The sequence below is a fragment of the Affinundibacterium nitidum genome (assembly GCF_014284155.1).
Classification (GTDB): Bacteria; Pseudomonadota; Gammaproteobacteria; order Burkholderiales; family Burkholderiaceae_D; genus Undibacterium; species Undibacterium nitidum.
Window position 1 is genome coordinate 346029 of record NZ_JACOFZ010000001.1, and the last position, 115343, is coordinate 461371.

At 46.0% G+C, this 115343-nt stretch carries 99 protein-coding genes and 1 tRNA gene (2 of these 100 cut by a window edge); 31 read left to right on the forward strand and 69 right to left on the reverse strand.

What is annotated here, in order from left to right:
- A protein-coding gene (locus H8K36_RS01465; RefSeq protein WP_186915424.1) for an alpha/beta fold hydrolase crosses the window boundary here: on the forward strand, positions 1 to 102 show its 3' end. It extends 705 nt beyond the left edge of the window; only the last 102 of its 807 coding nucleotides appear in the window; its start codon lies beyond the left edge, outside the window; the stop codon is at positions 100 to 102.
- Between the two features lie 86 nt (positions 103 to 188).
- On the opposite strand, the gene H8K36_RS01470 is transcribed toward H8K36_RS01465, so the two are convergent.
- The 3 genes from H8K36_RS01470 to H8K36_RS01480 are packed head-to-tail and all read right to left on the reverse strand — an operon-like array spanning position 189 to position 3808.
- The gene (locus H8K36_RS01470; RefSeq protein WP_186915423.1) at positions 189 to 1748 is read right to left on the reverse strand and encodes a DUF4407 domain-containing protein; all 1560 of its coding nucleotides are present in this window, start codon (positions 1746 to 1748) and stop codon (positions 189 to 191) included.
- Between the two features lie 7 nt (positions 1749 to 1755).
- Positions 1756 to 2562 (reverse strand): LytR/AlgR family response regulator transcription factor, encoded by an 807-nt coding sequence (locus H8K36_RS01475; RefSeq protein ID WP_186915422.1) that lies wholly within the window; start codon positions 2560 to 2562, stop codon positions 1756 to 1758.
- Complete coding sequence (locus H8K36_RS01480) at positions 2555 to 3808, reverse strand: sensor histidine kinase (RefSeq protein ID WP_186915421.1); 1254 nt, start codon at positions 3806 to 3808, stop codon at positions 2555 to 2557. The genes H8K36_RS01475 and H8K36_RS01480 overlap by 8 nt, the downstream gene beginning before the upstream one ends.
- A 203-nt stretch (positions 3809 to 4011) precedes the next feature.
- On the opposite strand from H8K36_RS01480, the gene H8K36_RS01485 reads away from it, so the two are divergent.
- Positions 4012 to 5010 (forward strand): MBL fold metallo-hydrolase, encoded by a 999-nt coding sequence (locus tag H8K36_RS01485; RefSeq protein ID WP_230404265.1) that lies wholly within the window; start codon positions 4012 to 4014, stop codon positions 5008 to 5010.
- 18 nt (positions 5011 to 5028) lie between these two features.
- Here the strand turns inward: H8K36_RS01485 and H8K36_RS01490 are convergent, their stop codons facing one another.
- From H8K36_RS01490 to rpsB, 17 genes are all read right to left on the reverse strand, one after another.
- A complete protein-coding gene (locus H8K36_RS01490; protein WP_230404266.1) occupies positions 5029 to 5508 on the reverse strand; it encodes an energy transducer TonB family protein in 480 nt (159 codons plus the stop codon).
- A gap of 89 nt (positions 5509 to 5597) precedes the next feature.
- Entirely contained in the window at positions 5598 to 6341 is a 744-nt protein-coding gene (locus H8K36_RS01495) for an ankyrin repeat domain-containing protein (protein WP_186915419.1), read from the reverse strand.
- A 10-nt stretch (positions 6342 to 6351) separates the two neighbouring features.
- Positions 6352 to 7140: a TatD family hydrolase gene (locus H8K36_RS01500; protein WP_186915418.1), complete on the reverse strand. Its 789-nt coding sequence runs from the start codon at positions 7138 to 7140 to the stop codon at positions 6352 to 6354.
- Positions 7141 to 7200: 60 nt separating this feature from the next.
- Positions 7201 to 8361: a lipid-A-disaccharide synthase gene (gene lpxB, locus H8K36_RS01505; protein WP_255423105.1), complete on the reverse strand. Its 1161-nt coding sequence runs from the start codon at positions 8359 to 8361 to the stop codon at positions 7201 to 7203.
- A gap of 30 nt (positions 8362 to 8391) precedes the next feature.
- On the reverse strand, positions 8392 to 9180 hold the full coding sequence (lpxA, locus tag H8K36_RS01510; RefSeq protein WP_186915417.1) for an acyl-ACP--UDP-N-acetylglucosamine O-acyltransferase: 789 nt from the start codon (positions 9178 to 9180) through the stop codon (positions 8392 to 8394).
- Position 9181: 1 nt separating this feature from the next.
- Positions 9182 to 9691: a 3-hydroxyacyl-ACP dehydratase FabZ gene (gene fabZ / locus H8K36_RS01515; RefSeq protein WP_186915416.1), complete on the reverse strand. Its 510-nt coding sequence runs from the start codon at positions 9689 to 9691 to the stop codon at positions 9182 to 9184.
- Between the two features lie 44 nt (positions 9692 to 9735).
- Positions 9736 to 10809, reverse strand: a complete 1074-nt coding sequence (gene lpxD / locus H8K36_RS01520; RefSeq protein ID WP_186915415.1) for a UDP-3-O-(3-hydroxymyristoyl)glucosamine N-acyltransferase — start codon at positions 10807 to 10809, stop codon at positions 9736 to 9738.
- A gap of 3 nt (positions 10810 to 10812) precedes the next feature.
- Entirely contained in the window at positions 10813 to 11331 is a 519-nt protein-coding gene (locus H8K36_RS01525; RefSeq protein ID WP_230404267.1) for an OmpH/Skp family outer membrane protein, read from the reverse strand.
- A gap of 73 nt (positions 11332 to 11404) precedes the next feature.
- A complete protein-coding gene (gene bamA / locus H8K36_RS01530) occupies positions 11405 to 13762 on the reverse strand; it encodes an outer membrane protein assembly factor BamA (RefSeq protein ID WP_186915414.1) in 2358 nt (785 codons plus the stop codon).
- 99 nt (positions 13763 to 13861) lie between these two features.
- The gene (gene rseP, locus H8K36_RS01535) at positions 13862 to 15244 is read right to left on the reverse strand and encodes an RIP metalloprotease RseP (RefSeq protein WP_186915413.1); all 1383 of its coding nucleotides are present in this window, start codon (positions 15242 to 15244) and stop codon (positions 13862 to 13864) included.
- Entirely contained in the window at positions 15244 to 16434 is a 1191-nt protein-coding gene (gene ispC / locus H8K36_RS01540) for a 1-deoxy-D-xylulose-5-phosphate reductoisomerase (RefSeq protein ID WP_186915412.1), read from the reverse strand. The genes rseP and ispC overlap by 1 nt, the downstream gene beginning before the upstream one ends.
- 53 nt (positions 16435 to 16487) lie before the next feature.
- Positions 16488 to 17312 carry a phosphatidate cytidylyltransferase gene (locus tag H8K36_RS01545; RefSeq protein WP_186915411.1) on the reverse strand — a complete coding sequence of 275 codons (825 nt, stop codon included), beginning with the start codon at positions 17310 to 17312 and terminating at the stop codon, positions 16488 to 16490.
- 36 nt (positions 17313 to 17348) lie between these two features.
- The gene (gene uppS / locus H8K36_RS01550) at positions 17349 to 18098 is read right to left on the reverse strand and encodes a polyprenyl diphosphate synthase (protein ID WP_186915410.1); all 750 of its coding nucleotides are present in this window, start codon (positions 18096 to 18098) and stop codon (positions 17349 to 17351) included.
- Between the two features lie 37 nt (positions 18099 to 18135).
- Positions 18136 to 18696 carry a ribosome recycling factor gene (gene frr, locus H8K36_RS01555; RefSeq protein WP_186915775.1) on the reverse strand — a complete coding sequence of 187 codons (561 nt, stop codon included), beginning with the start codon at positions 18694 to 18696 and terminating at the stop codon, positions 18136 to 18138.
- Positions 18697 to 18819: 123 nt separating this feature from the next.
- On the reverse strand, positions 18820 to 19536 hold the full coding sequence (pyrH, locus tag H8K36_RS01560; RefSeq protein WP_186915409.1) for a UMP kinase: 717 nt from the start codon (positions 19534 to 19536) through the stop codon (positions 18820 to 18822).
- Between the two features lie 255 nt (positions 19537 to 19791).
- Positions 19792 to 20673, reverse strand: a complete 882-nt coding sequence (gene tsf, locus H8K36_RS01565; RefSeq protein ID WP_186915408.1) for a translation elongation factor Ts — start codon at positions 20671 to 20673, stop codon at positions 19792 to 19794.
- 184 nt (positions 20674 to 20857) lie between these two features.
- Positions 20858 to 21601 carry a 30S ribosomal protein S2 gene (gene rpsB / locus H8K36_RS01570; RefSeq protein WP_186915407.1) on the reverse strand — a complete coding sequence of 248 codons (744 nt, stop codon included), beginning with the start codon at positions 21599 to 21601 and terminating at the stop codon, positions 20858 to 20860.
- A gap of 304 nt (positions 21602 to 21905) precedes the next feature.
- On the opposite strand from rpsB, the gene map reads away from it, so the two are divergent.
- The 3 genes from map to H8K36_RS01585 are packed head-to-tail and all read left to right on the forward strand — an operon-like array spanning position 21906 to position 26102.
- Entirely contained in the window at positions 21906 to 22712 is an 807-nt protein-coding gene (gene map, locus H8K36_RS01575) for a type I methionyl aminopeptidase (protein WP_186915406.1), read from the forward strand.
- Between the two features lie 30 nt (positions 22713 to 22742).
- Positions 22743 to 25304: a [protein-PII] uridylyltransferase gene (locus H8K36_RS01580; protein WP_186915405.1), complete on the forward strand. Its 2562-nt coding sequence runs from the start codon at positions 22743 to 22745 to the stop codon at positions 25302 to 25304.
- 51 nt (positions 25305 to 25355) lie between these two features.
- Positions 25356 to 26102: a pseudouridine synthase gene (locus H8K36_RS01585; protein ID WP_186915404.1), complete on the forward strand. Its 747-nt coding sequence runs from the start codon at positions 25356 to 25358 to the stop codon at positions 26100 to 26102.
- Between the two features lie 20 nt (positions 26103 to 26122).
- On the opposite strand, the gene def is transcribed toward H8K36_RS01585, so the two are convergent.
- The 5 genes from def to smc form a co-directional block, all read right to left on the reverse strand.
- A complete protein-coding gene (gene def, locus H8K36_RS01590; protein ID WP_186915403.1) occupies positions 26123 to 26656 on the reverse strand; it encodes a peptide deformylase in 534 nt (177 codons plus the stop codon).
- Between the two features lie 26 nt (positions 26657 to 26682).
- Entirely contained in the window at positions 26683 to 27567 is an 885-nt protein-coding gene (gene galU, locus H8K36_RS01595; protein ID WP_186915402.1) for a UTP--glucose-1-phosphate uridylyltransferase GalU, read from the reverse strand.
- A 129-nt stretch (positions 27568 to 27696) separates the two neighbouring features.
- Positions 27697 to 29775 carry an NAD-dependent DNA ligase LigA gene (gene ligA / locus H8K36_RS01600; protein ID WP_186915774.1) on the reverse strand — a complete coding sequence of 693 codons (2079 nt, stop codon included), beginning with the start codon at positions 29773 to 29775 and terminating at the stop codon, positions 27697 to 27699.
- Between the two features lie 34 nt (positions 29776 to 29809).
- Positions 29810 to 30886, reverse strand: coding sequence for a cell division protein ZipA C-terminal FtsZ-binding domain-containing protein (locus H8K36_RS01605; protein ID WP_186915401.1), 1077 nt, complete (start codon positions 30884 to 30886; stop codon positions 29810 to 29812).
- Between the two features lie 5 nt (positions 30887 to 30891).
- A complete protein-coding gene (gene smc, locus H8K36_RS01610) occupies positions 30892 to 34404 on the reverse strand; it encodes a chromosome segregation protein SMC (protein ID WP_186915400.1) in 3513 nt (1170 codons plus the stop codon).
- Between the two features lie 344 nt (positions 34405 to 34748).
- On the opposite strand from smc, the gene dapC reads away from it, so the two are divergent.
- The 8 genes from dapC (at position 34749) to H8K36_RS01650 (ending at position 43563) form a co-directional block, all read left to right on the forward strand.
- On the forward strand, positions 34749 to 35984 hold the full coding sequence (gene dapC, locus H8K36_RS01615) for a succinyldiaminopimelate transaminase (protein ID WP_186915399.1): 1236 nt from the start codon (positions 34749 to 34751) through the stop codon (positions 35982 to 35984).
- 73 nt (positions 35985 to 36057) lie between these two features.
- Complete coding sequence (gene dapD, locus H8K36_RS01620) at positions 36058 to 36885, forward strand: 2,3,4,5-tetrahydropyridine-2,6-dicarboxylate N-succinyltransferase (protein ID WP_186915398.1); 828 nt, start codon at positions 36058 to 36060, stop codon at positions 36883 to 36885.
- Between the two features lie 52 nt (positions 36886 to 36937).
- Entirely contained in the window at positions 36938 to 38089 is a 1152-nt protein-coding gene (locus H8K36_RS01625; protein WP_186915397.1) for a PilT/PilU family type 4a pilus ATPase, read from the forward strand.
- A 2-nt stretch (positions 38090 to 38091) separates the two neighbouring features.
- Positions 38092 to 38475: an ArsC family reductase gene (locus H8K36_RS01630; RefSeq protein WP_186915396.1), complete on the forward strand. Its 384-nt coding sequence runs from the start codon at positions 38092 to 38094 to the stop codon at positions 38473 to 38475.
- The gene (gene dapE / locus H8K36_RS01635; protein ID WP_186915395.1) at positions 38472 to 39611 is read left to right on the forward strand and encodes a succinyl-diaminopimelate desuccinylase; all 1140 of its coding nucleotides are present in this window, start codon (positions 38472 to 38474) and stop codon (positions 39609 to 39611) included. Before H8K36_RS01630 ends, dapE begins: the two co-directional genes overlap by 4 nt.
- 1 nt (position 39612) lies before the next feature.
- Positions 39613 to 40515 (forward strand): 50S ribosomal protein L3 N(5)-glutamine methyltransferase, encoded by a 903-nt coding sequence (prmB, locus tag H8K36_RS01640; protein ID WP_186915394.1) that lies wholly within the window; start codon positions 39613 to 39615, stop codon positions 40513 to 40515.
- A gap of 124 nt (positions 40516 to 40639) precedes the next feature.
- Positions 40640 to 42649, forward strand: a complete 2010-nt coding sequence (locus tag H8K36_RS01645; RefSeq protein WP_186915393.1) for an ATP-binding cassette domain-containing protein — start codon at positions 40640 to 40642, stop codon at positions 42647 to 42649.
- 152 nt (positions 42650 to 42801) lie between these two features.
- Positions 42802 to 43563, forward strand: coding sequence for a substrate-binding periplasmic protein (locus H8K36_RS01650; protein ID WP_186915392.1), 762 nt, complete (start codon positions 42802 to 42804; stop codon positions 43561 to 43563).
- A 9-nt stretch (positions 43564 to 43572) separates the two neighbouring features.
- On the opposite strand, the gene H8K36_RS01655 is transcribed toward H8K36_RS01650, so the two are convergent.
- From H8K36_RS01655 to ppsA, 4 genes are all read right to left on the reverse strand, one after another.
- Positions 43573 to 44508 (reverse strand): DNA ligase, encoded by a 936-nt coding sequence (locus H8K36_RS01655; protein ID WP_186915391.1) that lies wholly within the window; start codon positions 44506 to 44508, stop codon positions 43573 to 43575.
- Between the two features lie 179 nt (positions 44509 to 44687).
- Positions 44688 to 45605, reverse strand: a complete 918-nt coding sequence (locus H8K36_RS01660) for an SPFH domain-containing protein (RefSeq protein WP_222611096.1) — start codon at positions 45603 to 45605, stop codon at positions 44688 to 44690.
- Between the two features lie 48 nt (positions 45606 to 45653).
- Positions 45654 to 46091 carry an NfeD family protein gene (locus H8K36_RS01665; RefSeq protein ID WP_186915389.1) on the reverse strand — a complete coding sequence of 146 codons (438 nt, stop codon included), beginning with the start codon at positions 46089 to 46091 and terminating at the stop codon, positions 45654 to 45656.
- Between the two features lie 327 nt (positions 46092 to 46418).
- Positions 46419 to 48827, reverse strand: a complete 2409-nt coding sequence (gene ppsA, locus H8K36_RS01670) for a phosphoenolpyruvate synthase (RefSeq protein WP_186915388.1) — start codon at positions 48825 to 48827, stop codon at positions 46419 to 46421.
- 382 nt (positions 48828 to 49209) lie between these two features.
- Here ppsA and ppsR point away from each other — a divergent pair, with 382 nt between their 5' ends.
- A complete protein-coding gene (gene ppsR / locus H8K36_RS01675) occupies positions 49210 to 50055 on the forward strand; it encodes a posphoenolpyruvate synthetase regulatory kinase/phosphorylase PpsR (RefSeq protein WP_186915387.1) in 846 nt (281 codons plus the stop codon).
- 77 nt (positions 50056 to 50132) lie between these two features.
- Here ppsR and H8K36_RS01680 read toward each other — a convergent pair whose 3' ends face one another.
- The 17 genes from H8K36_RS01680 to H8K36_RS01760 all read right to left on the reverse strand — a co-directional run bounded on the left by H8K36_RS01680 (position 50133) and on the right by H8K36_RS01760 (position 65129).
- Positions 50133 to 51860, reverse strand: coding sequence for a DUF4214 domain-containing protein (locus H8K36_RS01680; protein WP_186915386.1), 1728 nt, complete (start codon positions 51858 to 51860; stop codon positions 50133 to 50135).
- 293 nt (positions 51861 to 52153) lie between these two features.
- Complete coding sequence (locus tag H8K36_RS01685; RefSeq protein ID WP_186915385.1) at positions 52154 to 52939, reverse strand: TrmH family RNA methyltransferase; 786 nt, start codon at positions 52937 to 52939, stop codon at positions 52154 to 52156.
- Positions 52936 to 53553 (reverse strand): ribonuclease HII, encoded by a 618-nt coding sequence (rnhB, locus tag H8K36_RS01690; protein ID WP_186915384.1) that lies wholly within the window; start codon positions 53551 to 53553, stop codon positions 52936 to 52938. The genes H8K36_RS01685 and rnhB overlap by 4 nt, the downstream gene beginning before the upstream one ends.
- Positions 53540 to 53827: a glutaredoxin family protein gene (locus tag H8K36_RS01695; protein ID WP_186915383.1), complete on the reverse strand. Its 288-nt coding sequence runs from the start codon at positions 53825 to 53827 to the stop codon at positions 53540 to 53542. Before H8K36_RS01695 ends, rnhB begins: the two co-directional genes overlap by 14 nt.
- A gap of 146 nt (positions 53828 to 53973) precedes the next feature.
- A complete protein-coding gene (locus tag H8K36_RS01700; protein WP_186915382.1) occupies positions 53974 to 55494 on the reverse strand; it encodes a DegQ family serine endoprotease in 1521 nt (506 codons plus the stop codon).
- 23 nt (positions 55495 to 55517) lie between these two features.
- Positions 55518 to 56522: a MucB/RseB C-terminal domain-containing protein gene (locus H8K36_RS01705; RefSeq protein ID WP_186915381.1), complete on the reverse strand. Its 1005-nt coding sequence runs from the start codon at positions 56520 to 56522 to the stop codon at positions 55518 to 55520.
- Between the two features lie 3 nt (positions 56523 to 56525).
- Complete coding sequence (locus H8K36_RS01710; protein WP_186915380.1) at positions 56526 to 57218, reverse strand: sigma-E factor negative regulatory protein; 693 nt, start codon at positions 57216 to 57218, stop codon at positions 56526 to 56528.
- Positions 57219 to 57270: 52 nt separating this feature from the next.
- Positions 57271 to 57873: an RNA polymerase sigma factor RpoE gene (gene rpoE / locus H8K36_RS01715; RefSeq protein WP_186915379.1), complete on the reverse strand. Its 603-nt coding sequence runs from the start codon at positions 57871 to 57873 to the stop codon at positions 57271 to 57273.
- Between the two features lie 93 nt (positions 57874 to 57966).
- Positions 57967 to 58446, reverse strand: coding sequence for a protein YgfX (locus tag H8K36_RS01720; protein WP_186915378.1), 480 nt, complete (start codon positions 58444 to 58446; stop codon positions 57967 to 57969).
- A gap of 82 nt (positions 58447 to 58528) precedes the next feature.
- Complete coding sequence (gene fabF, locus H8K36_RS01725; protein WP_186915377.1) at positions 58529 to 59770, reverse strand: beta-ketoacyl-ACP synthase II; 1242 nt, start codon at positions 59768 to 59770, stop codon at positions 58529 to 58531.
- Between the two features lie 37 nt (positions 59771 to 59807).
- Positions 59808 to 60047 carry an acyl carrier protein gene (acpP, locus tag H8K36_RS01730; RefSeq protein WP_186915376.1) on the reverse strand — a complete coding sequence of 80 codons (240 nt, stop codon included), beginning with the start codon at positions 60045 to 60047 and terminating at the stop codon, positions 59808 to 59810.
- 132 nt (positions 60048 to 60179) lie between these two features.
- The gene (gene fabG / locus H8K36_RS01735) at positions 60180 to 60932 is read right to left on the reverse strand and encodes a 3-oxoacyl-ACP reductase FabG (RefSeq protein WP_186915375.1); all 753 of its coding nucleotides are present in this window, start codon (positions 60930 to 60932) and stop codon (positions 60180 to 60182) included.
- A gap of 52 nt (positions 60933 to 60984) precedes the next feature.
- Positions 60985 to 61929: an ACP S-malonyltransferase gene (fabD, locus tag H8K36_RS01740; RefSeq protein WP_186915374.1), complete on the reverse strand. Its 945-nt coding sequence runs from the start codon at positions 61927 to 61929 to the stop codon at positions 60985 to 60987.
- Positions 61930 to 61990: 61 nt separating this feature from the next.
- Entirely contained in the window at positions 61991 to 62977 is a 987-nt protein-coding gene (locus H8K36_RS01745; RefSeq protein ID WP_186915373.1) for a beta-ketoacyl-ACP synthase III, read from the reverse strand.
- On the reverse strand, positions 62974 to 64053 hold the full coding sequence (gene plsX, locus H8K36_RS01750; protein WP_186915372.1) for a phosphate acyltransferase PlsX: 1080 nt from the start codon (positions 64051 to 64053) through the stop codon (positions 62974 to 62976). Before plsX ends, H8K36_RS01745 begins: the two co-directional genes overlap by 4 nt.
- A gap of 208 nt (positions 64054 to 64261) precedes the next feature.
- The gene (gene rpmF, locus H8K36_RS01755) at positions 64262 to 64444 is read right to left on the reverse strand and encodes a 50S ribosomal protein L32 (protein ID WP_162018712.1); all 183 of its coding nucleotides are present in this window, start codon (positions 64442 to 64444) and stop codon (positions 64262 to 64264) included.
- Between the two features lie 148 nt (positions 64445 to 64592).
- Positions 64593 to 65129: a YceD family protein gene (locus H8K36_RS01760; RefSeq protein WP_186915371.1), complete on the reverse strand. Its 537-nt coding sequence runs from the start codon at positions 65127 to 65129 to the stop codon at positions 64593 to 64595.
- A gap of 126 nt (positions 65130 to 65255) precedes the next feature.
- Here H8K36_RS01760 and H8K36_RS01765 point away from each other — a divergent pair, with 126 nt between their 5' ends.
- From H8K36_RS01765 to H8K36_RS01775, 3 genes are all read left to right on the forward strand, one after another.
- On the forward strand, positions 65256 to 65912 hold the full coding sequence (locus H8K36_RS01765; RefSeq protein WP_186915370.1) for a Maf family nucleotide pyrophosphatase: 657 nt from the start codon (positions 65256 to 65258) through the stop codon (positions 65910 to 65912).
- Positions 65913 to 65933: 21 nt separating this feature from the next.
- Positions 65934 to 66680 (forward strand): SAM-dependent methyltransferase, encoded by a 747-nt coding sequence (locus H8K36_RS01770; RefSeq protein ID WP_186915369.1) that lies wholly within the window; start codon positions 65934 to 65936, stop codon positions 66678 to 66680.
- A 436-nt stretch (positions 66681 to 67116) separates the two neighbouring features.
- Positions 67117 to 69258 carry a hypothetical protein gene (locus tag H8K36_RS01775; protein ID WP_186915368.1) on the forward strand — a complete coding sequence of 714 codons (2142 nt, stop codon included), beginning with the start codon at positions 67117 to 67119 and terminating at the stop codon, positions 69256 to 69258.
- A gap of 123 nt (positions 69259 to 69381) precedes the next feature.
- On the opposite strand, the gene H8K36_RS01780 is transcribed toward H8K36_RS01775, so the two are convergent.
- The 5 genes from H8K36_RS01780 to H8K36_RS01800 form a co-directional block, all read right to left on the reverse strand.
- Positions 69382 to 70650, reverse strand: coding sequence for a hypothetical protein (locus H8K36_RS01780; protein ID WP_186915367.1), 1269 nt, complete (start codon positions 70648 to 70650; stop codon positions 69382 to 69384).
- A gap of 19 nt (positions 70651 to 70669) precedes the next feature.
- Positions 70670 to 71440 (reverse strand): hypothetical protein, encoded by a 771-nt coding sequence (locus tag H8K36_RS01785; RefSeq protein WP_186915366.1) that lies wholly within the window; start codon positions 71438 to 71440, stop codon positions 70670 to 70672.
- Between the two features lie 33 nt (positions 71441 to 71473).
- On the reverse strand, positions 71474 to 72058 hold the full coding sequence (locus H8K36_RS01790; RefSeq protein ID WP_186915365.1) for a hypothetical protein: 585 nt from the start codon (positions 72056 to 72058) through the stop codon (positions 71474 to 71476).
- Positions 72055 to 72333 (reverse strand): DnaJ domain-containing protein, encoded by a 279-nt coding sequence (locus H8K36_RS01795; protein ID WP_186915364.1) that lies wholly within the window; start codon positions 72331 to 72333, stop codon positions 72055 to 72057. The genes H8K36_RS01790 and H8K36_RS01795 overlap by 4 nt, the downstream gene beginning before the upstream one ends.
- A 92-nt stretch (positions 72334 to 72425) precedes the next feature.
- Complete coding sequence (locus H8K36_RS01800) at positions 72426 to 72896, reverse strand: FKBP-type peptidyl-prolyl cis-trans isomerase (protein ID WP_329604197.1); 471 nt, start codon at positions 72894 to 72896, stop codon at positions 72426 to 72428.
- A gap of 467 nt (positions 72897 to 73363) precedes the next feature.
- On the opposite strand from H8K36_RS01800, the gene H8K36_RS01805 reads away from it, so the two are divergent.
- Positions 73364 to 74605 (forward strand): nitronate monooxygenase, encoded by a 1242-nt coding sequence (locus H8K36_RS01805; RefSeq protein WP_186915362.1) that lies wholly within the window; start codon positions 73364 to 73366, stop codon positions 74603 to 74605.
- A 132-nt stretch (positions 74606 to 74737) separates the two neighbouring features.
- Here H8K36_RS01805 and H8K36_RS01810 read toward each other — a convergent pair.
- From H8K36_RS01810 to dusA, 3 genes are all read right to left on the reverse strand, one after another.
- Positions 74738 to 74813: transfer RNA gene (locus H8K36_RS01810), tRNA-His, on the reverse strand.
- 268 nt (positions 74814 to 75081) lie between these two features.
- Positions 75082 to 75549, reverse strand: coding sequence for a copper chaperone PCu(A)C (locus tag H8K36_RS01815; protein ID WP_230404269.1), 468 nt, complete (start codon positions 75547 to 75549; stop codon positions 75082 to 75084).
- Positions 75550 to 75602: 53 nt separating this feature from the next.
- Positions 75603 to 76646, reverse strand: coding sequence for a tRNA dihydrouridine(20/20a) synthase DusA (gene dusA, locus H8K36_RS01820; RefSeq protein ID WP_186915361.1), 1044 nt, complete (start codon positions 76644 to 76646; stop codon positions 75603 to 75605).
- Between the two features lie 182 nt (positions 76647 to 76828).
- Between dusA and aptA the strand changes: the two genes are divergently transcribed.
- Positions 76829 to 78151: an omega-aminotransferase AptA gene (aptA, locus tag H8K36_RS01825; protein ID WP_186915360.1), complete on the forward strand. Its 1323-nt coding sequence runs from the start codon at positions 76829 to 76831 to the stop codon at positions 78149 to 78151.
- A gap of 3 nt (positions 78152 to 78154) precedes the next feature.
- On the forward strand, positions 78155 to 79174 hold the full coding sequence (locus tag H8K36_RS01830) for a type II secretion system F family protein (protein ID WP_186915359.1): 1020 nt from the start codon (positions 78155 to 78157) through the stop codon (positions 79172 to 79174).
- Here the strand turns inward: H8K36_RS01830 and H8K36_RS01835 are convergent.
- The 4 genes from H8K36_RS01835 to typA all read right to left on the reverse strand — a co-directional run bounded on the left by H8K36_RS01835 (position 79171) and on the right by typA (position 84506).
- On the reverse strand, positions 79171 to 80013 hold the full coding sequence (locus H8K36_RS01835; protein WP_186915358.1) for a transporter substrate-binding domain-containing protein: 843 nt from the start codon (positions 80011 to 80013) through the stop codon (positions 79171 to 79173). The genes H8K36_RS01830 and H8K36_RS01835 overlap by 4 nt on opposite strands.
- 216 nt (positions 80014 to 80229) lie before the next feature.
- The gene (gene trhP, locus H8K36_RS01840; protein WP_186915357.1) at positions 80230 to 81609 is read right to left on the reverse strand and encodes a prephenate-dependent tRNA uridine(34) hydroxylase TrhP; all 1380 of its coding nucleotides are present in this window, start codon (positions 81607 to 81609) and stop codon (positions 80230 to 80232) included.
- A 48-nt stretch (positions 81610 to 81657) separates the two neighbouring features.
- Positions 81658 to 82563, reverse strand: a complete 906-nt coding sequence (locus H8K36_RS01845) for a DMT family transporter (RefSeq protein ID WP_222611097.1) — start codon at positions 82561 to 82563, stop codon at positions 81658 to 81660.
- A 107-nt stretch (positions 82564 to 82670) separates the two neighbouring features.
- On the reverse strand, positions 82671 to 84506 hold the full coding sequence (typA, locus tag H8K36_RS01850) for a translational GTPase TypA (protein ID WP_186915356.1): 1836 nt from the start codon (positions 84504 to 84506) through the stop codon (positions 82671 to 82673).
- A gap of 318 nt (positions 84507 to 84824) precedes the next feature.
- Between typA and htpG the strand changes: the two genes are divergently transcribed.
- Positions 84825 to 86738 (forward strand): molecular chaperone HtpG, encoded by a 1914-nt coding sequence (gene htpG, locus H8K36_RS01855; protein ID WP_186915355.1) that lies wholly within the window; start codon positions 84825 to 84827, stop codon positions 86736 to 86738.
- Between the two features lie 158 nt (positions 86739 to 86896).
- On the opposite strand, the gene H8K36_RS01860 is transcribed toward htpG, so the two are convergent.
- A complete protein-coding gene (locus H8K36_RS01860) occupies positions 86897 to 87346 on the reverse strand; it encodes an outer membrane lipoprotein (RefSeq protein WP_370587135.1) in 450 nt (149 codons plus the stop codon).
- 193 nt (positions 87347 to 87539) lie between these two features.
- Here H8K36_RS01860 and H8K36_RS01865 point away from each other — a divergent pair, with 193 nt between their 5' ends.
- The 3 genes from H8K36_RS01865 (at position 87540) to H8K36_RS01875 (ending at position 93234) form a co-directional block, all read left to right on the forward strand.
- A complete protein-coding gene (locus tag H8K36_RS01865) occupies positions 87540 to 88349 on the forward strand; it encodes a spermine/spermidine synthase domain-containing protein (protein WP_186915353.1) in 810 nt (269 codons plus the stop codon).
- A 60-nt stretch (positions 88350 to 88409) separates the two neighbouring features.
- Complete coding sequence (gene tfpB / locus H8K36_RS01870) at positions 88410 to 90188, forward strand: type IV pilus assembly ATPase TfpB (RefSeq protein ID WP_186915352.1); 1779 nt, start codon at positions 88410 to 88412, stop codon at positions 90186 to 90188.
- Positions 90189 to 90462: 274 nt separating this feature from the next.
- Positions 90463 to 93234, forward strand: a complete 2772-nt coding sequence (locus H8K36_RS01875) for a diguanylate cyclase (protein ID WP_186915351.1) — start codon at positions 90463 to 90465, stop codon at positions 93232 to 93234.
- Between the two features lie 40 nt (positions 93235 to 93274).
- Here the strand turns inward: H8K36_RS01875 and H8K36_RS01880 are convergent, their stop codons facing one another.
- Positions 93275 to 94192, reverse strand: a complete 918-nt coding sequence (locus tag H8K36_RS01880) for an NAD-dependent epimerase/dehydratase family protein (RefSeq protein ID WP_186915350.1) — start codon at positions 94190 to 94192, stop codon at positions 93275 to 93277.
- A gap of 65 nt (positions 94193 to 94257) precedes the next feature.
- On the opposite strand from H8K36_RS01880, the gene H8K36_RS01885 reads away from it, so the two are divergent.
- From H8K36_RS01885 to ppnP, 5 genes are all read left to right on the forward strand, one after another.
- A complete protein-coding gene (locus tag H8K36_RS01885) occupies positions 94258 to 95286 on the forward strand; it encodes a CDP-6-deoxy-delta-3,4-glucoseen reductase (RefSeq protein ID WP_186915349.1) in 1029 nt (342 codons plus the stop codon).
- 278 nt (positions 95287 to 95564) lie between these two features.
- Positions 95565 to 96785, forward strand: coding sequence for an acetylornithine transaminase (locus tag H8K36_RS01890; RefSeq protein ID WP_186915348.1), 1221 nt, complete (start codon positions 95565 to 95567; stop codon positions 96783 to 96785).
- Positions 96786 to 96834: 49 nt separating this feature from the next.
- Complete coding sequence (gene argF / locus H8K36_RS01895) at positions 96835 to 97752, forward strand: ornithine carbamoyltransferase (RefSeq protein ID WP_186915347.1); 918 nt, start codon at positions 96835 to 96837, stop codon at positions 97750 to 97752.
- Positions 97753 to 97801: 49 nt separating this feature from the next.
- Positions 97802 to 99031, forward strand: coding sequence for an argininosuccinate synthase (locus H8K36_RS01900; RefSeq protein ID WP_186915346.1), 1230 nt, complete (start codon positions 97802 to 97804; stop codon positions 99029 to 99031).
- Between the two features lie 95 nt (positions 99032 to 99126).
- On the forward strand, positions 99127 to 99441 hold the full coding sequence (gene ppnP / locus H8K36_RS01905) for a pyrimidine/purine nucleoside phosphorylase (protein WP_186915345.1): 315 nt from the start codon (positions 99127 to 99129) through the stop codon (positions 99439 to 99441).
- Positions 99442 to 99494: 53 nt separating this feature from the next.
- Here ppnP and H8K36_RS19555 read toward each other — a convergent pair whose 3' ends face one another.
- The 4 genes from H8K36_RS19555 to murB all read right to left on the reverse strand — a co-directional run bounded on the left by H8K36_RS19555 (position 99495) and on the right by murB (position 107084).
- Positions 99495 to 101147, reverse strand: coding sequence for a methyl-accepting chemotaxis protein (locus tag H8K36_RS19555; RefSeq protein WP_304941536.1), 1653 nt, complete (start codon positions 101145 to 101147; stop codon positions 99495 to 99497).
- A gap of 157 nt (positions 101148 to 101304) precedes the next feature.
- Positions 101305 to 101718 carry a 4'-phosphopantetheinyl transferase family protein gene (locus H8K36_RS01915; protein WP_186920435.1) on the reverse strand — a complete coding sequence of 138 codons (414 nt, stop codon included), beginning with the start codon at positions 101716 to 101718 and terminating at the stop codon, positions 101305 to 101307.
- 199 nt (positions 101719 to 101917) lie between these two features.
- Positions 101918 to 105970, reverse strand: a complete 4053-nt coding sequence (locus H8K36_RS01920) for a Pls/PosA family non-ribosomal peptide synthetase (protein ID WP_186915343.1) — start codon at positions 105968 to 105970, stop codon at positions 101918 to 101920.
- Between the two features lie 79 nt (positions 105971 to 106049).
- Positions 106050 to 107084 carry a UDP-N-acetylmuramate dehydrogenase gene (murB, locus tag H8K36_RS01925; protein WP_186915342.1) on the reverse strand — a complete coding sequence of 345 codons (1035 nt, stop codon included), beginning with the start codon at positions 107082 to 107084 and terminating at the stop codon, positions 106050 to 106052.
- A 179-nt stretch (positions 107085 to 107263) separates the two neighbouring features.
- Between murB and H8K36_RS01930 the strand changes: the two genes are divergently transcribed.
- Together H8K36_RS01930 and H8K36_RS01935 are read left to right on the forward strand one after the other, a co-directional pair.
- Positions 107264 to 107755, forward strand: a complete 492-nt coding sequence (locus H8K36_RS01930) for a YajQ family cyclic di-GMP-binding protein (protein WP_186915341.1) — start codon at positions 107264 to 107266, stop codon at positions 107753 to 107755.
- A gap of 68 nt (positions 107756 to 107823) precedes the next feature.
- The gene (locus H8K36_RS01935) at positions 107824 to 108498 is read left to right on the forward strand and encodes a retropepsin-like aspartic protease family protein (RefSeq protein ID WP_186915340.1); all 675 of its coding nucleotides are present in this window, start codon (positions 107824 to 107826) and stop codon (positions 108496 to 108498) included.
- A gap of 35 nt (positions 108499 to 108533) precedes the next feature.
- On the opposite strand, the gene aroG is transcribed toward H8K36_RS01935, so the two are convergent.
- The 5 genes from aroG to H8K36_RS01960 all read right to left on the reverse strand — a co-directional run.
- A complete protein-coding gene (gene aroG / locus H8K36_RS01940) occupies positions 108534 to 109592 on the reverse strand; it encodes a 3-deoxy-7-phosphoheptulonate synthase AroG (protein ID WP_186915339.1) in 1059 nt (352 codons plus the stop codon).
- A gap of 322 nt (positions 109593 to 109914) precedes the next feature.
- A complete protein-coding gene (locus H8K36_RS01945; protein ID WP_186915338.1) occupies positions 109915 to 110604 on the reverse strand; it encodes a nitroreductase family protein in 690 nt (229 codons plus the stop codon).
- A 183-nt stretch (positions 110605 to 110787) separates the two neighbouring features.
- Positions 110788 to 112248, reverse strand: coding sequence for a metalloprotease TldD (gene tldD, locus H8K36_RS01950; RefSeq protein WP_186915337.1), 1461 nt, complete (start codon positions 112246 to 112248; stop codon positions 110788 to 110790).
- A 27-nt stretch (positions 112249 to 112275) separates the two neighbouring features.
- Positions 112276 to 113097: a carbon-nitrogen hydrolase family protein gene (locus tag H8K36_RS01955; RefSeq protein WP_186915770.1), complete on the reverse strand. Its 822-nt coding sequence runs from the start codon at positions 113095 to 113097 to the stop codon at positions 112276 to 112278.
- 11 nt (positions 113098 to 113108) lie between these two features.
- On the reverse strand, positions 113109 to 115343 hold the 3' portion of the coding sequence (locus tag H8K36_RS01960) for a YhdP family protein (protein WP_186915336.1). 1935 nt of this gene lie beyond the right edge of the window; only the last 2235 of its 4170 coding nucleotides appear in the window; its start codon lies off the right edge, out of view; the stop codon is at positions 113109 to 113111.

Here is a 115343-nt window from a genome sequence, read left to right on the forward strand (position 1 = left end):
GTGAATAAACAGATTAAAATCATTGATCAATGTGGGCACTCCATGATGAGTGAACAAGCAGATGCTGTACTAAATGCCTTGAATAGTTTCTTCAAGGCGTAACCGACTTTCTACGATGGGGGACAAAATGTAGCCCATCGTAGAATACAAATAACCGCTCACCGAATGACACCCCTGGCAAACGGTATTCAATAGCCGAAAGCTTTCATATAACGGGCATGTAGTTCTTGTTGTGCCCGTTCGCACATTTGATCAATTAAAGTCCCACTTGACTGCATTTTAACGTCGTGTCCAGCCCGTGATTTTAACTCGCTAATCAGTTTAAGTTCATCAATTCCGGCCTCAAGCAAGCTCCTTGCCATCGCAAGATCAGCCTTACTTTTCAAAATATGTTTTGTATTTTCTCTTGCCAGCGAGACTTCCAAAGCGATAAGTTCCGATGCAGAGTCTGGAGTTTGATTTCTCCAAGCCGCCTGTTCCGCCTGCTGTTGCGAAAAGTCGCGCAGATAGCTTGTATTTTGTTGCTCTTGCCACAGACGATATTCCTGCTCGGCGTCGAGCACAAACTTTTTCTCACTCAATAACAGATAAGTATCGAGTTCCGTTTTTGTACCAAATTTGATTAGTATTGCCACCAACTCGATCGCAACAAACCATGTTAGCCACCAAATCAATTGCAAGCGTCTATATTTATCCTTAGTGACCAAGCTAGCCACTGCCAAAAAATCCGCTGCAAAACCGGAACGTGAAGCTAGATCAATCTTGCTATCCAGGTTTGTGACCAAGGCTTGCTGTCGATCACTGGCGATTTGAAGTTGTTGGCGCAATTGTTTTTGCTCGAGCGTAATAGTCAGGTGTTCCTGTTGCTTCAACTTTCGCCACTCGGAAATGTGACGATTTACCGCAACATCCGACGCGCTACATATCGATTTAGCCGCTTCACGTTTTTGTTCTAGCCCTGAAATTCGCGCATCCAACGTGAGATCGACACCTTTTCCTTCTCGCTGTAAACGGAGCGGTCTTAATTGACGCGATAGCTTCTCATCTTCAACCTTAAACCTGCTCCAACACTGCCGTGCTATTTGTCTATAACTCAAAATATCGGGCGGTTCTTGAGCCATCGCGATCTCCAGTCGTTGCAAGCTCTGCTGCTGTTGGTCTTGCTCTTGTCTCAAACGCGGGAGGTTCACGATTCGTTCTGTATTTTCCTTTGCATTGAGCATGCGTTGCTGACTAATCTCACCCACTTTCACATCGATCTCGGCCCGATTACTTTCTACGAAAAATGGATACACCATCACGCTAGCCGACATAAAAGCTAAACCCGCGCGCCAACTCAAACCAAAGACTTTTCTCCAGACCGCATCATCACTCCGAATACTGATTAAAATTTGACGCTCTAAGCTCCATTGAAAAAGGCCCCAGATCAATCCAGCGATAACTGCACCAGCAGTCGAAATTTGACTCATACTTGCCAGCATGTGCCCCATACCGTAGGCCGAAAACACAGCGAAGAAGACTACCAAACTACCAAGTCCGTAGTACTTTTGACGCCCGCGCGGAAACTGGAATAAACCTTGTTCATCACGCGCCTCTAACAACTCATAGTCGACTGCCGCAGAAAGCGCAAAGAGTCTCGCAAGTGTGTTTTTCAAAGCGCTAGATAGACGCTGCCACCAATTGATTGGCGTAGACTGAGACTCAGCCGTCAGTTTAGATCTGCTGTTACCACCAAAGAGGTTCATCATCGAGAACTCACATATTGCGGAACAAAACCATGAAGGGCTGACTAACACTGAGGGTCTCAGCGCGATTTTTCAGTTTAACGATGCCCTTCCCTCCGTCATCACGCGCTACCGAAGCAATCGCTTTAAAGTTCACGATAGTGGAACGGTGTATTTGTTTAAATATACTCGGGTCGAGCAAATCCAGTAATTCACGAATAGGTTTGCGCAGTAAAGACTCTCCCTCCGCTGTCATGACAACTGTATATTTATTATCGGCCTTAAAGTAAGCAACATCATCGACCATAATTAACTTGGTTTCTGTACCTGAACTCGCAGTAAGCCAGACAAGATTTTCGCGACGTTGATTAGAGCCAAGAATTCCTTCGGCCGCTGTACCGCCTAGCTTAATCAGAAGATCTGCGACTGCCGCTATCGTTTGCTGTCCATTTCCGACCTGCATATTGGTCTGAGACTGGCGTTCTTGCAAACGTAATACGGTAGCGGATAAGCGATCATAGGATACCGGCTTTAGAAGGTAATCAATAGCACCTTTCTCAAAAGCGTCAATCGCATATTGATCGTAGGCAGTGACAAAGACGATTTGCGTGTGGGGACTCGCTTGCCGCATCGCGGTAGCGATCTCGATCCCACTCATTCCCGGCATACGAATGTCGAGAAATACGACGTCTGGCTGGTGCTCGATAATTTCTTCCAAAGCACTGGCACCGTCGTCACATGCAGCAACGATCTCTAGGCTAGGCCAGGCACTTTGTAGCTGCTCGAGCAAGGCCTCACGCAACAAACTTTCATCTTCAGCGACGACGCATTTAGTCATAATGCTCTCCTCGCAAAAAACTGGTTGGCAAGCTGATCGTCGCTGCCACGCCCGAAGGGAAATTCGCGACAATACTGAAATGCGCAGAACTACCATACGCTAAGGATAAACGCTCACGTATATTACGCAGACCTATACCAGTTCCTGCGCTCTCCGCATTAAATCCACGACCATCATCAGCGACTGTTATTGCAACCATATTCTCGTGCGCCCTCGCAATCACCCAGATCGTGCCCCCACCCGATTTCGGTTCGATTCCATGCTTGATAGCATTCTCAACTAATGTTTGCAGCATCATATTTGGGACTAGGACTGTCTTGAGATAATCCGGCACTTCAAATTGCACATTCAAACGTGAGCCCATACGAATTTTCATAATATCGAGATAAGCTTTGGTGCGTTCCAATTCTTCACCCAAACTTGAGACCGCATCCTCGGTACGAGGAAGCGAATGTCGAAGATAGGTGATCAAGTTACCCAACATCTCATCAGCTTTAGCGGGATCGGATCGAGTTAACAATTGCGCGCTTGCCAAACTGTTGTACAGGAAATGTGGTTCTACTTGCGCGTGCAGCAGGTTAAGCTTGGCGACCGAAAGTTCTTTTTCGGTTAGAGATTGTTTAACTGTTTCTCGCTCAATATTGCGCAAGTCTCCAAGCCGCCGATTGAGTGCACGCGTGAGCGCGAGGACATTGTCAAGATTGCTCGCATGATCGAGAATAAACATATCGGTCCATGCAGGCCTCTTCGGTTCGCAGATGAGACTAATGGCACTCGTTTCTCCGTTTGGCGTAACTGTCGCATAAATTTGATTGTCGCCACTCGACAGCCAACGCAAAGCGGGGTGCAGTGTTTGTACGTCTGGATAAAACATTTCGCTACGTTTGACTCGCACTCTCACTTGCAAACTGTCTGCAGCACTCTCAAGCAGACTGACGCCTGGAAAGTCGCGAATCGACGCCTCCAAAAGCTCAAACGCTTCGTTGGCATTGAGTGGCATTTCAATGACTCTTCGATGGCGATTCGACAGCGTCTCCAAACTTGGCTTTTGATCTAACAATCGCACACGGCGGATTTGTGACAATGCCACTATCATGGCAATGCCGACCAAGATAAAGGTCAGAATTTGAAAAACCTCGGGGGGATCGCGTTTGACAATGCCGACAAATAAAAACAACATCACTAAGAGACAGACTGCTCCCCAGGCAGCTGCGGTACGCACCAAGAAAAAGAAACTAGCAAACATAAGTTCTCCAAATAAATTTGATGCGTTCAGGATACGATCAGTCAAACTATTTTGCTCTCAGTATCCGACGAAACCCAAAAAAGAGAGACGAAATCGAGTTTCTGGAGGGGATCTCCCGAATTGAAGATTCCAATTGTCGGGTAGCATTATCTACTTTAGAATACTTTTTTACCAATGCTCGGGTTAACTATCCTGTGTCTTCAATGATTAGCAAACTCAATCGACGCCAATTTATCGGTCACAGTATGTTCGCGCTCAGTGCGGCGGCAGGCATCCAGACTTCGTTTACTCCATTGATCGCGCACGCTGCACAAGCAAACTCTACGCGGCTGTCCAACAATAGCAATACCAATGGCATGCACCTGATTCTACTAGGTACAGCTGGAGGCCCAACACCAAAGAAGAATCGTGCGGCGCCCTCACAGGTGATTATGATCGATGGCGAAGCTTTTGTGATCGATTGTGGCAATGGCGTCGCCCAACAATTTGTCAAAGCCGGTTTAAAACTTTCATCCCTACGCCATATTTTTATTACCCATCATCACTCTGATCACAATGCCGATTACGGCAACTTGATATTGCTAGCTTGGGCGGCCGATTTAAACCATCGTGTAGATACTTATGGGCCAAAACCTTTAGTTCGCATGACCAAGCTTTTCCTGCAAATGAATGCCTACGATATTCATACGAGGATACAAGATGAAGGTCGTGCCAGCTTGGCAAATATGATCTACCCTCACCAAATCGACACTGATGGAGTGGTGTATAACAATGGGCGTACCAAGGTAAGTTGCGCGCGTGTAGTACATCCACCGGTCAATCCCTCGTTCGCCTACCGTTTCGACCACCAAGGCAAGTCAATTGTCATTTCTGGCGACACGACATATTCAAAAAATTTGGTCAAACTTGCACAAGAAGCTGACATCTTGGTACATGAGGTGATGCACGTCCAAGCTTTAGACAAACTTCTTGCGAGCGAAGTGCAAGCCACTCGATTGAAGGATCACCTATTCGCGAGCCACAGTAATTTTGAACAGGTTGGACGCGTTGCCACAGAAGCGAAAGTGAAGAAACTTGTGCTCTCCCATTTTGTACCAGGCGGCGACACTAGCATTAGTGATCAAGATTGGATTGAGGGCGTACGCCCGTATTTTGCGGGTGAAATTATCATTGCTCGAGACTTAATGGACCTTCAACCTTGAGTAGGTAGGTAAAAGCAATTACTCGCCGCGTTGAGGCAAGGCGATCGTGCGCAACTGAAATCGACCATCAGTATTGAACAGCCAAGTTTCCAACATCTCCAGTTTTCCTTGTTTAAGAAAACTTGTTGGAGGAATTGGGAAAGGCTGAGCACGGACTAGACTTTGCATTGCAGTCGCTTCCGTTTCTTTATCTTTGTTGCTTCGAATTAGCTCTCGTGACACCAGCTTTCCATTGGCGTCGATACTGAATTTAAGAACTACAACTGATCTTAGCAAGGCCTGCGGATTCGATACATATATTTTGTCAGGATTCTTTTGAGAAATGTGCACCGCTATTTCGCGCTCGTAAGCACTGATATTTTTCGCGCGCGATGTCGTTTGCTGGGAAGTCGAATTATCAGGAATCTTCTGCACTTTTTTGAGATTCGAGTCTTCGCTTGATGGCTTTGCCTTAGGAGTAGGCTCTGGCGTGCCGCAAGCAGCAATAATTAAAATCAAGAACGAACATATAAGATGACGAAAAAATCGTAGACTTTTCATTTTCTCTTCGTCTCCATTTTTCTCTCCATTCGATGGGATGAAACAACTTATTGACGCCGCATTTGCTGACGCAGGTACTCAGCTACCACACGCATTTCCGCATCTTGTGCAAACTCAAGAGCCGTTAGGCCCAACGCATTCTGGAGATGGATATCCGCGCCCTCCTGCACAAGCAATTTCACTGGTGGCAAATCGCCCTTACGAGCTGCCATCATCAGTGGTGTTGTCTTATTAGGTGATTCTGCATCGATGTAGGCGGAGTGTTCAAGTAGGACTGCAATAATCTGTTCATCGCCGATAGCAGCTGCATAATGTAAAGCGGTCCAACCTGGTTGATTAATTTGTGCTCCAGCAAAAATCAATTCACTAAGCCAGTCCACTTTACCTAAGTAGGCCGCAAGCATAATTGCCGTATCACCATTATTCGCCCTTGCATCAAGATTGATGTCAGGATGAGAAATCAAGTACTGAAAAACTTGATAAGAATCTTCACGCACAGCCAGCATTAATGCGGTTTCACCACGATCGCCCTCAGTTACATTCGGGTTTAAACCTTGTTCAGTCAGTAGCTTGACCAACTTCACATTATCAAAACGAGCGGCCTGCAGAAATTGTTCTGTTTTTTTCTGTTCTGGACTGATCGTTTGCAATATTTGTGAAAAAGCATCGCCCACCACCAGCATACTTATGAGTATCAGCAAAGCTGACTTCATCTTGCGCAAGGCTTGAAACGCCGTTCGATTGAAGTGACTCATTTGTTCAGAGGAGTTTTTAGAACGTGAGCGATCCATTTCAGCGCTCTTATCCCTTAGGATTACTGAGGCGGAACAAGTCAAAGAAATTTTGAGAGGTAACGTCTTGCACTTGTTTAAGTGGTAGTTCTTTCAGGTCCGCAAGGAACTCACCAACATGGCGCACAAAAGCTGGCTCATTCATTTTCCCGCGATGCGGTGCAGGCGCCAAATAAGGAGAGTCTGTCTCAATTAAAATACGATCAAGTGGCAATGCTTTAGCAACTGCTTGCAAGTCTTTCGCGCTCTTAAATGTCAAAATACCAGAAAAAGAAATATAAAATCCCATATCTACTGCAGCCAAAGCAACTTCTAAGGATTCAGTAAAACAATGCATCACACCCGCAACACCACCTTGATCAATACCAGCTCCTTCTTCGCGCATGATACGAATCGTATCCTCAGCGGCGGCACGGGTATGAATAATTAATGGTTTTTGAGAGATTCGGGAAGCTCGAATATGCTGACGAAACCGCTCACGCTGCCATTCGAGGTCGCCTTTGAGTCGAAAATAGTCGAGTCCTGTTTCGCCTATGGCAATGATTTTTGGATGTTGAGAGAGTTCAACAAGACGCTCTGCGCTTGGGTCTTCGGTGTTTTCATAATCAGGATGAACACCAACAGATGCGTAAATATGTGGATACTGTTCTGCCAATGCCAATACCTGAGGAAAATCAGGTAAATCTACTGAAACACACAAGGCATGCGTAACGCCATTTTCTTGCATACGCTGCAAAAGCGCTGGCATTTGCTGAGCAAGTTCAGGAAAATTAATATGACAATGTGAATCAATATACATAGATAAAATAAAAAATGTGCGTGTAACAAGCGCGTCTATATCGCCGTATTCAATTAGAGCTTAAGCAATACGTTTATGCTGCGAAATCACATCTAGTACAGCTTGCGAGGAAAGACTAGCCGTATCACGCAGTAAACTATGGTGCATGTCGATAAAACGTTGTTGTAGACTTTGACGTAAAGTGTCGTCACTCAACTGCTTCCAGAGCGCATCAGCCATCGCCTGTGGCGTTGCGGCCGATTGCAAGAACTCAGGGACGACAAACTCTTCCGCCAAGATATTCGGCAAGCCAATCCATGGTTGATAGCCCATGTGCTTTAACACATGCCAAGATGCTGCCATCATCTTATAGGCAATCACCATGGGTTTCTTGAATAGAGCAACTTCGAGTGATGCAGTACCCGAGGCAACGAGCACTGCATCCGCAGCTGCAATGGCGGTGTGAGATTTACCGTCCATCAATAGAACAGGCACATCTTCCAGTTTTGCTTCAAGGACAAGGTCAATGTAGTACGCTCGCTGTTTTTGCCCTGCCATTGGGACTAAGATCTGAAGATGAGGATCTCGCTCCAAAAGCAACTTTGCAGTTTGAATAAAGGTTTCTGTGTTGTACTTCAACTCAGACATTCGGCTACCTGGCATCACAGTCACCACTCGCGCATCGGGCTCTAAGCCCAATTCTTCTCGCGCTGCGGCAACATCAGGATTCATCGGAATAACCTGCGCCAATGGGTGCCCAACGTAAGTTGCTGGGATGCCTGCTTTGCGATAGATCTCTTCTTCAAACGGAAAGATCAACAACATATGAGAAACTGCTTGCGCGATCTTATTGATGCGACCGCCGCGCCAAGCCCAAATTGATGGGCTAATATAGTGCATCGTCGGGATTCCAGCCTGCTTCAACTGAATTTCCAAATCTAAGTTGAAATCTGGAGCGTCAACACCGATAAATACGTCGGGCTTCTCATCCAAAAGTTGCTGCATCAAACGCTTGCGAATACCGGAAATTTCACGGTAATGCATCAACACTTCAAACAAGCCACGGACCGATAACTTCTCCATCGGAAAATCACTGATAAAACCCGATTCCGCCATCCTTGGACCACCTATGCCGTGCATGAGCGAATCCGTCAAGCGAGGACGCAAACCAGTCAGCAAACGAGCCGCCAACATATCACCGGAAGTTTCCCCGGCGACCATGGAAATAATCGGACGTGTCAATGTCAACTCTTCAGGAAATGATGTTGCGCATCAGCGCACGATGCCACGGGTTGAAGTATCGAGGAAACTACGCATCAGTTGAAGATGCTGCGCAACGTCTGCAGATACCTGTGCAATTTCTTGGTCCAACGCTGCTTTTGCTTCATCGAGGGTTAAGCCTGATTTATACAAAGTCTTATAGGCCTGACGAATTGCGGAAATTTGCTCACGACTAAAACCACGGCGCTTCAGTCCTTCGATATTGATGCCATGGGCCGCAGCAGGGTTACCATTCAAAATCACGAAAGGCGGCACGTCCTGCGTCAAGCTAGTTGACATGCCAACCATGGCATGAGCACCAATTTTGCAGAATTGATGAACGTTCGAGAAGCCACCGAGGATAACCCAATCGCCAATATGTACATGCCCTGCTAATGCCGCATTATTGGCAAAAATAGTACGATTACCGACATGACAATCGTGTGCGATATGTACATACGCCATAATCCAGTTATCGCTACCCACTCTCGTAACACCACCATCTTGAACGGTGCCTAAGTTAAAAGTACAGAACTCACGAACGACATTGCGATCGCCAATTTCTAGCAAAGTAGGTTCGCCCGCATATTTCTTATCTTGCGGTGCGGCGCCAATCGACGAAAATTGAAAAAATTGGTTATCTTTGCCGATCGTCGTATGTCCTTCGACCACCACATGAGGGCCGATTTTTGTGCCAGCATCGATTCGAACATTCGGCCCAATAATTGAATATGCCCCCACCTCTACCGAAGAGTCGAGTTGCGCTTTAGGATCAACAATTGCGGTGGAATGAATAGCCATATTATTCTCCAACTGGAGTTTCAGGACTTGCTGTTGGTGCTGCTTTTGCTTCGTCGTTCGCGGTACGTAATGTGCACATCAGCTCTGCCTCGACAGCAAGTTGACCATCAACTGTTGCAACTGCTTTATATTTCCAGATACCACGAGCAACTCGCAAAATTTCAACATCCATTTTAAGCTGATCGCCGGGACCTACTGGGCGTTTGAAACGGACGTTATCAATACCAACAAAATACACAATGGTGTTCTCATCAGGCTTTTGCCCCATCGTCAAAAACGACAAAATCGCCGCCGTCTGCGCCATGGCTTCTACCATTAATACACCTGGCATCACAGGTTTGTTTGGAAAATGTCCATTAAAGAACTCTTCATTGGCAGTAACATTCTTAATTGCCGTAATGGTTTTGCCGCTTTCCCATGTCAATACACGATCAACCAACAGCATCGGATAACGATGTGGCAGATATTGTTTGATTTGATTGATATCCAAAGTTTTGCTGATGTTTTCCATACGCTTCTTTACTTATTTAAATAATCAAAATTGTTCGGTCTTGCTTAGCCTTGTATATCTTTGCTGTTAGCTTCATTCTGCTTGATAGCCTTTTCGACTGCTTTCAGCTTGTCCCGCATTGAACCTAAATTACGCACAATCGCGGCTGTCTTTTCCCAGTCTGCATTTTTTGCCAGTGGGTAAAAACCAGTATATTGGCCTGGCTCAAGAATGGAGCGTGACACCATACTACCCGAGGAGATGTGGACATTATCAGCGATCGTCAGATGACCTAGCACCATTGCCGCGCCGCCAAAAGTGCAGTTCTTGCCAATTTTGGCACTACCTGCGACCCCTACACATCCTGCCATTGCAGTGTTTTCACCGATGTGACAGTTGTGTCCAATCTGAATTTGATTATCGAGAATCACGCCATTCTCAATGATGGTGTCCGCTAAGGCACCACGATCAATACTAGTATTGGCACCGATTTCTACATCATTGCCAATCAGCACCCGGCCAGTTTGTGGAATCTTGACCCATTTACCTTTTTCATTTGCAAAACCGAAGCCATCCGCGCCGATTACTGCACCTGAATGAACCACGCAGCGTTCACCGATCACACAATCGTGATAGATACTTACATTCGCATTGATTCTAGTTTGTGCGCCGATGGCCACGCGCTTGGCTATTGCGACCCCTGCACCTATCCAAGCCCCGTCCCCAATTATCGCACCGGCCTCAATCGAGGCATGAGGTCCAATGTAAGCGGATGCCGCAACAGTAGCTTGAGGACTCACCCAAGCAGAAGGATGTATGCCTGATTCAACTGGTTCGGAATTGAGTGCAAAAAAATACTGCGCCAATTTGGCAAAATAAACGTAAGGGTTTGCAGTAATAATTCTCGTACCAATGTAGGCGTCACCAATGGCGTTATGATCTGCCTCAGATAAAATCAAAGCGACTGCTTTGCTGGCAGTCGCTTGAGTTCGAAATTTGGGATTGGAAAGAAAGGTGATCTGTTCTTCAGTGGCATCACTTAATGGTGCGATTCCAACCACGCCTTGCTCTGGGTTTCCAAATAACTGTCCCCCAAAGCGATCGACCACGTCACCTAGTCGAATGCTTTTTTTTGTCATGTTCTATTTGGCCAATGCTCGCAATACTTTGTCCGTGATATCGATTCTCGGATTAAAAAAAACAGCGTCCTGAACAACTAAATCAATTTTTTCAGCTTCAGCAATTTGCCGGACAACTTTCTGCGCACGCTCAGCCAAAATATTTAATTCTTCCTGTTTTCGTTGTCCCAGATCTTCGCTAAAGATTCTTTGCTTACGATTGAAATCTTGATCGAGATCTGTCAATTCGCGTTGACGACGCGTTCGCTCCAGCTCATTGAGACCGGAAGCTTCCTTTTCGAACTTACGTACAGAAGCCCGCAGGTGCTCATTCAAGTCATCCAACTCTTTCTCGCGCCGAGAAAACTCCTGTTTGATCTTTGCAGTGGCGAGTTTTGCAGGCATAGACTCATTCAAAACTCGTTGCCCATCGAAAAAAGCAACTCGTATATCCTGAGCATAGACATGTGCGCCAGCAAACATCAAAACGAATGCTGTGATGGCTTTACGCATCCAATTGGAGGAATAAGAAAAACGATTCAAAATAATCTCCACGTTACAATTATGAAAGTCTCAGGCAAAAATCAAACCGACATTACAAGTTGTATTCAAAATATTAGAAACCAGTTCCCATCGTAAATTGGAATCCCTGACGACGATCTTCCGGCTTCGCATTTAATGGCTTACCAAAACTCAATTTTAGTGGCCCCATAGGAGAGATCCAACTAATACCCATACCAACTGATGTCCTCAAATCTTGTGCTCGGATTTTTTGTCCTTCATCAAATACATTACCAATATCGAAGAAGGTAAACCAGCGCAAAGATTTGTCCGCACCTGGGAATGGAACTTGCAATTCAAGATTACCAATCAAGCGTTTCGCACCACCGAGGGTATCACCAATAGGATCTTTCGTTCCAAGTGATGAAGGTTCAAAGCCACGAACGGAGCCAATACCACCTGCGTAAAAGTTCTTAAACAAAGGATAGGCTTTGCCTCCAAGACCATGCCCGTAGTCAAACTCACCGTTCGCAGCAAAAATGACTGAACGATAGACTGGCTTGTAATACTCATGTTTGTAAATAGCACGGTAGTACTTGAAGTTACCAAAAGCTGAAACTTCAACGTTAATGCGTTGGTAACGACCGATTGAAGGCGTCAAGATATTGTCTCGACTATCACGTTGCCAAGCAGCAGAAAGCGGATAAGAATTATTAGTTGCAGAACCAACGCCCCACAATGGGTCCGAAGTGTCTTTAACGATATCCTTTCCACCAAAGTCTGCCACATACTTCAAATAGCGATATGGACTCTGACCGAGGTAAGTATCAATCTTAGAACGTTCAAGACCAACACCGAAAAATACGGTATCCAATTCAGAGAAAGGCACACCATACCGCAAGTTACCGCCGGATGATTGAATTCGGTAGTAACCATACGCGCCAATTGGTGGCAATGATGTTCTTACGTACAAATCGATACTACGACTAATGCCATCGTCAGTCGCATATGGATCGGTATGCGACAAAGCGATGGTGCGGTTGTAATGGCTTGTATTGATATCGATACCAACTGTATCACCACTACCGAACGCATTTGTCTGCTGAATCGAACCGGTCAGGGTGACGCGCTCAGCACTTGAGTAGCCGGCACCAAGCATGATGTTGCCTGTGGGACGCTCAGTTACGGTCAAATTAACATCAACCTGATCCGTGCTTGTAGGGACTTCAGGTGTATCGATGGTGACTTCTTTAAAGAAGCCTAAGAACTCGACACGATCTCTCGAAAGTTTAATCTTTTGGCCGTCGTACCATGAGCTTTCGAACTGACGGAATTCGCGACGAATTACTTCATCACGAGTCCGCGTATTGCCGGCTAAATTAATACGGCGAACATACACGCGTTTTCCTGGGTCTACAAAAACTGTAAACGCGACTTCTTTTTTCTCTTTATCTAACATCGGGTTGGCATTGACGTTCGCAAATGCGTACCCAAAGTTACCCATGCGATCGGAAATGCGTTTAGTACTATCAGTCAAACGCGCTTGATTGAACAAGTCGCCCTTCTTTAGTAGCAGAAGAGATGCTAACTCTTCTTCTCGACCAAATGTATCGCCCTCGATCTTGATATCGGATACGGTGTATTTATCACCTTCATCGATATTGATCGTAATGTAAATTTGTTTCTTGTCTGGCGTAATGGAAATTTGCGTCGAAGCAATTTGCATTTCCAAATAGCCGCGATTTTGATAGAAGGAACGCAAAGACTCTAAGTCGCCAGACAACTTCTGTTTGGAGTATTGATCTGCCTTCGTATACCAACTAAACCATGTCGGTGTACTCAACGCCAAGATCTCTTTTAGCTCTCCGTCAGAGAAAGCTTTGTTGCCAATGATATTGATCGAGCCGATTCGAGCAATATCACCTTCCTCGACATTAAATGTAACGTTCACACGATTACGTTCGATTGGAGTAATCGTAGTTGTAATGGACATCCCATACAAACCGCGAGAAAGATACTGCTTTTTCAATTCCTGTTCAGCACGATCCACAGTCGCTTTATCAAAGATACGGGTTTCACCAACACCGATATCTTTCAGGGCTTTAAGAAGCGCATCTTTTTCGAACTCTTTGGTCCCAACAAAATCAACAGTCGAAATGGTTGGTCGCTCATCAAGTAAGACAATCAGGACCCCATCTTCAACTTCAACTTGCACGTCCTTAAAGAAACCAGTCGCGAACAATGCTTTAATTGTTGCTGTACTTTTAGCGTCGTTAAAAGTCTCACCTACTCGAACTGGCAAATAGCTAAACACGGTACCTGCCTCAGTACGCTGCAAGCCTTCAACGCGGATATCTTTAATTACAAACGGTTCAATCGCAGCTGCTTGCCCTGAACACATGGCTAATGCAGCAAGTGCGAGGAGGTGGCGGGGATAAGCTGGCAACGTCAAATTCTCAAATTTTAATTTCATTGGGGTTTATTCAATCTCAATATTTCAACGCGATTGCTACTTACGCAACTTTGCTAGTAAAAACCAAGTTCAATTCGTTTTTAGCAAATAAGCTGAGTATTATGACATTTTTCGGACGATATCATTAAACAAAGCGACAATCATTAAACACATCAGCACAACCAGCCCTCCTCGCTGCGCCATTTCTAGGTATTTCACAGGAATTGCCTTACCAGACAAAACTTCCAGCGAATAATACAACAAATGCCCCCCATCTAACACAGGAATGGGGAGCAAATTCATTACTCCAAGGCTGATACTAATCGTAGCTAGGAAGGCGAGGAATACTTCCAAGCCTAAACGAGCCGCCTGATCAGCGTAATCAGCAATAGTGATAGGACCAGTAATATTCTTGAGTGAAGCTTGGCCTGTCACGATTTTGCCTAACATCTTCAGTGTTAAAGCACTATATTCCCATGTTCTTTGATTACCCAACTGCAAGGCCTCAAAAAAACCGCGGTGCACTGTGACGGTCTCTATGGTACCGTCAGGCTGCACTTGAATACGTCCAACTTTTTTCCCACTCACTTCTTCAGCGATGGTTCGAATTTCACCTGTTGCGACGCGACCTTGTCGTTTATATTCAATCAATAGAGATTGATCTGGCGCAGCTGTCACTAACTCGACCAGATCTTGACCATCACGCACTAAGGTTCCATTAATAGAAAGAATAACATCACCTTCATGCATTCCAGCACTTGCCGCTGGACCACCGGCAAGCACCTTTACCAATTTTGCTTCTGGCCTAAAAACACTTAATCCCAGCTTTCCAAGAAAATCAGCTTCGAAATCTTCTTTCTTGAGCTTATCCATTGGCAAAACAAGCTCGTGCTTGGTCGTATCGCGCACGCCGAATCCTGGCACTAGCGGAGCAGTGCGCACCACGCTCAAACGCAGCTCCTTGGAATCAAGCCCTGACTGTAACGCATGCCAACGGAACTCAGAATATGCTTTGATTGGCTCCCCATTGACCGCGGTTATCACATCACCTTGGCGCAATCCCGCAATGTAAGCGCTCGACTCCGTATTGGCAACGCGCAGCTTAGCCACTGGTTCGGCAACTCCATTCATCAACAAAAACGTGAACAAAGCGATAGCTAAGAGAAAGTTGGCTATTGGACCTGCTGCAACGATGGCGATACGCTTCCAGACGTTTTGACGTGTGAACTCTGCCTTTAAATCGACTTCTGACACTTCAGTCAAATCGGCGTCGCGAGCATCCAGCATTTTGACGTAGCCGCCTAAGGGCAAAATACCAATACTCCACTCAGTATCACTATTAGCGAATTTTTTGGTCCAAATCGGTCTTCCAAGTCCAATTGAAAATCGCAACACCTTTACGCCACAAAGACGAGCCACCCAATAGTGACCTAATTCGTGAAACACGACGAGCGGCCCTAGGGCCAACAAGAAAAATAAAACCATGCGCGGGAAATCTTGCATTAATGCACTCCAACTCGTGAGACAAAACCTGTGGCATGACGACGCGCTTGCCCATCGACTTCTAAAATTGCGGCTAAATCATCTAACGAGACAGATGAAATATGATTCAAACATTCTTCAATTACGCTTTCAATTTGACGGAATCCTAAACGTCCCGCTAAGAATGCCTCTACGGCGATTTCATTGGCCGCATTCAAAATAGTTGCAGCAGAACCACCAACACGTAAGGCCTGATATGCAAGTCCTAAACACGGAAAGCGCTGAAAATCTGGCAGCTGAAAATGCAATTGAGAAAACGTAGTGAGATCTAGAGGGGCAACACCGGAATCAATACGCTCTGGGAAAGCCAAACCAAAGGTGATCGGCGTACGCATATCAGGATTACCCATTTGCGCCAATACTGATCCATCGACATAGGAAACCATAGAATGAACCACGCTCTGCGGGTGAATCAAAACATCAATTTGATCAGCTGGAGCGCCAAACAACCAGTGAGCCTCAATTACCTCCAAACCCTTATTCATCATCGTTGCAGAGTCAACCGAAATCTTACGACCCATGACCCAGTTCGGGTGTGCGACAGCTTGATCTGGCGTCACATCGGTCAGTGTTTCGACTGCGCGATTGAGAAATGGCCCACCAGAAGCTGTTAGGATGATTTTTGAAATCCCGCTATGTTCTATCTTACGCCCATAGCTTCCTGGAAGGCATTGAAAGATCGCATTATGCTCGCTATCAATAGGTAAAAGCGTAGCGCCACTTTTTGCAATCGCATCCATGAAAATATGGCCCGACATTACCAAAGATTCTTTGTTCGCCAGTAAAATGCGCTTACCGGCCTGAGCAGCTGCTAATGATGAAGGCAGTCCAGCCGCTCCAACAATTGCCGCCATCACCGCATCGCATTCACCAGCGGTCGCCACATCACAGAGCGCTTGTGCACCATACAAGACAACAGTAGGAATGCCTTGCAACTTTAACTTTTCTTGGAGCTCCGAAGCCAATTCAGGTGTCGAGACAACCGCATATTGTGGCCAAAATTTCAGGCACTGCTCAAACAGCTTATCAATCTGCGTATGGGCTGTCAGCGCAAAAGTCTCATAACGATCAGAATGCCGGCCAATCACATCCAGAGTCGACACACCGATCGAACCTGTTGAACCCAAAATCGTTATTCTTTGTTTTGCCATATTGATGAATCAATAAACTATCTGTAAATCTCGCGGTTAATGAGAAGGCACACTTATAGTGCCCAAATACCAACCACCAAGGCAGCAAAGGGCATTACCGGAATCAAAGCATCAATACGATCGAGCACACCGCCGTGTCCGGGCAACAAGTTGCTACTATCTTTGAACCCAATTCGACGCTTAAGCATGGACTCAAATAAGTCTCCAACCACACTTGCGATTGATACTGTAATCAATACTGTGATCAAGGCACCGATACCACGATGACTATAAATTTTCGCTGGAAAAGTCTCGGCTAAAGCGGGAACAAAGGCACACGTTAAACCAAACGCAACAACAAGAATACAGCCTCCAACTGCGCCTTCCCACGATTTACCTGGTGAAATGCTTGGTGCCAATTTGCGTTTGCCAAAAGCTTTGCCGCAGAAATAGGCACCTACATCTGCCGTCCAGACCAATGCCATCGTCGACAACAAGAGCACGGTAGATTTTGCAAATAAAAAATTCATTGCGATAAAACAGCCAAAAATCGCAACGGCATAAACACCACTGATTAGACTACTTCCAAAACCACCAACTGGCGGCAATCCGAAACGCAAAGCAGGAGCCAAACCAAATACCCAAAATATGGTGCAAAGGGTGAATAAGGTGGGCAAGGAAAAAGGTGTATTCTGCAATGACATGTAAATAAAAATAAGAGCCCATCCCAAGGCCAATACGATCGCACCAGGCTTATTAAAGAGACGCTGGTTCTCCCACATCGCCGCCCCTAAGAATAGACCTGCGGCGAAGGTAAAAGCGATCGCACTACCAGAAAACAAAATTGGCAATAAAACAGCCAAGAGGACGAGAGCAGTGATAACGCGGGTCTTAAGCATAAGTTTCTCTGTAGCGTTGCACTCTAAAAGAGCACGTTAGGATTGAGTAGTGAGTTGCTCGCTGGTCCGACCGAATCGTCGTTCGCGAGCCTGATAGGATTGAATCGCTAGATCAAGTGCCTTAGCATCAAAATCTGGCCAGTATGTATCTGTAAAATAGAACTCTGTATATGCCAACTGCCACAGCAAGAAATTGGAGATACGAGTTTCCCCACCAGTGCGAATAAATAAATCGGGTTCAGGCGCGTATGCCATTGATAACTTGCCTGCCAAATCGTCTTCGGTAATTTCGCGCTCAGAATTGCCTTCGGCGATCAAACGATTAGCTGCCTGTACGATGTCCCAACGCCCGCCGTAATTGGCACACACCGTCACTGTTAGACCGGTATTTGTTGATGTCTTTGATTCCGCTTCCCGAATAGCGTCTTGCAAGGACAAATCAAATCGCGTTAGATCACCGACGATCTTCAAACGAATATTATTATCATGCATTTTACGCACTTCTTTCTCGAGTGCAGTCACGAACAGACGCATCAACAAAGAAACTTCTTCAGCAGGACGGCGCCAATTCTCAGAACTAAACGCAAATAAAGTTAAATACTGAATACCGCGTTTAATGCAGGCCTCGACAATACCACGCACTGCATCGACACCCTTTACATGCCCTGCCACACGCGGCAAAAATCGTTTAGTTGCCCAACGACCGTTACCATCCATAATGATAGCAACGTGATTCGGCACAAGTCCCGTTGCAGGGACTTCTTTCGTTGAGCTGGAATACTTCATGAAACTCCGGTATATGAAATCGATAAGTTGAAGCTGCTTAAACTGTGAGCACTTCTTTTTCTTTTTCACCCAAAAGCTTATCCACTTCCGCGACAAATTTATCAGTCAATTTTTGAATATCATCTTGAGCTCGACGTTCGTCGTCTTCAGAAATATCCTTGTCTTTCAACAATTTTTTCAAGGCTTCATTTGCATCACGACGAATGTTGCGCACCGCGATTTTGGCATCTTCACCCTCTGTCTTAACGAGCTTAACCATTTCTTTGCGGCGCTCTTCAGTCAACGGTGGAGTTGGAACACGAATCAAGTCACCTTGTGATGCAGGATTCAAACCTAAATCGGATTCACGAATCGCTTTTTCGATTACGTTTAACATTTTCTTTTCCCATGGCTGCACACCAATCGTACGCGCATCAATCAGCGTTACGTTGGCAACCTGAGAAAGTTGAGTTGGAGAACCATAGTAGTCCACCATGACGTGGTCCAAAATACCTGTATGAGCACGGCCGGTACGTACCTTCGCCAAGTCGCCCTTTAAGGTTTCAATCGATTTTTGCATGCGCTGATCGGCACTGCTTTTAATACTTGCAACTGTCATCATAGACTCCTGAACTAAGTGAAAAAGGAGGCCTTGCGCCCTCCTTCTTCCAAACCAAATGAATGATTACTACGCAATCAATGGAAGTAATATTACTTGCAAATGCGCTTTCGAAAGCGCGCATTATACGTGGACTAAGGTACCTTCGTCTCCACCCATAATCAGATTTTTGAGTGCGCCAGGTTTAACAATAGAAAATACCTTAATTGGCAACTTCTGGTCGCGACACAAAGCAAAGGCAGTCGCATCCATCACCTGCAAATGACGGGCGATCGCCTCATCGAAAGAAATTGTTGCATAGCGGGTCGCCGTTGGATCTTTTTTCGGATCAGCGGTGTACACACCATCCACTTTAGTCGCCTTTAGAACAAGCTCAGCTCCTATTTCGGAACCGCGCAAAGCAGCTGCCGTATCTGTTGTAAAGAATGGATTACCAGTACCTGCAGCAAAAATTACCACCTTCCCCTCTTCGAGATACTGCAAGGCTTTTGGACGAACGTAAGGCTCAACAACTTGCTCGATACCAATCGCAGACATCACACGCGCAGTGATACCAACTTGGCGCATCGCATCACCTAGTGCTAATGAATTCATCACGGTGGCCAGCATACCCATGTAGTCAGCGGTAGCACGATCCATGCCCTGAGCACCTGGAGCTACGCCACGGAAGATATTGCCACCACCGATGACGATCGCCAATTCAACACCCATACGGGACACTTCAGCGACATCTGCCACCATGCGTTCAATCGTGGCGCGGTTGATGCCGTAGGCATCATCCCCCATTAAAGCCTCACCAGAGAGTTTTAAAAGCACGCGCTTATAGGCTGGTTTAGTCACGATCTGGGCTCCTTAGAAGTTGGAAAGACATTATTGCAAAAATTCTTGCTAAGACTTTGTGTTCACCACGCAGGCTCAACATTCAAAACGTTTGCGATAATCGCTTACCGAATTTACCTTCACAAGCACCTGAAACCAACATACACCACTTCAGCACACTTGCAAAATGCTTTTATCTTTATTTACAACCACGCGCATTGCAATTCACGCCGCGCTTAAAAAAACGGGCCTTTCGGCCCGTTTTTTCTTATTTGCTTAAGCTTGTTTCGCAGCAGCAACTTGCGCCGCCACTTCTGCAGCGAAATCGTCTTGCTTCTTCTCAATGCCTTCACCAACGATAAACATGGTAAATGCTTTGACAGACGCGCCAACAGATTGCAACATTTGTTCAACTGTTTGCTTGTCGTTTTTCACGAAAGGTTGATTCAACAAAGAAACTTCTTTCAAGAACTTCTGAACGGAACCTTCAACCATCTTTGTTACGATGTCTGCTGGTTTACCAGATTCAGCTGCTTTTTGAGAAGCAACAGAACGTTCTTTCTCGATCAAATCAGCTGGAACTTGGTCAACAGACAAAGAAACTGGTTTCATCGCAGCGATGTGCATCGCAACGTCTTTACCAACTTGGTGATCAGCTGCATCGAATTCAACCACAACACCAATACGAGTGCCGTGCAAGTAGGAAGTTACTTTTGCAGATGTTTCGAAACGTTGGAAACGACGGATAGACATGTTTTCACCGATCTTACCGATCAAACCAGCACGAACTGTTTCAACAGTACCATCATCCAATGGCAATGCAGACAAAGCAGCTACGTCAGCTGGATTCGCTTCTGCTACCAATTTTGCCAATTTATTTGCGAAAGCGATGAAGTCATCATTCTTAGTCACGAAGTCTGTTTCACAGTTAACTTCAACCAAAGAACCAACACCACCGTCGATATAGGAAGCAACAACACCTTCCGCCGTTACGCGGGAAGCTGCTTTAGAAGCTTTGCTGCCCAATTTCACGCGCAAAATTTCTTCCGCACGCTCCATGTTACCTTCAGCTTCAGTCAATGCTTTTTTGCACTCCATCATTGGAGCATCTGTCTTAGCACGTAATTCGCCTACCATCGCTGCTGTAATTGCCGCCATGTTTTTCTCCTAATTCACTGCATCGATATGATGCACAATTCATTCAAATATCATGTATATGAAGCGGGCTTCAACAACAGCACAATCGCTTACATATTTCGTTTTACTTAAAAAAAGGGGCTAACGACTGTTTGCCCCTTTTATTTTCTAACGTCAGGCTTGATTACCAAGCCTCGTTTAGAAATTAAGCCTGTTCTACTTCAACAAACTCATCGCTTGGCTTAACAGCTTCAAGCACTTCATTTACTGCATTTGCACGACCATCCAAGATCGCATCAGCAACACCGCGAGCATACAAAGCAATCGCTTTAGAAGAGTCATCATTACCTGGAATGATGTAAGTAACGCCTTCTGGAGAGTGGTTTGTATCAACCACGCCGATTACCGGAATACCCAATTTAGCCGCTTCAGTGATCGCGCCTTTGTGGTAACCAACGTCAACCACGAAAATCGCATCAGGAACACCTGGCATATCTTTAATACCACCGATGGATTTTTGCAACTTAATCATCTCACGTTGAAACATCAACGCTTCTTTTTTGGACAATTTTTCTACAGAACCGTCTTCGATTGACGCTTCCATATCTTTCAGACGCTTGATTGATGTTTTGACTGTTTTGAAGTTAGTCAACATACCACCCAACCAACGCTGATCAACGAAAGGCATACCAGCACGATTCGCCTCAGCAGCGATCAAATCACGTGCTTGACGTTTTGTACCTACCATCAAAATGGTGCCACGATTAGCGGACAATTGGCGAATGAATTTCATCGCTTCTTGATACATCGCCAATGTTTTTTCCAAGTTCATGATATGAATCTTGTTGCGATGACCGAAGATGTACGGTGCCATTTTTGGATTCCAAAAACGGGTTTGGTGACCAAAATGAACACCAGCTTCAAGCATTTCACGCATTGTTACAGACATAATAACTCCAGGGTTAGGTCTTGAATCTTGTCAGTGATCCATCATTCAATGATGAACACCCTTTTCGACCAGATTCGTTTTTAAAAACTACTCGATTGATTTAGCAGGAAATTTTTATTCAAGCTAACCATCGATTCTACTACAGATGCCATCGTTAGAGCAAGTCTTATCAAGCAGCCATCTTGGAGATGCAATTCTAACCTTACGAGCTCCCGATTTCGTCGATCAAAACAAGCTCCTTTCCACCGAGAAAGCGATCACTCGTCTATAATAAGCAGCTAATCCTTTTTACTCGTTAGATAGCATGGCAAATATTTCAATTAAATCCGCTGCCGACATCGAAGGCATGCGCGTTGCGGGGCGACTGGGCTCCGAAGTCCTTGATTACATCACCCCATTTGTGAAGGCAGGCGTCACCACGGGCGAGCTCGACCGTTTATGTCACGAATACATGGTGAATGTGCAAGGCTCTATTCCTGCCCCCTTGAATTACTGCCCACCCGGCTACACTCCATACCCAAAAGCAATTTGCACTTCGGTCAATGACGTAATCTGCCATGGCATTCCCGGTGATAAAGTTCTCAAAGATGGCGATGTCGTCAACCTCGACATCACGGTGATCAAAGATGGATATCATGGTGACAATAGTCGTATGTTTTTAATTGGCGACGTCAAACCTTTCGTCAAACGCCTGAGCGATATTACTTACGAATGCATGTGGCTCGGCATCGCGCAAGTTAAACCAGGCAACCGACTTGGCGACATTGGTCACGCCATTCAACAACATGCAGAAAAAGCGGGCTACAGCGTCGTACGAGAATTCTGCGGGCACGGTATTGGCAAAGTATTTCATGAAGAGCCACAAATTTTGCACTATGGTCGCCCTGGGACTTTAGACGAATTAAAGCCTGGCATGATCTTCACTATCGAGCCAATGATTAATGCCGGACGTCGGGAAATCAAAGAAATGCCAGATGGCTGGACCATCAAAACCAAAGACCGCAGCCTCTCTGCTCAGTGGGAACATACGGTGCTCGTAACAGAATCTGGCTATGAAGTGCTGACGCTATCCGCTGGCTCGCCGCCACCACCCGCTTTTATTCAAAATTGAATCAAACCTGATTTAAATCACTAAAGACTGATGAACACAGCCATCGCCAATGCCTTGGCTTTCAAAGCAAAACTGAAAGCTGAGCAACAAGTTATTATTGAAGCATTCAAAGAGAAACCGCGAGCAGAAGTTTTGCTCAAAGATCTTTGTCGCTGTGTTGATCAGAACTTGAGTGAGATTTGGAAAAGTTTTAAGTTCCCTAAAGAGGTCTCGCTAGTTGCGGTTGGCGGTTATGGTCGCGGCGAGCTATTCCCCTACTCTGATGTCGACGTCCTCATTTTATTAGCGACAGCACCAGATAAAGAGCTCAAAGAAAAACTCGAAAGTTTAGTTCAAGTTCTGTGGGATATTGGTCTCGACATTGGACATAGCATACGCACAGTTGACGAATGCATGATAGAGGCAGCCGCCGACATCACCGTCAAAACAGCCTTACTCGAAGCGAGACTAATCGCGGGTAGCCGCAATAACTTTCGCGATCTCAAAGCACGTTACGACGAAGCGATGCATCCGCAGCAGTTTTTCCAAGCCAAACTATTGGAACTACATCAACGCCATGTCAAATACGAAGACACGCCTTACAGTTTGGAACCGAACTGCAAAGAAAGCCCAGGCGGACTACGTGATTTACAGGTGATTTTATGGGTAGCCAAAGCGGCAAAACTTGGGGACTCTTGGGCCGAACTTGCTGCACGCGGCTTGATCACTGCGACCGAGGCTCATCAACTCAAACGCAATGAACGCGCTTTCAAAGACATTCGAATCCGCTTACATATTCAAGCGAAACGCAGAGAGGACCGTTTAGTCTTTGATCTGCAAAATGCGATTGCAGCAACCTTTGGCTTTGAAACAACTGAATCTCGCCGCGCCAGTGAATATTTGATGCAGCGCTACTACTGGGCGGCCAAAGCCGTCACGCAACTCAACACCATTCTTTTGCAAAATATCGAAGCTGTTCTGTTCCCGCTACCGCATCAAGCGCAGGCGATTAACGAACGCTTCAATGAAGTCAATGGTTTAATCGATATCGCCGATGAAGAAGTATTTGAGAAGAAGCCTTCGGCCATGCTCGAAATATTCTTGCTGCTATCCCAACATGCCAATTTAAAAGGCATGACAGCAAAGACTCTGCGCGCCCTATGGCACGCTCGCAATCTGATTGACGCGGAATTCCGTCACGACATTTTCAATCGCGCGGCCTTTTTGCAAATCTTGCAGTCACCACGTGGCATTACGCACGTGCTGCGCAGCATGAATCAAACTAGTATTCTAGGTCGATATTTGCCGAATTTCCGTCGTATCGTCGGACAAATGCAGCACGATTTGTTTCATGCTTACACTGTCGATCAACACATCTTGATGGTCGTTAGAAATTTGCGTCGTTTTACGATGACTGAGCATGCGCATGAATATCCATTCTGTAGTCAGTTGATGGCCAACTTCAATCAACCATGGGTACTCTATATTGCAGCGCTATTCCATGATATTGCGAAAGGTCGCAACGGTGATCACTCAACACTGGGCATGGCAGATGCACGCAAATTTTGCTATGACCATGGCATTTCGCGCGACAACACTGAACTCGTTATCTTTTTAGTGCAGCAGCATCTTACGATGTCACAAGTCGCGCAGAAACAAGATTTGTCAGATCCAGACGTCATTCAGAATTTTGCCAAGATCGTTAAAGACGAACGCCATCTCACCGCTCTCTATTTATTGACGGTTTGCGATATTCGCGGCACTAGTCCTAAAGTTTGGAATGCGTGGAAAGGCAAACTGCTTGAAGATCTCTATAAGATGACTTTGCGCGTTCTCGGTGGTGAAGCGCCATCAACCGATCGTGAGCTGAAAAATCGCCAAGAGGAAGCATTAAAGGCCCTGCGCTTAGTCGGCATAGAAAACGATGCTCACATCAAGTTATGGGAGCAACTCGACATCGTATACTTCCTGCGCCATGACGCTTCTGACATCGCTTGGCAAACACGTGTCTTGCACGACAAAATTAATAGCCCAACACCTGTCGTAAAATGCCGGCTAGCACCAATCGGTGAAGGTCTCCAAGTAACAGTCTATTTGCGCGACCAAGCCGATCTGTTCGCTCGCATCTGCAATTATTTCGACGGCAAAAATTTCGGCATTCTCGATGCCAAGATTCACACAACAAAAGACGGCTATGCGCTCGACACCTTCCTTGTAACCGAACCGGCTTTCGCGAGCAATTATCGCGACATCATTACCTTAATTGAGCATGAGCTTGCCGAAGTGTTAGCAAAACAATCTCCACTCACAACTCCTAATCAAGGTCGTTTATCACGCCTCTCGCGCAACTTCCCATTAGTGCCAACTGTGGAATTACGGCCGGACGACAAAGGACAATATTTCCTTTTATCGATTTCTGCCAACGACAAGAATGGTTTGCTGTACTCGGTAGCAAGTGTTTTGGCGAAATACAAAATCAATTTGCATACGGCAAAAATTATGACCTTGGGTGAGCGCGTAGAAGACGTTTTCTTGGTCGACGGTGCAGCCTTACATAACCCGAAAAATCAGATTCAATTCGAGTCTGAATTACTCGACGCGCTCCGCATTTAACTCAGAAAGAATGTTGTCAGCACATCTGACAGCAACAAGAATATATAAGCTATGACAGAACAATTAAGACTCTCCAAACGCATGTCCGAACTCGGATTGTGTTCGCGCCGCGAAGCAGATGAATGGATCGCTAAAGGCTGGGTGCGTGTCGACGGCAAAGTTGTTTCCGAACTCGGCACCAAAATCTTCCCCGATCAAAAAGTAACGGTGGAAAGACAGGCGGCGGCGGAACAATCAAAGCGCGTCACCATTCTGATTAACAAGCCTGTGGGTTATGTGAGCGGACAAGCCGAGGATGGCTATTTACCCGCAGTGGCTTTAATCAAAGCTGAAAATCGTTGGAGCGAATGCAAGGTCGACAACCAATTCCATCCAACGCAGTTGCGTAGCTTAGTACCCGCGGGACGTTTGGATATCGACTCTGTAGGCTTACTCGTATTAACACAAGATGGGCGTGTCGCTAAAAAGCTGATTGGCGAAAACACAGACGTCGAAAAAGAATACCTAGTGCGTGTGGAGTACACCAAATCTGGCAAATTACCCGAAGGTGACCTTCGCTTGCTTAATCATGGATTAAGCCTCGATGGTAAGAAACTGATTCCTGCCAAGGTACGTTGGATGAATGAGGACCAATTACAGTTTATCCTCAAGGAAGGTAAGAAACGCCAAATCCGCCGCATGTGCGAAATGGTTGGATTGAAAGTGATTGGACTAAAGCGCGTACGAATTGGCAAAGTGCGTCTTGGAAATTTACCCGAGGGGCAATGGCGTTATTTGAGAGACGATGAGCCGTTCTGATTTAGGTGGGCTCTCTGAAATTAATCATCTTCGTTCGGATCGAGCTCTGGGAATAAAACCTCAGTAAATCCAAACTTACTGAGGTCACGAATGCGCATCGGATAAAGCACACCGTTTAAGTGATCAGTTTCATGCTGCACAACCCGCGCATGAAAGCCATCGACATCACGGCTAATTCGATTCCCGAATTGGTCAAAACCTTCATAGCGCAATTTGCTCCAACGCGGTACGAGTCCGCGCATACCAGGAACTGAAAGGCATCCCTCCCACGCTTCATCCGTCTCTTCAGATAAAGGTGTGAGCATCGGATTGATTAACACTGTCTCAGGAACGTTCGGCGCATCTGGATAACGTGGATTTTGTTTAAATCCAAAAATCACCAATTGCAAATTAACACCAATCTGTGGCGCGGCGAGTCCCGCACCATTCGCGTCTTGCATGGTCTCAAACATATCAGCAATCAATTGGTGCAATGCCGGCGTATCGAAATCCTTAATTGCTTCCGACACTCTCAACAATCTGGGATCGCCCATTTTAAGAATTGGATAAATCATCGCAACGCCCTATTCTTGGATTCGCTTTATTGTTTATTCATCAGCTCATGCAAATACTTTGCGAACTCATCACCAACATCAGGGTGCTTTAAGCCGAGAGCAACGCTTGCCTTAAGGTAGCCTAATTTGGAACCGCAATCATAACGGAATGCATCACAGCGATAAGCAAAAACAGGATCATCTTTGAGCATCGCAGCGATACCATCGGTCAACTGAATCTCACCACCAGAGCCTTTACCCAGTTTTTCGAGGTAATTAAAGATCTTGCCGGACAATACATAACGGCCAGCAACCGCTAATGTGGATGGAGCATCCTCGGGCTTTGGTTTCTCAACGATACCGTGCATGCGCTCAAGATTTTCTTTGTAAGCGGTGCCGCTCACGATACCGTATTGATTCGTGAACTGACGCTGCACTTCTTGCACTGCCACGATACTACCGCCTTCTTGTTCATATAGCGCCGCCATTTGGGCGGTGACGCCCTTTTGCCCTGGGCGAACATCCATCAAATCATCAGCCAGCAAGACCGCAAAAGGCTCATCCCCAACCACAGGACGCGCACACAAGACCGCATGCCCTAAGCCTAAAGCTGCGGGTTGGCGGATATAAATACAATTGATATTACTTGGAATGACATTGCGAACGATTTCGAGAAGTGCGTGCTTTCCCGCTACCTCAAGTTCGTTTTCGAGTTCATACGCGGTGTCGAAATGATCCTCAATCGCGCGCTTATTTCGCCCAGTAATAAACACCATCTCAGTAATTCCGGCCTCCACAGCCTCTTCCACGGCATATTGAATGAGTGGTTTGTCGACTACCGACAGCATCTCTTTTGGCTGCGCTTTGGTCGCTGGCAAAAAGCGACTACCGAAGCCAGCGACAGGAAATACCGCTTTCTTAATTTTCTTCATTCCCAACCCCTCGTATGTAATTTTTCTTATTTCTGTACTCTTCTTGACCGAACTCTACACTAAGCCTTAAGAGCTTTCTAAAAACTCTTTATCGGTCGAATTTCAGTGACAACACCATGCTTATCGAACTTAGCTAGAACACATAGCAACTAATTCTTCTTCAGATAGCACTGTGACACCAAGTTCGCGCGCCTTCAATAACTTACTGCCAGCATCTTCACCAGCGACTACAAAATGGGTTTTCTTCGATACTGACCCAGACACTTTACCGCCATGTTTTTCAATCAATGCGCTCGCCTGCTCTCGACTCAAACTTGGAAGCGTGCCTGTCAACACCAAGGTCTTGCCGGCGAAAATTGCCGTACTCAGATCCAGCTTTTCAATCACCGGCCAATGTACGCCTGAAGCAAGCAATTGACGAACAAGTTCAACATTTAAATTATCTGCAAAAAAAGTCACGATTGACTTGGCAACGACAGGCCCTACATCATTCACTTGCAACAACTGATCCTCTGTTGCCGCCATCAAATTTTCCATGTCGGCAAAATACATCGCTAAATCTTTTGCAGTCGATTCACCCACATGGCGAATGCCTAATGCATAAATGAATCTTGGCAGAGTTGTTGTCTTCGAAGTATTCAAAGCATCGAGTATATTCTGCGCGGATTTTTCAGCCATGCGATCTAGTTCAGCCAACGCCATCAAACCCAGTTTGTAAAAGTCTGCGGCTGTTACTACGACATTTTTATCGACCAATTGCTCAATTAACTGCTCACCCAAACCCTCGATATTGAGGGCCTTACGCGATGCAAAATGAAATAGTGCACCTTTGCGTTGAGCAGGACACTTAATAGCGCCGCCTGAGCATCGAGCGATCGCCTCATCTTCAAGTTTCACAATTTCAGAGTTACAAATTGGGCAGTTTTTTGGCAAACGAAAAATCTCTGTTTGTACTGGCCGTTTCTCAACGACACTCGCTACCACCTCGGGAATGACATCACCGGCTCGCCGAACAATGACGGTATCGCCCACTCGCACATCTTTACGCTGTACTTCTTCTTCATTGTGCAAGGTAGCATTGGTGACAGTAACACCACCGACGAATACAGGCGATAATCGCGCTACCGGTGTAATTGCACCAGTACGCCCCACTTGGACTTCGATATCCAAGACTGTCGTCAATGCCTCTTCGGCAGGAAACTTATGAGCGATGGCAAAGCGTGGGGCGCGAGATACAAACCCCAAAGTCTCTTGCAAGTCGAAACGATTCACCTTGTACACCACACCATCAATTTCATACGCCAGCTGCGGCCGCTTAGTCTCAACCTCACGATAAAAATCAAGTAATTCATGTGGCCCGCACACGACCGCTTTTTCTTCACATACCGGCACACCCATTTCACGGTACCAATTAAGTAACTCGCGATGTGACGCTGGCAATTCCGCACCTTCTAAGACTCCAATTCCATACGCGAAGAAACGCAGACTGCGCTGAGCGGTAATTCTAGAATCCAGTTGACGCAAGCTACCCGCTGCAGCATTGCGCGGATTTGCAAATTCTTTTGCACCTGCGTCGCGCTGGCGTTGATTAAGTCTTTCAAAATCTGACTTGAACATCAGCACTTCACCACGAATATCCAAGATTGCTGGTGGATTGTTGGACTGCAACCTCAAAGGAATGCTGCGTATCGTGCGAATATTTTCGGTAACGTCTTCACCTGTGTAGCCATCGCCACGTGTAGCTGCTTGAGTGAATACACCATTTACATAGCGCAAATTGATCGCTAGGCCATCAAATTTGAGGTCAATCGCATATTCAATCTCTGTCTTTGTATCAGCGATCGTCAGTCCTAGCCCATCGCGCACGCGGCGATCAAAGGCTATGACATCATCATCTTCAAATCCATTATTAAGTGACAGCATAGCGACGCCATGCTGGACCTGAGAAAATTCAGGCAGAGGAGCGCCACCCACTCGTAGCGTCGGACTATCATTAGTCTTTAATTCAGGATGCAGCTCTTCCAAGGCTTGCAACTGTTTAAACAGCTTATCGTATTCCGCATCGGGAATGGTCGGAGCATCTAGCGTGTAATAGTTATACGCATGTTGATTCAGCTCCGTTCGCAATCGTTGTGCCAAGGATTCTGGTGTTTCGACTTCTGCCGCCGTTGGTGGTTGAACTGGCTCGCCAAATAGATCATTCTGCATCATCAAACTTCACGAAAAAGGGCTGACTTAGCGATCAGCTAAATAAACGTTTTGCGCGACGTGAACCAGCCGGAATCTCGGCGACCGCCATGGCATTACAGAATTCTCGAACCTGGTCAGCGATTTCGGCCAATGCCTGCTCGGAAATCGGATTATTACCATCGTCGACCACCGTCCCACCCAAACGAGAAGCAAGTGAACGAGCACATTTTGCCATCACACCAAAACCTTCAAGGTCTGGCGAAACACAAGGAACATCAAGTAACAGAGTTAATTTAGAAGTAACAGTTTCGCTAGCACTGACATTGGTTGAAAGTGTAAACAAATTGCCGACATCGCCATCTGGCATCACCAAGCGACCATCAGCACGAACATCGAAACCTTGCTTTTCCAATGCACCTAGCAAAGTCGTGATATCCCAAGGAGCGCCGTTCGACAACACATTCACACTTAACTGTGCATCATGCTCCGCTACGAACTGATGCAATTCACGTGCGTTCGACATCACACGATTCATGTCTGGCACATCAGAATGGGCATTCAAACGATCTGCAATCTCACGTAACTTACTGACAAATTCGGAATATTCCAATTCATTTAATGGCCCACTTCGGCTGACCATCTGAACACCTGCGAACATACTGGTATAGACACCGCCATGGGCAATCTCGTCACGTTTGCCCTCATGGGTTAAACCAATGAAATGCACTGGTTTTTTGCCCACATATTTAAGCTCTGCAACTTCTTGCAGTAGTTTTTCGCCACGCACCGGGCTTTCAAACTCAAGTGGAATCACGCAGTCAATCAAGTCGTCTACCGACAACTCCGGCTCGTCCTCAATACCAACTTCTGCCGCGGAAATAGCAGGCGTGACGGTATCGGCATCTGAAAAATCAGATGCATCAATATCTCCATCACCAAACTGAGGCTCTTGCCGTGTGGCGGAGAAGTCTCCACGTTCCGCGGGATTCATCAGCACATCATCATGACCACCCGAAAAAGCTTGATCGACACTTTTGCGTGCACGATACTCCTGCCACTTGTTATAGATCACCAAAACAACAATAAAAGCGACACCCGCTGCTACCAAACTCAATTGTAAATCCGTCATACTGCTTAACCCTCACCAACTAGGCTTGCGGCAGATTCCATATCCACCGCAACGATTCGAGAAACCCCCTGCTCTTGCATGGTGACACCAATCAATTGTTGTGCCATTTCCATCGCAATTTTGTTATGGGAGATAAATAAGAATTGTGTATTGCTCGACATTCGCTTCACCATATTACAGAAACGTTCAGTATTCGAGTCATCCAAAGGCGCATCAACCTCATCAAGCAAACAGAAAGGTGCTGGATTCAGTTGGAACATAGAGAAAACCAGAGCAGTCGCAGTCAAAGCCTTTTCACCACCCGACAACAAATGAATCGTGGCATTCTTTTTACCTGGCGGCTGCGCCATAACCTGTACACCCGAATCCAAAATTTCGTCACCGGTCATAATCAATTTTGCTTGACCGCCACCGAACAAGATCGGGAACAATTCTGCAAAATGATGATTGACTCGATTAAAGGTGTCTTGCAGGAGATCGCGCGTTTCAATATCGATTTTATGAATCGCATCTTGCAAAGTGGTAATTGCTTCAGTCAGATCCGCGAATTGTGAATCCAAGAAGGTTTTACGTTCTTGCGCTTGAGCTAATTCATCTAGAGCCGCCAAATTGACCGCCCCCAAAGCTGCGATAGCGTTTGTCAAACGCGTGACCTCACCTTGCAGATATGATGGTTTCAAATCATCGTGTAACTTCGGTTCTAAAGCAGCTTCATCCACTTCAAAATTGCGCAACTGTTCTTCGTATTGCTCTTGATTCAGACGAGCGGCTTGCTCCTTTAATTGCAACTCAACAATGCGATCTCGCTGCGGCTGCAAACTTCTTTCGACTTGCATTTTGGATTCTTCAGCATGACGCAATTTCTGCGTCAACTGATCCAACTCGTGACGTGCATCCGCTAATACCCGCTCTTGATCACTACGTTTTTCCAACAAGGTCTGCAAACCAGCCTGTGCAGTTTGCTCATCCATATTTTCAAGTTCAAGCTGCCCCTGTTGCATATTTGCGAACAACTGAGAAGCCTGCTCCACAGCAGTCGCAATACTGCGTTTCAGCTCGTCAATTTTGACCCGATGCGTCTTCTCCGCGAAGCTAGCTTCTTGAGCAGCCAATTCGAGATCTCGCAAACGTGATCTTGCATCATTGAGTTGCTGCTCTTTTTCAAGAAACTCGGTTTGACCTTCTTCGTGCGTCTCCTGCATTTCGGCCAGTGCTACATCGAGTTCTTCAAACTTTGCTTCAGACTCAGCGCGAGCGGTTTGCTGCTCTTGCTCTTGTTCGGAGATTTCAGCTAAATCAGATTGAATTTGCGTACTGCGTTGGTTGAAACGCTCCTGCACTTCTGCCAACTTCATGTACTCGATCTGTAAGCTATGCACGGTCTGCGTCAACGTGGAAACGCGTCCGCGTAATTCCTGTAAAGTTTGGCTCGCTTGGCTGAACACCGCTTCAGCACGCACCGCACGTGTTTTACCTTCATCTGCCAGCAGATGCTGAGCACGGGCTTGCTTGCCGATATTTTCAATTTCTTGCTGACGAGCCAAAACGCCATCTTGCTCTGAATCGGCTGCATAAAAGCGAACACTGGAAGCACTTACCATGTGTCCCTGCTTCGTAATGAAACTTGCGCCGGCAGGAAGTTTGTTGCGCTCAATGAAAGCGGTTGCCACATCAGTCGCGACATAGATGTTGTGCAACCAGTCTTGCATCACTCCGCGCACACCGGCGTCATTTAACTGCAGCAAATCGAACATCGACTGCATACCAGCAGCCACCGTCATCGGTGCGCTAACTTGAGGCGCATACAATGCTAATTTAGCAGGCGGTGCGTCACTAAAAAACGCTTTAGCCCATTCGAGATTTGACATTTCGAGCGCAGATGTTCGCTCACGTAAAACCGACTCCAGTGCCGTTTCCCAGCCCGCTTCTATCTGTACTTTTTGCCACAGCTTTGGAAGCTTTTCGAGCTCGTGCTTCGCCAGCCAGGGTTGCACTTTTCCTTGGCTCTCTACACTCTCCTGCAGAGACTTCAGAGCCGCCAAACGCGCATCGAGTTGTGCAGATTGTGCGGCGTCTTTATTGACTTGCTCCTGCGCAGTACGTCGTTCCTCTTCCAACTGAGGCAGTTGTTCTTGCGCCTCTTCAAGCTGCATCGTCGTTTCTTCGAGAATTTGTTTTTTCTCTTCGAGTTGCATTGCTAAATTTTGTAGATGTGAGGTATCCGGAACAACTAAACCTTGCTTTTCCTGATTGAGGCGCTCGCGCCGCGCCGCCAAAGTATTCAAGATATTCGAAGCATTGCGTTGATGCGCAGACTCTAGCTCAATCTGCTGCTGCATTTGCATGATTTTCGCGCGTGACTCTGTCGTCTTCAACTGCGCTTCACGCCACACTTGTTCTAGAGCAGGAATTTTTTCATTCTGCTGCGCGACTGTTTCTTGCGCTTGCTCACTGCGCATGGCTAGCTCGTCGACATGCATTTCCGCATCAGACAAGTCATCTTGAAATTGTTGACCTTGCCGTTGCCACTGGTCACGTTGAGCCGCCAGTGAATTCAGTTGGGATTGCAAGCGAGCGCGCGATTCGATGACAAACTTAATCTGCGCCTCGAGACTACCGATCTCTGCATTGGTTTGATACAAATTACCTTGGGCCTGATGCATCTTATCGCCAACAGCATAGTGCGCTTGGCGCATCTGCTCTAGTTCGAGTTCTACATGACGCAGTTTTGCAGTTTGCTCTTCGAGATCAATCTGACATTTCTCGATTTCTGCGAAATATTTTTTTTGCTCCACTGCTGCTTCACGTTTGCGCAACATCCACAAGAGTTTTTGTTTTTCTTCTTGATCGGCTTGCAAGGAGTGATATTTGTTTGCAACGACAGCTTGAGCTTCTAACTTTTCTAAATTGGCGTTCAGTTCGCGCAAAATATCTTCAACACGCACCAAATTCTCGTGCGTATCATGAATACGATTTTCGGTTTCACGACGCCGCTCTTTATAGCGCGACACGCCAGCTGCCTCTTCCAAAAACACACGAAGCTCTTCTGGTCGGGATTCGATAATGCGAGAAATCATGCCTTGACCAATAATTGCATAGGCACGTGGACCTAGACCGGTACCAAGGAAAATATCTTGAATATCCCGCCGACGAACGGGCTGGCCATTGATGTAATAAGTGGAGGTGCCGTCACGTGTCAGTGTTCGCTTAACCGCAATCTCAGCATATTGACTCCACTGCCCAGCCGCTTTACCCAGACTATTGTCAAACACAAGCTCAACAGACGAGCGCCCCGCTGGTTTTCGGTGGGTAGAACCGTTGAAAATGACGTCCTGCATCGATTCGCCGCGAAGTTCCGATGCTTTTGACTCACCCAAAACCCAACGGACAGCGTCGATGATATTAGATTTACCACATCCATTGGGACCAACAACGCCAACAAGTTGACCTGGAACCTGAAAATGCGTGGGATCAACAAAGGATTTAAATCCAGATAATTTAATTGAAGTTAAGCGCACGTTATTCTTATTTATCGATTTTTATTGAATTTTACGAACAAATCAAATCTCTGCAAAAAAGCCAAACACCAGCAAAATCCACCTAAAGATAGCTTCTGGCGTGCAAAAAACCTTACTTTTAAACCAAGTAAGACCGCACATCATAACATTGCCGAGCCGCCAAATTGGAGTTTTTGGCGTTTTTGATCAACTCAACCAACAATACAAACATATGCTTATAGCAAATGAAACTTCAAAGCCGCAAGCACAACGATATAATAGGAGCGCACAAAGGCGCTTCGCTCGAGTTGCAGCATTTTTGAAAATTGATTTCTTACCCAAAACCGCATAACTGGCTCAACACCGTGAATCCCAATTTAGACTTACTTCAAGCCTATCCTTTCGAAAAACTCAAGAAACTGTTTGCAGGAACTACGCCAAACCCAGCGTATACGCCCATTAGTCTTGGGCTAGGCGAACCCAAACATGCGACACCACAACTAATTAAAGATGCACTCATTAACAACCTGGATGGGCTCGCAAATTATCCATCAACGATTGGCAATGAGTCATTAAGAAGATCGATCAGCGATTGGCTTGGACGCCGCTACCAAGTACCCGCGCTCGATATCAATACACAAATTCTTCCAGTAAATGGATCGCGCGAAGCATTATTCTCGTTAGCGCAGGCAGTAATTAATCCAACCCCACACCATCACGAAAAACCAATCGTGATGTGTCCCAACCCGTTTTACCAAATTTATGAAGGTGCAGCGTACCTTGCGGGCGCGGAGCCGTATTTTGTCAATGCAGATCCAAACCGCAACTTTGCACCTGACTATAGTAAAGTGCCTGACGAAATCTGGCGACGAACACAACTTCTCTTTGTTTGCTCCCCTGGTAACCCTACAGGTGCAGTGTTAACACAAACAGACTGGGAAGAACTATTTCACCTTTCTGATAAATATGGTTTCATCATTGCTGCCGATGAATGCTATTCAGAGATCTACTTTGAGCAAGAGCCTCCGCTTGGCAGCTTGAGTGCAGCCTTCAAGGCTGGCAGAACAAATTTCGCTCGTCTAATAACACTCTCAAGTTTATCAAAACGGTCGAATGTACCTGGTATGCGCTCAGGCTTCGTCGCTGGCGATGCGTCAATCATCAAACAATTCTTGTTGTATCGCACCTATCATGGAGGAGCGATGTCACCGAGCGTACAGGCCGCATCTGTCGCGGCATGGAACGACGAGGAGCATGTTATTCACAATCGTGAACTGTATCGCAAAAAATTTACCCAAGTAACACCAGTACTGGCGTCGGTACTTGACGTAAAGTTACCTGATGCTGCTTTTTATCTCTGGGCTGGTGTAGATAAGTACGTGAAAATCTCCGATACAGAGTTCGCACTGGGGCTCTACCGCGACTATAATGTCACTGTTTTACCTGGAAGCTTTTTGGCGCGCGAGGCGCACGGAAAGAATCCTGGTAAAAACAGGATCCGCATGGCTCTGGTTGCCGAGGTCGAAGAATGTATGGAAGCCGCACAACGGATCGCCGCCTACACTCAAGCACTGATGCGTACATCAACGCAAGAAACTTAGCCGCAACCCACATTGTATTTAGCCATTTAATTTAGCCAATTCGTTCTCTAATTTCATTAATTACACTTAAGTCATGACACAACAATTACAGCAAATCATCGATCAAGCTTGGGAAGATCGCGCCAATTTCTCTCCAAAGAACGCACCAGCCGAGTTGCGTGAAGCAGTCGCCCATGTGTTGGAACAATTAGATGGCGGCAGCCTGCGTGTCGCACAAAAGCTTGGTGGTGCTTGGCATGTTAATCAATGGGTAAAGAAAGCCGTACTATTATCTTTCCGTTTGGAAGACAATATCGTAATGCCTTCGGGCGAACACATGCAGTTCTTTGACAAGGTGCCGACCAAATTTGCTAACTACACAGCAGAAGATTTTGCGAAAGGTGGCTTCCGCGTGGTACCACCAGCGGTAGCTCGTCGCGGCAGTTTTATCGGTAAAAACGTGGTTTTGATGCCGTCCTACGTCAACATTGGCGCCTACGTTGACGAAGGTGCGATGGTTGATACTTGGGCAACAGTCGGTTCATGCGCACAAATCGGTAAGAATGTGCACTTATCGGGCGGTGTGGGTATCGGTGGTGTATTAGAGCCAATGCAAGCGAACCCTACCATCATCGAAGACAATTGCTTTATTGGTGCGCGCTCAGAAATCGTTGAAGGTGTGATCGTCGAGGAAAACTCGGTGATTTCTATGGGCGTCTATATCGGGCAATCAACGAAGATTTATGATCGTGCTACAGGCGAAGTAAGTTATGGGCGAGTGCCAGCTGGCTCGGTTGTGGTTTCTGGCAATTTACCTTCTGCGTGTGGAAAGTATAGTCTGTATTGCGCTGTAATCGTTAAACGAGTCGACGCCCAAACACGCTCAAAAACAAGCATCAACGAATTACTGCGTGGCGCTTAATTCATCAAAAATCTAGAAAATTAAATCTATAAAGAATGGGAAGGAATTAATCATGGCAATGGATCGTTTATTTCAGTTAATGAAGGAAAAAAATGCCTCTGATATGTTTTTCGCGATTAACTCCCCCATTCATTTGAAGATTAATGGCAACCTCTTGCCAATCAATCAGCAAAAGATGGATGAAGACAACATCATGACTTTGCTCAGTGAAGTTGTTTCAGCCGAACACTTACAGCAGTTCAAGCGAGATAACGAACTTAACGTAGGTATTGGTGCACCAGGTATTGGCCGCTTCCGTTTGTCAGCATTTAAACAACGCGGTTCGACTTCTGCGGTTTTTCGCTTTGTTCCTGGAATCATCCCAGCGTTTACGTCCTTGAATTTACCTCCAGTACTGGCTGAGTTGGTCATGGAGAAGCGCGGCCTGATTCTGGTGGTTGGTGCAACAGGCTCTGGCAAGTCAACATCGATCGCTTCGATGTTGGACTTTCGCAATGAAACAAAAACAGGCCACATTTTGACGATTGAAGATCCGATCGAATATTTGTTCCGCAGCAAAAAGTCTATTGTTAATCAACGCGAAGTTGGTACCGACGCAGATAGCTTGAAGACCGCTCTTCGTAACTCGTTGCGCCAGGCTCCAGACTGCATTTTGATCGGTGAGATTCGCGATCTAGAGACTATGATGGCGGCGATCGCTTACGCTCAATCAGGTCACTTGGTGGTCGCAACTTTACATGCCAATAACAGCTACCAAGCCTTGAATCGTATCATTAGTTTCTTCCCGATCGAAAACCGAAGCGCCTTACTATTAGATCTAGCCTCTGCAATTAAGGCGATTATTTCTCAACGCTTAGTGAAAGCTACCAACGGTGGTCGTTGTCCGGCCGTCGAAATCATGCTTAACACTCGTTACGTCGCTGAACTCATCGAACAAGGCAACATTTTCCAGATCAAAGAGGCAATCGAGAAAAGTTTAGCACCAGGCTCGCAAACTTTTGAACGAGCATTACTACAGCTGATCAAAGACGGGCTAATCACTCAAGATGAAGGCTTAGCCAATGCCGATTCCGCTAATAACTTATTGTGGCTCATTAATAACGATGCAATGCTCGCGGCGAAGAACCAACCTGCCGCTGCACCAGAACCTGAGCCAGAGTTAAAAGATCAGGCCACATTTACCGAATTTACTTTAACAATTTAAGCATGAGCAGTTCCCGCAAAATTACCATGTATGGCATTCCCAACTGTGACACAGTGAAGAAGGCTCGCACTTGGCTGGAAGAACAAGAAATTCCTTTTCATTTCCATAATTTCAAAAAAGATGGCTTGAACAAATCGGCGATTGAGCAATGGCTAACAAAAAGTGATCTCACCATTTTAATTAATCGAAAAGGAACAACCTGGCGCGCATTGAGCGATGTACAAAAAGCCCAGGCCGATACAACGTCAGGCGCTATCGCCCTTATGCTTGAGAACCCTTCAGTCATTAAACGTCCAGTGCTAGTCATTGAGCAAGAATCCGAGCTCAGCATTGCGGTAAGTTTCAAGCCCGACCAATATCAAACTCTATTTTCATCTGCCGCATGAGTAAAACCTTAGCCCTCACCGAACACTTAATCGGTCTCGACTCTGTCACCCCTGAAGACAAAGGATGCCAAAATACTTTAATCGATTTACTAAGACCGCTTGGCTTTCAGTGTGAAACGATACAGTCTGGTGACGTCACGAATCTCTGGGCTCGTCGCGGCACTCAACGACCACTCGTAGTATTTGCTGGCCATACTGATGTAGTGCCAACCGGCCCAGTTAATCAGTGGCAGTCCGCACCCTTTGCGCCTACCCATCGTGATGGCAAACTCTTTGGCCGTGGTGCGGCCGATATGAAAACGTCGATCGCTGCCTTCGTGGTGGCCACTGAAGAATTCGTGGCTGCTCATCCGAACCATCGAGGATCTATTGGATTTCTGATTACGAGCGATGAAGAAGGTCCTGCAACAGATGGTACCGTGGTCGTCTGCAATCAACTCAAAGAGCGGGACGAGCAACTTGACTATTGCATCGTTGGCGAGCCGACATCGAGTAATGTGCTCGGCGATACGATCAAAAATGGTCGCCGCGGTACGATGTCAGGGAAACTCGTTGTCAAAGGCGTACAAGGTCATATCGCCTATCCCCAACTTGCAAAAAACCCTATCCACCTCGCGGTTCCTGCGCTGACCGAACTCGCGGCTGAGGTTTGGGATGAAGGCAATGATTATTACTTACCCACCTCTTGGCAAATGTCGAACATCCATGGCGGCACAGGGGCGTCGAATGTCATTCCAGGCGAAGTCGTGATTGACTTTAACTTCCGTTTTTCAACTGCCAGCACTGCGGAAGGCTTGCAACAACGTGTGCATGCAATCCTCGACAAACATCAATTGAACTACGACTTAAAATGGACCATTGGTGGCCATCCTTTCCTCACACCGAAAGGTGGCCTCAGCGATGCCCTATCACAAGCAATTTTTGCGGAAACAGGTGTCACAACTGAGTTATCGACCACAGGTGGCACCTCTGATGGCCGCTTCATCGCCAAGATCTGCCCGCAAGTTGTCGAATTTGGCCCACCGAATGGAAGCATTCATAAAATCGACGAACATATCGAGTTGAAATATATAGATCCGCTCAAAAACATTTATCGTCGCACACTCGAAAACCTCTTACTGCCGCAAGGCCAATGATATGAGTACCACTAATTTCCCCTTCCAAACCTTGCGTGACTTACTACGCTATGCGGTGACTCGCTTCAACACGGAGCAATTATTTTTCGGTCATGGCAGTGCCAATGCACTTGATGAGGCCGCTTACCTTTTACTGCACACTTTAAAACTTCCGCTCGATAAGATTGACCCATTTTTGGATGCGCGCCTTCTACCTGAAGAAATTAACGCCGCAATTGCTGTCATTGAGCGCCGCGCAAGCGATCGAGTTCCAGCGTCTTACATCACTAAGGAAGCATGGTTAGGCACGTACAATTTTTATGTTGATGAACGTGTCATTGTTCCACGATCCTTTATCGCCGAACTTATTCCTGAGCGCTTCTCACCTTGGGTACAAGATCCAGAAGAAGTAAGTGATATTCTTGAACTCTGTACGGGTTCGGGTTGTTTGCCAATTATGTTGGCAGATGCGTTTTACAACGCGCAGGTAGATGCGGTCGACATCTCCAAGGATGCGCTCGCCGTTGCACGCAAGAACGTACAAACCTATGAGTTAGAAGATCGTATTAGCTTGATTGAATCTGATCTCTACAGCAATGTTCCTGACAAGTTGTACGATATGATTATCACCAATCCACCGTACGTGAATTCAAACTCCATGAGTAAGCTTCCACAAGAGTACTTACACGAACCGCAAATTGCATTAGCGGGTGGCGATGACGGCATGGACCTCGTGCGAAAAATCGTGGCTGGTGCTGGCAAACGCTTAAAACCAAACGGCATTCTGATGGTGGAGATTGGTAATGAGCGCGTATTCGCCGAAGAGGCATTTGCGGAATACGGTTTGACCTGGCTATCCACAAGCGCTGGAGATGATATGGTGTTTATGTTGACGGCCGAGCAGTTACAAGACAGCGAAAGCTAGCATCTCAGTTTCACTCGGCGAGCCTAATTCGACAACGAATGCGCGCCACACATACAAGCTCAAAACGTTGTTTCCTGCGTTTTGAGCATTTTTATTTTTAGTAGCACTTCACACGTATTGCATAATGATTCGTCTTCAACAAGTAATTCTGGCACGCGGCACCAAACCTTTGTTCGACAGCGTCGATGTCACGCTCAACCCTGGCGACAAGATTGGCCTGATCGGCTCAAACGGCGCTGGCAAATCGAGTCTGTTTGCGATGCTCAGAGGTGAACTGCATCCTGATCAAGGTAGCATCGAGTTTCCTGCGAAATGGCAATTAGCCCACGTCGCGCAGGAAACACCGCCACTGCAAAGAAGCGCCATCGATTATGCGATTGATGGGGATGTGACCTTACGAAAATTGGAGGCGCAGTTAGCCGAGTTAGAGGCCCAACCCGAATCCCACGACAATGGTATCGCGATTGGCGAAGTCTATGGTGCCTTGGCAGACGCTGATGCCTACACTGTACGTTCGCGCGGAGAGCAGCTATTGATTGGTTTAGGCTTCACGCTGGAACAGATGGATCAACCAGTTGCTAGCTTTTCCGGTGGTTGGCGTATGCGTTTAAATTTAGCACAGGCCTTGATGTGCAAATCCGACCTACTGCTTCTAGATGAACCAACTAACCATCTGGATCTCGATGCCATCATTTGGCTAGAAGACTGGCTGAAGCGTTACCAAGGTACATTGATTATTATTTCCCATGATCGCGATTTTCTTGATGGTGTTGTGAATGTCGTGGTGCATATTGATGAACGCAAACTTAAGCGCTATTCAGGAAATTACTCGGCATTCGAACGTCAACGCGCTGCGCAGTTAATCCTAGCGCAAAGTTCTATCGAAAAACAAAACCGCAAACGTGCTCACCTACAATCTTTCATTGACAGATTCGCGGCAAAAGCGTCGAAAGCGAAGCAGGCACAAAGCCGTATCAAAGCTTTGGAGAAGATGGAAGAACTGGCCCCTTTGCGAGCTGCTGCAGAATTTTCATTTGAATTCCGCGAGCCTTTGAGTGCGCCTAATCCGATGTTAGTGATGGACGAGGTGGATTGCGGCTATCGTTTAGAATCGGAAACAGATCACAGCTTCACGGAAAAGAAAATTGTTGGCAATGTGAAGTTTTCTCTACAAATCGGACAACGAATCGGTTTGTTAGGGATTAACGGCGCCGGTAAATCAACCCTGATCAAAACTATCGTTGGCGATCTCCCACCATTGAAGGGAACGATCACGACAGGAAAAGGCTTATCGATAGGCTACTTCGCGCAGCACCAAGTTGAAATGCTACGCCACGATGAATCGCCGCTCTGGCATCTGGCCCACATCGCGCCGGATGTTCGCGAACAAGAACTTCGAAATTTCCTGGGCGGTTTTAACTTCCCTGGAACCATGGTGACAAGTCCGATCGCCCCATTCTCTGGCGGTGAGAAAGCGCGCCTCGCTTTGGCGATGATTGTATGGCAGCGTCCAAACCTATTACTGCTCGATGAACCAACCAATCACTTAGACCTTGAAACCCGCGAGGCTCTCACCGAAGCATTAGCACAGTTCGAAGGCACGCTAGTGGTGGTATCACATGATAGGCATTTACTGCGTGCAACGACAGATCAATTCATCATTGTTGCGGATGGTCAATTGCTGCCATTCGATGGCGATCTAGACGACTATAAAGATTGGCTCTACAAAACGAAACTGGAACAGGTCGCACAAGCCGCACAAAGTGCGGCAGCAAACTTACCGGAGAAAACGAAATCAAAAGCGGCAGAATTACCACAAGCAAAGCCAGTACCCAATACACCTCAACTTGACGACAAAGAGAGAAAACGTCGCGATGCTGAAGAACGTCAACGCATCGCGGCACTTCGCAAACCTATCGAGACTCGGATTAAGCGACTCGAAGAACAAATGGCGAAACTTAATCTCAAAAAAGACGACTACAGCAAACAGCTAGCCGATAGCGATATCTACAACGATGAAAACAAAGACAAGCTAAAAAATATGCTGCTTGATCAAGCTTACGTTGTGAAAGAGCTAGAACAGCTAGAAATAGAGTGGTTGGAGCAACAAGAGTTCCTAGAGGCTGCGGTTTAATTCGTTAATACAATTGACCTGCAAGTCAGGAGTGTTAACATCCCGTCAAACACATCAGCGTTGTTAAAGACGTCAATCGAGAAAGCATTTCTTGCTTCGTTAAAAATTCAGTTTTACTATTAGCTATTCATTTTTAACGCTGCAAGAAGAGTATGAGAGCTTTATATTTACTTCTTATCGCTTGTTTGCTTTTTTGTCACGCTGATTGCCTAGCCTTCCAGCTCGAGTCCAACGCCATCCTGAGAGTTTATACAGAGCATCTTCCGCCCTATAATTATCTCGATAATGGCAAGTTTACAGGCTACTCCACTGAAATTCTTGAGGCCATGCTGAAAGAGGCGGATATCCCCGCCAACTTTACTCTACTACCTTGGGGGCGAGCCTATCTCAGCTCATCGAGTGAGCCAAATACCCTACTTTACACAACCACCAGAACACCCGAACGGGAAGCTTTTTTTGAGTGGATCGGTCCAATCGGACCACGCAAGATGATGCTTTTCAAACTCGCAGAACGCACCGATATTCATATCAAATCTAAAGAAGATTTGAAGAAATATCGAGTCGGCATTGTGCGGGATACTTCCGCCATCAAACTTGTTGTGGATCGCGGTTTGTTTTCACGCAGTCAAATTGACGAAGCACCAAGTACAACTTCGAATATGAAGAAATTGTTTTTCAAACGAATAGATATCATTCTCGCGACTAATGGTGGCGCAACATACGAGTTGAGTAAACTGCCCTATAAACTCAAGGATATCGAGCCGATTTACACATTGGACGAGGAGTATCTTTTTTATTTTGCGATCAATAGAAAATCTGATGCTGCAGTTATCACTAAACTCAAGCATGCGTTCGAAAAAGTGAAATCATCAGGGCTAATGGATGCACTACGAAAAAAATATAGTGTTGATTAGTTCATTAATTCAATCCGGATCATATTGACGCAAATAAGTCGCAAAACGTGGGATCCCACTTTCTGTGGAATCACGATAACGAAAAGTCACCCATGATCCCACAGGGGGTGGTTTTTTTCTCAGATCTTGATCGAATCCAGAACCGAGTTTAAAGCGCTTTCCAAATCTATCCTCGACCAATAGTGCTCCCATCATTCCAGAAAACTTACCATTACCAGTCAACTGCTTAATGACGATCGCTTCAGCATCAAAGTAGGGCTTATACTTGAATATCTTGTCACTACGTTTATTCTCATAATTAGCTTCTGCAAGATGAAGCACTATGCCCTCTGCCCCGTCTGCAATCAATTTTTGAAAATACTCGCGAATTTGCTCCTTAGTGTTGAAACGGTTTTGTTCGACAACAGTCAACCAAGGAACTTGCAAGCGTTTCGGCAGTGCTTGTAAGGTTTGCAGTCGTTGCTCGAAATCGCCCAAACTATCCGGCAACTCAAATAGACAATACTTAATTTGCTTCCATTCAGCGTCATCCGCCCGCTGCCGCCTGACAGCGGCCGACAGTTCTTCAAATTTACCTCTTGCTATCCAAAGTTCGCCATCAATCGGAAACGCTGGAAATCCTTGGGTGAACCATGGGGGACAGTGAATTTTCCGCCCGCTACGAAAGAGCAGAGCCTTACCATCCCAATAGGCTCGAACGCCGTCGAGTTTCTCGCTCACTAGATAATGGGATGCGTCTGCTTTCAATTGGTCCAAGTTAGACAAGCTTGTAGGCAGACTTAGGGGTAAAGTGATCTGACTTTGTTCGATGCTTGCGGGAGTTTGAGGTTGAGCAATAGAGCTGGATGGCTTTTTTTGCGGGCTAGCACCTAACCCTTGTCCGGACACTGCAGACATCATTGCGATGCAAGAAAATTGGCAGAAGACTCTTCTTTTGCTTTTCATACTTCCTCCAAGAGAAGGATAACTTAACAAAGGCTAAACCACCCTTGAGATAGTATAAAAGCAATACAAATAATTAACAATAAATGTATGCATCAAAACAACAAAACCTCATTTGGATCGACCCAAATGAGGTGTGTTTGAAAGCTTCCGCTCTACAAGTAAATCTAAATTGTGGACCGTTATTTTTGTGCCTTGACGACCTGCATCGCGCTCGCAATTAAACCACTCATATCGCTCATATTGGCAGGTACGATAATCGAGTTGTTTGTTTTAGCAAGGTTCGCAAATGCAGCGACATATTGTTCAGCAACTTTCAGATTCACAGCATCTTCGCCGCCTGGTTCGCGAATCGCTGATGCTGTCTTGCGTATCGCTTCGGCACTGGCTTCTGCAATCGCCAAAATCGAAGCAGCTTGCCCCTGTGCACGATTAATCGACGCCTGCATCTCCCCCTCAGAACGAGCAATTGCTGCCTCACGTTCGCCCGATGCAATGTTGATTTGCTCTTGCTTACGACCTTCTGACGCAGCAATTAAGGCGCGCTTCTCACGTTCCGCTGTAATTTGCGCCTGCATCGCGTGCAAGATCTCTTTCGGTGGCGTTAAATCTTTAATCTCATAACGCAATACTTTGACACCCCAGTTTGCGGCCGACTCATCAATTGCATTTACAATCGTCGTGTTAATGTGATCGCGCTCTTCAAACGTCTTATCGAGCTCCATCTTACCAATCACAGAACGCAAGGTTGTTTGCGCCAATTGCGTAATCGCTGCAATGTAATTTGATGATCCATACGACGCTCGCATCGCGTCTGTAATTTGAAAGTACAAGATGCCATCGACCTGCAGCTGCGTGTTATCTCTTGTAATACAAACTTGCGGTGGCACATCGAGAGGAATCTCTTTGAGCACATGTTTGTATGCAATCCGATCCACGAATGGGACAACGATATTAAGCCCTGGAGCCAAAGTCGCGTGATACTTACCTAGACGTTCAACTACCCAAGCATCTTGTTGCGGCACAACCTTCACTGTCTTCATAATGAAGACCAACGCTAATACGAATAATACAAACACTACAAATGTTGAATTTTCCATTTCCATTCCTTATTTTTCTTGTGACTCGTTTTAAATATTCAATTGTACTTAGTTGACTGATTTCACAATCAGCCTACTTCCGACAACCTCTTCGATCTCAAACAATCCCGCTTCAGCGCGCCCTTGGTGCAACTCCACATCCCACAAAGCGCCGCGATACTTTGTACGAGCGGTATATTTACCTTGCCCAATTTCGATCCATTCGGCCACAGTCAGCTGCTGCCCAATATCGATATTTACATTAGGATCGCGTGAAGCTTCGCCTCGCTGTTTCCAGCCAAAACGACTGAAATGCAGACTGATAGTCGCGATTGAACCAACAATCGCGGCCACCAATAATTGAAATGGCGAAGCAAAGCCAATCGCAGCAACGCCTGCACCGGCAAGCAATCCCACGGAAATCATTAATAAATAAAAGGTTCCTGTAAAGAGCTCCAAAATAACAACCAAGCCAGCAAGCACCAGCCACATCATCCATGCATCCATATTGTTCTCCTTTTTTGCAAGTGATTAGTTTGCCCCATCATAACTCTAAAAACATCGGTAATCTAAAAACAAAAAAACCCTCGACACATTGTGTGTGGAGGGTTTTACATGATCGGGCAAATAAAGGTTTGATGTTTTTATTTTTCTTGTTGAGTCGAAGCAGATTATAAAGGCTGCAAATGACAAAACAATGACAGACATAAAGAATGGACGCAAAAACAACAAATGGCGTATGAGTGTGAGCTCATACGCCATTCAGGTAGATCAGACTATGGAGTCAGCGCGAATTAGAAATTTATGTTCACCGAATTTGGTGAAACAACTTTCTTACTTCGCCAATTTTTTCCACGTATCGACAACAGAGTCAGGGTTCAAAGATATCGATTCAATTCCTTCTTGCATCAACCATTCTGCGAAATCTGGATGATCGGAAGGACCTTGGCCGCAAATTCCCACGTATTTACCCGCCTTACGACAAGCTGAAATCGCACGCGACAGCATCGCTTTAACTGCAGGATCACGTTCATCAAAATCAGCTGCCAACAATTCCATACCTGAATCGCGATCGAGACCCAAGGTCAATTGCGTCAAGTCGTTAGAACCGATTGAGAATCCGTCAAAGTATTCGAGGAATTCATCCGCTAAGATCGCATTCGACGGCACTTCGCACATCATGATCAAACGTAGACCATTTTCGCCACGCTTCAATCCGTTCTTCGCCAACAGGTTAACGACCTTCTCAGCCTGACCCAAGGTGCGCACGAATGGGATCATCAATTCGACATTGGTCAAACCCATATCGTTACGTACGCGCTTCATCGCCGTGCATTCCATCTCGAACGACTCAGCAAAATCATTTGCCAAGTAACGAGCTGCACCGCGGAAACCCAACATTGGATTTTCTTCGTCCGGTTCATAACGGGTGCCGCCAATCAGTTTCTTGTATTCATTCGATTTAAAATCGGACAAACGCACAATCACTTTCTTAGGCCAGAATGCGGCTGCAATTGTCGCCACGCCTTCGGCTAATTTATCGACATAGAACGCTTTTGGTGAAGCATGGCCACGAGCGACAGATTCCACTGCTTTCTTCAAATCAGGGTCGATGTTTGGATATTCCAAAATCGCTTTTGGATGCACACCAATGTTGTTATTGATGATGAACTCCAAACGTGCCAAGCCCACGCCTTCATTCGGTACCGATTGGAAGTCAAACGCCAATTGTGGATTACCTACATTGAGCATAATCTTCAATGGCAGCTTTGGCAGTTCACCACGAATTTCTTCAGTAACTTCTGTCTCTAGCAAACCATCGTAAATTTTACCTTCATCGCCCTCAGCGCAAGAGACAGTAACCAAGGTTCCATCTTTGAGCAAATCGGTCGCATCACCACATCCAACCACAGCTGGCACACCCAATTCACGCGCAATAATCGCGGCGTGGCAAGTACGTCCACCACGATTCGTCACAATCGCCGAAGCGCGCTTCATGACCGGTTCCCAATTAGGATCAGTCATATCGGCTACTAGCACGTCACCTGGCTGCACGCGTTCCATTTCCGAAGGATCATGAATCACACGTACGCGACCTGCACCAATTTTTTGACCAATGGCGCGACCCGACACCAACACGGTACCCGTACCTTTTAGTTTGAAACGCTGCTGAGCGTCAGTTGATTTTTGTTGTGACTTAACAGTCTCAGGGCGTGCTTGCAAAATGTAAAGTTTGCCGTCACGACCATCTTTACCCCACTCGATATCCATTGGACGACCGTAGTGTTTTTCGATGATCACTGCATATTTCGCCAACTCGACGACTTCTGTATCTGTCAAAGAATAGCGGTTACGCAGTTCGATAGGCACATCGACCGTTTTCACTGAACGACCTGCTTTCGCTTCGCCTGTGAACTCCATCTTGATCAATTTAGAGCCGATGTTGCGACGAATTACTGGTAACTTACCTTGTTCCAGCATAGGTTTATGCACATAGAATTCATCCGGATTCACAGCTCCCTGCACCACCGTTTCACCAAGACCATAGCTAGAGGTAATGAATACCACATCTTTAAAACCAGACTCAGTATCAATCGTGAACATCACACCAGCTGCACCAACGTCTGAGCGAACCATACGTTGTACGCCAGCAGACAAAGCCACTTCTGCATGCGTAAAGCCTTTATGTACACGGTAAGAAATTGCGCGGTCGTTATACAAAGATGCGAATACATGCTTCATAGCTTCAAGAACGTTGTCGATACCCACCACGTTCAAGAAAGTTTCTTGTTGACCTGCGAACGAAGCATCTGGCAGATCTTCAGCTGTTGCAGATGAACGCACGGCAAACGACATTTCAGCACTAGAGTCGGCGACGAGTTTGTTGTAGAACTCTTCGATCTCTTTTTGCAAACGTGGTTGGAATGGTGTGTCGATAATCCATTGACGAATTTCAGCACCCGCTTTTGCCAACTCTTTAACGTCTTCAATATCGAGTTTTTCCAAACGATCTGCAATACGTTGAGCCAATGGCAAACCACCATCAACACTGTGTGATAAGAAATCGCGGAAGGCTTGCGCCGTCGTGGCGAACCCGCCTGGCACACGAACACCAGCAGAAGCAAGCTGGCTAATCATTTCGCCGAGTGAAGCATTTTTTCCACCTACGGATTCAACATCTGTCATCCGTAAATGCTCAAACGAGGCAACGTAAGTTGCTTCGGTATTTGCTGCGTTAGACATAACAACCTCTTTTTTGATGATAAGAAATCTGTCGCACTGCGTTTACTTCTCGCTGCTTACTGCCTGCTGTGATCGCGGCTAATTCACGCGACATGCATTATTTTTGTTATTCTGTTGCCAGCATTCAATTAAAATCTTTGTTGAGCATTTTACCTTGTGCGCTGCAAAAAACACATTAGACACACAAATTTTGTGACTATTTTTAATAATATATCAGCTGCGAAATCGCCCTTCGTCAAGGCTGTCTTCTTTCATAGACAAAATTGAGTGATTTTCACCCTAATCTTTGCCAAGCAAGCATCGATGTCAGGGAATCTTTACGAAGCTGTGCGCTCTAGTGCTATTCTTTAATTTATTACTAAATCAACTATTTCATCTTTTTATGCCAGATCAAAGCCTGCCACCTCTCCCCAACGCCAACCGCACCGTATTTTTTGTCTCTGACGGCACAGGCATTACCGCAGAAGCTTTTGGCCACTCGGTAATCACCCAATTTGACATGAAGTTCAAACAAGTACGTTTGCCTTTTATCGACACTTTAGATAAGGCCGAGGATGCTGTGCGACGGATTAACGAGGCTTTCGATCTTACAGGCAACAGACCGATCGTATTTTCTACTTTAGTCAAACCCGAACTGGCGCATGTGATCTTCCGCTCAAAGGGTTTGCATATGGATTTGATTCAAACCTTCGTAGCCCCACTCGAGGAAGAACTCGGCGTGAAGTCAACACACACGGTTGGCCGCAGCCACAATATCGCTGATACTGAAGAGTACAAAAACCGAATTGAAGCGATTAACTTTTCTTTGGCGCATGATGATGGCCAATCGAATAAAAACCTTGAGATGGCTGATGTAATTTTGGTAGGTGTATCACGTTCAGGCAAAACCCCCACCACTTTATACTTAGCGATGCAATATGGAATTAAGGCTGCCAATTATCCGCTGATCCCTGATGATTTTGAGCGCGGCAAATTGCCATCAGCATTACCTCAATTTAAAGGGAAAATTTTTGGATTGAGTATCGCGCCAGAACGGCTTTCTGAAATTAGGAATGAACGACGTCCGGGAAGTAAATATGCATCTCTGGAAAACTGTCGCTACGAAGTGAATGAAGCGGAGGCAATGATGAAGCGCGAGGGCATACGATGGTTATCGTCAACAGCAAAATCGATTGAAGAAATCGCGACGACAATATTGCAAGAAGTAAAACCTGACTCGCGTTTATAAACCAAGCAGTAAATCGACGCTCCTTTCAATTCAGAAAGGAGAGTCGGAAACACACATCAAGCGTTTATAGCATCCATTTACAAAGCAAAATCCAAATCTGCTACGCCGATTAACTTAATCGCTGCCTGAGTATCAGTTGCAGTGACAGCCTCAGCAATTTTGACCGCCTTTTGATAGGTCTCTTCTGGGGTGTTGTAACTAATTCCCTGGTCCAGAGAAAAATATTTGCCCACAGCGAATTTATTGTCCAACAAATCTGCCACATAGCCAAAATCAGCCTTACCTTTGAAACTATGAGCTGCACTGAGGATAGTATCAATAAGCGTGCCACGAGTTTCTGCGCCTTTTGTACCTGCTGGTAAAGCCAGTGCTTTAGTCCAATAGTTGAGCCCTTCTTGATCAACTTCCGTACGCCCCAAAACATTCTTGTAAATGGTACGTACAAACGCCTCATCACCCATTGCGGAAGAATAACCTGTGAGTGCACTAAAGGTTGGACTAATCGCTGCAGCATAAAATGACTCACCGATTTTTTCGATGCTCACGCCATTCTTGTATTGAGTCATCCAGTAGTTCATTCCGCCGGAGTCTGGCACGCGGTTAAAATATGCAATATACAATTCGATTATCTTTTGTACTGCGGTCGCAGATATGGATCGCGCGATTTCTGCCGCAGCAGCATCGATTGTCATGTCCGCAAACTGAATCGTTTCTACAGAAGTCAACTTATCAATATTTTGCGGTTTAATTTGATCTGCGACGGTGACGACGGTCTTGCCGTTTTCGTCAACCGATTTTGTTAATTTTGATTGAAGCCTTGATGTCGCCAATTTGACAGTATCAATGCCATTTCCGCCATCAATAACGTTCGCTTCGTCATTCAAAATGATGGAGTCGTTATAGGCACTTCCGATCACGTTTTCAATTTTTGCATCAAAGGCAATTGATAAATTGTCTTTGGCCACCGAGTCATAGCGAGTTAATCCGATAGATGAGCTACCGCCTGGAGTCAAATCTATTTTTGCACCGACGCTTGCACTCGATACCTTGATGGTATCGATGCCACCATCATCAACAATAATCTTCAAGACTCGCCCATCGAGATCAGAATATTCGTAGGTATCGTTTTGCGTATGATAGGCGACACTACCGTATAGATAGCGTAAAGCGAGGATATCAAACTTACCGAAGAAATCGCGTTCCTGTTTTTGTGGGCCAGAAATATAGGACATAACCGATACTAGGGTCGTATCTTCACTTGTCGCTAAATAATTTCCTTTTTGCTTAGATGAGCCGGCGTAGCCGTTATAGTCGCCGGGGTGTTTCAAACCAAGTGCGTGCCCAATCTCGTGGATTAGTGTTGAGTAATTTTGTTCACCAGGCACAAAATCTGTCAAACCGCCGATGTCGTAGCCATTCAAATAAACGCTAGCAAAAACTGGAATTTGCACTTGCGTCTCACCGAGGCTATCCTTCTGGTAGCTATTTCCAAAACGAAGTACTCCAGTTTCACCTTTTGCCTCGTCTTTTTCGACAAAGGTGATCCCCACTTGCTGTGAGATATTTTTCAAAATCTCGCGAGTTGCTATTCGCTGTTGCTCGGTAAACTGAGAATAACCGTTTGGGTCGCTCGGATTGGGCTTATCAAAACCAAGAAAAGTAAAACTATAAGTCAGCGTCACCGCCTCACCTGGCTTACTCCAACGCTTACTTAAATCGTAAAGCATCACATCGATACGATAATCACCAGTGTAAGGAAATTCAATGACTGTTTTTGGTTGAAATGGAATAGTGGAATTTGCCATGTGAACGATACCTAAATTATGCTAAAACGAAATAAACACGAGCGTAAAAATTAGAAAATGCCCCAAATTAATGAATAACTTGGTGCAAAAATAATCAATGCGCAAAGAAAAATGTAAAATTAACAATGTATTCGTATTCTAATATCGTGCAGCTTTTTTGGATACAGTTTTTATACAAAAACTAACATTAACTTTCGAAGTAAATCTCAGTATTCCCCTCGAGAAATGCGAACACGGCAAATCATGGTCAGTGTGCTATTGGGCACTCCAAATCTAGCGACGACCACCTTATCCTACTTTAATCGCTGCCGAACCTGCTCAAAAAAGCAAATAGCGCCACTTGCAGCAACGTTCAATGACTCAATTTCTGCTCTCTGCGGGATAGTGACAACTGCATGCGCCAAGGCCATCAGATTTTGCGAGACTCCTTGCCCCTCGTGTCCAAAAAGCCATGCCAATGGTTGAGTCAAATTAGCTTGGTAAATGTTAGTTGTCGTATGCGAGCTCGTTGCAAAGACAGGAATTGAGCTTTCTTTTATTAAGGTTTGAAGATCAACCGATTCAAAAATTTCAAGTAAAAAATGGGCTCCCATACCTGCCCGCAAGACTTTAGGTGACCAAGCTGATGCTGTTCCCTCACCACAATAAACTTGTTTAATTCCTGCAGCAGCAGCGCTGCGCAAAATCGAACCAAGGTTTCCTGGGTCTTGCAGCCCATCAAGTAACACTGCGTCCAACGCCAAAGGTCCGGCTATGGTGGCACTCGGAGCGTTAGCGACAAATACTAAACCTACTCCGTTATCTACTTGACTGATGGCTTGATATAAGGAGTCAGGCAAAGCGACTACTTTAGCGTTTTGCTTTTCGCATTCAGCGATAATTTGCTGTACCTCTGAATTCTGCAAACTTGATTCGGATACGATGCATAACTCGGGGCCACCACGATGCTGCAAATAGGCTTGGCATAAGTGGGCGCCATCTAAGAGCGTCTTTCCGCTTTTACGCCGTGCGTTGGCGTTGGTTGCAAGGTGTTTGAGCTCCTTGAACAGCGCGTTGTCTCGCGACGTAATTTGCTTCATATTGATTCTTTCAGGAGGGCTTTCACTGGGCCATAGGACTTGCGATGGATGGGCGAAACACCAAATTCCTTGAGGCGAGCAAGGTGTAGTGCTGTTGGATATCCTTTATGCTGGTCTAGGGCATATTGTGGGTACTGCTCGTGCAACTTTGCAAGTAAATGATCACGAGCGGTTTTCGCTAAAATCGAGGCTGCTGAAATCGCAGGAACCTTATCGTCGCCCTTCACAATGGCCTCGGAACGAACCGGCATCACCGGACATCGGTTGCCATCAATCAGCGCCAAGCTTGGCGTAATCTTCAAGCCCTCTACAGCCCTACGCATTGCCAACATTGTGGCTTGTAGGATGTTGAGATCGTCAATTTCCTGCTCTGAGCATTCAGCGATTGACCATGCTAAAGCTTTTTCTTTGATCTCGATCGCCAGTGCATCGCGTTGTGTTTCACTGAGTTTTTTTGAATCTCGCAAACCTTCAATTGGTCTTCGTGGATCAAGGATAACCGCTGCGGCAGTCACTGGGCCCGCCAAAGGGCCTCGACCAGCCTCATCGACTCCACAAATAACTTCGTTTTCATCGATGAAGTCGAACAAGGACATCGTCTCATTTTGTGCCATGTTGGAACACTTCCTTTGATTCGTTTAGGAATAAATGTAATGCAGGCAAGTCGAGAAAATAATGACATAACTTTTGCCTCGGCCCGCCTTCAGGGCTCACCATTAATACGGGAACTAATTCATCATAAACTTCGAGGAACTCCTCATTTCCTACGCAATCGATATCCACGACCTCAATCGTATGAACCACATCTCCTAATGCAACATGAAGTTGATCAAGCATGTCTTGGCAGAGGTGACAGTAACTGCGAGAATAAAGTGTAAATTGAAACATACTTAACGAACAGAGCCAGTGGTTTTGAAGAGGGTTTAAGCCCGAATTATAAGCCCACCGCGCAGAAACACCCAGTGCTCTGTCTCACCATAAAAAAACCGCAGTCCGAGAAGAGCTGCGGTTTTTTTCAAACAAACTAACTTAATCTATTGCACTGGGCGGATGACAACGAATTGTGAAGACTGACCTGATCGAACCAAGAGAACCACTGGCTTCTTGGCATCCAACTTCGCCGCAATCGATTCGAATTGTTTCGCATCTTTTATATCAACATTATTGATCATCAAGATGACATCGCCGGGACGCAATCCGCTTAAGGCTGCTGCACCTTCAACGCTTTCGATTACAACACCCGCCGCATTTGGTACTGCTCGTTTTTGCGCATCTGTTAAGTCGGAAACTGTTAACCCAAGAATATTCTCAGCACTTTCCTTCTTTGATCTTTTCTCTGGCTTAGCACTTGCTTTATCGGGCTCAGCTTCGCCAACGATAGCGGAAATTTCTTTCTGAGCGCCTTTACGCCAGATCACCACATTTGCCTTGGTACCTGGCTTAGTGCCGCCAACCACACGCGGTAAATCTGTACGTTTTTCGATTGCGATACCATTAAATTTCAATATCACATCACCATCCTGTAAACCAGCTTTATCAGCTGGGCCACCAGCCTCAACCCGAGCAATCAAAGCTCCTTGCTGTTTGCTCAACCCGAGAGACTCAGCAACCTCTTTGCTTAGATCCGCGATTTCGACGCCCAAACGTCCACGGGAAACAGTCCCCGTAGATTTCAGCTGCTCCACAACGCGCATCGCCTCATCGATCGGGATCGCGAACGAAATTCCCATATAACCGCCAGAGCGGCTGTAAATTTGTGAATTGATGCCAATCACTTCGCCGCGCATATTGATCAATGGGCCACCAGAATTGCCAGGATTAACAGCCACGTCTGTTTGAATTAAAGGAAGGAAGTCCCCAGTATCACGAGCCTTAGAAGAAATGATGCCTGCAGTTACCGTGTTGTCTAGATCAAAAGGTGAGCCAATGGCAATTACCCACTCGCCAGCACGAATTTTGTCAGAGTCACCAATTGCCATTTTTGGCAACTTACTTCCTTCGATCTTCAATACTGCAACATCAGTACGACGATCACTTCCAATGACCTTGGCCTTAAACTCACGCTTATCATTGAGTTTGACATAGACCTCAGAAGCCCCATCAACCACATGTGTATTGGTTAGCACATATCCATCTTGCGACACGATGAAACCTGAACCAACTCCACGAGGAACCTCTTGCTCTAATTGTTTCGGTGCCTGGCGCCGGTTACGAGGATTCGGTTGTGTCGGGGCTGGAATGCCAAAGAAACGACGTAGCATCTCTTGAGCTTGGTCATCATCGGCAAATGGATCGTTTTGAGCCTGAGATACTTTTTGGGTGGTGCGAATATTGACCACCGCGGGGCTGGTTTTTTCAACCAGTTGCGTAAAATCAGGCAAACCAGTGACCAATACCGGCGCTTGACTCTGCTGCGCAGTTGTAGGCACCTGCGCTATCGCATCACTCGAAGTACTGAAGTGGCTAATACCAGCGAAAACAGAAGCACTAATTAAAAGGGAGGAAATTAAAATAGAAATGTGTTTTTCAACAGGAAGAGATCGAATATTTTTCATATTGTCACCGTTATGCATTTACCCTATTTTTTGAATTGAATTGAACTCACCACTTGTTTAATTGCAGCTGATGGTACTTCCCCTACTACTGTCAACCAATGTTCGCCAAGACGTTTTGAGGTGATTGTCATCGCCCCTTGTTGTAGACTGCCCTCTGTACGATTTCCCAAATTAGGTTCAATAAACACCGAGAAAGTAGACAAGCCATCTGAAAACATCATTTGTACGACTTCATGAGACTTGACAACATTACTGTCGTTACCCGCCGCAGATGCTGACATAGGTATTAATCGACGAGTTTCAAGAGTCTTTTTGTAACCGGCAGGTAAAGATTTCACTGACCAGCCAGAATTGACATTGGCTTTCACTGTCAGATACTCCGTTTTCCAATTGGCAATACCGGAATAACTTGGTTTCAAACGTGATTTATCAATATCTCCAATACTAACTTGTGTAAAGGCGATCTGTTCAATAACCTCTTGACGAGGATTGAGTGTTTGAATCCCGAGTAAAAGATTCGTATTCTTTTCAACGCACAACTTAAATCCATAACGAGAAGAGTCTTTGGGCTGCAAACTTAAAACTTGGCACTCGGCACCTGCGACACGGCTCATTTGCGCTTTTCGTATCAAGTAAGATTGCGGCAACAAGTTAGCGCTCTCGTTGAGCAATGCAGGAAACTCTTCTTGTGTCAGATTTTTTTCCACTTGAATTGTTTTACTTTCGGGCAAATAACAATTTACCTCGCCATTGCGACGAACATATTCACGTGGCTTTCCATCCAAGATTTCCAGTTTCTCAACTTCAACATCACCATCATATCCATGGGTGATACGTGAAGTACGTATCTGGTTTCCTTGTTGATATACGAACGTACCTGAGTAACTCAGTTTTCTCGCAGCCGATTGTATCGACTGCAGCAACTTACCCATCTCGGCATCATCTGGATTCGATTGCGCAAAGGCGACAAGTGGCAAAATACCACTTAAAAAGAAGACCCCTAATCGATATACCAAGCGTTGGAACATAGCCTATTTCTCAATGGGTGTTGGAACAACGTTTGCTTTTTGGATATGTCGGGCACCACTCTCCAGAGTCGGAGAAACCTTTTGGTGCGCCTGCAAATAACTGTCAAGGCGAGGATCACGCAACATTTCAACTTGATCTTCAAGTTTAGGGGCAAATTCCATATCTTTAGAATTACCTGACATGGTATTTGGGGTTCCTGTATTTGACGACGAAGTCGGGACGCTACTATTAGAAGCGAGCTTGATATTGGAACCAAAGGTATCGACGTTTTCAGCTTTAGCAACCACTGCTGATTCCTGCCCAGGTCCATTTATGCTCGAAATAATCTGAGGCGCCATCACAAAAGCAACCATCACCGCTGCAGCTATGCTGGTCATCGCCATATAGCGAGAAGTTCTCGCACGTCCTAAAGTTTGCTGGTCACTAGTCGCCTTCTCGATACTTTTTGGCGCAAACAATACCGGCTCAGTCTCAAGGCGCGCCATTATCTTTCGCGAAAAATCTGGGCTCATAGACACATCGAGGTCTTCCGAACGCAAAATATCGCCAATTTGATGATATTCGCTCCAAGAGCGCAGTAATTGACGGTCCGGATCTTGGCGCATTTGCCCCAGCAATGCATCCAACTGCGCATCATTCAATTCGCCATCCACGGCGCTTGAGATGCTAGTGTTAGTGTTGATCTTGGTTTCCATCTTAACTTCCCCGGCTGATTTAATTCGTTTCTATTTGTTCTGAGATTTTGCATTACCAACGCTGATCGATCGCTGTACCAATCAATGGTCTCAATTTCTCTGCGATCGCTTCACGCGCTCTAAAAATTCGACTGCGAACAGTGCCGATCGGGCAAAGCATGACCTCTGCGATTTCATCGTAACTAAGCCCTTCAATCTCACGCAATGTAATGGCATTACGTAACTCTTCTGGCAGAGACTGCATTACGGCATTAACGGTATTAGCGATTTGTTTGCTAGCCAATAAAGATTCCGGCGTATTGATATCTCTTAGTCCATCTGCATCATTAAAGCTCTCGGCTTCGTCTATATCCGAATCTGTCGAAGTTGGCGCTCTTCGCCCTTGTGTGACGAGATAGTTTTTCGCCGTATTAATTCCAATTCGATAGAGCCAAGTGTAAAACGCTGAATCACCTCGAAAATTCGCTAATGCACGATATGCCTTAATAAATGCTTCTTGGACCACATCCTCTGCCTCTGCATGATCATGGACGAGACGAGACACGAGCCGAAATAGTTTCCTTTGATATTTGGAAACGAGAAGCTCAAATGCCCTTTTATCACCTTGTTGAACGCGCTCAACCAGTAATTGATCAATCTCGCGCTCTGTCGTCACGCCGTTATTCCCATTTGTGCATTTATTGTTATGGCCCTGCTCTAAGTCTTTCTCACAGAACTATGACAAAAGCCATTTTTAAAAGTTCATTTTTTACAGTTGATCTAACGCAAGTATATTAGAGGCCTGTCTCTGGCGTGCGAAACGTACGATAACCTTTAACCGACGAAAATCTGAATAACTCAAAGCATCTGGTAACACGGCCAAGTAAAAACATCGTCCCGTTTCGCTACGCAAATGCAATAAAACGAAGAAAGACCAAGCTTTACTACTCTGCTCAATCACCACAAACTGATTTAACAATGTTTCACCATCTGATTCAAACTCCCTCAGTTGCAATGTAAAGTCTTGGCGAACACAAAGCTCCCATAACAGACGATCGCAAAATATCTGCTTGATTTGCTCAAAGTTAAAGTAGACGATCGACGTAAGTAAAATAAGCCCAAATACAAACCAAGAAACATCAAACAAACTCAAGTAAGCGATCACTGCAACTGACAGAAACAACATCAAGCCAATTGCGCTACGCAGGCATGCTGAAGTCTTAACGCGAATTCGTAGATCGGATTTCATAAGAGAAAGGCAAAAAAAAACACCACATTAAATATGTGGTGTTTATTTTAATTCAATTGCAACAATCTACAATCGCTTGTGTTTAAACTTTTCCGAAGATTAGTGTGCCGTTTGTCCCACCAAAACCGAACGAGTTCTTCATTGCATATTGAATCGGCATTTCACGGGCAACGTTCGCACAGTAGTCGAGATCGCACTCGGGATCTTGATTAATGATATTGATCGTTGGTGGAGAAACTTGATGATGAACCGCAAGAACAGACAATACTGACTCTAAGCCACCAGCGCCACCTAATAAGTGACCAGTCATCGACTTCGTCGAATTAATTGTCATCTTATAAGCATGATCGCCAAAAGCTGCTTTGATTGCATCGGTTTCATTCTTATCACCCAGTGGTGTAGAAGTGCCGTGTGCGTTCAAGTAGCTGATTTGATCAGTGTTCAGGCCTGCATTTTTCAATGCACCCAACATACTACGTCGTGGACCATCAACAGTCGGAGTCGTAATATGATAAGCGTCGCCACTCATACCGAAGCCCATGACTTCAGCATAAATTCTAGCGCCACGCGCTTTCGCATGCTCATACTCCTCCAAGACCATAACACCAGCCCCCTCACCTAGAACAAAACCATCACGGTCTTTATCCCATGGCCGAGAAGCAGTGGATGGATCATCATTACGAGAAGACAATGCACGCGCAGACGCAAAACCACCCAAGCCCAGAGGTGAGATGGTTGACTCCGCACCACCAGCAATCATCACATCGGCATCACCGTACTCAATCATACGAGCAGCGTTACCAATACAATGCAAACCAGTCGTGCAAGCAGTAACGATCGCCAAGTTAGGACCTTTCAATCCATACTTAATCGACAAATTACCGGAAATCATATTAATGATAGATGCAGGCACAAAGAAAGGTGTAATACGACGCGGTCCGCGCGCCATCAACACTTCCTTAGTTTCTTCGATCAATGGCAAGCCACCGATACCAGAGCCCACGATCACGCCAATGCGATCTGCATTTTCTTCTGTGACAGTGAGACCAGAATCCTGAAAAGCCTGCACTCCAGCCGCGATACCGTAATGGATAAATGTATCCATATTGCGCGCTTCTTTTGCTGGAATGTAGTCTTCGATATTGAAGCCTTTCACCTCACCCGCAAAGTGAGTGGAGAAAGGTGTTGCATCAAACTTGGTGATCGTAGCGATACCAGATTTGCCGGCGAGGATGGCAGCCCATGTGTCGGCAATATTATTGCCGACAGGAGACACACAACCAAGGCCAGTAATTACAACTCGACGTTTACTCGTGAGGCTCAAGCGTCTCTCCTGGAATTTAAAAAGCTATCCGACGGAATTAAGCTTTGACGTGCGCAGTTGCGTAGTCGATAGCTTGTTTTACTGTCGTGATTTTTTCTGCTTGTTCGTCAGGGATTTCCATTTCGAATTCATCTTCGAGTGCCATTACCAGCTCAACTGTGTCGAGAGAGTCAGCGCCCAAATCATCCACGAAGGAAGATTCGATTTTGATGTCGGCTTCTGGCACACCAAGTTGCTCAGCGACGATTTTCTTAACGCGTTGTTCGATATCGGACATGTATGTCTCCATTAGTGGTTACAGAAAGTGCGCGCATTTTATCAGGTTTGCGCGCAAAAAAAGCATTTTTAGGTGCTCAAGTCATATCTCCGCTTAATTTCAGCGAAAAACATTTATTATACATCAAATCCATTAACACAAATACATTCCACCGTTGACATGCAAGGTCGTTCCGGTGATATATCCTGCGCCTGAAGATGCCAAAAATACAGTTGCAGCACCAATATCCTCTGGCTGGCCCAATTTACCCATAGGAATTTGTCCTAGAATTGCAGCTTTTTGATCATCTGTCAGTGCTTTAGTCATGTCAGTGTCGATAAAGCCTGGGGCGATACAGTTCACAGTAATATTCCGACTACCAATTTCCAGTGCGAGGGCGCGGCTCATACCAGCGACACCCGCTTTAGCGGCTGCATAATTCATTTGACCAGGATTGCCAGAAGAACCGACCACAGAAGTAATATTAATGATGCGACCATGTCTGGCTTTCATCATGCCACGCAACACCGCGCGAGACAGGCGCGCAACTGAGTTTAAATTGGTAGAGATCACACTATCCCAATCATCTTCCTTCATGCGCATAGCTAATTGATCTTGAGTGATACCAGCGTTATTCACTAAAATCGACAAACTACCAAATTCCTTTTGAATCTCGTCGACCAAAGTTGAGCTACGTTCAATGTCGTTAACATTAAACACGACACCCTTCCCTGCTTCCACACCGATTTCCTGCAAATAGCTAGTGATCGCTTGAGCGCCAGACTCGGATGTTGCTGTACCAATCACTTTAGCGCCAGCCTGAGCCAATGCCACCGCGATTGCTTTACCAATTCCGCGCGATGCGCCAGTGACCAAAGCGACTTGATTTGCCAATTGTTGCGTCATTTTTTGCCCATCCAAAATTAATTTAATCTTTTTAGTTTTCTACTAACGTTAATTAAGCTGCACTTACCAACGTCAAGACTTTATCCAATGTCTCTTGATCATAAAACGCCTCACCCACTAAATCGCTATTAATACGCTTTGTCAGGCCTGCCAATACCTTACCTGGACCACATTCGATTAGATGCGTCACACCTGATGCGGCAATTGCATTAACCGACTCAACCCAACGAACAGGACTTGCAGCTTGACGAACCAAGGCATCCTTAATCAAAGCAGGATCAGTCACAATAGCTACATCAACATTATTTACCAATGGAATTGCAGACGCGGCGAACGACAAGTTTGCTAAGTAATCGCGCAATTGATCAGAAGCTGGCTTTAATAGAGAAGAGTGGAACGGAGCGGAAACTGGCAATGGCAAAGCACGCTTAGCACCTTTTTCTTTCGCCAATTCACAAGCGCGCTCCACTGCTGCCTTGCTACCCGCAATAACAACTTGCGCAGGCGCATTAAAATTTACCGCCTCAACGACAGACGAAGTGGCTGCAGCGGCCTCAGAACATGCGGAAATCACTTCGGCATCTGACAAACCCAAAATAGCAGCCATCCCCCCCTGTCCGACAGGTACTGCATTTTGCATAGCTTGGGCGCGGAATCGCACCAGTGGGACTGCATCTTTAAAAGCAATCACGCCAGCAGCAACCAAGGCAGAGTATTCGCCAAGGCTATGACCCGCAACGATTCTCGGTGCATTACCGCCAGCAGCTATCCAAGCGCGATAGCAAGCGACGGCAGCAGTCAACATTACTGGTTGCGTATTTGTCGTCAAATCCAAATCTTCTTTTGGACCTTCGGCAATCAGTTTTGCCAAATCCATCTGCAAAGCATCAGAGGCTTCTTGCACAGTCTGCTGAACGACAGCATTGCCTGCAAAACCATTGAGCATACCAATGGCTTGCGAACCTTGACCTGGAAATACAAATGCAAATTGAGTCATATTCTTCGTTTAGTTTAATAATTAATTGAACACAGAAAGCAGTAAAGCGTACGCAAAAGGCCTACATTTTTACTAGCGCTGCACCCCAAGTAAAACCGCCACCGACACCTTCGAGCATCACTATTTGACCTGCTTTGACACGACCATCACGGATTGCAGCATCTAACGCCAACGGGATAGATGCCGCCGACGTATTTCCATGCTGATCAACAGTGACCACAACTTTGTCCATCGGCAATTGCAGTTTCTTCGCGGTGCTTTGCATGATGCGAATATTCGCCTGATGCGGGATTAACCAATCAACCTGATCTGCAGTGAGACCTGCGATCTCCAAAGCTTCATTGGCGACTTTCTCTAAGACGGTCACCGCTAATTTAAACACCGCTTGCCCGTCCATATATAAGAAGGCACTACCTGCTACCACTCCGCCATTGACATGACCAGGAACACACAATACGTGAGATTGACTTCCATCAGCATGTAGCTTTGTCGCCAAAACACCGGGCTCTTCAGAGCGCGCCATTACAATCGCACCAGCACCATCTCCAAACAGGACGCAAGTTGTACGATCTTCAAAATTCAAGATGCGTGAGAAGACTTCCGCACCAATAATCAAGACCTTTTGATGAGTCCCAGACTTGATCATGCTATCGGCCATCGCCATCGCATAAATAAATCCGCTGCAAACCGCTTGAACATCAACCGCTGCAGCGCCATTGGTAATGCCAAGTTTATTCTGAACGATACACGCCGTACTCGGGAATCCGCCCAAAAAATCAGGCGTCGAAGTCGCCAAAATAATTAAATCAATATCATTCGCCTGCAAGCCCGCAGCTTCTAGTGCTCGCTTAGCAGCCTCAACACCAAGATCACTTGAGTTGACATTAGCTTCGGCATAATGGCGCGCGGAAATCCCGCTTCGAGAAACAATCCACTCGTCAGATGTCTCAATTCCGCGAGCTGCAAGCTGGTCAGCCAATTCCTGATTGCTGACGCGCTTTGGCGGCAGGTAGCTACCTGTGCCAATTATTTTACTGAAAAATGTCATGCGTTTTCTTGTGGAGTATTTTGATTCAAATCGGAATTACTCGTCTCTTCGGACGCTGGCATCAATTCCGCCAAGGAAGTTGCGATGCGAGACAAAACATCATTTTTCACCGCATCAAAGGCTCTCTGTATAGCCCATTCATAACTATATTTGTCTGCGCTGCCATGGCTTTTAATCACAACGCCGCGCAAGCCTAACAAGCTGCCACCGTTATAATTCGATGGGTTCATTGTTTTAGATATCGCCTTCAATGCACCACGAGCGATCAGTGCACCCAAGATGTTAAGCGGATTACTTTTGAATGCGTCGGTCATGGTCGTTTTCACAAAACGCCCCAAACCCTCAACCGCCTTTAGTGTCACGTTCCCGACAAAGCCATCACATACAACGATATCGGTTGTACCTTTAAAAATATCATTACCTTCAACGTTGCCATAAAAATTCAGCAGCCCACGCTCATGATCTGCACGCAAGAGTTGCGCTGTTTTTTTAACGACATCATTACCTTTAATGTCTTCCTCGCCGACATTGAGTAAACCAATGCTTGGACGAGCTTTGCCCTCCAACGCAGAAACCAGTGCTGACCCCATGATCGCAAATTGATGCAAATGCAAAGGCTCACAGTCGACATTAGCGCCCAAGTCGAGCATATAAGTCGGAAGTTTTTTCTGATTCGGCAAAATACTGCAAATCGCTGGCCGATCTACACCACTCATAGTCTTTAAGACATATCGCGATACCGCCATTAAGGCACCGGTGTTGCCAGCAGAGACGCATGCTTGTGCCTCGCCTTCTTTCACTTTCATGAGGGCGATACGCATAGAAGAATCTTTTTTGCGACGCAAAGCAATCTCAATCGGATCGTCCATCTCGACCGTTTCACTGGCGTGAACAACGGTCATCCGAGGATGATTTAAATAAGAATACTTCTTCAGTTCTGCGTTAAGAATTTCCTCGTTTCCAACTAACAAAAACGCGACATCCGGCTCGCGAGATGCAAAAGAAACGGCAGCTGCGACTGTGACTGCTGGGCCAAAGTCCCCACCCATACAGTCAATTGAAATTTTTATTGTCATGTAATGTTACTAATTTTCCCACTCCAAGGGGGCTAATCTTATCAAGAATGCGCCAAACAATCACGCCAATTTTTGATTTTGCGCCGATGAAAAGGAAAAATGAAAGGAATTTGAGAATAGATTAGCAATGATGCCAATCATTTTTGAGCATAAAAAAAAGCGGCGTTAAGTACAAGACTCAAAACGCCGCTTTATCACTAAGAACGTATTACTCGTCGTTCTTAGTTTTCAAAACTTTACGACCACGGTAAAAACCGTTTGGGCTGATGTGGTGACGCAAATGCGTTTCACCTGTCGTTGGCTCGATACCCAACTGTGGTGCAGTCAGAAAATCGTGTGAACGGTGCATACCACGCTTAGATGGTGATTTTTTATTTTGCTGAACGGCCATGATAACTCCTAATACTTCAAAAAATGTTTCTAAAATTTAACACACTTGAATCGACAAGCAAACCTCGTTTGCCTTTCAAGAATCCCTAACAATACTTCGACCTGAGTGTTTTTTCAGAATAATGCCACTAGGTACGCCCATTTACTTCTCATTGCAACTTCTTCAGTACAGCGAATGGAGACACTTTACCACCTGTGCTCGCTGCATCTACCGCATCTACATTGTTCGCTGCCTCTGATTGGTTCGATGAAACTAATACTACATCAGGGCATACTGCATGTTTGGGCGATTGGGGTATTGCCAGCAGCGCCTCATCCTCTATCAACTCTATGACATTGAATGTTTTGCTACCTACTACTACATCAACCTCGTCATCTTCGAGCATGCCTTCAATTTCATCAGCATGCTCTTCGTTTTTGGCGAGAATTAATTCTGAATGTGAATCGATATCAAACTTAAACGGTGTCAAACACCGCTGACACATCAATTCAACCTGAGTTTCTACGCTTAAATTTAAGCGAGGGAGTCCGAGTTGATCAAAACCACCGGACAAAGACCATTTCACTATAGCTTCAGCATTTACGCATTCCGCTTGCAAACGCGGAAATTCTGCAATTTTTGCACTGCCTTCACGCTGCTCATGATTTTGGCAAAACGCAAAAGCGTCAATAACAAATGCTTGCATAGGATTTCTAGACCCAGAAAACCTGCGATAATAACAGGATTACACCTTAATAGTCAAAGCCTTAGCACGGTTTTGGCCGAAGAAAAGTGATTTTTCCGAAGAAATCTTGCATAATTTTAACATTCCATGAGCAAAATATCAATTTCGCAAGGCAAGTCGAACTTAGAGCATGAAACCGTGCATTTGATTCTAGCCTCAAGTTCACGCTATCGCCAAGAATTGCTAACCCGACTTCAATTAGAATTTGTAGCAATTGCTCCAGAAATTGATGAAACACCAATTGAAGGCGAAACCCCTGAAAAAACTGCACTTCGACTAGCTCGAGAAAAGGCCATGCATATTGCAATGGCAAATCCTGAGAGTATTGTCATCGGATCAGATCAGGTTGCCACGGTAGACGGAGCTCAAATTGGCAAACCAGGCAATCACGAAAATGCATTAAGACAGCTACAATTTATGCGTGGAAGGCTAGTAATTTTTCATACCGCAATTTGCGTCTTTGATGGACGTGCTAATAAAATTGGTAGCGCATTACAATGCCAAATCTACGATTGCCAAACTGAAGTGAAATTCCGAGATTTGCCTGATGAAGAGCTTGATGCTTATCTACATATCGAGCAACCCTATGATTGCGCAGGTTCAGCAAAAAATGAAGGGTTGGGCATTACCATTATCGAATCAATTACCAGCAAAGATCCCACATCGCTCACAGGTTTGCCGCTGATCGCATTGACGAGTATGCTACGCAACCTTGGCGTCGGCTTTTATAGACAATCGAACTAAATACAAGAAGAGTTGAATTCAATGACAGGCACGCTTTACCTCATTCCAAACACACTTGGACAAGATACTGAATCGAGCAATCCTTTAGCGCATATTATTCCTGAAACTGTTCAGCAAATGACATCGCAGCTGAACCACTTTGTGGCAGAAAACGCGAAAACGACTCGTGCATTTTTAAAAATACTCAATCAACACCACCCTTTAAGCAAGCCACTTCAGGAGCTCAAGATTTCCGAGCTCAATATAAACACCCCAACCGAAGCGCTTCACAGCTTGATTGAACCACTGTTGGCTGGAAATGACGTTGGTCTTATCTCAGAAGCGGGGGTTCCCGCAGTGGCAGACCCCGGTGCCAACCTTGTCCGACTTGCTCATCAAAAAAACATTAAAGTGAGGCCACTAGTTGGCCCTTCATCACTACTACTTGGCCTTATGGGAAGTGGCTTAAATGGCCAAAGTTTTGCATTCAATGGATACCTCCCCACAGACGCTGCTGCAAGAACAAAACGGATCAAGGAGCTAGAAGATAGGTCGCGTAAAGATAAACAAACTCAACTCTTTATCGAAACGCCATACCGCAATATCGGAATGCTCGAAGCCCTATCAAACTCATGCCAAGCACAAACATCGATTTGCGTGGCAACCGATCTCAGTCTCGATACAGAGACCATTTCTACAGCATCTGCAGCGGATTGGAAAAAACGCTTACAACAAAACAAAGCACCCGACTTTCATAAAAAACCAACTGTCTTCTTGTTTCTCGCGTAAATCGAGCAAGAATAGACATCAGAACTCCGACACAGCATCTCAGATCGCGACTATTGCGATCTGAAATGCCCCTCCAACAAACGAATTCACGGCAAACTAAGTTCTTACTAACGGATTTTATTTCTTTAATTGCTTTCGAAGCACGGTCCATCCTTAAAGTCAAAAAAAACACCATTGTCTTCATGTTTTGACCGAAAAATTTCAATACCTTTTCACAGTTACATAAAGAATTTACATAACTTTCCAATAAGAAATCATGCAATACAAATTGCATTTTTTGAACGTCAAAACATAGTCAAATTTGTTGTTTTTTTCGATAAATGACGACTATTCTCGGACATAATTAACTCCTATACTAGTTTTCACGTTAGTCGAAATACAAGACCATGAAGAGTCAACACTAACGTAAATCACACTTAAACTAGGGAGAGAAATAATGAAGTATCCAGTAAAAACTGTAATCGCTTCAATGCTTGCCATCGCTTTTGTCGGTAATGTTCAAGCAGCCAATAGCAGCGATGCGGACAACATCACGTTTTTCAGCGGCTATAAAGCAAGCAATCCACAAGAAGTACTGCGCCAACATGCGTCACGCTTTGGTCTACCGAGCGACTTGAGTAATCTCGTACTTACACGTGTTCAAGACTCATTAACTGGTAAGCACTATTACTACCAACAAATGCTGCGCGGCTACCCTGTTGATCGCGCTGAGATTATTGTTTCCATCAGCAAAACTGGGGAAGTTCAAAAGATCTACAACGAAACAAAACATATCTCCGCAAAGATGGACGCGAATGCAGTCAATCAACTCTATGTACAGAAGCGACAAGATACAGAAAAAGCTTTAGACCAAGCATGGAACAACATGAAAGTTCAACATGCATTGGTGAGTTCCCCGAAGACTGATCTAGTATGGGTGCCAACGAAAGATGGCGTTCAACTTGCACACAAAGTCAGCATCGCAGCACAGATGCCAACGGGTGGTTATGTTCAGTACTTGAATGCCCATACAGGCGATATGTTGGACTACTATTCAACTTCTCTCCCACGCGTAGGCAAGAATACAGACCGTAGCCTCGAGGCACGCGCCAACTCATTCGCACCGACTTTGGATCGCCAACAAGCGATGAAAGATCTCGCTGCAAAGGGTTTAACAACAGCAGCAAGCACCACCAATTCGCTGACAGCTTTAGCAACGGTCGCATCAGGAATCAATGGTTCAGGTTTAGTGTTTGACCCTGATCCACGTACTGCACTAAACACCGACGCACTGACTGATACTTCCGCTGCATCTGCATTCGACGCGGCATACTCAACAAAGACTTTAAAAGATCTAACCGTCACTTCTGGTGTCTACAAACTGAGTGGCCCCTACGTCAACATTACCAATATCGAAGCGCCAAATACAGCACCGAGCACAACAAGCAATGGTGTGTGGACAGCGAAGCGTGGAAATAATGCATTTGATGACACCAATGTGTATTTCCATATCGACCAAAATCAACGCTACATTCAGTCACTTGGATTCACAGGAACCAAATCCATCATTAATCGCCCATTGAATGTCGATACAGATGGCGTTAACGGCGATGACAACTCTCACTATAGTGGTGGCGCTAGCGACTACCTCGCCTTTGGTCATGGTTGTGTGAACGATTCCGAAGATGCCGACGTCATCTTGCATGAATACGGCCACGGCATTCAAGCCAACATCAACTCCAGCTGGAGCGGCGGCGACACTGGCGCGATGGGTGAAGGTTTTGGCGACTACTGGGCGGCTTCCTATTCATACAGCACACCAAATGGAAAAACCTATCATCCAGAATGGGCATTTAGTTGGGATGGGCATGGCGCGTGTTGGGCAGGCCGTATGTTGAATCGTACCGATGCCAAATACAACAGCACAAAATCCTACGGAGCACACACCTCAGTCACAGAAGGTGGCGTCACTTTCCAATCAGATGAATTATGGTCTGCGCCCTTGTTCCAATCATTGGTATCACTCGTTGCAGCTGGCAAAACCCGTGAAAACGTCGACAAAATTATTCTCGAAGCGCATTTCGGCTTGGGTGCGAATGTGAAGATGCCGGCGATGGCTAGCGCGATCGTCAATGCAGCGAATACACTCTTCCCTTCTGACCCGACATATGCCAATACATTTAAGGCTAAGTTCGAAGCACAGAATATTCTAACGACAGTTACACCTCCAGGAACGACGATTAGCGAAACTGAAAGTAACAACACAACAGCAACTGCGAACAATATCGCAACGGCCAATACCTTGGTCAATGCCACGATGAGCGCAAGCACTGATGTTGATTACTTCAAAGTGAGCACCCCTGCAGGCAAGACTTTGACCTTAACTTTGAAACCAAATGCAACTTCAGACTACGATCTTGAGTTGTATAGCAGTTCAGGCACCAAAGTTAGTTCCAGCACAAATGGCACTGGCGCAACAGATACCATCACCAGTGCCAATACAGGAACAACGGCAAAAGTCGTTTATGCAAAAGTGATTTACTATGCTGGCGGCACGGGCGCTACCAGCGGCAAATACACGCTGACAGCTGGTTGGTAAAGACTCTTTAGGCACGACCAAAACACAATCAAAGTTTGATCGAGCTTGGGAATCTAAAAAAAATGCCGCTGCAAATATTTATTTTGCAGCGGCATTTTTTCTTTCACATTCGGTTTTACAAATCTAAGTTTTCGCCTTGGATGCAGCTTTAACAATGTGACAATTCTCACTCAGGAAACGCAGAGCACCTGAGTAATTAGTATCCCAATCATCAAGTAAATAGTTATTGGCCTCTTCAACGAAAGCACTCCAATCTTCTAACAAACCTTCCTGTTTTTCATGCGGTGCTGTGTTTTTAATCCACTCGACAGTACGCTCATGATCCAAGCCTTGTTCACGTACTTTTTTCACAATCGACTTTGCCGTCTTCTCTGGGATGCTAGTCTTCGCGGGCATCTCAGCAGCGATGCACAAAAACAATGTCAAGAGCGAATCTACGTCAGTCTTACCCTTCGTTAGTTTTGCCCACTCCTTCGACACCAAAGCGTCATACTCCGAGGTATCTTCCATCTCATGAGCGCAAATAAAATAGCGCTCTTTCAATTCGAACACTAACTTATCCAACGAATTCTTAGCATCTGCGATCAAAGGAAAATCACGCAATTGCATTTCTTCAAGGATGTGCAGACTGAGCTCGTGAAACTTTCCAGGAATATCACCATCAAGAATGATTTGACGCCCTAACTCAACATCAAATACAGGTGATTTCTTTTCTTTCGCTTTCGGCTTCTTGCGCAAACTCTCGATTAGCGTTGCAAACTCAACTTGGTTCTCAATTGGAGAATCAGGCTCGCCAACCAAACGTTTCAAGATAGCCGTACGAACCACGGCACAAGCCTCAACATCCTCTTCTTGCAATTCCGTTTGCGTCAAATCCATGCTGTGGCCAAACCAAAAACCCGCTTCTATTTCAAGGGCATTGATCTGACGATAAGCAAGCAAATTACGATATTCTTGTGGCTTATCCTTGAGTGACCAGACTTCCAAAAACTCTTCGACGCGGCCTTTTTGTTCTCGCCCAAGTAGCGCATATTCAGGCAATGCAAACAAAGCTTTGAGCAAGCCCGAACCACCACGAGAGAGCGTCAAGAAAGTATTATCACGAATCAGTTTTGCAGCAATATCCAGATCACCTTGGGACGTTTCTAGCAAATACAAACTCGCTAAGTTGACAATGCGCTTTCGCGCCAGCTCAATCTCCGGACGCAGATATTTGCTACCAAAAGCTTCAGCAATTTGTACCAAACCTTTCGGCGCTTCACTGGCGATTGTCTCTAATTTAGCCTTGGTTAAGATGGCATTACGCACACCATGACGTAAAGCCGTTTCAAAGAACGGTCTATCGTCATAGAGTGCAATCGCCTGCTCGCTGTACATGCGTTTTTCTGTCATTGCGGTCTAAATTCGAAAATTACAATGCAGACTCTTCGTCATCGTCATCGCCATCGTCGTTATTCTTTTTATTCGGCGCGACTTCATCATCCTCTTCCTCTTCGCTAACTTGACCTTCAGCGAACTCGTCATTTTGCAAATTACGCAGATACACTTGATAGCGTGCGCGTAATTTCATCAACACTTCACGGAAAATCTCAGGCAATTCGTAGCGTAGAATGTAAGTGACTTCCATCCAATCGTGGTCTTCTACACTTGCCCTATCCATGGAAGAGGCACGCGTTTCTGTATCGCTGGTGAGGCTCAAGAGATCATCATCAATCGCTTGTGTTTTCGATTCATCACCGTACTCATACAAATCAAACGTCGCATAACGATAGAAGTGCTCTACCATTTGCGTACGGTCTTGTAGATAATCAGCCAAAGAATCATAACCACCTTCGACCTCTGCAATCTCATACAAAAATTCCGCTGCGTCTGCGCCATCACGGAAAATTACGGAATTGATCATCCCGCGCAGCTGCTCATGCGTGAGATCTTTGTAGCGTTTTTCCAAAACTACGGCCTGCGCAAATTGTTCGGGGGTCACTAACAAATTCACTAACGATTCTTTGGACGCATCATATTCACGAATAATGGCCAGCAAATCCTTTGCCGGGAATTCATCCAATGCTGCCACCAAAGCTTGATCGCCTTCTGTTTCAGCCAAAGTAGCCAATGCATGTTCAGCACCGGCGATATCGCCAGCCTTTACTAAACTTTGTGCTTCTATCAATGCTGGATAATGCATAAATATCCTTTTTAAAATAATGTAAAGGGCCGCTTAATCTTTGCGGTCAAAGCCTTGCTCTGCCAACCAATCAGCGCCTGCCTCTTCGAGATCTACATCGTCGCCATCATCCCCATCATCACGTCCGTGGCGACCGTAATTTCCATCGAGATCACTATCTTCATGCGATTCATCTTGCTCATCTTGATCTTCGTTGTCGTCTTGCTCTGCAACCGCATTCGCGCGCGTATGGTGGCTGCGACTCAGGTATTCCAAACAAGCAGCAGTGACTAAGAAACGATCCCCCTCTTCTTCCGCCAACACTAATTTTGCCAACTTATCTGCCCACGGCTCCAACTTGACTGCAGCAGCTAAGCTTTTCCAGCTTGGTAGCTTGTTACCTTCTTTTGATGCCAAGTTTTCAAAGACCAAGGGGTTCATGAAAAGGAAAGCACCATGAAAGGCGGTGACCAACATTTCGGGATTTTCTCCCATCATCGGAAGTAGAAATGGCAGCTGCTCGCGCTTTTCTTTCAAACGATGACGCATGACGTCCTTGCCTTCAGAATCGGTACGCAAATCGTCCAACTCTGCTTTATAGACCAACATCAATTCTTGAAAATAACGCGAAAACTTCACTGCAATACTCCTGTTAAATAATTCTGCCAAATTTCAGTGGCGGTCTCTATCGGTGACTCTAAAAGATTACGACGACGATTTTCATCGTAAGCGGAACGAGCCGACTCATCCGACAAGACATCGTAGGCCTCTTTCACGGCATGGAACTTCATTGGAGCTAATTCGGAGCTGTTGCGATCTGGATGAAATTCCGCCGCCTTGACCCGATAGGCTTTTTTGATGTCGGCCAGTGAGGCATTCGTCGCCACACCCAGAACAAAATAATGATCCTGCATGAGGAATGCTACTCCTATTAAACACAAGCGATACGAACTAACTTCGCTCTCGATCGACCATAGAAACGTCTATGATCGATCGGAAATCTGGACTACTCGTGATGATGCCCGCCTGCGCCATGCACGTGACCATGCGCGATTTCTTCTTCCGTTGCTGGGCGCACATCCAATACATGCGCTTCGAAACGCACTTGCATGCCAGCCAAAGGGTGATTGCCGTCCACTGTCACTTTACCGGCATCGATCGCCGTTACACGAAATTGTGCAGACTCGCCCGTCTCTGGATCGCGCGTTTCAAACATCATGCCGATTTCCAAATCTGGTGGAAACAACCCAACATCTTCCTCGTGCACCAAACTTGGGTCAACTTCGCCGAATGCATCGTCCGGATCCATTGTCACGGAAATTGTTTTGCCGACTTCTTGACCGTCCAATGCCGCCTCAACCGCTGGCAAAATATTGTCATAGCCACCATGCAAATAGACGATAGGATCGTGATTCTTGTCGATCATGACACCAGAAGCGTCAAACATTTCGTAGTTCAAGCTTACGACTGAGTTCATTGATATTTGCATAGTCTTAGATATTTCTGATTAATTTGTTTTGATTAATGTGACGAGAATGAAGAACACATTCTGTAGAAAGACCGTCATTGTATCAGAGCACGAATTGGCCGTATCGCTCGATTTTTCCTCTACAAAACTGATCTGCATTAAAGATTTCCCTATAAAACCCTACGAAATACCAGTTTTTCAATCATGACAAGCCCAAAAAAGACCACCTGAGGTAGAATTGCGCCTGTAGAAAATTTTGCTCAATTGGCCCTAGCACAAGACTCGCCAAAAAAGTTAGAAATCGAGTTCTAAAATAAGATCAAAAATCGGACTCTCAAGACCCAGCAGAAGGTTCAACGGAAGAATACATGATGTAGAAGATAAGTAATTGTCTTCTGATTAGATGAACTTTGGATAAGTTATCTGGTCTATTGCAGCGAAAACAATTTAGAGATCTAAGTAGTCCAAGGAAAACAATGAAACGTGTAGATGATTTTCGCCTGCGCCTAGGCAAACATGAACTAGTGCCAATTATGATTGGCGGCATGGGCGTGGATATTTCAACCGCAGAATTGGCCTTAGTGGCCGCACGTTTGGGCGGTGTTGGTCATATTTCAGATGCCTTGGTGCATGATGTTTCTGATCGTCGCTTTGACACCAGCTTTGTCAAAGAGAAAACGAAGCAATACAAATACAACATTAACAATTCCGACAAAACTGATGTGAAATTCGACTTGGAATTGTTGGCGCAAGCGACAAAACTACATGTCGGCAAAACCATGGAAGCCAAGCAAGGCGACGGTATGATTTTCGTCAATTGCATGGAAAAATTGACGATGAATGGCCCACGCGACACTTTGCGCGTGCGCTTAGCATCGGCTTTAGACGCTGGTATCGACGGCATTACTTTGAGCGCCGGGTTACACCTTGGTTCTTTCGGTTTAATGGAAGACCACCCACGTTTCCGCGATGCCAAACTCGGCATCATCGTATCCTCAGTCCGAGCGCTACAATTATTCCTTCGCAAGAACGCCAAGCTTAATCGCTTGCCTGACTATGTAATCGTTGAAGGTCCATTGGCTGGTGGACATCTCGGTTTCGGTCTTGATTGGGCCAAGTACGATTTGCACACGATCGTCGCTGAAGTATTGCAATATCTCAAAGATGAGAACTTAGACATTCCTGTAATTGCAGCTGGTGGCATCTTCACCGGCAGCGACGCAGTTTCTTTCCTTGAAGCTGGTGCAGGCGGAGTACAAGTTGCTACGCGCTTCACCATCACCAAAGAATGCGGCTTGCCAGACGATGTCAAACAAGATTACTTCAAGGCTAAAGAAGAAGAGATCATTGTTAATACAATTTCTCCAACTGGCTACCCAATGCGCATGCTGAGCAATACGCCAGCGATCGGCTCGAATATTCGCCCAGGTTGCGAGGCATATGGCTACCTACTTGATGGCAATGGCGGCTGCTCATACATCGATGCTTACAACCGCGAAGTTGAAGCTAATCCTGGTAACAAAGACTTCAAAGTCATGGACAAAACTTGTCTTTGCACGCATATGCGCAATTTCAAATGCTGGACTTGCGGCCAAACAACCTACCGTTTAAAAGACACGACACGTCAGCTGCCCGATGGCACCTACGAGTTGTTGAGCGCAGAACATGTGTTCCGCGATTATCAATTCAGTATCAATAATGAAGTTGCACTTCCTTAAAGTGCAAATTGCATAATACAGAAAGGCGCCTTGATGGGCGCCTTTTTTTATTCTCCAAATAATTCTTTTCATCACGCTTACTGAGCAAAAAATAAAAAAGCCCGCTCGAAAGCAGGCTTTTTTATTGAATTTTGGGGTGGACGATGGGGCTCGAACCCACGACAACAGGAATCACAATCCTGGACTCTACCAACTGAGCTACGACCACCATTGGTACACTTAACAAAACAACCGCCAAGTGAGCCTCGCATTATACGAGAGTTTGATGAATCTGGCAAATGTTTTCCTCGTGATTACTTTTTTCAACTTCGAAATCTCAAAAAAAAACCCATAGCAGAAAAGCTACGGGTTGAGTTCCCTACAAGGGCACAGGACATACAATGAAAACATCTTCACTATAAATCCAGAAATTCAAAGCACCTCAAATTATTACAATTACTTACGAATTTCAGTTCATCGATACATACCTTTAGAGATCAGTGCATCGTCATTGCTGTTGAACTAGCCGCCATGCTTTTTACGGTAGCATTTACTGAAACCACTTGCCTCTTCCCTTGACGATCTTCAAAACTAAGTATTAATGCGATTTGATCCCCTTCTTTCGCTTGCTTTTTGAGGTTCATCAGCATGATATGAAAACCACCCGGGCTAAGCTCGGTTACTTTTCCGGCTGGGCAAATTACTTTATCGACTTCGCGCATTTTCATGACTCCGCCATCCATTTGCATTTCATGAATTTCGATCATACCCGCAGCTTTACTTTCAACTTTGACGAGACTCACTTCAGTCTTGGTTTCAATCTGCAAAAAAGCACCTGTCGTTTTCTGCGGTCCAACTGTGGCGCGGACCCAGGCATTCTTGACATTAATCTGGGCCATCGCCTGCGACATCATAACGATTCCTAATACGCCAGCTACACCGAACGACATCATCATCTTTTTCATTTACATTCACTTTCTTGAATTGAGAAAACAAACATCTTTTAAAACCAACGCACTTAATTTGTTTGATATTGCTGTACACAAGCCCACGCTTCCAGCAAAAGCTTCGCATCGGCATTGGCGAGTTTTTTGGAATCGGATAATAGTTGTCTAAAACCACGTGCACCGACCAAGCCAAACGTCAGCCCCAGCATATGACGTGTAATGCTATTCAGCTTTAATCCTTTACCGTTTGCGCCAAACTTCGTCAGCTGCTCCTGTATGTAAGGAATCATCGCATGCAAAACTTCTTCACGGCTCTTGGCAGGACTAGCATCCCCGTAATAACGCGCATCAAAGCTGCTCATCAGATAAGGATTATGATACGCCTCTCGACCCAGCATCACACCATCGCAATGTTGCAAATGAAGATCGATCTCTGCGATGGTTTTAATGCCACCGTTGATCAAAATTTCCAACTGTGGGAAATCGCGTTTTAGTTGATACGCGTATTCATACTTCAGCGGTGGTACCTCGCGGTTTTCTTTTGGTGACAAGCCTTTAAGAATCGCGTTACGGGCATGAACCACAAACGTTTTGCAGCCAGCGTCGGCGATTTGTCCGACGAAGTCACGCACAAAACTGTATGAATCCACGTCATCGATACCGATTCGGTGCTTCACCGTCACGTCAATATCGACAACGTCGCGCATCGCCTTGACGCAATCTGCGACCAAAGCTGGCTCAGCCATCAAACAGGCTCCAAACGCGCCTTTTTGTACACGCTCTGAGGGACAGCCGCAATTAAGATTAATCTCGTCATAGCCCCACTCTTGGCCACGCTTGGCAGCAATCGCCAAATCAGCAGGCTCACTTCCGCCTAACTGCAAGGCGATTGGATGTTCGATTTCATTGAAATCTAGATGCCGAGCTAAGTCACCATGAATGATCGCTCCCGTCGTTACCATTTCGGTGTAGAGCCAAGTATGGCGGGTGATATAGCGGTGAAAGACACGGCAATGCCTATCGGTCCAATCCATCATGGGCGCAACGGATAAGCGACGGGAGGGTAAAACAACTGAGCTCACAATAATCTGCCTACAGTAAAAATTAGCCGCCATTGTACCTTTAGCGGCAAAGGCTTGCGAGTTGAAGTCCCTTCCATCATCTAGGCAACATACGATTTCTTAAGAAATACATTCAAAACTCCTTGTCTACAAAGCAAATTTCGGTTCATCAACGAGGTCAATTCGTTTATGCTTAGATATCAGAGAATTATTTGAATGCCAGAGGAATCAGCATCATGTCCAAACAACAATTCGAACATTTGTGGATGCCTTTCACAGCCAATCGCCAATTTAAGAGCCAACCAAGACTCATCAAGGCAGCCAAAGGCATGTATTTCACGAGCGAAGATGATAGACAAATTTTAGACGGAACCGCAGGGCTATGGTGTGTGAATGCCGGACATAATCATCCAAAGATCGTCGATGCAATTCAACGCCAAGCGGCCACACTTGATTTCGCCCCCACCTTTCAAATGGCGCACCCACTGGCCTTTGAAGCTGCGACAGCCTTAGCCGGGATCACTCCAAAAGGATTAGATCGCATATTTTTTTGCAACGATGGTTCGGAAGGTGTCGATACGGCACTGAAAATGGCGCTTGCATACCATCGCGTTCGTGGCGACGCGGGGCGTCATCGCTTGATCGGCCGCGAGCGTGGATACCATGGCGTCGGCTTTGGTGGAATCTCGGTCGGCGGTATTGCTGGAAACCGCAAACAGTTCGGGCCAGGCTTGGCTGGAGTGGATCATCTCAAACATCCTTTGGATATCGATCGCAACGCTTTCAGTAAAGGATTGCCTCAACATGGCGCAGAATTAGCGAATGAATTTGAACAACGCTTACTGGCCTTGCACGATCCATCGACGATTGCTGCCTTGATAGTCGAACCGATACAAGGCTCAACGGGCGTGATTATTCCTCCACGCGGATACCTACAGAAGATTCGCGAGATTTGTAGCAAACACGGCATCCTTTTAATCTTCGACGAAGTCATCACCGGTTTTGGCCGATTAGGTTCCGCATTTGCTGCAGACTATTTTGACATCAAACCAGACATGATCGTGTTGGCGAAAGGCTTAACGAATGCCGCAGTTCCTATGGGCGCAGTGGTTTGTAATACGTCGATTTACGATAGCTTTATGCAAGCCGCGCCGCCGGATGCCATCGAATTCTTCCATGGCTACACCTACTCTGCTCACCCACTAGCTTGTGCTGCAGCAATCGCGAGCATCGAGGTGTATCGTGAGGAAAATATTTTTCAAGCTGCCGCTGACATGGCATCTTATTTTGAAGCAGCCGCCCATCAGCTGCGAGGTCTCCCACATGTCAAAGATGTGCGCAACCTTGGCATGGTGTGTGGTATCGAACTAGAACCTCAAGTCGGTAAAACGACAACACGCGCTTTTGATGTATTTCATCGTTGTTTCTGGGAGAAGGATCTCCTCATTCGCACGACAGGCGATATCATCGCATTGTCGCCACCATTGATCATATCGAAGGCCGAAATCGATTGCCTGTTTGGACGTCTAGCCGAAGCGATTCGGGAACAGGCTGCCTGATTCATGGGGACATCTTCAAATCTATCAACCTTCAAAGCGCTCGATTTCGAAACTCGTGCGTTGATTTTCAATCATTTAGCGACGATGGAGAACGCAGGTGTTCCTGCCCTCCAAAGTTTTCAGCATCTCAAAATAAATGAGCAAGTGGCACAGCGGGTAGCTGTTTGCAGACGTTTATTAAACAAAGGTAAGGACATTGCGCATGCAGGCAATCAAGCTGGCTTGTTCGATTACTTCGAATTTGAACTGCTACGTGCAGCAAATGCTGCTGGTGGCTTAGGTGTCGCTTATAAACGCTTGGCCAAGGTCTATACAGAAAAATTCACCTTACAAAAACGACTCAAAGCACGGATGCGTTTGCCAATGCTGATGTTCGTACTTTCTCTTTTTTTGCTGCGGATACCTGCTCTCGTCGCCAATCAAATCAGTAATTTTCAATTTATTTTGGGAATCGTGCTTCCCATCATTTTGCTTTTTGTGGTGATTCATTTATTTAAACGCCGCTTACAAAGGCCTATGCAAAAGCCGCAGCAAGAGGAGCCGCATACGATAGCGTTTGACCGCAAACTCTTACAGTTACCTATTTTTGGAAAAATGATCGCGCGCGATAACGCCAGACAGTTTTACGAATCACTCAGTCTCTTGCTGGAGGCTGGCGTCGCTATGTTTGAGGCAGCCCCCTTAGCATGCAATACCATTTGGAATGCCGAAGTACGACGCCACTTTGCACCAATCGCCTCAAGCTTAGTGAGTGGATACAGTTTATCCACCGCCCTTGAATCAAATACCTTCAAGGGCGAAACGCAGGTGATAGATTTAATTCGAACCGGAGAAGAAAGCGGCTGTCTACCGGAAATGCTCTGGCGCTACGTTGAATCTGAGAACGAAGCGCAGACGCAATTTCGAGAGCAATTAGCAGATTGGGCACCTAAGATTATGTATTCCATTGTTGCCGTCTACATCATGTATCAAATCTTTCGGAGTGGCGCATTTATGCCGCAACTTCCTCCAGAGGCGAGTTAGTTCGAACTTGATGATGCTCGACCACGTTGATGGGTAGTGGCAACTGATTTTTCCAGCACGCGATTTAACTTGCTAATTAAGGCATCCGGCACCTGTTTAGTACACCAAAAATAGCGGGGATCTTCCTTTATTGTTTCTACAAAATAGCTCAACCTAAACTCAGCAGGAGAACGATCGGAACGCTGAATCAAGGCATTTGCCTCCTCCTCGCTGACGAGAAAATAGTCAGCGCGTTTGTACACCAACATATTCAGCATATTCGTATTCTCGCCCGTTGCAGGAATTACCTTCGGAGAAAAATTTCGGATTTGTTGATCAAGTATTTGTCCGTATGAATAACCATCTTTCACCAGCATCACGAGCTGGCTATCTTTCATTAAATCCCCTACTCTCATTTTTACTTGCAAACGAGGGTTCGACGCAAGACTGAGCGCTACCATTTGTTTTCCAGCATAAAGAGGAGCCGAATATTTCCCGATCAGCTCACGTTCTGGACGCTTAAACCAGCCAACTAAACAAGCTTGCTCCTGATTGCGATTCATTACGGCAAGTTGCTGTTCGGCCGTCGCCTTCTTCCAGGCATAAGAAATACTCGCTAACTCAAGCGCGCGATTTGCAGGACTTGCCGTCAGTCCTTCGACGCGCCCATTTCCTCTTGATTCGAGATAAGGAGCACGCTCATTAAAATAAAGATTTAATTTTTGAAATGTGTTGGCCTCTGCAGACGACAAACACGACGACGCTAGCACAAAAAAAGCGCCCAGCCAATTTACTCTTTTACGCATCTCCGTTCCAAACTTGATTCGCTCGCATAATTTGATATTATTTTGTTCGAGCATTTTTTGCTTTCTAACGAGATGATATTCGGAAACGTGAATCAGAATCGATATTTCACACAACTTTGCATTCTTGCGTAACTCATAAGCTTTAAAGTAATGCCTAGAACGAAATTCAAATTTTTAATGTACCGTAACAAATAAAAAAGCCTACTTTGCGATAGATACAAAGTAGGCTCAAATCTGTTAACGGCACGGAACCAATCCGCACTTTCTTTCTTACAGCATACGTGCCAGCAAGGCTTTATCGTATTTACCTTGCAGTGGAATTCTCACCTTATGACCGGCACCACCTATAACGTCAATCGCTTCATTGTGCTTATTACGAATCTCGCTCAGGGTCACTGTTTCGTTCCCACTTGGATGAATGATTTCAATGCGATCACCAACAGAGAAACGGTTTTTAACTTCAACCTCAGCCCATCCATCTGCTACCGAAAGCACATTACCCACATATTGACTGCGGTGAGCCTTTGAAACACCTTCCATGTAATTCTGGTGATCTTGCGTGTGGTGACGTTGGTAGAATCCATCAGTGTATCCACGATTCGCCAAGCCGTCCAACTCACTAATTAAACGCTCATTAAATGGACGGCCTGCTACTGCATCATCAATCGCACGACGGTATGTTTGAGCAGTACGTGCCACATAATATAGAGATTTTGTGCGGCCTTCGACTTTCAACGAATCGACACCAATTTTTGCTAGTCGTTCCACGTGCTCGATCGCACGCAGATCTTTGGAATTCATGATGTAAGTCCCATGCTCATCCTCAAGGATAGGCATGAAATTACCGGGGCGTCCAGCTTCTTCAATTAGGTAAGGACGTTCTGCCAAAGGATGGCGCTGCATGTCGCCCATCGCTGAAAAGCTTTGATTAGCTTCTTCAAGTGCTTTGTTGAAATCAAACTTAATGGTCTCAACAGGAATGCGCTGCAGATCACCAGTCTCATTCTCTGTCGCATTTTCGACTTTGTAATCCCAACGGCAAGAATTGGTGCAAGTGCCTTGATTTGGATCGCGATGATTGAAGTAGCCAGACAATAAGCAGCGACCAGAGTACGCAATACATAATGCGCCATGCACAAACACTTCGATTTCCATTTCTGGACAGCGTTGTTTGATTTCCTCGATTTCATCGAGCGATAATTCACGCGACAAGATCACACGAGTCAGTCCCATTTTTTGCCAGAATTTCACGTCAGCCCAGTTCACCGCGTTGGCTTGCACAGACAAATGTACATTCACTTCTGGCCACTTCTCGCGCACCATCATAATCAAACCAGGGTCGGCCATGATCAATGCATCTGGTTTCATCGAGATCACTGGTTCCATATCATTCAGATAGGTCTTGAGCTTGGAATTATGTGGAAAAATATTACTCGCCACAAAAAACAATTTGCCGCGTGCATGTGCATCATCGATGCCTTTTTGTAGTACATCTAAAGTCGAAAATTCATTGTTGCGCGCACGCAAACTATAACGTGGCTGACCGGCGTAGACGGCGTCCGCACCAAAATCAAAAGCAGCGTGCATTTTCTCTAAAGAACCTGCTGGCAACAGCAATTCCGGAGCTTTGAGTTGAGCAATGGATGACATATGTGTATTCCTACAATAAAGCAAAAGATGAGAACTGACGCCTGCGCGTCAAACCAATTTATTTTTTTGTTGACGCTCTAAGTGCAAAGCCGTCATTTCATTAAAAATCAAAGCCGTGAGTACAACGGCGCCACCGACCAATGTCGCTTGAGCGGGCTCTTCACCGACGGCCATCCACACCCACAAAGGTCCGAGTAAGACTTCGAGTAGTGATAGCAAAGATAATTCAGGCGCAGATAAACCTTTCGCAGCATGCACCATCAGCATACAAGGCACACCGAGCTGAAACACGCCCAATGTTGCGAGTATCACGAGATCGTGAACAGAAGCAGAAAATGGTAACGCCATAGGTAGCATCAAGCATGCCGACAACAATCCGCCAACAAACACCGCGGGGATCAAATCAACGTCTTGTCCGCCTTTTTTGAGAATAATGACATTAGTCGACGCTGCCAGCGGTACGCAAGTGGCAAGTATGACGCCAATCAAGCCACGAGAATCGAGTTTAGAAAAACCATCAATGAACATCCACACCATACCGATGCAAGCGACGAATATCGCCAACCAAGTACGTGCAGGTATTTTCTCCCGCAAAAATATCCACGCGAAAATCGCTGTCAACAGTGGTGATAAGCTTTCTACGATCAAGGCATTTGCCACTGTCGTCATGGTGATCGCCAACATGAAACAAGAAAACATCGAGCCCCACATTAGGCCTGAAAACGCACCGTACTTTCCAAGCGCGCGAATCTTGCCAAACACGCGTTGACGATGTTGTACAGCAAGTGCGATCAATACGAACAAAGCAGCAAAAAAGCTTCGCCAAAAACTCACCTCAAAGCCACGCGCCGATTCCAACTTGCGCGACAAGACGCCTGCTGAGCTCCACATTGCGGGTGCAATGATCATCAGGAATAAAGCTTGTTTATGACTTGGATGCGCCACCTGCTGCATGCATCGTCTCCTAATTCAAAATGCGAAAACCCGCTTGAGCAAAGTTCAAACGGGTCTTGATAAACCTATACGAGGGCCATTTAGGTGGCCCTCACTCTCAATCGAGATTAGGCTTCGCGAGAAGCTTTTTTACGTTCGTGCTCTTTCAAGAAGCGCTTACGCAAACGGATACTCTTCGGTGTGACTTCTACCAATTCGTCATCTTCAATAAATTCAACCGCATATTCCAAACTCATTTGGATAGGTGGAACCAAACGAACCGCCTCATCTGTACCTGACGAACGGACGTTAGTCAATTGCTTACCTTTAATCGGGTTCACAACCAAGTCGTTGTCACGAGAGTGGATACCAATGATCATACCTTCGTAGACTGGATCATTGTGCACGACGAACATACGGCCACGATCTTGCAACTTCCAGATAGCGTAAGCAACTGCTGCGCCATCATCCTGAGAAATCAACACGCCGTTACGACGGCCTGCCAACTCACCTTTAGTATTATCAACTGGTGCGTATTCATCAAACACGTGGCTCATCAAACCTGTACCGCGTGTCAAGGTCATGAATTCACCTTGGAAACCAATCAAACCACGTGCAGGAATGCGGTACTCCAAACGCACACGACCTTTGCCGTCCGGTTCCATATTTTGCAAATCACCACGGCGACGACCGAGCTCTTCCATGACGCCACCTTGATTTGTTTCTTCAACGTCGACCGTCAAATTTTCATACGGTTCGTGACGCACGCCATCGACCATTTTAAACACAACGCGTGGGCGGGAAACAGCCAATTCGAAACCTTCGCGACGCATATTTTCGATCAAGATCGTCAAATGCAATTCACCGCGACCAGAAACTTCGTATGTAGAATCATCGCCCTCAGCTTGCACTACGCGCAACGCCATGTTGGATTTCAATTCACGTTCGAGACGATCACGAATTTGACGTGTCGTAACGAATTTACCTTCGCGGCCAGCCAATGGAGAGCTGTTGACCATGAAGTTCATCGTCAATGTTGGCTCATCAATTTTCAACATTGGCAAACCTTCAGGCGTATCGGGAGCACAAATAGTAGAACCGATACTAATTTCCTCAATACCGTTGATCAACACGATATCGCCCGCCAAGGCTTCTTCAACTTGAACGCGATCCAAGCCTTTAAATGTCAACACTTGGTTAATACGTGCTTTACTTGGCTTATCTTCTGGGCCATTCATCCAAACAACGTCTTGACCACCGCGGACGCGGCCACGCAAGATACGGCCAACACCAATTTTACCAACGTAGGAAGAGTATTCCAAAGACGTAATTTGCAACTGCAATGGGCCATTTGGATCATCTTCACGCGCAGGAACGTGTTTCAAAATGGCGTCAAACAATGGCTCCATATTTCCTTCGCGCACTGTATCTTCCAATCCAGCGTAGCCTTTGAAACCAGATGCGTAAACGATAGGGAAATCTAGCTGTTCATCAGTCGCGCCGAGCTTGTCGAACAATTCGAATGTCGCATTCACCGCTTTTTGTGGATCCGCGTTTTCACGGTCAATCTTATTCACCACAACGATAGGCTTCAAACCCAAAGCCAAAGCTTTACGCGTCACGAAACGCGTTTGTGGCATTGGACCTTCTTGCGCGTCAACTAGCAACAATACGCTATCAACCATAGACAATACACGTTCCACTTCACCACCGAAGTCAGCATGGCCTGGAGTATCAACGATATTGATGTGAGTACCTTTGTATTCAACTGCACAGTTTTTGGAAAGAATCGTGATACCACGTTCCTTTTCAATATCATTGGAGTCCATCACGCGATTATCAACTTGTTGATTGTCACGGAAAGTACCTGATTGGCGCAGCAATTGATCCACGAGCGTAGTTTTGCCGTGGTCAACGTGGGCGATAATGGCGATGTTGCGAATAGCGCGTGTTGTGTTGGTCATGATTGAGTTTCAATTGGAGATAATTCGGATAACCCACGATTATAGCATGCTGCAATGCAAAACTATCACTTTCAAATCAAAGTTTAGGATTTAATGTAGGCGTAATGTGCCATTATTTCAAAGACTTACTACGGTTTGATGACAAAATGCCTCGATTTCCCGAAGTACCCCTTCGCCTCAAATCTGCCTGACCGCACCACTCTTCATAGGAAATTTACCGCATCCCCCTTGAAATACGCAGCTCGCGTCCACATCTGCCAGCACACTTAGTTTTTTGTCTAAAGATTTATTGTCACTCTCTTATTTTTCGAGGAAAGCATGTCAGAAAAACAAACCTTAGGATTCCAGGCCGAAGTTTCCCAATTATTGCAATTGATGATTCACTCACTGTATTCCAATAAAGAGATCTTCTTGAGAGAACTGATTTCCAATGCTTCTGACGCGGCAGACAAACTGCGCTTTGAAGCCATTAACAATGCAGCCTTATTCGAGAACGACTCTGAACTCAAAATCAAGGTCAGCTTCGACAAAGCCGCACGTACCATCACCATTGCAGATAACGGTATTGGCATGAATCGTGACGATGCAATCAATCACTTAGGTACGATCGCCAAATCTGGCACCAAAGAATTCTTTTCGAAACTGTCTGGCGATCAGCAAAAAGACGCTGCGATGATTGGTCAATTCGGTGTCGGTTTCTACTCAGGCTTTATCGTTGCCGATAAAATCACCGTGGAATCTCGTCGCGCTGGCACAGCGGGAAACGAAGGCGTACGTTGGGAGTCGGCAGGTGCTGGCGACTTTAGCGTAGAACAAATCACTAAAGAAGATCGTGGCACGGCCATCATCTTGCATTTACGCGAAGGCGAAGACGAGTTCCTCTCAGCTTGGAAACTGAAGTCGGTCATACGCACCTACTCCGATCACATTTCATTACCGATCTTGATGCAAAAAGAAGAATGGGATGAAGAGAAAAAAGAAATGACTCTGAAAGACGAGTTAGAAACAGTCAATCAAGCCAGTGCTTTGTGGGCGCGCAGCAAATCAGATATCACACCAGAACAATATACGGAGTTCTACAAGCATATCTCGCATGACTACACTGCCCCATTAACCCATACCCATAATCGAGTCGAAGGTCGCAGCGAATACACGCAATTGTTGTACATCCCAAGTCGCGCACCATTTGATATGTGGGATCGCAATAAGCGCGGCGGCATCAAATTATATGTAAAACGCGTCTTCATTATGGACGATGCGGAACAACTGATGCCGGTGTACCTGCGTTTCGTCAAAGGCATTATTGATTCCAACGATTTGCCACTCAATGTTTCTCGCGAGATCTTGCAAGAATCACGTGACATCAAAGCCATTCGCGAAGGTTCAACAAAACGCGTACTCGGCATGCTGGAAGACTTAGCGAATGCGGAAGGCGATGAGGCCGAAAGCAAGAAAGAAAAATTCGCCAACTTCTGGAAAGAATTTGGCCAAGTGTTGAAAGAAGGTATCGGTGAAGATGCTGCGAACAAGGATCGCATTGCAGCGCTCTTGCGCTTCGCCTCAACACACAACGACAGTGACACACAGAACGTCTCTTTAGCCGACTATATCTCGCGCGCAAAAGAGGGTCAAGACAAGATCTATTACGTTACTGCTGACAGCTACGCTGCGGCAAAAAATAGCCCGCATCTAGAAATCTTCCGCAAAAAAGGCGTTGAAGTCTTGTTACTAACAGACCGTGTGGACGAATGGATGCTGTCTTTCCTCACTGAGTTTGAAGGTAAGACTTTGACTTCTGTCGCCAAAGGTGATTTGGACTTGGGCAAGCTAGAAGACGAGACTGAAAAGAAGCAGCATGAAGAAACTGAGACGCAGTTCAAAGACCTCGTTGAGAAAATGAAAGCGGCCTTGAGTGACAAAGCTAAAGATGTACGAGTGACATTCCGCTTAACAGATTCCCCAGCATGTTTGGTCGCTGACGAAAATGAACTCTCAGGTAATTTGGTACGGATGTTGAAAGCCGCAGGCCAAACAGCGCCGGAATCAAAACCGATCTTGGAAATCAACCCAGATCACCCATTAGTACAGCGTTTGAAATACGAAGAAGCTAAATTCGATGATTGGTCTCACATCTTGTTCGACCAAGCCTCGCTGGCCGAAGGTGGCAACCTTGCAGACCCGAGCGCCTTTGTTCGCCGGTTAAATGAAATGCTGCTGAATGTTTCGAAATAAAGTAACTACAGTTCCCCGATCAACATGATGGGGGATTGTTGAAGCAGCTTTTTTACATCTCGTTACAAAACAAATGGGCTAGATTATCGAATCTAGCCCATTTTTCTTATCAACTTAGATTTATTGCAAACCGACTCCAGGGGAGCCGAAAACAAAATTTAATGTGTAACCCGCGTTGTGCGGCGATCTGACAATAAACGCACACGCTCACCTGGTCTAAACATCTCATCCGCATCCTGCGTAATAGCGCGCAATTCACCATTATCTAAGCGCACAGTAATCTCCAAACCTTTACGCATATTGTTTTGAGATTCAATATTATGACCAACGATACCGCCAACAACAGCACCGACGATACCTGTCGCTGTCGAACCGCGCCCACCACCCATGCTACCGCCAGCAATATTACCTAGTGCTGCGCCGGTTAAAGTCCCAACACCTGAATTTCCTTGTGCGATCGTGACCTCCCGAACTTGTTCAACGACCGCCAAACGCACGGTCATCTCATTTTGAGTCTGGTATGGGCGATAGACGCTGCCAGAGTTAGATGTTGATACACAAGCGCTCAGTGATAAAGCTGATACGATCACTGCCGTTACAAACACAATTTTCTTCACAATACTCTCCTTCGTTTTCCGAGCGATACACTATCACTGATAATCAAAGCCAAGCGATCTTCTCAGGCCGACCGTAGTAGGATCGAACGGCTTTCCACTAGACACCGGATACAGTTTACAATCATGTTATCAAATAATCTTGGAAACAATGGTAAGTATTGTTATCCGCTACTAAAGGTATCTTATGCTAATCAAGAGAAAATCGATTGAGGCCGAAGGCAACTTTCGATCCGGACCACAGGCGGCAAATAATATCACTAGACGAAAACCAAAATTCGCCCCTGTGACATTATCGGAACTCGATGGTGTGCGTTATCTACATTTTGGCACACAATGGATTCAAGGCGCCATGCGATTACGCAAGCCAGATTGGCCGGAGCTTGAATATGCTCAACAAATGATGTCTTGGATGCTATTCCACTCTAACCCTAACAATATCGTACAGCTAGGCTTGGGCACCGCGGCACTAACAAAGTTTTGCTATCGTCAATTTCCGACTGCGAAAGTCACTGCAGTCGATATTAATCCTGCTGTGATCATGATCTGCGAGAGTATGTTCAAGCTTCCACCTAACGATGATCGTCTTCAGGTTATCGAAATGGATGCGATGGATTTTGTGACTGATGAGGAGAATCATAATTCCTTAACCGCTTTACAAGTCGACCTATACGATGCCACTGCAAAAGGCCCAGTCCTCGATTCCACCGAGTTCTACCAAGCTTGTGCAAATTGTCTCAAAGAAGATGGCGTAATGACAGTGAATCTGTTTGGAGACCATCCCAGCTTCGCGAAAAATATGAAAGTTCTAAAGTATGTGTTTGGCACGGTTTTTTGCCTACCCGAGGTTCATGATGGCAATGTTGTCGCCATCGCGTTCAAACATCGACTTAAGCTTGATTTTGAGATCCTTTATCGCCGCGCTGATGAGATTTTTGCACAAACCAAACTGCCGGCGAAAACATGGGTGGACGGTTTAGCAAAGTCAAAGGCATAATCGAATACGAGCATTTTAACTATCCAGTCCAAACTTCATTGACCAGGAATATTACTGAACATGAGCAATCAACATAAACATTTCAACATGCAACAATTGTTCACCTGGCTCATGGAAGATGGGATCATTAAAAAAGACGACGCTAAAATCGCATTCAATCACGCACGAGGTTTGCAAAAAAATGGACCTCCTGACATGCATCCATTAACCGCAATTGCACAATCAAAACTCTATTCAGCAATCAAACCACAGCAACTTTTGACTTTAGACTATCTCACAGAATGGGCCGCCAAGAAAGCAGGCGTTCCCTTCTACCGTATTGATCCACTGAAAATTGACTTTACCAAAGTCGCGGACATCATGTCGTCGACCTATGCGACACGCTTCAATATTCTACCGGTAGATGCGACAAATGAGACCGTCATTGTGGCAACGACCAATCCATTTGATAATGAATGGCTGGACGAAATTGGTCGGATCACCCAAAAAGAAATTCAATTGGTATTAGCGAACCCGCTCGACATCGCTCAATACACCGCGCAATTTTTTTCATTAGCTAAATCGATTAAGGATGCACGCAAGACTAATAGCAACGACGTCGCTCTGCGCAATAACTTTGAGCAATTGGTGGAGTTGGGCAAGTCGAATAAGGCGGTTGATGCCAATGATCAGCACATCATCAACATTGTCGACTGGCTATGGCAGTTTGCTTTTGATCAACGTGCTTCGGATATTCACTTAGAACCAAAACGCGATATGGCAGCCATACGCTTCCGTATCGATGGCGTCTTACACCAAGTGTATCAAGTCCCTGCGACAGTAATGATTGCAATGACAGCCCGCATCAAGTTACTAGGCCGCATGGACGTCATTGAAAAACGACGTCCTCAAGATGGTCGCGTCAAGACCCGCACAGCCGACGGCCAAGAAGTCGAATTACGTTTATCAACGCTACCAACGGCTTTTGGTGAAAAAGTCGTGATGCGTATTTTCGACCCAGAAGTCGTGGTAAAAACTTTGCCTGAACTCGGCTTCCCCGAAAACGATGCCATACGCTGGGACCATCTTACCAAGAAGCCTCATGGGATTATTTTGGTAACAGGTCCAACCGGTTCAGGAAAGACGACGACGCTCTACACAACTTTGAAAGCCTTAGCAACATCGGATGTTAACGTATGTACCGTCGAAGATCCGATAGAAATGGTGGAATCTTCATTTAACCAAATGCAAGTGCAAGCGAACATTGATTTGACTTTTGCGGATGGAATTCGTGCACTCATGCGACAAGATCCAGACATTATCATGGTCGGGGAAATTCGAGATTTGCCCACCGCAGAAATGGCGATTCAAGCCGCACTAACAGGTCATTTGGTGCTCTCAACTTTGCATACAAACGACGCTCCCTCTGCAATCATGCGCTTACTTCAACTCGGGGTTCCATACTACCTCCTTGAAGCGACAATCATCGGTATTCTCGCACAACGCTTGGTAAGAACACTCTGCCCTCATTGCAAGTCTGACGACGGTGAACTTGCAGATCCTGTTTGGGCAGCATTAGTCGACGAAACACAATTAGAAAAACCGAGAAAGATTTACCGCCCTATCGGTTGTATTGAATGCCGTCAGACTGGCTTTAAAGGGCGTACTGGTATCTATGAATTACTCACAGTAACTCAGACCTTTAGCAAAATGATTCAAGCTGACTCTGATATTCACGCACTACGTGCGCAAGCGATGCTCGATGAGATGAAGCCGTTGCGCTTGGCTGGCGCCTATAAAATCATTGACGGTGTGACTACAGCAGACGAAGTACTTAAAGTGACCTCAGCACTCTTTTAGTGCATAGAAGAGCCCATAAAATAGTATTTTGTGTTGATATTTATTTATGGCGACAACATCGGTTCATCACCAAATCGCTTGGAATCAGGTTTTTTTTCTCTGATTGTGCCGCGTTGAAATCCTTTATGTTAAATTGCCCTAAATCAATGTTTTGATTCAATCGCGCTAAGAATAATATCAAGCTTACTGCGGCATACCATCAAGATCTATCGGTGATGGAGGGCAAGTACCTGATATAAGCAATGAGTGCGACACAACCAACTGATTGAAGGCGATGACGGACTTGTACACCTCTGACGACGAGATCTTTGCACTAGAATCAAAGTTATCCCTATTGGAGGGAACTCCTCGCCTTGCCGTACTCGTGCCACTCGCATGGCATCTTCGCCAACGCAACTGCGAACGTAGCAAGCTACTGGCTGATGAAGCCACAATTTTGTTAACGCAAGCGTCAAACGATGACGTTTGGTTCAGACGCAACATGGCGCGTATCGCCCTCATCCATGCTGAAATTAATTGGCTAAAAGGTGAGTTGGAATTTGCTGAGCACTACACCAATGAGGCCAAACAGACTTTCCTAGAATTAAGAGACAAAGTCGGTTTAGGTGACAGTTATTTTCTTCTCTCATCGATTAAGCGCGATCTTGGTGATATTCCCGAGAGAGATGCTTGCTTACAGAAAGCTCTTGAACATTTTCTCGAGGTGGGTGAATTCGAACGACATTTGATTTGTGTCGCGCGCAGCATGCACAACAGTGCCATGCGAGATCCACAATTGACCCTCCAAAAAATTGTCCAAAACTTCGACAATGATCGCAACTACCCAGCGAGCGTCAATGCTTGGCTACTCAGTGCAAAAGCCATTGTTGCCAACAAAATTGGAGACATGGGTGAATCATGTCGCCTTCATATCTTAGCTCACAGAGCAGCCTTCGAAACCGGACAAATTCGCCAAGCAATTCTGACAGCTACAAATGCGGGCGATTCGTTCGCCACTCTCGGTGATCTCGATGCAGCACTTGAGTGGGATGAAATTGCGTTAGCGCTCGCGCGTAATAACAACTGGCCTGGGTCTTTAGCAACCGCGCTACTTCAAACGGGGAATGCATTACGCTTATTACATCGCTATGCAGACGCAAGAGAAAAATTGGTTGAGTCACTAGCGGTACAAACCAAGATTGCGGGCTCTCGCACCTATGCCCACACGCTTTGCTACCTAGGCGACCTGGCAATTGATCTAAGTGCTCCCGAAGATGCCTTGGGATTTTTTCAAAGCGCTGCTGACAAAATTATCGAACACAATGAGCCGGTATTTTTATCGGATTGCTGGAGAGGCCAAGCAATCGCTTATTGTCGACTCGGCCAAGCGCAAGAAGCCCAAGAAAAAATTCGTGATGCTCTTAAAATCGCACAAGACCACCACAATCTAGATGAACAGATTAAGTGTTTTCGCGTACTTGCTGAACTTGCAAAACGATTCCACACTGACAAAGCAGAGCAAATTGCCGCCCCGACTCTCAACTTACACTATTTACTTAAAGCCTACGACCTCTGCAAAACAATCAAAGACATCACGGTACCAGCGGATCTTCTAGACGATATTGCGAATAGTTACGCTGACCTTGATGATTTTCAAAGCGCCTTCGCTTATGCAAAATTATCAGCCAAAGCAAAAGAAAGCAGACGTCTCGTTGACGCACAAAATCGCGCTGTTGCCTTGCAGGTCAAGCACGACAACGAAAGACACAGGGCAGAAGCAGAACATCTCAGAAGAATAGCCAAAAGTGAAGCCGAAAGAGCGGCTAGCCTTCAAGAATCTAGTAACACGCTTGAAACTTTGGGCTTAATCGGGCGCGAAATTACTGCAAATCTAAATGCTGAAGCAGTATTTGAGTCGCTACATAGACATGTCAACGATCTGCTCGACGCAACAAGCTTCGGCATTTCGTTACTCGCAGGCGACGCACGCTCATTGCATTTTGTATTCGGTATGGAGAACGGTGAATTAATTCCTCCATTTACCACCCCGATTGATCACCCTATTTCCTCGTTCGCACGTTGCGCCAGAGAGCGAGAAGAGTTCGTCCTTGAACGCGAGCCAGGTACTGAAGGTCGATTCATCATTCCGGGCACCATGGAAACCTTGAGTCTTCTTTACACGCCATTGATGATCGGAGACAGACTCTTAGGGGTTATGTCGATCCAATCAACTCGTCCACACGTTTATGGGGAGCGGGAACGATCTATTTTGCGCACACTCGCCGCTTACGGTGCGATTGCGCTGGATAACGCCTATGCTTACAAACAATTACAAGCGACGCTCAACACACTGCGCGAAACACAAAATCAGCTGGAAGAAGTCAGTATCACTGATCCATTGACAGGGATGCGTAATCGTCGCTTTTTACTTCAAAATATCGAAGCAGATGTCGCCCGTGTTTTACGATTTTATGAAGACCAAATTCAAGCTGGTGAAGCCGTTTCCCCCGGAGATGAAGATATCGTCTTTTTTATGGTGGACCTCGATCATTTCAAATCGGTTAACGACACATATGGACACGCCTGCGGTGACATGGTGTTGATTCAAATGCGTGATCGATTACAACACGTGTTTAGGGAATCTGACTACCTCATTCGATGGGGCGGCGAAGAGTTTTTGGTCGTTGCACGAAGCTGCAACAGGCGTGATGCGCCTACAGTGGCCGAACGGATTCGACACATCATTTCAAGTACTACCTTTAAGTTGATCGACGACATCGAAATTTCTCGAACCTGCTCGGTCGGTTTTGCAAGTTTCCCTTTCTTACCAACACAGCCTCATCTGTTGAGTTGGGCACAAGTTGTCAATTTTGCAGACCAAGGCTTGTATATGGTGAAAAAAAGTGGACGGAACGCATGCATTGGCATTAGTCATACAAGCGCCGAGCAAGGCGAAGAGTTTTACAATCGTGTCATGCGCCACCCGCAGAATGCAGCTGATAACGGGATGATTGAAATCATTCAACAAAAAACGCACAGTCTCGATGACACGATCATGCCGAGCTAAGCGAACGTTCCTTACTCGCTTCGATATTGGCTGAATTACGCTATGGGGCAACGCCTCGCTCTTTCATCTTTTGCAAACAAACTTCGACAGTCGGAAACATCAACTGCGCGCCTAATTCAATTTTGATTCGCTCATTCTTGAGGCGGCGTGATTCCGACATAAACGACAAGAGCATCGGCGACACCACAAGCGCCAAGTCTTTACGACTCAAGCGCTGAGGCTTGGTCATTTGAAAATAAGATGCGACCAAATCAAAATAATCACCCATTTTCATCGCACTATCATCGACCGCATGGTAGACGCGGTTTGGTCTGCCCCGAAACAATGCCAATTTACTCAGGTAGGCAAGATCATTGGCATGAATATGGTTCGTAAAAACATCTTCTTTTTCGCACAAAGCAGGTGTACCCTTTTGCAAGCGATCCACTGGTAACCGATCTTCTGCATAGATGCCTGGCACTCGCAAAATACTCAAGCGTGATTGCTGCCTTGTCGCCCAGGCGCGCAAACACTGTTCAGCATCAACACGTCGTTTGGCTCGTGCGTTCACAGGATTCACTGATCGAGTCTCGTCAAACAAAGCACCACTACAGTCACCATACACCCCAGTCGTACTGATATAAACAAGACGAGTCTTCTCAGGTAAAATAGCGGCTAATCGCTTCGTCCTTGGGTCATGTGAACCATTTTGCGGCGGCGGTGCTAGGTGTATGACAGTAGGCGCCAGCCCTGCTAGCTTCCTCAGTGTATGAGTTTGATCAAGATCTGCATATATTGGGGTTGCCCCAGCAGCACGTAGTTGCGAAAAACGTGCCGAACCTTGGACTTGGCTAGTTACAGCAAAAACACGAAATCTGTGGACTAGCATAGGCAACAAACGCATACCTACATCGCCACAGCCAATGATCAGAATTCGTGGCTTGGCAAATCGTGCAACTGGTGACGAACTTAATTTCATATCGATCTCAGGCAATAGAGTTTGCCTGCATTTGTATTTGTAGGAACTAATTTTTCAGGACAATCATGACGTTTCAAATTAGCATTACACCCAGCGGTCGCCAATTCGAATGCGAAGAAGATGAGAGCATTTTAACAGCAGCCTTACGCCAAGGCCTTATTTTGCCATATGGCTGTAAGAATGGTGCGTGTGGTTCCTGTAAAGGAAAAGTCCTCAGTGGCAACGTCGTTCATGGACCACACCAACAACGGGCGCTGCCAGACGACGAAGCAGCCCAAGGCGGTGCACTGTTTTGCTGTGCAAAACCACAAAGCAATGTCACGATTGAAGCAAGAGAGCAATTGGCAGACGACGAGTATCCGATCAAAAAACTGCCAACACGCGTCGCCAAATTAGAAAAACTATCTGATGATGTGATGCTGATGGCGCTACAGATGCCAGCGAATGAGAAGCTCAAATATCGTGCCGGCCAATACATTGAATTCTTATTGAAAGATGGCAAACGTCGCAGCTACAGTTTGGCCAATGCCCCGCATTCCGAAGAACACCTGACTTTACACCTGCGCCATATGCCTGGTGGCTTTTTTACAGATCAGGTTTTTTCGACACTGAAAGAGCGGGACATTATGCGCATTGAAGGTCCGCAAGGCAGTTTTTATTTGCGTGAAGACAGCGAAAAACCCGTCATCCTACTCGCTTCGGGTACTGGCTTCGCCCCAATTAAAGCAATAATGGAACATCTGATTCATTTGCAATCGACTCGTCCAGTAAAGCTGTATTGGGGTGGTCGTCGCCCACAAGATTTGTATATGCAACTTCTGTGCGAAGAGTGGAGCAAAAACATTTCCCATTTCGAATACATCCCAGTGGTATCAGATGCCCTCGCCGAAGATCAATGGCAAGGCCGCACAGGTTTTGTTCATCAAGCAGTACTACAAGACCACCCTGATCTCTCGAGATATCAAGTCTACGCTTGTGGTGCGCCTATTGTGGTCGAGTCTGCAAAACGCGATTTCGTTGCACAAAGTGGTCTGCCTATTGATGAGTTCTTTGCTGATTCCTTCACCTCAGAAGCGGACTTAGCGAAAAATTAATACCATTCTGCGCACCAAAAAAATTTTTCAAATTATTTGGAAATTTCTTTATTGCGGTGCGCAAAACCCAAAAAAAACCGTTACACTACGTTTATGCAAAATTTTACTGACATGTCTTCCCCAAATATCGCTCGACGTCGCCGTTCGCACTCCGAGCCTGGGAAGTCCTGCGCGTAAAGAAAGCAAGGACACATGAAAACCACAGGCTCAACCCCTGTGGTTTTTTTTTGCCTCTCACATTTTTAATTGGTCTGCCCTCATCCTCAAGGAGTCTAGAAATGGAATTTAGTCAGTACAACGTCAACGCCCTGATGTACATCACACCACGCCCAGAATTGGTGTTCACAGAAGGCCGAGGCATGTGGATGACTGATCATAATGGCAAACGCTATCTCGACTATCTGCAAGGCTGGGCGGTCAATTGCTTAGGTCATTCACCGAAATGCATCGAAGACGCCATCGTTGCCCAAGCGGGAAAACTATTGAACCCTTCCCCTGCTTTTTACAATGAGAATATGGTGAAGTTGGCCGACTTGCTGACTCAACATTCTTGCTTCGATCGCGTGTTCTTCGCCAATAGTGGTGCGGAAGCCAACGAAGGTGCGATCAAACTTGCACGTAAGTGGGGACAAAAGAATAAGAATGGTGCGTTCGAAATCATCACCTTCGACCATGGTTTTCATGGCCGCACCTTGGCAACGATGTCGGCCTCCGGCAAACCAGGCTGGGATACGATTTTTGCACCACAAGTCACTGGTTTCCCGAAAGCAGACTTGAACGACATCGGGTCCGTTGAGAAGCTAATCAACGAAAAAACTGTGGCTGTGATGCTTGAACCAGTGCAAGGCGAAGGCGGTGTTATTCCTGCGAGTCGTGAGTTTATGCAAGCATTGCGTGCACTGACGCAAAAACACAATATTCTATTGATCGTCGACGAAGTACAAACCGGCATGGGCCGTACTGGCGAACTCTTTGGCTATCAACTATCCGGTATCGAGCCTGACATCATGACGCTCGGCAAAGGCATAGGCGGTGGAGTACCACTGGCGGCATTGCTGGCGAAAGAAGCGGTGTCTTGTTTCGTACCGGGTGACCAAGGCGGTACTTACAATGGTGCGCCATTAATGACGGCTGCCGGTATCGCAGTGATCAATGCACTGACCGCGCCAGGTTTCCTCGATGAAGTGAAAGCCAAGGCGGCTTATTTAAGTAAAGCTTTGTTCGCTCTTTCAGACAAGTTTCAAATGGAAGGCGAACGTGGCGAGGGCTTACTACGCGCACTCAAGCTAGGTAGTGACATCGGCCCTCGCCTAGTTGAAGTGGCGCGTGACCTCGAACCTATCGGCTTATTGATTAACTCGCCACGTCCTAATTTATTACGTTTCATGCCCGCACTCAATGTCAGCTACGAAGAAATCGACACCCTGATTTCTATGTTAAGCCAAGTCATCCAACAGGTGAAAGACGAGCAAGCGGCAGCACCAGCAGCACAATCTTAAAGGCACAACGATGGACACATTCGTAAGCCAAACATTATAAAAAACGACTATGACGATCAAACACTTTTTACAAGTAAGCGACTTGAGTCTAGATGAATACAACTACCTCATGCAGAGGGCTCGTATCATTAAAGACCGATTCAAGCGTTACGAACCCTACCATCCGCTGCTCGACAGAACGCTGGTCATGGTTTTCGAAAAAAATTCAACCCGTACCCGCTTGAGCTTCGAAGCCGGCATGCATCAATTGGGCGGCGCGGCGATTTATCTCAACACACGCGATAGCCAACTGGGCCGCGGCGAGCCAGTGGAAGACGCCGGTCAAGTGATGTCACGCATGTGCGACATTATTATGATTCGTACCTTTGAACAATCGATGATAGAGCGCTTCGCAGCGAACTCACGGGTACCGGTCATCAATGGTTTAACCAATCAACACCATCCTTGCCAAGTATTTGCCGATGTTTTCACCTACATCGAACATCGTGGTTCTATCGCTGGTAAGAAAGTCGCTTGGATTGGTGATGCCAACAATATGCTGTACTCCTGGATGCAAGCGGCCAAAGTATTTGGTTTCCATTTACACATTTCCACACCAAAAGGCTATGACATCGATCCTGCCTGCGTGACTGTCGAGGATACCTATTACACGGTGTTTGCGAATCCATCTGATGCTTGTGAGGGTGTGCACCTCGTCAATACTGACGTCTGGACCAGCATGGGTTACGAAGCTGAAAACCAAGCGCGCTTGAAAGCCTTTGATGGCTGGATCGTGGACGAAGCCAAAATGGGTCGCGCTGATCCTCAGGCGTTATTCATGCACTGCTTGCCAGCGCACCGTGGCGAAGAGGTGTCCGCCGGTGTCATCGACGGCCCGCAATCTGTGGTCTGGGATGAAGCTGAGAACCGACTACATGTCCAAAAAGCCTTACTCGAATATTTAGTCATCGGCAAAGTCGACAACTAAATTCAGAAAAACACATTTCCACTTACTTTTCAAATACAGAAAGCACACTATGAGCGACGTAAAAAAAGTAGTTTTAGCCTATTCCGGTGGTCTCGATACTTCCGTCATTTTGAAGTGGTTACAAGATAATTATCAATGTGAAATCGTGACTTTCACCGCTGACCTCGGTCAAGGCGAAGAGCTCGAACCAGCACGTGCAAAAGCGATCAAGTTTGGCATCAAACCAGAGAATATTTTCATTGATGACTTGCGTGAAGAATTTGTGCGCGATTTCGTATTTCCTATGTTCCGTGCCAATACCGTATACGAAGGTGAATATCTGCTCGGCACGTCAATCGCGCGTCCACTAATTGCAAAACGATTGATTGAAATCGCCAAGCTGACTGGCGCAGATACGATTTCACACGGTGCTACGGGCAAAGGCAATGACCAAGTTCGTTTTGAATTGGGTGCCTATGCATTGATGCCAAATGTCAAAGTTATCGCACCGTGGCGTGAATGGGATTTACTCTCTCGTGAAAAATTACTGAAATATGCAGAAGATGCCGGTATTGCGATCGATATGAAACACAAAAATGGTGGCGCACCGTACTCGATGGATGCCAACCTCTTGCATATCAGTTTTGAAGGCCGTCATTTGGAAAACCCAAGTGCGGAAGCGGAAGAATCGATGTGGCGCTGGACAGTCAGCCCAGAAGCTGCACCAGATACGCCTGAGTATTTGGATATCGAATATGAAAAAGGCGATATCGTGGCACTGAATGGCGTACGCATGTCACCTGCCGCAGTCTTAACCGAGCTCAATCGTTTGGGCGGTAAGCACGGCATTGGTCGTTTGGATTTGGTAGAAAACCGCTACGTCGGCATGAAGTCGCGCGGCTGCTACGAAACACCTGGCGGCACTATTATGCTCCGTGCTCACCGCGCAATCGAATCGATTACTTTGGATCGTGAAGTCGCGCATTTGAAAGATGATTTGATGCCTCGTTACGCAAGCTTGATCTATAACGGTTACTGGTGGGCACCAGAACGCGTGGCACTGCAAACCTTGATCGACCACACGCAACAAACGGTCAATGGTTGGGTACGTGTCAAGCTTTACAAAGGCAACGTCATCACGGTCTCACGAGATTCCAAAACCGACTCGCTATTTGACATGAACATCGCAACCTTTGATGAAGATGGTGGTGCATACAACCAAGCGGATGCAGGCGGCTTCATCAAATTGAATGCGCTACGTATGCGCATCGCTGCGAACGCCAAAATTAAACGTTCCTAAACGCGACATTAAATATTAAATCATAGCCAGATGAGTGCAAGCTTCTCTGGCTATATTTTTTAAAAACTAACTAAAAACTACCAATAATCAACATCATGAGTACACAATTCGATCTAGTCAGCGTCATCAAAAAAGCTAACATTTACTTCGATGGCAAATGCGTTTCCCATACTGTTTTATTTGCGGACGGAAGTAAAAAGACCATCGGTATTATTTTTCCGTCAGCCCTCACCTTTAACACAGCAGCGGCTGAAATCATGGAGATCAATGCAGGTAAATGTCGCGTTACGCTTGCAGGTGAAGCAACCAGTAAAGAATATGGTAGTGGCGAGCAGTTTTCAGTCCCAGCGAACTCTAGCTTCCAGATTGAGACGATTGAAACTGTCGATTACGTCTGCCATTTCATTTAATGAAGTACGAGCATCAGAGCACGTGAGAAACTTGCGCTGATGCTCGTCGCCAGTTACGCTCTCGCTAATTTCGGCAAATTCAAATCTGACCTCTCTCGAACACTCTGTACTCTTTTCGGGATCACGCGAGCAGCATGAGTCAAAGTTTCAATCTTAAAAGTGTGCACAAGTTCACTCAAGTTTGAAGCTTGATTTTCCAATGCCTCTGCCGCAGCTGCTGCTTCTTCGACCAGGGCCGCATTTTGTTGGGTCACCTGATCCATTTGTATAACAGCGACATTAATTTGATCTATCCCGTTCGTTTGCTCATGACTTGCGTTGGCGATCTCATTGATCACACTCGAGACGCGACGAATACTGTCAACCACTTCATGCATCGCGATTCCTGCCTGATCAACGATTCGAGTGCCATTACCAACCTGCTCTACAGAATTAGCAATGAGCACTTTGATCTCCTTGGCAGCGGCTGCACTGCGCTGAGCCAGGCTTCGAACCTCGCTCGCCACGACGGCGAAGCCACGACCCTGCTCTCCAGCACGAGCCGCTTCCACTGCAGCATTTAAAGCGAGAATATTGGTTTGAAAAGCGATGCCGTCAATCACGGAGATAATCTCAACGATTTGCTTCGATGCTTCGTTGATACCCTCCATCGTCATTACCGCACGATTGACCATATCACCGCCATTTACCGCGACTGACGATGCTTGTTTAGCAAGCGTATCGGCCTCGCGTGCATTCTCGGCGTTATGCTTAACTGTAGACGTGAGCTCTTCTAAGGACGCCGCAGTTTCCTCCAAGGAGGCGGCTTGCTCTTCTGTCCGAGAAGATAAATCGAGATTACCATGGGCGATTTCGCGCGAGGCGGATGCAATTGTCTCAGCACTCAGGTTAACGGCACCCACTAAATGACTTAGTTTGTCACGCATGTCACGAAGAGCGAAAATCAAACTACTTTGATCTTTTGGATGTACCTCCACATCGACACACAAATTGCCCTTAGCAATTTGATACGCGACAGCTATCGCATAGTTCGGCTCGCAGCCTAGCTGCCGTGTCAACGAACGGCTGATGGCGACCGCTAGGAAAGACGACAAAGAAATTACAGTAAGTGATAACAAGATCAACTCATTACGCGCTTCCGCGTAATACTCTTCAGTTAACCTTGCAGCCACGACATTTTTTTCGCGCTGAAGTAGGATAAATTCATGAATGCCATCCTGCCATTTAGTGACAGCAGGATTAACTTGCTCCATTAAGAGGCGGACTGCAGATGTTCTATCACTTTTTTCTAATAAGAGAAAATCATCATTGAGTTTTCTTGCGGCGACCTTCTCCAGATCAATTTCACGAACAAACTCTTGGCCTCGTTTATCTAGCGGCATCTTCTGCAATCGTTCAAATGCGGCGTCGTAGTGTTGTCTCGCTTCCGTAATCTTGATTTTCTGCGCATCTGCCGGCTCACGGTTTGCACCTTCGCCATCCAATAGCGCTATCGTTCTCACCACGCGTGAAGTGATATGAACCGCATTCGACATATCTTCTAGCAATGCCATCTTCTTGACATTAATGTCGACGATTTGATGCATTGCTTCATTTTCTCGCATCATTCCAACAAGCCCAACTACAGAGATCGCCATCACGAAGATCAAAATAGAACCAAAACCCGCTATCATGCGATTACGCACTTTCATATTCGCTAGTTTCATGATCGTCTCCGCTTAGCATCAAAAAATTTATATCGAAGGATGCCTGCAGTCTAGGTGGTAGTTCTGATGAGCGATATAAGATGTCACAGTGTTTAACCATTTGAACCGAGTCATCCGCATTCAAGACCAGATGTCCCGGAGTCAAAGACACTCGATTCTAAACATGTAATCTTGCTTGGGCTAGAACATAGCGACTTCCGATAGACATAAACTCAACAATCATGTCATTGGGAAGACAAGGATCGTTTTGAGTCCACTCGATGATTGGAAGACCAAGACATTTCAAGCTCGCTTCGCGTTTGGCCCATTCAACACCAAAGTTAAAACGAAATTCATGTCGATTAGAATGGGCTAAAGAAGTGGCGATACTCGGCGACAAAAACAACTTTGCTGTTTGGAGTAAATCATCCTCCGCACTGATTTCATTAAGGTCAACGAGATCGACGCCTATCTTCGTATCCAAGGATAGCGCAGCACAGGAGACTCCAGAAGCATGTGAGATGGAAACGTGAATCTGCCGGCCATTGACGAACAAAGTTGGCACCATGCCACGCTGATTATCAATACACACATTTTCAGGACTAGTCTCTGCGTATAACACGAGAAGGTGACGGAGTAACTCGCGAACGTGCTTTCTTATTATGGAACGATCAATTGTGGACGAACTAGCACAGTAAATGAGGACGTGCCGCTTTTGACGAAAGGCCGTCAACGCATCATACACTTGTGACGGCAATTCAAAGGCAACTAAACTCATTTACAAATTAGCTTTAGCCAATAGAAGCTGGGCATCCGCGCCAGCTAGAACCAGCAGGAATAAATTCCCCCTTCATCACTAAAGTCAGCGATCCAAGCTTTGCATCATCTCCCACCTGTGCCCCATACAGGACAAAACTCCGGGGCCCAAGATAGACACGGTCACCAATCTTAACATGGTCGACTTTCATGACACGGTCTTCAAACAAATGGGTTTGGGGGCAGGCAGCAGCATTAATTTCGCTGTAATCACCGATCGACACGCAATCGAATTCCGTGATATCCGTAGTATCCATATAAACGCCCTTCCCTATTTTCGCACCTAGCAAATTGAATGCTAACGGCAACCAAGGTGTGCCCTTCAAATAGCGCATGAAATTAGGTACTGTAATCCCCTCATAGAGATTTGTGATTGCTTCTGAAGACCAGACAAACCAAGTCCACATCGGATGACTACTTTGTTTGTATTTAAAAATCAAAATCCACTTCAAGGCAGCAACAAATACAAAACAGCCAGCGCCATATAAGAGGCCCGACACCACCAAATAATAAAAAACTTCAGCCCAACGTTCTTCCGCGGCTAAAGGCATCAAATCGAGCACAATGACATATCCAATAGCAATTACCAGCGCATGCGGCGCGATGATGCGGAAAGCCTCAATCAGGCCGCGTGCAAGCTTGCGCCATAAAGACGGTTTGAACGTCAGATTTTCAGCGAAGCCTTTCACTTCTTCACGGGCGGGTAGTAACATGGCCGGTGACCCGATCCAAGTATCTCCCGGTTTCATCTTTGCATTCGTAGGTGCACTCGTATGAACACCAATCAAAACATTTTCCGGTATTACCGTACCATCGGGCACGTAAGCGCCATTACCTACAAAGCTGCGACGGGAAACAGTCGTCGCCTGCACCGTCATCCAGCCTTGATCAATTTCCTCATCACCTAGCATGACCGCATCGGCGATAAAACATTCATCGCCAAGCGTCAGCATATCTGGAACGACACCTAGTGCGGTAGAAACCTCTGCACCTTTACCAACCTTGGCACCCAAGAGGCGATACCAAAATGGCGAATAGATAGTGGCATATACACCGTGCAATACATTCAAACTGGATTCTTGAATTTGGTTGACGAACCATTTGCGGCAATACGTATTGCTATGTACTGGATAACTGCCTGGCTTAAGCCTACCCAGGAAAGCCCATCGAATTCCTGCTGACAGCAAGGCGGTGCAAATCACAAGAACAGCAGTCGCTGGAAATGCAAGCATAAAATAGTCAATCAACTGCACTTCGACATTGGCTTTTTGAATAAACTCCAGTGACTCCATCGAATCAAAGAAATCGATCAACATAAAACTAGGGAAGACTGGCAGGAAAAACAAAGCCGTGACAAGCAAAGAACCCAGAAGAAAATAGATCCCTTCACCTAACTTGCGTACTCCACTCACCTCAGCCCTTGGTTTATCTGTATCGAGTACAAAAGCGCCCACATCGCGAGCAGGCGAACCGCTCCAAATTCGCCCTTGTGGCACGCATTGAGTCTCTACCAAAGCTGACTGACCTTCGAGATGCGCGAATGCTTCTAACGTCGTATCGCCTTCGAGCACAGAGTAAGATCCAACGTAAGCATTTTGTCCAAGGCAAATTTGTCCCACACGCATTTCGCCGTGCTCAACACGAACATTCTCGAAATTACAGGCGTTACCAATACTCACTCCATCATCGAGTTGCAAACAATCGGGTGCGCGCAATGTCATCGAACCTACGAGCACTTCCTTACCTAACTTTGCCCCCATTGCTCGCAACCACCAGTTGTAGAGCGAGGAACCATTCAACATATAAATCGGTACGGCCTCGATAATACGATCGACCAGCCACCATCTAAAATACGTCACACCCCACATCGGATAAATACCAGGCTTTAAACGACCTAGGATCACCCACTTCGCCGCTATCGCAAAGAAAAACTCAGCAACTGTCACACCGAGAAAAATCAGAATCGAAAAACCAATTGCCACAGGAATCGAATCGCTTGGTTCACCAGTGAAGAAGTGATAGGCAAAGAAAGGAGCTAGCCATTGCAGCATCCGAATCGCCACTAAGCAAGGAATCATCACTGCTTGCGCGGCACCACATATCCAACGCTTCAAGTCACTGACTGGCGCCCAAGTCAACTGAGCGTCTTTCGCTATGTTGACGTCGATTGCACCCGCTTGCATCACAGACGCAATTTTCCCTAACGAACGAGATTGATAAATATCACTGATCTTAAAATAAGCGTAACGTGGATCTTGACGGAGGGCTGATACCAAACGCGCTGCCATCAATGAATGGCCACCGAGGTCATCAAAAAAATCCGCACCACGCCGCAAGGCCTGACCAGGAAACAATCTAGCGAGAGAATCAAACAGAAGCTGCTCTGCCTCATTCTCTGGTACATCACCATCAGTAGCTTTTTCTTGTACCGTGAGTGGACTTGCCTTCAAAGTCTTACGATCAATCTTGCCGGAGCTTAGGCGTGGCATCTCATCGAGAAATTCATAGCGACTCGGCACCATATATGCAGGCAACACTTGACTCAAGGCGAGACGTAAACGGTGGATACTTTCAGCAATAGTTTCAAGGTCAAAACCCGACTCGCGAACGATGAATGCAATTAATTGATCGATGCCTTGCTCTTGACGTAAAATCACCGCGACAGTGCCAATCCCCTCTTGCTTCGCCAAGACGGCTTCAATTTCACCAAGCTCCACCCGAAAACCACGAATCTTCACTTGATCGTCAGCGCGCCCCAAACATTGCACACTGCCATCTTCACCTATACGCGCAAGATCACCAGTTCGATATAAACGTTGATACTTTTCACTCGTCGCCCATGGGTTATCTAAAAACTTTTCTGCCGTCAGATCAGGCCGTCCCAGATAACCCGCAGAGACACCTGGTCCGAAAATACAAAGTTCACCCGTTTCACCACGAGGCAATAGTCGCAGTCCATTACCAGAGTTAAGATCGACTTCAGGATCAATCACTAATAAGCCGTAGTTAGGAAGCGGGATGCCAATCGTGACAGGCGCACCAGCCGACAAAGGTGCTAGGCTAGCGGAAACAGTCGCTTCGGTTGGCCCGTAGGTATTAAACATTTGTCTTTGCGGAGTTGCCCACCGTTCTACCAAACTAGGCGGACACATTTCCCCCCCCAAATTGATCAAACGTAAGCACGGCACATCAATGCTAAACAAGGCAAGCAGAGTCGGCACCGCATGCAATACAGTAATTTGATTCTCAATCAAAGCCCGCGGCAAGGCATCCGGATCCAATGCCACTTCTTTTGGCGCGATCCATAATGTCGCACCGACCAAATAACTGATCCAAATCTCTTCGAAGGACATATCGAATGCCACAGAAAAGCCTTGGTAAACGCGATCGCTGCTGCAAATACCGAGAACACTGTTTTCGCTTCTCAAGAACTGACAAATACTACCTTGGGTAATGACGATACCTTTAGGCTTTCCGGTTGAACCTGATGTATAAATCACATAAGCAGGATCACTTTCCTTCGCCCTCGGCAATTCCAAGTTTTGATCGATATTCTGTGCCAGCAAATCTTCAGCAATAAAAATCGTAAAACTCAAAGAAGCTAAGTCATGTAATGACGAATGCTGTGTGAGCAGACCAAAGGCATTCGCGTCTTGTAGGCAAACTTCAATACGATCTACTGGAACGTCGGCATCAAACGGCAACCAAGCCGCTCCGGTTTTGGCAATGGCTGCTTGCATCACTAAGAGATCGACGCCCCTAGCCATCCATAAGCCAATAATGTGACCTGGGCGCAATCCGGCCTTGAATAAATGCGCCGCAACACGATCGGTAAGTTGTCCAAGTTCAGCATATGTCAGCGTCCGTTCTCCGGACGACAATGCGATCTTCTGTGGATACTGCTTCACGCTCACGTTGATCAAATCTGCCAAACATTCGTCGCGCAATAAATCAGGGCGATCTGGGCCGTACAAGATTGCTGTGGCCGTGTCGGCTTTTTGTTGCTGTTGATTTTCTGGTTGGTTCATTTCTTATTCTTGAACGATGTATTCGTTCTTTATATCGGTAAAAAGTGAATTACTTGTTGCGATTTCTATTTTGGCAATGCTATACAAAGACCGGTTCAACTTCCAAATTCACAGAAAAATTTTCGGCTACATCAGCTTGAATTTGCGCTGCCAATGCACGCACATCTTTACCGGTTGCGCCACCTAAGTTCACCAAGACCAATGCTTGCTTCTCGTAGACACCAACTCTTTCCAAACGCTTTCCTTTCCAGCCACATTGTTCAATGAGCCAGCCTGCTGCCAATTTGAAATTTCCGTCATCGAGTGGATAGCTCACACAGTTTGGATGGCTTCGCAAAATTTGCTCGCGTAATGCAGGGCTCACAACCGGATTCTTAAAAAAGCTACCAGCGTTCCCTATTATGGCTGGGTCAGGCAATTTACTCTGCCGAATAGCACAAATCACGTCACTCACATCCTGAGGTTTTGGTTTATGGATACCACGTTGTTGCAACTGCTGGGCAACATCACCGTAACTCAATTCCGGTTTCCACAACCGAGGTAACGCAAACTGGACCTCCGTAATGAGGAATCGGTCTTTAAACTCGCGTTTAAAGATGCTATCGCGATAAGCAAATTGGCATTCCGCTTTTGTGAACGTACGAAATTCACCAAGCTCAAAATCGAAAGCAGTAAGTTGGTGAAAGAAATCTTTAAGCTCGCGGCCATATGCTCCAATATTCTGTATTGGAGACGCCCCGACAGTTCCAGGAATTAATGAGAGATTTTCTAAGCCACCCAAACCTTGTGCAAGAGTCCATTGCACGAACTCATGCCAATTCTCGCCAGCAGCCCCGGAGACGATAGTCGTTTCCTCACCTTGTTCAAGGATCTGCTTTCCAGTCAGAGCGACTTGAATCACCAACGCTGCGAGTCTGTCCGACAGAATGAGGTTGCTACCACCGCCCAAAAATAAACGTGGTATTGCCTCTGGCAAGAGTTTTAATGATTGCTGAAGTTCCGCGAGTTGCTGGGGGCTTTCGAGACGAAAAAATTGATCTGCAACGGCGTCGATGCCAAAACTGTTACTCGTTTTGAGTGAAACCTGATGCTGAAAGGGAGAAAGCGTATTCATAAGTACAAGATTATAGTCGCTAAACCTTAGGTAACGACACAAAAAGCACATTAAGAGGGCCGGAGTTTTTGTTAAAATGCTCGCTGAATTCGATTCCGCTGCTCTTTGCTCTTTTTGACTCTCATTTGAAGAAAAAATGAAGTAATAGCACGCAACAAACTTATAAAATAGGAAACATCATGCCATCATTTGATACCGTCTCAGAAGCAAACATGGAAGAGGTTAAGAACGCTATTAACCAAACCAATAAAGTTGTCACCAATCGTTTCGATCTAAAAGGCACAAGCGCCAAAGTTGAACTCAAGGACAAAGAGCGCGAGATCATTTTATTTGGAGATTCGGAATTCCATCTCGATCAAATTATGATTGAAGTAAAACAGACTTTAGGCAAACGCAATGTGGACGTTCGTTTTTTGGATGTTGGCGATGTCGAAAAGATTGGTGGAGATAAAGTCAAACAAGTATTGAAAGTAAAGAACGGTATTCAAACGGAAGACGCGAAGAAAATCGTTAAAGTTATCAAAGACAGCAAAATGAAAGTACAAGCAAGCATTCAAGGCGATGCTGTACGTGTAACTGGCGCCAAGCGCGATGATCTGCAAGCGGCAATGGCTTTACTACGCAAAGAGATCAAAGACTTGCCATTAGAATTCAATAACTTCCGTGACTAAGTCTGGGTGTCGATAAGAATGAGCGATCCCCAATTGCAGCAACGTTTTTGGATGTCAATGGAGTGCGGATGAGTTTGTTTGAAGTTATTCGGCCTTTGTTTCCATGTCGCAAATTCGCCGTCCTTTTGTTGTTGAGCGTAACGGCTCACGCACACGGAACAGACATCGATTTGGTTGCACTAAGCAATGGCAAAGCCATGCTGATCGTGGATGGCAAAGCACCAAAAAACTATACGATTGGTACCAATATCACGTCGACTATCAAATTAATTGCTGCAGATCGGGATAGTGCGACAATTGAAATCGATGGTAAAAAACAGTTACTACAACTTGGGCGAACATCTCTCCAGCCGAGTATGGATACCGGAAATAAGAAGATTATCCTACAGGCAAACGAACTCGGTCATTTCTTAACGAATGGGCAGATCAATGGTGGAAGTTCGGTGCGAATGTTAGTCGATACAGGTGCTAGCTTTATCGCCCTACCCGCCAGCGAAGCCCAACGTCTGGGTATTGATTATAGAAACAAAGGGATACTTGCTAGAACATCGACAGCCAATGGTGTTGTGCCAATTTATCGAGTAAGACTCGACTCAGTCAAGATTGGTGAGATCGAAATTTTACAAGTCGATGCTGCGGTTCATGAGGGGGACCTGCCGATAACCCTCCTCGGCATGTCATTTCTCAAACGTGTTACGATGCTACGCGAGGGTCAGCAGATGACGCTAACCAAAAAAAATTAACGCCCCATGCAACACGGGGCGCAGATTAGACAATGTTATTTACGTGAACTACGACGCTGCTTCACGGCGTCTGCCAAACCTTGCAATACGCCTTCACTGTCAGCCCAATCGATACATCCGTCGGTAATTGATTGACCATAGACCAGCTCTTTGCCCGGCACCACATCTTGACGGCCCGCGACCAGATTCGATTCAATCATGACACCGACAATTCGATCATCACCATTGGCGATTTGTGTTGCAATATCGGCGCACACTGGAATCTGGTTCATCGGATTTTTCGAACTATTAGCGTGTGAGGCATCGATCATGATGCGTGCTTCTAAGCCATTGGCGACGATGCTCTTGGCAGCTGCATCAACACTCTCCGCATCATAGTTAGGCGTCTTACCACCGCGCAAAATAATATGGCAGTCTTCATTTCCGTTGGTAGAGACAATCGCTGAATGGCCACCTTTGGTTACCGATAAGAAGTGATGCGGTTGCGAAGAAGCTTTGATCGCGTCAACCGCGATTTTGACATTTCCATCGGTACCATTTTTGAAGCCAACTGGGCACGACAAACCCGACGCTAATTCGCGATGCACTTGAGACTCTGTAGTACGGGCGCCAATCGCTCCCCAGCTGATCAAGTCCGCAATATATTGCGGACTAATCATATCCAAATATTCTGTACCAGCCGGCAAACCGAGTTCATTAATATTCAACAACAATTCACGCGCAATTCGCAAACCGTCGTTGATACGGAAACTGTTATCCATGTAAGGATCATTGATTAAGCCCTTCCAACCAACGGTAGTGCGCGGTTTTTCAAAGTAGACACGCATAACGATTTCCAATTCACCAGCAAATTTCACTCGCGCTTCTGCAAGTTTCTTCGCATAGTCCATTGCCGCTTTGGTGTCATGAATGGAACAAGGTCCGATAACAACCATAACACGATCATCTTTAGCATGAAGAATATTATGAAGAGCGGTACGTGCATTCGCTGTCACCTCCGAAGCTTTGTCCGAGCATGAGAATTCTCGGATCAAATGCGAAGGAGGAAGCAATTCTTTCATTTCGCGAATGCGTAAGTCATCAGTACGTTGCATAAGAGTTTCCGTCGTTAGATTAAGTAAGTGTTAAATTGAAATCGTTAAAATCTTCGCGCAAAAAAAAACCGCCAGTTCGGCGGTTTCTTTGGGATCGGTTTGGGTTCTGTTTTGCTTTATTTCGCTTCTACGTGAACTTACCGCTTCTCCACCGCCTTTGGGTTGGAATAGCTAAAGTAAAAGTGAAAGTAAAATCGTACAGCAAACATGAGCATCCTCGTGATCGAATGGATCGACTATAACAACATCTAACGACAATTGGCAAGCTTTTTATCGAAAATGCAGAGAAAGCTTAACATCAGACAAATTTTCCGCTTGTACATTAAAGAAAACTGGCGATTTGTTCCAAAGGCTTCTTACGAATATTCGGCACCATGCAATGTGTCGCGGGATGCCCTACCACCAATAAGATATAAGGTTTCTCATTGTCTGGACGCCCAAGCAATTGGTTCAGGAAGCCCATCGGGCTCGGTGTATGTGTCAGAGTCGCCAGACCGGCGTGATGTAAGGCTGCAATCAAGAATCCCGTTGCTATCGATACCGATTCCGGAACGTAGTAATTTTTCACTGCAGTGCCATCGTCCATCAAGGTACTTTTCTGGCCAAAGATGGCAATCAAGTAAGGCGCGTCTTCGAGAAACGGTTTATTTGAATCGGTACCAAGCGGCGCCAAGGCATCTTTCCATTCTTGTGGTGCGCGTCGTTCATAGAACTCACGCTCTTCAATCTCTGCTTCGATACGAATCTTGTGCTTTAAAGCTGGATCTGCGACCACCGCGAAGTGCCAAGGCTGATGATTCGCGCCTGACGGTGCTGTTCCAGCTGCTAACAAACATTGCTCAATGATTTCTCGCGACACGGGAGTCGAAGAAAATTCACGGATGGTCTTACGACGAGACAATTCTTGATAGAAAGCTTTAGCGCGTTGCGCCATTTCTTCAGGCGGATAAGCGCGATACGTGGACAAGGGTACAAACTGTGGCGTACCTTGATTGAATGAAAGCTTGGACATATGAACCTTTCTTGCGAAAGGCCCTACTCTAATACCAAGCTAAGACCGACTCAATAGCTTCGAAAAACTTCCGTATAAAGCGGTCGCCGGGTGTTAAAAAGTATAAATAAATGCGGAAAAATATGTATATACAAGAGGATCTTCGGAGGGCAGTGTAAATGTCTAGCCCTCCACCATTAGCCCTTACGCCGTTCCACCCACAACAAGCCCATCAATACGTAAAGTTGGTTGACCAACACCGACCGGTACGCTCTGCCCCTCTTTGCCGCAAACACCAACACCGGAATCGAGACGCATGTCGTTACCGATCATCGATACACGATTTAAGACATCAGGACCATTGCCGATCAAAGTAGCGCCTTTCACAGGATAGGTCACTTTACCGTCTTCAATCATGTAGGCTTCGCTGGCAGAAAACACAAATTTACCGTTCGTGATATCAACCTGCCCACCACCGAAGTTAACGGCGTACAAACCATTTTTGACCGAAGCCAATATTTCCGCGGGATCTTTGTCGCCAGCCAGCATATAAGTGTTTGTCATGCGCGGCATAGGCAAATGCGCGAATGATTCGCGACGTGCATTGCCCGTCACCGGCATCTTCATCAAGCGAGCATTCATCGTATCCTGAATATATCCCTTCAAAATACCATCTTCAATCAACGTGGTGCACTGGGTAGGATTACCTTCATCATCGATATTCAACGAACCACGACGGTTCGCCAAGGTACCGTCATCGACCACCGTAACACCTTTGGCAGCCACACGATCACCAATGCGTCCTGCAAAAGTGCTGGAGCCCTTACGATTAAAATCACCTTCTAAGCCATGACCGATTGCCTCATGCAATAACACACCCGGCCATCCAGAGCCTAAGACCACGGTCATCGGTCCCGCCGGTGCTGGGCGCGAATCTAAATTCACCAGGGCGGAGTGCACCGCATCTTGCGCATACTGTTCGAGAATTGCATCAGTAAAATAAGAAAAATTGTAGCGACCACCACCGCCACTAGAACCCGTCTCACGGCGACCATTCTGTTCAGCGATAACAGTCAAGGACATACGCACCAGCGGACGAACATCAGCGGCAATAACACCGTCGCTACGTGCGACTAAAACCACATCGTATTCGCCAGCTAAACTTGCCATTACTTGGACTACACGAGGATCTTTCGCACGCGCGATTTTTTCAATGCGCTCCAGCAAAGCCACTTTTTGATTAGCGTCCAAGGAGGCTAAAGGATCATCTTGCAAATACAATTGATGGCCTTGCAATCCTTGCATACTGCTAGCGACTTTAATCTTACCCGCGCCTGCCCTAGCGATCGTGCGAGTGGCGGCAGCAGCCTCGAGCAATGCATGTTCAGAGATTTCGTCGGAATAAGAAAACGCAGTTTTATCACCTGACACAGCGCGAACACCAACACCTTGATCAATAGAAAAACTGCCAGTCTTAACAATACCCTCTTCTAAACTCCACCCCTCATTTTTGGTGAATTGAAAGTACATATCGGCATAATCAATCTTATGAGAAAACATAGTTTTCAATGCCGAATTCAACTTTGTCTCATCCAAACCAAAAGGAGTGAGCAAAATATCGCGAGCGATCGCGAGGTGTTTTAAGTTGGTGTCAAACGGTGTCATAGCTTTCAACGTTTCTTTCAATATTGTTTAGCAAGCGAGTTTTCTATGCTTCAAAGCTGGTAAATTCGTGCGGATTTTTTCCATCTGTATCGGATCGATATCTCCAATGCAGTACCCCTCGCCTTGCTCTACACAATCGAGTATCTTGCCCCATGGATCAATCAACATACTATGCCCCCAAGTTCGGCGGCCGTTTTGATGTAAACCACCTTGAGCAGAAGCTAGAACATAGCATTGATTCTCAATGGCCCTAGCTCTCAGGAGAACCTCCCAATGGGCTTGACCAGTCACATGCGTAAAGGCGGCAGGAAGTATCATCAGACCACATTGTCCCATACTTCTAAAAAGCTCGGGGAAACGTAAGTCATAGCAGATTCCTAGACCAACATCGCCAATGGCACTTGGAAAATGCACCACCTCGGCTCCAGGAGTAATCGTGTTCGATTCTTGATACGATTCATCACCATTACTAAAACCAAACAAATGAATTTTGTCGTAGCGCGTGAGCAAATTACCATCCTGACCAAATACCAGGCAGGCATTGAAAATCTTAGTTTCGGTGTCAGACTTCAAAGGAATTGTGCCGCCAACGAGAATCACATCTAGCTCTTGGGCTAATTTTGACAAAAATTGTTGCAACGATCCTCGACCAAATTCTTCTGCACAATTGACTTTATCTGTATCACGTAAGCCCATGATGGACCAGTATTCTGGGAGCACCAACAACTCAGCGCCCGCTTCTTTCGCTTGGCGCAGTAATTTTGCAGCTACCACCATATTTTCTTCTGGTGTTGGGCTGGAGACCATTTGAATCGCGGCGACTTTCATATTCTTACGTCCTTCATTCATCAATCTATAGTTCACTTCTCAGAGACATGTTCTGGATTGGGTAAATTCGACTCTTTCTTGCTTTGTTCAGTCTTTAGCTTATCTGCCTTTTGCTTTTCTAAAATCGTTTGGCGTTCTTTATTTTCCAACTCGGTCACGACTGGATTTTGCCAGGTCCCCGTAATTTTCAGTTCTTCGGTTGCAGCTCGTTTAAGCGGATCTTTAAATAGGAGTTGTGCCAAGAAGGTACTTACTCCTATCGCTGGATTTGCAATTAAACCGTACACCACTGAGGCAGCACCGAAATTCAAGTTAGCGATCCGCGCCACATGCAAATCTTGTGTTTCCTTAACGATATTGGCAGACCCCTCAGCAAGTACAGTCGCGCTAACGCTACTCATCTTAAAATTATCCGTAGTTGCAACACCGTTGACAATATTGGCGGTCCCATTCACCGTATCAAAAGCAAAGCCTTCTGCAAACACATCGCGAAAATCAAGAAATAAACGTCGTGGTAAAGACTGCATATTTAATACGCCAATCAATTTCGCCACACCGCCATCAACCTTCAGAAATTGGCCCGCATTCAGCTTCAATTCCAGCTTCCCCGAAAGACTCGGCAAATCCAGTTCAAAAGGAAGTCCGGTCCAACGCAAATCTCCCTCAAGCTTACCCTTCCCTGAGCGTAGAAAATCAACAAAGCCCAAGCGATCCAATAATTTTCCGGCATTACTAATGTCGAGCGAGTAATTCAACTGGGTTTGACTTAAGTCTTTGATCGCGGTCCATTTACCAGTTGCATTTAGTTCAGCATCCTCATTTTTCAAATGTAAGCGATCAATATTCCATTCTCGCCCTTCTGGGGTCACCGTATTACTCGCAGAAAGATCGGCCCGGCCGAATTTTTTGCCAAGTAACTCGAATTGATCTGCGTGAATTTCCAAAGCGGGCAACTGCTTAGTTGTATTTTTCGCTTGCAGAAGCTCACTCACATCAGCGGCCGCAGAGCGAGGAATGTACAAGCGTCCTAGTTTCGCAGAAATGAGGCCATTCTGATGCTTCTCGTTAGGTGGGATCCACTCAATCGAACCAGAAGCTTGCTTTGATTCCACATTGGCTTGCCATAGCTTACCCGACCGTGATCCGCCCAACACGATCTTCTCTATCTTCTTACCGAATATCTGTAATTCATCGGTCACCAAAGACACTCTATTAGGAAAAATATACTGCATCATTTCAGAATTGAGGACTGCATTATTGTCGGCCACAAGGTTTAGCTTATTTGGTGTGGAAACTAAGTTTTTCCAATCATCGAGATTGAGATTTTTTGACTCGACTTGCAGTGACAAACCATCTTCAGCCAAACTTGGCGTTGCATTAACGGCGACAGCCCCACGCAAAACTTGGAATTTTGCGTTTCTATCAGTCAATCGTTTGCGCTGATAAACCGCCTGCAATAGTTCACCAGCACTCAATCGTATCGTATCGCGAGTCTCACTTAATTCGCCAGAAGCGTCTGGTTGCATTTCGAAATGAAGCGGCAAATGTTCGGTTGGATTCTTATTAAATGGCGCCGGAAAATCGATACCAAAACCTTGTAGGTTACTATCGACTTGTAGCTCTAGTTGCCGACGTTTTACATTGATTTGAGCGAGGTAACGACTGTTTCCTGAAAGACGTTCAAGCAAGGGTGAAAAGTCAGCACCCTCGAAATGCTTTTGAATACCGTCGCTGGTGGCCAATCCATCTAACTTAATACGAATGACACCATCTTTTTGCGTACCTCCAGTTGCCGTTAAAGGCCCACCTAGAGCATTCGCTTTTAAAGTATTTAGATTTAATCCTCGTTCATTAAAATCAAGCTTGCCCGTCAATCCTGTAATTAGCGGCAATCCCGGTTGCAGGACCGTATCGTTAGCATTCAAAGTCAATACACCATTCACTTTCGAATCGATGATGGAATGCAAAGGTAACTGCAATTTCAAGGCCAATTGCGCAGCACCGTTGGCGCTTGAGTCATGTAAAAAATTTCCGATCCAATCATCGACAGGACTTGCTTTAACGTAGTTGAACATTGTTTGTAACGAACCAACAGCATTTCCATCAATCACCAAGATAGACTCATGACTCGCTAAATCAGGGATCACAGCCAACACTTTGGACAAGGGAACTTGATTTGTTTGTGCTGTCTCAGCCCGAATTTCCATGCGAGCCTTGTCAAACACAAAGCTGCCCTTGATGTTATCGATCACGGGCCAAAACGGCGA

What these genes read in the sequence shown, in the direction of transcription:
- H8K36_RS19555 (WP_304941536.1), bottom strand. Translation starts at nt 101,147, where the DNA reads ATGAAACTAGCGAATATGAAAGTGCGTAATCGCATGATAGCGGGTTTT.
- ispC (WP_186915412.1), bottom strand. Translation starts at nt 16,434, where the DNA reads ATGGCAAAACAAAGAATAACGATTTTGGGTTCAACAGGTTCGATCGGT.
- galU (WP_186915402.1), bottom strand. Translation starts at nt 27,567, where the DNA reads ATGAAGAAAATTAAGAAAGCGGTATTTCCTGTCGCTGGCTTCGGTAGT.
- fabG (WP_186915375.1), bottom strand. Translation starts at nt 60,932, where the DNA reads ATGACGCAACAATTGGCAAATCAAGTCGCTTTGGTCACTGGCGCATCG.
- H8K36_RS01705 (WP_186915381.1), bottom strand. Translation starts at nt 56,522, where the DNA reads ATGTTCCAACGCTTGGTATATCGATTAGGGGTCTTCTTTTTAAGTGGT.
- H8K36_RS01765 (WP_186915370.1), top strand. Translation starts at nt 65,256, where the DNA reads ATGAGCAAAATATCAATTTCGCAAGGCAAGTCGAACTTAGAGCATGAA.
- H8K36_RS01780 (WP_186915367.1), bottom strand. Translation starts at nt 70,650, where the DNA reads ATGACAGAAAAACGCATGTACAGCGAGCAGGCGATTGCACTCTATGAC.
- H8K36_RS01645 (WP_186915393.1), top strand. Translation starts at nt 40,640, where the DNA reads ATGATTCGTCTTCAACAAGTAATTCTGGCACGCGGCACCAAACCTTTG.
- H8K36_RS01775 (WP_186915368.1), top strand. Translation starts at nt 67,117, where the DNA reads ATGAAGTATCCAGTAAAAACTGTAATCGCTTCAATGCTTGCCATCGCT.
- bamA (WP_186915414.1), bottom strand. Translation starts at nt 13,762, where the DNA reads ATGAAATTAAAATTTGAGAATTTGACGTTGCCAGCTTATCCCCGCCAC.
- fabD (WP_186915374.1), bottom strand. Translation starts at nt 61,929, where the DNA reads ATGACTCAATTTGCATTTGTATTTCCAGGTCAAGGTTCGCAAGCCATT.
- frr (WP_186915775.1), bottom strand. Translation starts at nt 18,696, where the DNA reads ATGACAGTTGCAAGTATTAAAAGCAGTGCCGATCAGCGCATGCAAAAA.
- H8K36_RS01900 (WP_186915346.1), top strand. Translation starts at nt 97,802, where the DNA reads ATGAGCGACGTAAAAAAAGTAGTTTTAGCCTATTCCGGTGGTCTCGAT.
- rseP (WP_186915413.1), bottom strand. Translation starts at nt 15,244, where the DNA reads ATGCAAGATTTCCCGCGCATGGTTTTATTTTTCTTGTTGGCCCTAGGG.
- H8K36_RS01680 (WP_186915386.1), bottom strand. Translation starts at nt 51,860, where the DNA reads ATGGCAAATTCCACTATTCCATTTCAACCAAAAACAGTCATTGAATTT.
- H8K36_RS01585 (WP_186915404.1), top strand. Translation starts at nt 25,356, where the DNA reads ATGACAGAACAATTAAGACTCTCCAAACGCATGTCCGAACTCGGATTG.
- H8K36_RS01660 (WP_222611096.1), bottom strand. Translation starts at nt 45,605, where the DNA reads ATGGAAAATTCAACATTTGTAGTGTTTGTATTATTCGTATTAGCGTTG.
- ligA (WP_186915774.1), bottom strand. Translation starts at nt 29,775, where the DNA reads ATGCAGAATGATCTATTTGGCGAGCCAGTTCAACCACCAACGGCGGCA.
- rpmF (WP_162018712.1), bottom strand. Translation starts at nt 64,444, where the DNA reads ATGGCCGTTCAGCAAAATAAAAAATCACCATCTAAGCGTGGTATGCAC.
- aroG (WP_186915339.1), bottom strand. Translation starts at nt 109,592, where the DNA reads ATGCAACGTACTGATGACTTACGCATTCGCGAAATGAAAGAATTGCTT.
- tsf (WP_186915408.1), bottom strand. Translation starts at nt 20,673, where the DNA reads ATGGCGGCAATTACAGCAGCGATGGTAGGCGAATTACGTGCTAAGACA.
- H8K36_RS01875 (WP_186915351.1), top strand. Translation starts at nt 90,463, where the DNA reads ATGACGGACTTGTACACCTCTGACGACGAGATCTTTGCACTAGAATCA.
- rnhB (WP_186915384.1), bottom strand. Translation starts at nt 53,553, where the DNA reads ATGGCACAAAATGAGACGATGTCCTTGTTCGACTTCATCGATGAAAAC.
- def (WP_186915403.1), bottom strand. Translation starts at nt 26,656, where the DNA reads ATGATTTATCCAATTCTTAAAATGGGCGATCCCAGATTGTTGAGAGTG.
- H8K36_RS01500 (WP_186915418.1), bottom strand. Translation starts at nt 7,140, where the DNA reads ATGTATATTGATTCACATTGTCATATTAATTTTCCTGAACTTGCTCAG.
- H8K36_RS01650 (WP_186915392.1), top strand. Translation starts at nt 42,802, where the DNA reads ATGAGAGCTTTATATTTACTTCTTATCGCTTGTTTGCTTTTTTGTCAC.
- murB (WP_186915342.1), bottom strand. Translation starts at nt 107,084, where the DNA reads ATGAATACGCTTTCTCCCTTTCAGCATCAGGTTTCACTCAAAACGAGT.
- dapD (WP_186915398.1), top strand. Translation starts at nt 36,058, where the DNA reads ATGACACAACAATTACAGCAAATCATCGATCAAGCTTGGGAAGATCGC.
- H8K36_RS01845 (WP_222611097.1), bottom strand. Translation starts at nt 82,563, where the DNA reads ATGCAGCAGGTGGCGCATCCAAGTCATAAACAAGCTTTATTCCTGATG.
- lpxD (WP_186915415.1), bottom strand. Translation starts at nt 10,809, where the DNA reads ATGACAAAAAAAAGCATTCGACTAGGTGACGTGGTCGATCGCTTTGGG.
- H8K36_RS01920 (WP_186915343.1), bottom strand. Translation starts at nt 105,970, where the DNA reads ATGAACCAACCAGAAAATCAACAGCAACAAAAAGCCGACACGGCCACA.
- H8K36_RS01475 (WP_186915422.1), bottom strand. Translation starts at nt 2,562, where the DNA reads ATGACTAAATGCGTCGTCGCTGAAGATGAAAGTTTGTTGCGTGAGGCC.
- H8K36_RS01865 (WP_186915353.1), top strand. Translation starts at nt 87,540, where the DNA reads ATGCTAATCAAGAGAAAATCGATTGAGGCCGAAGGCAACTTTCGATCC.
- acpP (WP_186915376.1), bottom strand. Translation starts at nt 60,047, where the DNA reads ATGTCCGATATCGAACAACGCGTTAAGAAAATCGTCGCTGAGCAACTT.
- dapE (WP_186915395.1), top strand. Translation starts at nt 38,472, where the DNA reads ATGAGTAAAACCTTAGCCCTCACCGAACACTTAATCGGTCTCGACTCT.
- H8K36_RS01830 (WP_186915359.1), top strand. Translation starts at nt 78,155, where the DNA reads ATGGGGACATCTTCAAATCTATCAACCTTCAAAGCGCTCGATTTCGAA.
- H8K36_RS01930 (WP_186915341.1), top strand. Translation starts at nt 107,264, where the DNA reads ATGCCATCATTTGATACCGTCTCAGAAGCAAACATGGAAGAGGTTAAG.
- H8K36_RS01470 (WP_186915423.1), bottom strand. Translation starts at nt 1,748, where the DNA reads ATGATGAACCTCTTTGGTGGTAACAGCAGATCTAAACTGACGGCTGAG.
- H8K36_RS01835 (WP_186915358.1), bottom strand. Translation starts at nt 80,013, where the DNA reads ATGCTCGAACAAAATAATATCAAATTATGCGAGCGAATCAAGTTTGGA.
- ppsR (WP_186915387.1), top strand. Translation starts at nt 49,210, where the DNA reads ATGCCAGATCAAAGCCTGCCACCTCTCCCCAACGCCAACCGCACCGTA.
- H8K36_RS01955 (WP_186915770.1), bottom strand. Translation starts at nt 113,097, where the DNA reads ATGAATGAAGGACGTAAGAATATGAAAGTCGCCGCGATTCAAATGGTC.
- H8K36_RS01495 (WP_186915419.1), bottom strand. Translation starts at nt 6,341, where the DNA reads ATGGATCGCTCACGTTCTAAAAACTCCTCTGAACAAATGAGTCACTTC.
- H8K36_RS01700 (WP_186915382.1), bottom strand. Translation starts at nt 55,494, where the DNA reads ATGAAAAATATTCGATCTCTTCCTGTTGAAAAACACATTTCTATTTTA.
- H8K36_RS01795 (WP_186915364.1), bottom strand. Translation starts at nt 72,333, where the DNA reads ATGCAGGATCATTATTTTGTTCTGGGTGTGGCGACGAATGCCTCACTG.
- H8K36_RS01545 (WP_186915411.1), bottom strand. Translation starts at nt 17,312, where the DNA reads ATGCTTAAGACCCGCGTTATCACTGCTCTCGTCCTCTTGGCTGTTTTA.
- H8K36_RS01745 (WP_186915373.1), bottom strand. Translation starts at nt 62,977, where the DNA reads ATGACATTTTTCAGTAAAATAATTGGCACAGGTAGCTACCTGCCGCCA.
- H8K36_RS01805 (WP_186915362.1), top strand. Translation starts at nt 73,364, where the DNA reads ATGAAACGTGTAGATGATTTTCGCCTGCGCCTAGGCAAACATGAACTA.
- H8K36_RS01480 (WP_186915421.1), bottom strand. Translation starts at nt 3,808, where the DNA reads ATGTTTGCTAGTTTCTTTTTCTTGGTGCGTACCGCAGCTGCCTGGGGA.
- H8K36_RS01785 (WP_186915366.1), bottom strand. Translation starts at nt 71,440, where the DNA reads ATGCATTATCCAGCATTGATAGAAGCACAAAGTTTAGTAAAGGCTGGC.
- plsX (WP_186915372.1), bottom strand. Translation starts at nt 64,053, where the DNA reads ATGACAATAAAAATTTCAATTGACTGTATGGGTGGGGACTTTGGCCCA.
- typA (WP_186915356.1), bottom strand. Translation starts at nt 84,506, where the DNA reads ATGACCAACACAACACGCGCTATTCGCAACATCGCCATTATCGCCCAC.
- H8K36_RS01685 (WP_186915385.1), bottom strand. Translation starts at nt 52,939, where the DNA reads ATGAAGCAAATTACGTCGCGAGACAACGCGCTGTTCAAGGAGCTCAAA.
- prmB (WP_186915394.1), top strand. Translation starts at nt 39,613, where the DNA reads ATGAGTACCACTAATTTCCCCTTCCAAACCTTGCGTGACTTACTACGC.
- H8K36_RS01880 (WP_186915350.1), bottom strand. Translation starts at nt 94,192, where the DNA reads ATGAAATTAAGTTCGTCACCAGTTGCACGATTTGCCAAGCCACGAATT.
- H8K36_RS01710 (WP_186915380.1), bottom strand. Translation starts at nt 57,218, where the DNA reads ATGGAAACCAAGATCAACACTAACACTAGCATCTCAAGCGCCGTGGAT.
- H8K36_RS01695 (WP_186915383.1), bottom strand. Translation starts at nt 53,827, where the DNA reads ATGTTTCAATTTACACTTTATTCTCGCAGTTACTGTCACCTCTGCCAA.
- H8K36_RS01485 (WP_230404265.1), top strand. Translation starts at nt 4,012, where the DNA reads ATGATTAGCAAACTCAATCGACGCCAATTTATCGGTCACAGTATGTTC.
- dusA (WP_186915361.1), bottom strand. Translation starts at nt 76,646, where the DNA reads ATGGCGGCTAATTTTTACTGTAGGCAGATTATTGTGAGCTCAGTTGTT.
- H8K36_RS01580 (WP_186915405.1), top strand. Translation starts at nt 22,743, where the DNA reads ATGAACACAGCCATCGCCAATGCCTTGGCTTTCAAAGCAAAACTGAAA.
- H8K36_RS01890 (WP_186915348.1), top strand. Translation starts at nt 95,565, where the DNA reads ATGGAATTTAGTCAGTACAACGTCAACGCCCTGATGTACATCACACCA.
- H8K36_RS01605 (WP_186915401.1), bottom strand. Translation starts at nt 30,886, where the DNA reads ATGACGGATTTACAATTGAGTTTGGTAGCAGCGGGTGTCGCTTTTATT.
- ppsA (WP_186915388.1), bottom strand. Translation starts at nt 48,827, where the DNA reads ATGTCTAACGCAGCAAATACCGAAGCAACTTACGTTGCCTCGTTTGAG.
- fabZ (WP_186915416.1), bottom strand. Translation starts at nt 9,691, where the DNA reads ATGGAAAACATCAGCAAAACTTTGGATATCAATCAAATCAAACAATAT.
- H8K36_RS01815 (WP_230404269.1), bottom strand. Translation starts at nt 75,549, where the DNA reads ATGAAAAAGATGATGATGTCGTTCGGTGTAGCTGGCGTATTAGGAATC.
- H8K36_RS01665 (WP_186915389.1), bottom strand. Translation starts at nt 46,091, where the DNA reads ATGGATGCATGGATGATGTGGCTGGTGCTTGCTGGCTTGGTTGTTATT.
- H8K36_RS01935 (WP_186915340.1), top strand. Translation starts at nt 107,824, where the DNA reads ATGAGTTTGTTTGAAGTTATTCGGCCTTTGTTTCCATGTCGCAAATTC.
- tldD (WP_186915337.1), bottom strand. Translation starts at nt 112,248, where the DNA reads ATGACACCGTTTGACACCAACTTAAAACACCTCGCGATCGCTCGCGAT.
- htpG (WP_186915355.1), top strand. Translation starts at nt 84,825, where the DNA reads ATGTCAGAAAAACAAACCTTAGGATTCCAGGCCGAAGTTTCCCAATTA.
- trhP (WP_186915357.1), bottom strand. Translation starts at nt 81,609, where the DNA reads ATGTCATCCATTGCTCAACTCAAAGCTCCGGAATTGCTGTTGCCAGCA.
- H8K36_RS01630 (WP_186915396.1), top strand. Translation starts at nt 38,092, where the DNA reads ATGAGCAGTTCCCGCAAAATTACCATGTATGGCATTCCCAACTGTGAC.
- aptA (WP_186915360.1), top strand. Translation starts at nt 76,829, where the DNA reads ATGTCCAAACAACAATTCGAACATTTGTGGATGCCTTTCACAGCCAAT.
- H8K36_RS01800 (WP_329604197.1), bottom strand. Translation starts at nt 72,896, where the DNA reads ATGAACTCAGTCGTAAGCTTGAACTACGAAATGTTTGACGCTTCTGGT.
- argF (WP_186915347.1), top strand. Translation starts at nt 96,835, where the DNA reads ATGACGATCAAACACTTTTTACAAGTAAGCGACTTGAGTCTAGATGAA.
- H8K36_RS01720 (WP_186915378.1), bottom strand. Translation starts at nt 58,446, where the DNA reads ATGAAATCCGATCTACGAATTCGCGTTAAGACTTCAGCATGCCTGCGT.
- H8K36_RS01760 (WP_186915371.1), bottom strand. Translation starts at nt 65,129, where the DNA reads ATGCAAGCATTTGTTATTGACGCTTTTGCGTTTTGCCAAAATCATGAG.
- map (WP_186915406.1), top strand. Translation starts at nt 21,906, where the DNA reads ATGGCAAATATTTCAATTAAATCCGCTGCCGACATCGAAGGCATGCGC.
- H8K36_RS01625 (WP_186915397.1), top strand. Translation starts at nt 36,938, where the DNA reads ATGGCAATGGATCGTTTATTTCAGTTAATGAAGGAAAAAAATGCCTCT.
- H8K36_RS01770 (WP_186915369.1), top strand. Translation starts at nt 65,934, where the DNA reads ATGACAGGCACGCTTTACCTCATTCCAAACACACTTGGACAAGATACT.
- H8K36_RS01655 (WP_186915391.1), bottom strand. Translation starts at nt 44,508, where the DNA reads ATGAAAAGCAAAAGAAGAGTCTTCTGCCAATTTTCTTGCATCGCAATG.
- H8K36_RS01885 (WP_186915349.1), top strand. Translation starts at nt 94,258, where the DNA reads ATGACGTTTCAAATTAGCATTACACCCAGCGGTCGCCAATTCGAATGC.
- lpxA (WP_186915417.1), bottom strand. Translation starts at nt 9,180, where the DNA reads ATGGCTATTCATTCCACCGCAATTGTTGATCCTAAAGCGCAACTCGAC.
- uppS (WP_186915410.1), bottom strand. Translation starts at nt 18,098, where the DNA reads ATGAAGTATTCCAGCTCAACGAAAGAAGTCCCTGCAACGGGACTTGTG.
- tfpB (WP_186915352.1), top strand. Translation starts at nt 88,410, where the DNA reads ATGAGCAATCAACATAAACATTTCAACATGCAACAATTGTTCACCTGG.
- H8K36_RS01945 (WP_186915338.1), bottom strand. Translation starts at nt 110,604, where the DNA reads ATGTCCAAGCTTTCATTCAATCAAGGTACGCCACAGTTTGTACCCTTG.
- ppnP (WP_186915345.1), top strand. Translation starts at nt 99,127, where the DNA reads ATGAGTACACAATTCGATCTAGTCAGCGTCATCAAAAAAGCTAACATT.
- rpsB (WP_186915407.1), bottom strand. Translation starts at nt 21,601, where the DNA reads ATGTCTGTAACAATGCGTGAAATGCTTGAAGCTGGTGTTCATTTTGGT.